A 112,067-nucleotide genomic window follows, 5' to 3' on the forward strand; every position below is an offset into this window, starting at 1 on the left:
TGCCTATTGTACCTAAGCGCTTAGTTAATTACGGAAGCATAGATCAAACAGTCAGTCGAGAGATCTTTATCCGTAGCGCGCTGGTTGAAGGCGAATGGGAGACCAAACACGCGTTCTTCAAGCAAAACCGCAAGTTGTTGCAAGAAGTTGAAGAGCTTGAGCACAAATCTCGTCGTCGTGACATTCTTGTTGATGACGACGAGCTGTTTGATTTCTATGATCAGCGTGTTGGAACCGAAGTGGTTTCTGGCAAGCACTTTGATACATGGTGGAAAAAGGCGGCGAGAGAGAATCCTGAATTGCTGAACTTTGAAAAAGAGATGCTATTCAAGGGTGATGCAAGCCATGTCACTGACTTAGACTATCCGAATTTTTGGCACCAAAGTGGACTAAAGCTCAAGCTCAGCTACCAGTTTGAGCCGGGAGAGGACAACGATGGTGTGACGGTCCATTTGCCGTTGCCAATATTGAACCAAGTGGACCAAGCCGGTTTTGATTGGCAGATTCCAGGTTTACGCCATGAGTTGGTGGTAAGCCTTATTAAATCATTGCCGAAAACAATTCGTAAGAATTTTGTTCCTGCACCTAACTACGCCGATGCATTTTTGGCGCGCGCAACCCCGATGGAAGCGCCGCTGCTTGACTCACTAGAAAAAGAACTGCGTCGCATGACAGGTGTTGAAGTACTGCGTGATGATTGGAACATGGAGCAGCTTCCGGATCACCTAAAGGTGACCTTCCGCGCTGTTGACCATCGTAATCGTAAGTTGAAAGAAAACCGTGATCTGCATGAGCTTAAAGAGAGCTTAAAAAGCAAGGTACAAGAAACCTTATCTAAAGTGGCAGACGACGACATTGAGCAGCAAGGATTACATACCTGGAGCTTTGGTGAACTGCCTAAAGTGTATCAGCAGAAGCGTGGTGGGTATGAAGTTAAAGCTTATCCAGCGATTGTAGACAGTAAAGACAGTGTAGAGATTAAGTTGTACGAAACCGAGTATGAACAGGTTTCAGCCATGCAAGCTGGGCAACGTCGACTGATTTTACTCAATGTCCCTTCACCAATTAAGTATCTACACTCAAACTTGCCGAACAAATCGAAATTAGGTTTGTACTTTAACCCTTACGGCAAGGTGCTAGATTTGATCGATGACTGCATCGCTTGTGGTGTCGATAAACTGATTGAGCAGAAGGGTGGTCTAGTTTGGCAGCCTGAGCAGTTTGAGCTGCTTAAAGAGCATGTTCGCGCCGAATTAGGTGATACTGTGGTAGAAATTGCCCAACAGGTCGAGACCATTCTGACCACAGCATTTAGCATCAACAAGAAGCTAAAGGGCAAAATCGACTTTACCATGGCGTTTGCTCTCTCAGATATCAAGGCGCAGATCGAAGATTTGATTTTCAAAGGGTTTGCTACAGAGTGCGGATGGAAGCGATTACCTGATATCTTGCGTTATATGAAAGCTATTGAGCGCCGAATGGAAAAGCTGCCAATTGATCCAAATAAAGATCGCTTACACATGCTAAAAATCGAGTCAGTAACTAATGATTACAAAGAGTTACTGAACAAAATTCCAAAAGGTGTTGTGATACCAGACAACGTAAAAGAAGTGCGTTGGATGATAGAAGAATTACGAGTGAGTTTCTTTGCTCAACAATTAGGTACGCCTTATCCGGTTTCAGATAAGCGTGTAAAGATGGCAATAGATGCTTGCTAGGTATGCAAATTGCATAACTATTTATACAGTTCAGAATTTTGACAAATACGGCAGGGGCTTGCCAGTATAGTCCCTGCACCTTGATACGAAAGAAGGTTTACTATGAAAAAGACACTACTAGCGCTAGCTCTTATTGGCGCATCAGCCACAGCTTCTGCGGACTCTTGGATTTACGGCGGCGCAAGTGTAGGTCAAGCTGATCTGGCCAATGATTCATCGACTTCTTACAACGTGCACGTTGGTACGGGTATTCTGCCGCTTATTGGTCTTGAAGCGGGTTACCAAGACTTTGGCGAATTTGACAACATTACTTACGGTAACTTTACTGGTAAGCTTGAAGGTTCGGGTGTGTACTTTGCGGCAAAGCCAAGTATCGATTTCGGTCCTCTTCATGTTTATGCGAAAGCCGGCCTGCACTCTTACGAGCTAACAGGTACGAATTTTAAAGAAGACGAAATCGACATAATGTATGGTGTGGGTGCAGAGTACTTCGTAATGGGCCCTGTTTCTTTGGGTGCAAGCTACAGCGTGTTTACCTTGAAAGAAAAAGACGTTAAAAACTTTTCGTTAAACGCCACTTTCCACTTCTTCTAAGCGCGAGAAGAGACATTTAAATTTATAAGCCTGACTTCGGTCAGGCTTTTTTGTATCCGGTGAGATCTTGGGTTGCTATTCAATCTTCAAACCCCAATACCTTATTGTAGGTAGGCGTCTTTGTTACAAGTCACCAATTAGGAAATAAGGTACAACTATGCAATCAACAAGTGCTCCAAATCTTGAACAGCCGAATCCGGCTCAAGAGTTACCAAAGAAAAATTTGGGGATATTGTTAGAACTGGTCAACTTTATCAAACCTTATAAGTTGAAGGTTGCCGCTGCTTTGATTGCGTTAATTGTCACTGCCTCGTTAACACTGTCGGTCGGTCAAGGGGTGAGAATCTTGATTGATCAAGGTTTTGCTCAGCAATCGGTTCAAGAGCTAGGTAGTGCGATTGGATTTATCCTTGTCGTCACCTTGCTGATCTCCATTGGTACCTTTTTCCGTTTCTATCTCGTCTCGTCGGTAGGGGAGCGGGTTAGTGCTGACATTCGACTTGCGGTATTCAACCATATCATCACTCTTCACCCAAGTTATTTCGAAACCAATGGTAGTGGCGATATCATGTCGAGAATTACGACTGATACCACTTTGCTGCAGAGCATTATTGGCTCTTCGTTCTCTATGGCGATGCGCAGTGCATTAATGTGTATTGGTGCGGTAATCATGTTATTTGCCACCAATATTAAACTAACCCTTATTGTTTTGGCTTCGGTGCCATTTATCCTGGTTCCGATCCTGTTTTACGGACGACGGGTACGTGCTCTATCTCGCCAAAGCCAGGATTCGATGGCAGATGTTGGTAGCTATGCAGGTGAGGCGATAGAGCATATTAAAACTGTGCAAAGCTACAGCCGCGAAGCGCAAGAAAAACGTTTTTTCTCCAAAGGAGTAGAGCGAGCGTTCGAGATAGGGCGTAAACGCGTCTTACAACGAGCGATCCTCATCTCGGGGGTTATCGTGATTGTATTTAGTGCTATTTCTGGAATGCTATGGGTTGGTGGCAGTGACGTGATTAATGGCGTTATGTCAGCGGGTGATTTAGCTGCATTTGTTTTCTACGCTATCATGGTTGCCTCTTCACTAGCGACCATTTCCGAAGTGCTCGGAGAGCTGCAACGTGCGGCTGGTGCCACCGAGCGCCTGATCGAAATTCTCCAAGTTAAGAGCCATATTACGGCACCAGAATCCTTAAACCAAAGCACTGATAAACCAAAAGCGGAAGTCTCATTCAATGACGCTTCCTTTCACTATCCTTCACGTCCGGATCAACCTGCAATGGAGGAGCTCAATCTAGTCGCTGAAGAAGGAAAAGTCCTAGCGCTGGTTGGGCCTTCAGGAGCAGGTAAAACAACCTTATTTGAACTCTTACAGCGCTTCTATGACCCGCAGCAAGGCAGTGTATCGTTAGGTGGTGTTGATGTTAGAGATTTCGCCCCTCAAGATCTTAGAAATCAGATGGCGTTAGTACCTCAGCAACCTGCTTTGTTTAGTAATGATGTCTTCCACAACATCCGCTATGGTAATCCTGAAGCGACAGATGAACAAGTGATAGAAGCGGCTAAGAAAGCACATGCTCACGACTTCATTGCTAATCTGCCAGAAGGGTACAACAGCTTCCTTGGTGAGCGCGGAGTTCGTTTATCTGGAGGGCAAAGACAGCGGATAGCGATTGCAAGGGCGATTCTCAAAGACCCCAATATCCTCTTGCTTGACGAAGCGACCAGTGCACTAGATAGCGAAAGCGAACATTATGTTCAGCAGGCTCTGGAAGAGCTAATGCGCGGTAGAACCACGATCATTATTGCCCATCGGCTTTCTACCATTAAACATGCCGACAAAATTGCGGTATTGGATCATGGTCGGCTAGTGGATGTTGGCAACCACCAATCGTTGCTAGAGACCTGTGAGCTTTACAAACGTTTAGTAGAGCTACAGTTCAAATCTATGTGATGAAACATAAACTAAAAAGCCACTCATTCGAGTGGCTTCGTCTTAATTAGCATCAGAAATTATGCTTGCTGTTTTTCTAGTTCAGCTTCTTTCTCTTCTTCAACTAGAGCATCAACAATCACTGCACACGCTGCATCACCGGTGATGTTTAGTGCTGTACGAATCATATCGAAGATACGGTCAAGAGCGAAAAGTAGTGGTAGGCCTTCAATTGGAATGCCCGCTGCAAGTAGAACAGCTACAACTAAGAAAGATGGACCTGGAACACCAGCCTGACCAACGGCACCAAGTGTTGATGTTACGATGATTGCGATGTAAGCACCCATACCTAGGTCAATGTTGAACAGCTGAGCAAAGAAGATTGCCACTAGACCATAGTAAATAGCGTTACCAGACATGTTGATCGTTGCGCCCAATGGTAGAACAAATGACGCAGTCGAGTTCTTAACGCCTAGCTCGTGCTCAACAGTATCCATGGTGACTGGCAGTGTTGCCATCGAAGAGGCAGTTGAAAGTGCAACCGCTTGAGGCTTCTTCATTGCTGTCAGGAACTTCTTCGCTGAAGTCTTAGTGAAGATATGTACCATCAGTGGGTAAGCAACAAAACCAAAGATTAGGATAGCAGCCACGTAAACAACGAATAGTTTGAACACGACCATCAGAGCGGCAAAACCAAAGGTACCAACGGCTTCCGCCATAAGGCCGAATACACCGATTGGTGCAATGATCATCACCTTGTTGATCATCCAAACCATAGCATCAACGATACAGTTTACACCGTTCATGATTGGCTCGCGGCGTTCTTTTGATTGCTGAGAAATCGCAATACCAAAGAACATACAGAAAACTAGGATCTGAAGGATGTTTGCTTCGTTCAGTGACTGGAAAACGTTGGTTGGGATCATACCAGTGATGGTTGCCCAAAAAGTAGGTAGTTCACCTTTAGAAGCGTACTCAGCAGAGAACATGCCTTCAACGCCAGAAACGTCGATGCCAAGCCCAGGCTGAAATACTTCACCCATAAACAGTGCTAGTGCTACTGCAAGCGCCGAAGTTAAACCAAAGTAACCTAATGTTACCAGACCAACTTTACCAGCGGATTGGCTGTTACCTAGGCCAGCAGCACCAGAAATTAGTGCAACGGCAACCAGTGGGATAACTAGCATCTTAATTAGATTGATGAAGATCGCGCCAAGTGGAGCGAACATAGTTGCGCTGTTCCCCATCAAGGCACCAACGGCAGTACCTAGGATCATAGCTATGACAACTTGAACACCAATGTTGTTTAGCAAATTCTTTTCTTTTAACACTTCCATAACCTCTGTGCTAATAAATTTTAAAGTCCAAGAATTACCCACCGTTTAATTTATTAACAATGGATAATAATATCGTCTTGCTTTTTACACTTTAATTTTACATTTAGCAATATGCGCTATAGATAGTTCGAATAATTAATAATCGATTCATTGATTGGTGTTAAGTTTTTGCACAAAAGAGAACGTTTGCTATAAACCAAGGCTATCAATTGTCAGTAACTATTTGTCGAGAGAAAGGGAGTCAAAGGGCTTGAATAAGTGGAGGAATGTTAAAAAAAAGATCAGATTCTTACACTCAATAAGAAGCTGATCTCATAGATGTTTAGATGGCTAACACGTTACTTCTGTGTTGCAGCCTTCATTGAAGAAACAAAGTTTGCGAGCTGATTTAACATCTCTGCTGGGTTTTCAGTATTGTTTTCAATGATTTTAACTACGGCTGAGCCAGAAATTGCTCCCGCAGCACCTGCTTCGAGAGCCTGCTTAACTTGTTCTGGCTCAGAAATACCGAAACCTAGCAGTGCCGGAGGTGCATCAAACTGATTCAGTTTGCTTAGCATATCGCCGACAGGCATATTCGCTTTGGTCTCAGCGCCGGTTACACCTGCACGAGACAGTAGGTAAGTATAACCACCACCAAGCTGAGAGACTTGCTGGAGTGTTTCGTCACTTGCTGTTGGCGGTGCGATGAAGATTGGGTGAATACCATGCTTTTCTGCAGCCGCGACGAACTCAGCACTTTCGTTGGTTGGAACATCAGCAATCAAAACGGAATCAATTCCGGCTTGAGCGCAGCGCTGGTAGAAGTTTTCGATACCGCGAGAGTAAACCAAGTTCGCATACATCAGTAGGCCGATTGGCAGTTCTGGGTATTTAGCACGAATTTTGCCGATTTGCTCGAAACAGATGTCAGGTGTTGCGCCAGAATCTAGAGCGCGAATGTTCGCACCTTGAATAGTTGGGCCATCTGCTAAAGGATCTGAAAATGGAATACCTAATTCAAGAGCATCAGCACCGGATTCAACTAGGGTTTCCATGATCTTGTAAGACTGCTCTGCGTTTGGATCGCAAACCGTTACAAAGGGTACAAATGCGCCTTGATTTTTTTCGTTCAGGCGCTCAAACATCTTCGCATAACGACTCATTAGATCACTCCTTTTTCTTCTAGGATGGCGTGTACGGTGAAGATGTCTTTGTCACCACGACCGGATAGGTTAACTACCAATAATTGTTCTTTCTCTGGATTCTCGCGAGCCATGCGCAGTGCGTGCGCAAGTGCGTGAGAAGACTCAAGTGCAGGGATTATACCTTCACTACGAGCAAGCTCTTGGAAAGCGTCTAGTGCTTCGTCGTCGGTTACATTGTCATATTCTGCACGGCCAATGGCATTGAGGTGCGCGTGCTGAGGACCAACGGAAGGGAAGTCTAATCCAGCAGAAACTGAGTAGGACTCTTCAACCTGACCATTAGGGTCTTGCATCAGTGGTGCCTTCATACCGAAGAAGATACCCGTCTTACCATGTTTAAGAGGGGCGCCATGTTGGTCGGTATCAATCCCTTTACCTGCTGGTTCAACACCAATTAAGCGAACGCTTTCTTCTTCGATGAAATCTGCAAACATGCCAATGGCGTTTGAACCGCCGCCAACACAGGCGATAACCGCATCAGGAAGGCGACCTTCGCGAGCAAGGATCTGGTTCTTAGTCTCTTCACCAATCATACGTTGGAAATCACGTACTATCGTTGGGAATGGGTGAGGGCCTGCTGCTGTACCTAACAGATAATGCGCATCCTCGTAGGTTGCAGACCAATCACGTAGCGCCTCGTTACAAGCGTCTTTCAGTGTTGCCGAACCTGAATGAACAGGGATGACTTTAGCGCCCATTAGCTTCATACGGAATACGTTCGGGCTTTGACGCTCTACATCTTTTGCTCCCATGTATACGCGACATTTAAGACCAAGAAGAGCGCAGGCAAGTGCTGTTGCCACACCGTGTTGACCCGCACCCGTTTCAGCGATGATTTCGTTCTTGCCCATGCGTTTAGCCAGTAGCGCTTGACCCAGTACTTGATTGGTTTTGTGTGCGCCACCGTGAAGCAAGTCTTCACGTTTAAGGTAAAGCTTGGTCTTTGTACCTTTAGTCAGGTTGCGAGTCAGTGTAAGCGCCGTTGGGCGACCAGCATACTCTTGGAGCAGTGACATAAATTCACTGCGAAACTCAGGGTCTTCTTGAGCATCAATAAACGCTTGTTCTAGCTGATCAAGGGCAGGGACTAAAATTTGTGGTACGTACTGACCACCATATTCGCCGAAATAGGCATCGAGTTTTGCCATGTTAAAATTCCTTTAATCTTGAGCGCGTATACAACGCGCTATACAAATTCTTAATAATTTCTGATTGCTGCAAAAGCTTGTTCTAGCTTTTCGCCATCTTTCTTACCCGGCGAATGTTCAACCCCCGAGTTGAGATCTAATCCTAAGCAGCCTTGAGCCGCGGCCTTCTGCGCGTTAAATGGTGTAATACCGCCGGCCAACATCACTTTCGAAGGGTCGGCGATTAATGACCAATCAAATACTAAGCCTGTACCACCGACTTGAGAGCCGACTTTAGTATCGAGCAAATGACGGTCAACGTTATTCTCGACAAGTTCAGGGACACTCTCACTTACGCCATACGCCTTCCAGATTTCAACACCAGAAGGTAAAGATGCCTTTAATGTGTCGACAAACGCTTGATCTTCTTTGCCATGCAGTTGAACGGCAGAAAGGCCTAGATCGTTGACAGTAGCGATGATTTGCTCGTGCTGGTTGTTTTGGAACACACCCACATACTTAAGCGGTGCACCACTCATAGTTAGTCGTGCTGATTCTAACGACACGAAGCGTTTAGATTGTTCGACAAAAATCAAACCACCAAAAATAGCGCCTGACTGATAAGCTTTCGCTGCATCATCTGGATGAGTCAAACCACATACTTTGTTTTCACCTAATGTCACTTTGCGAACGGCAAGTTCAAGGTTCTCTTCTGCCATTAATGAGCTACCAATGAGGAAACCGTCGGCAAACTCGGCAAGATCTCTCACTTGCTGGTGGGTGTAGATTCCAGACTCAGAGATGACAGTTGCATCAGGTGCGAGCTGACGAATAATCGGCGCCAATTCTTTGGTGCGACTTAGATCTGTGGATAGGTCACGTAAGTTACGGTTGTTAATACCAATTACCTGCGCCCCTAGCTCTACAGCGCGGTGAAGCTCTTGTTCATTACTGACTTCAGTAAGTACACCCATATCGAGTGAGTGAGCCACCGCAGCCAGCTCACGATATTCTTCATCATTGAGTACTGAAAGCATTAGCAGAATCGCATCGGCACTATAGTGACGTGCCAAATAAACCTGATAGGCATCAACCATAAAGTCTTTACATAGAATTGGCTGTTTCGCTTGCTTTCTTACCTGAGGTAAGAAGTCGAAGCTGCCTTGAAAGTACTTCTCGTCGGTTAACACCGAAATGGCGTTTGCATGGTTGTTGTAAACTGATGCGATGTAATCAAGATCAAAGTCATCGCGAATTAAACCTTTGGAAGGAGAGGCCTTTTTACATTCGGTGATGAAAACAGTGTTGTTTTGTTTTAGCGCTGTATAGAAGCTGCGGTCTGATGGCGTTAGATCACTTTTGAATGTCTCAAGTGGCTGTGACTCTTTACGCTCAGCAACCCATTGGTACTTGTCGCGAACAATCTTAGCTAAGACTTCTGCCATCTCGGCTTCTTTAACAGAAACGTGTTCGGATAATTTTTCTTTTACCTGAGTCATTTTCATAACCTTATTGTTCGAGGTGTTAAGCGTGAGCAGCTAATTTCTGCACTAGCTCATAAGCCTTGCCAGAGTTCATCGCTTCAAGAGCTTGCGCTGCGTTTGCTTTAAGGTCTTCGTGACCAAATAGACGCATGAGTAGTCCCACATTGACGGCTACCGCACCCGCTTGAGCTTCTGTGCCTTTACCCGTCAAGATATTAGTCGTGATAGCCTTGTTCTCTTCAGGTGTGCCGCCCTTAATTGCTTCGAGTGGGTGTTGGCTTAGGCCAAAGTCCGCTGGCGAAACTGTGTATTCATGAATAGCTCCATCTTTGATTTCTGCTACTGTAGTTTCACCGTGAATCGCGACTTCATCTAAGCCACTACCGTGGACAACCGCTGCTCGCTTCATACCCATCTTAAGCATGGTTTCTGCGATAGGGCGAACCAACTCTTTACTGTATACACCCATAAGCTCGATGTTTGGACGGGCAGGGTTAATTAGTGGACCAAGGATATTGAAGATCGTACGCGTTTTCATCGTTTGACGAACAGGCATCGCGTGACGTACACCACTGTGATATTGCGGCGCAAACAAGAATGCGACGCCGATTTCGTCGACCGCATTGCGCGTGTCTTCAGCACTCATCGCTAGGTTAATACCAAATTTATCGAGCAGGTCTGAAGAACCAGACTTACTTGAAACGCTTCGGTTACCATGTTTCGCAACTTTTAAACCACATGCGGCTGCGACAAATGCAGATGTGGTCGAAATATTGATGGTGTCATGACCGTCTCCGCCTGTTCCTACAATATCAGCAAAGTCATAATCTGGTCGTGGGAATGGGTTCGCATTGGCTAACAACGCTTTTGCTGCGCCAGCAATCTCGTCTGGGGTCTCGCCTTTAATTTTTAGCGCAGTTAGGGCTGACGCCATTAGAATTTGGTCTAACTCACCGCGGATAATAACGTCAAAAAGCTGTTGGCTTTCTTGCTCGCTCAGTGACTCTTGCTCGTAAAGTTTGTTGATAATCTGTTCCATGACCTTGTTCCTTATTTGTCGTTCTTCTTTAGAGCCCACTCAATGGCATTAGCTAGCAGCGTTGCACCGTAGGTAGTCATAATTGATTCTGGGTGGAATTGGAAACCACACACCTTATCTTGCTCTTGTACTACAGACATCACCAAATCATCAACTTCAGCCGTGATGGTTAAAGACGATGGTACTTCGGTTGCGACTAATGAATGGTAACGAGCAATGGCAAGAGGAGAAGGTAGCCCAGCATAGGTGTCGTGGTTTTGGTGTTCCATCATCGATACTTTACCGTGAATGATTTCACCCGCACCAGCAACGGTGCCGCCATAGGCTTCGACGATTGCTTGGTGACCTAAACAAATACCAATCATAGGTACTTTGCCTTTAAGACGCTGGATAATCTCTGGCATTGAGCCCGCTTCTGACGGAGCCCCCGGACCTGGAGATAACAGCACCACTGGGTTATCTAAGTTAGCGACTGTCGATTCAATGACCTCTGCCGCGATGTTGTTACGGTAGATAGTCACGTCGTGACCTAATGAGCGGAATTGATCCACCAGGTTATAGGTAAACGAATCGAAGTTGTCGATAAAAACGATATTTGCCATCTCGATGCTACTCCTTATGTGCTGATTGAATAGCAGAGATTACTGCTTGAGCCTTACCGCGGGTTTCGTCAGCCTCAGCTTGTGGATCTGAATCGAAAACAACCCCAGCGCCGGCTTGAACTTGCGCGATGCCATTTTCTACGTAAGCAGAGCGAATCACGATACAAGTATCTAATGTTCCTTCTCCAGTAAGATAGCCCACTGCGCCGCCATAGCTGCCGCGGCGGGCTCCCTCGACATCTCGAATCAATTGCATTGCGCGGATTTTCGGCGCACCAGTTAGCGTGCCCATGTTCATACAAGCTTGATAAGCGTGTAGGGCATCTAAGTCATCACGTAGTTGACCTACTACTCGTGAAACTAGGTGCATTACATGGCTGTAGCGGTCGACTTTAAGTAAGTCCGCAACGTGGCGAGTGCCTGCTTGAGAGATACGAGCCACATCATTGCGTGCTAAATCGACCAGCATCATGTGCTCAGCATTCTCTTTTTTATCTGTGCGCAGCTCTAGTTCAATACGGCTATCTAGATCAAAGTCAATTTCGCCATTTGGTCGTTTACCACGGCGGCGCGTACCAGCAATTGGGTAGATTTCAACTTGGTTTGATTGAGTTTCGTACTTAAGGGCACTTTCTGGCGAAGCGCCGAACAGAGTGAAAAGCTCATCTTGCATGTAGAACATGTAAGGGCTTGGGTTGCTCTGTTTTAGCTCTTTATAAGCCGCCAGTGGAGAAGGGCAAGGTAAGGTAAAGCGACGTGATGGCACTACTTGGAAAACATCGCCTTTAACCACAAACTCTTTTAAGTCGCGCACAATCTGACAGAAGTCAGTATCAGAAATGCTTGGCTCTGCGTGAGTATCAGCAGCCGGTACTGCTTTTGGTAGCGTTTTTAAATTGGCACAGGCGGCACTAATCTCTTCGATACGAGCAGTTAATTCAGGTTTGCAAGCGTCGGTGGCGAACAGGGCAGCTTGAAGCTCACATGACTGCTTTTGATGATCGACAACCAGTAAGGTCTCCGCAACATAAAAAACGTAGTCAGGACATTGGTTTGATTGAGCTGCATCACCCAAAGGCTCAAAATTAGCCACTAAATCATAGGCAAATAAACCACCGATAAAGATCGCGTGCTTGTGCAGCTCTGCGATATCGAAGCTGTGCTGAATCAAGCGCAGTGCATCAAAAGAAGAGGCTTCACGTAGTCGGGAGTCTTCATCCAAGGTGTTGCACGGTTCACTGTATTCCAGTACCAGTACGCTGCCGTTAAATGTATGTTGAATACTCGGATTAATGTTGTGCGTAAGGTGAGAAAGCAGGTTTTTACCATTGTCGGTTAACGCGGTCATTGTCACCGTATGTCCGTAACAAACGATGCGCACCGCTGAGTCAACAATAAGAAGGCTTTGTAGGTCCTGCTTTGAGTCGATTTCAGCAGATTCCAATAACAGGCTGTCGGTTTTGTTTTCACATAGCGTGTGGAACAGCTGCGTAGGATCTTGGGCATACGGGGCCGTACTTCGAATTAACTCGATGTTACCTAGCTTCTTGATTTCAATGGCCTTGTTCACAAGACCTCCTTTCTCTAAAATTTTTACTTCCTGCCGTACATAGTCGCATAAAGCAAACGGTCACCCAATCAGGTTTTGGTTAAATTTGACGATTGTTTAAGCACTTAAATGTGAGACAGATTACAAAACAAAAAAGCCCGCTTTGGTAGCGGGCTTTTGAAACTTGAATTCTATGATTTAGAAGTACACGTTAGCCCACCAAGAACTTGTCCAAGTGCGCCACCAAGCAAGATCAGCTGAACTATTATTCATAGTGTCAGCAGCAAGTTTTGCTTTATGGTTTTGGTTAATGTCTTGTAACATAGTGAGCCTTAAGTCAGGTACTTCGTATTTGTGTACTAGTTAACTAGTGCAGGGGTAAAAAGTCAACTAAAAAAACAAAATTATGAGAATTGATTTACACAGTCATACGACCGCCTCAGATGGAAGACTGCCTCCACATGAATTAATAGATAGAGCCCTTGGCTTTCAACTTGATGTGTTAGCGATCACCGATCACGATACCGTCGATGCATTGGCGCCCGCGCATCAATATGTCCAAGACAACAATCTGTCATTGCGGATAATCAACGGAATTGAAATTTCTACCGTTTGGCAGAATAAAGATATTCACATTGTAGGTTTGAATATCGACCCAGAGTCTCAAGCACTCAATGAACTGATCGTAAAACAGAAAAATCATAGAGTAGCACGCGCTGAAATGATTGCTCAGCGCCTTGAAAAAGCAACTCAAGAAGGTGTGCTCGAAGATGTAAAAGTAATTGCTGGTGACGCGCCAATCACGCGGGCCCATTTCGCTAAATGGTTGGTCGATAACGGCTATGCGAAAACGATGCAGCAAGTGTTTAAGAAATACCTAACGCGCAATAATCCGGGTTATGTGCCGCCAAACTGGTGCACAATGAAAGAAGCGATTGAAGCAATTCATGCCGCTGGTGGGCAGGCTGTACTGGCTCACCCAGGGCGCTATGATCTAACCGCTAAATGGATAAAACGGCTAATCAGTGCTTTTGTTGAAGCAGGAGGAGATGCGATGGAAGTTGCTCAACCTCAACAAGGGCAACAAGAAAGGCGCAACTTGGCGGATTATGCTATACAATACAATCTATTAGCCTCTCAAGGCAGCGACTTTCATTATCCTTCACCTTGGATGGAGTTAGGACGAAATTTATGGCTTCCATCGGGCGTTGAACCTGTATGGAAAGATTGGGGTATTGAGCCTTCGTCAGTGGATTCGAACAATACCAATTAACTATAGAGTCGTGAGACTCGATAATGAGGAATTACAATGAGCCAGTTTTTTTACGTACACCCAGAAAACCCTCAGGCTCGCTTGATCAATCAGGCTGTAGCAATCATTCGTAATGGTGGGGTAGTGATTTACCCTACGGATTCGGGCTACGCATTGGGTTGTCAGCTTGAAAATAAACAGGCACTGGAGCGTATCTGTCAGATTCGTCGTTTAGATGATAAGCACAACTTTACTTTGTTGTGCCGCGATTTATCTGAGCTATCTCTTTATGCTCGTGTGGATAATACGGCATTTCGTCTGCTGAAGAACAATACGCCTGGGCCGTACACCTTTATTTTTAAAGGGACTAAGGAAGTTCCGCGCCGCTTAATGAATGCCAAGCGTAAGACGATTGGTATCCGCGTGCCAGATAACCAAATTGCCCTCGACTTACTCGAAGCGCTTGGCGAGCCGTTGATGTCAACATCGCTTATCTTACCGGGTAACGATACGACCGAATCTGACCCAGAGGACATTCGCGACAAACTAGAGCATGCGGTTGATTGTATCCTAAACGGTGGATACTTAGGCGAGCAACCAACGACAGTGGTTGATTTCAGTAATGATGAACCAATCATTGCCCGTGTTGGCTCAGGTGATCCTGCTCCATTCGAATAGTCAAAAGTGCGTGATTTTCACCACACTTTTTGCGATAATGTGCGACCGCGATTTTGGGTCGCACTTGTTTATTCGACGTCTGAGAAGACGACACATAGGTAGATAAATGAACGAAAAACTACAGAAAGTATTGGCTCGAGCTGGTCATGGCTCTCGACGCGAACTAGAAGCTTTGATTAAAGCGGGTCGTGTGAGCGTGAACGGTATCGTTGCTAAACTTGGCGAACGACTAGAAGACGAAAATGCAGTTGTGCGTATCGACGGTCACACTGTTTCTGCTAAAGCGCAGGAAGAAGTGATTTGTCGCGTATTGGCATACTACAAGCCGGAAGGTGAACTGTGTACTCGTCATGACCCAGAAGGTCGTCGTACTGTTTTTGATCGTCTGCCAAAAATCCGCGGTTCTCGTTGGATTTCTGTTGGCCGTCTTGATGCGAATACTTCGGGCTTACTGCTATTTACCACTGATGGCGAATTGGCTAACCGCTTAATGCACCCAAGCCGCCAAGTAGAACGTGAGTACTTAGTACGTGTATTTGGTGAAGTGAATGAACAGAAGGTGAAGAATCTAGTTCGTGGTGTTGAACTTGAAGACGGTATGGCTCGCTTCGAAGATGTTGTTTACGCGGGTGGTGATGGTATGAACCACACTTTCTACGTAGCGATTAACGAAGGTCGTAACCGTGAGGTTCGTCGTTTGTGGGAATCTCAAGATACTACGGTTAGCCGCTTAAAACGTGTACGTTACGGTGACATTTACCTAGACAAGAAACTGCCTCGCGGTGGATGGATGGAACTGGATCTTAAAGAGGTTAACTATCTACGTGAGTTGGTTGAGCTTCGCCCAGAGAGAGAGACATTGCTTGATGAAAACAAAGCAAACTCATCTCGAAAACGTGAACGCTCACGCAGTCAGAAGATTCGCCGTGCAGTTAAGCGTCACGAAGAGCGGGTAAACAGCGGCGGTGGCCGTAGTAACAATCCGTCACGCCGTAAACCTAAAAAAGGTGCAGGCAAGCCAAACGCACGCAATACACAGCGCTAGAAGCTATTGGACATTAAAAAGAGCAGCACTCATTGAGTGCTGCTCTTTTTTATTTGCTCCACGAAATTGATAACTTTCTTGATATTTTCAATCATAACTTGAAGGGGCAGTTTTAGGCACACTACTTATAGTTACACAAGAAGCCTAACGATTTTTACACTATTCTTGAGGTAGCGAAGACAAAGTATTAGGTTCAACGGATTTAGACTAAATGGCATTTATTAAGAAGAATATTTGGTTAGCCTTCTACCTGATTCTGTTTTTGTGGACAGCAGCTACCTTTGGGGCTGTTTATCATCTGTACCATAATAACTATCGGGACTATGCTGAGAGACAACAAAATCTAACCAGCCTGACCGCAAGGGCGTTTGACTCTTCATTAACTCAGTTCAAAACCATCCTCGATATCGTTGGTACCTACCTGACCAGCTTTGACGTCTATGCAGAAAATGAAGACACCTACGAATTACTCTCAGAAACCGTTGACCTAGATAATGCCATCATATCGGTTACTTTGTACTCGGTTGATGGTGACGCTATCGTAACTGCGCCTCAAGTCGCGGGGTCACACAAAAACCTGCTTAGTCAACCTGAAACACGCGATACTTTCCAACAGGCTCTCGTCAACAAAAGCACCGTCATTGGGCGGACCTATTATCACGAAAAACTGGACAAGCTCATCGTCCCATTTCGCAAGCTTTTGATTGGAGATACAGGAGAGCCCATGTTCGTATTGGAGATCGCTGTTTCTTTAAAAAATGGCTTTCACTATTTTAGAACCTTCAGTAAAACCACTGAAGGGCAAGAGTACGATATCTTTCTTTATCGTGAGCAGGATAGATTTTTCCAAATCGCACCACGAGAAAAAATTTATGATAGGTCTGTTTACAAGTACCAAATACGGCAACGAGATGTTGACTTAAGTGTTGCTAGACTTCAACGCTTGACGGGGTTAAGCATAAAGGAAATTAAGTCCTCTGGTCACGTTGTTGTCCACGAATTAGACCACCCTGAGCGGCGCTCTATCTCGGCGGCTACATACATTGACAAATATGGGCTTTGGGTGGCAACAGAAGTGAAGAAAAGGGTTGTCATCAGTAGCTTTCTTTCTCAATTACCCGTCATCGTATTACTATATTTGATTGGAATTGTTGTGATGTTTTTCTTGTTTAGGAGCATTGCGACTAACGAGCGAAGAAAACAAGAAGAGCTCAGTTATCAGGCTCACCACGACTATCTTACTGGAATAGAGAATCTATTTAGCTTCGACAAAGCGCTCTCATCTTTCCTACCGCCGGCCAGTTATAGCGTACTTAGTTTAAACATCGACGGTTTCAAAGTGATCAACGACAATTTTGGTAACCAAGCGGGAGACACAGTGCTGAAGTCAGTGGTTTACAGGCTCAAAGAATGCATTGATAGTGAGCACAAACTCTATCGTTTTGGTGGTGATGAATTCGTCTTACTGACAAACTCAACAGATGAAACCTACCTTACTAGGCTAGGGGACCGACTTTGTGACACGTTTAAACAGCCGTTTGCCTTTCGTGAGTTAGAGATTGATCTGACTTGCAGCGTCAGCATTGCTGTTAACTTAGGTGGTGAGTTCAGCGGGGATGAAGTAAAACGAAATGCTGAATTAGCGATGGCAGTGGCAAAAAAAGCTCGTAGTAGCGTAATTTTCTATCAAGAGCGTTTCTTGCATGAGTACATTGAAAGAAGCAGGATTGAACTTGCTTTAAAAGGCGCGATTGACCGTAGCGAATTGTTCGTAGTCTATCAACCACAGGTGAATGCCCTGAAAGAGCTTAGAGGTGTCGAGGCTTTGCTAAGATGGGAACACCCTGAGTTAGGCCCTATACCACCAGACAAATTCATCGCTGTCGCTGAAAACTGCGGTTTTATGCCGCGACTAGGGGATTTTGTATTGGAGCGTGCGTTGTCTGACATGAGTCAACTGGCTAAGGACACCAATTGTCAGTTTGATGTAGCGATCAATGTCTCTGTCAAACAGTTGAATAGTGAGGATTTTGTAAGCAAAGTACTCAAATTGGTTCATAAATACAAGTTTGAACAACGGAGGTTAATCCTCGAAGTAACAGAGAGTGTATTTGTTGAAGACTTACACAAAATAACTGCTCTGCTTGGGGAGTTGAAAAGACATTCGATTCGAGTTTCACTTGACGATTTTGGCACTGGATATTCATCGCTGAGCTTACTCAAGCACTTACCAATCTGCGAAGTTAAGATAGATAAGAGTTTTGTCTCTGATATGCTCTCAAATGACAAATCTTACTCTATGCTTGCGAGTGTTTTACATATGTCACAGCAGCTTGGATTAGGTACTGTTGCAGAAGGGGTCGAGACCTCAAAAGAAGTCGCAGCGCTAAGACAATTAGGTTGCGATGTTTACCAAGGATTCTATTTTGCTAAACCAATGCGGCTGGAGTCTCTAAGAGAGTATACTGGCCAACAAATCCATCACTAAAGCTTCAAAGCTAGTTATCTGGCCTAAGTCCAACGACCTTTTCGCTCGACTTTACGTTGAGTACAGGCTCTCAATATCTCGTGCCTTTGCTCATTGGTTGATTGTGACCATCGTAGTATTTCGTCCAATGAACGATAGCAGCCTAAGCAAATGTCATCTTGATCCAAGCAGCAGTGACGGATGCACGGGTTAGGGATAGGACCATCTCGATCTTCAGACATGGAAACTCTCTTAAAGCATATTTATATAACTATACAAAATGCCCCAGCGCAGGCTGGGGCATTTTAGCTATTTTTTACAGTGTCTGACTAAGTGCGAAGTAGCGACCTTGTCGTTCCATCAATTCTTGATGGCTGCCATGCTCAACAATTTCACCTTGCTCGATTAAACAAATTGAATCCATCTTGTCTAAATCAACCAAACGGTGGGTAACAAACACCACAGTTTTGCTAACAAAATGCTGCTCAAATAGTTGCATTATTTGTTGCTCTGTCCGCTTGTCCAAACCTTCGGTAGGCTCATCAAGTAGCAGAATTGGGGCATTGTGTAGTAGGGCACGCGCAATACCAATGCGGCGCTTTTCACCGCCGGAAAGCTGTCGACCACCGTCGCCGAGCCATGTGTCTAAACCTGCTTCGTCGAGAAGCTTAGCCAGCCCGACTTTAGACAGAACCTGAGCAAGTTCATCGTCATCTGCTAACGGTTTAGCCATGGCTAGGTTGTCACGCAGTGAGCCGTTAAGAATATCGACACGTTGGCTCACAACGCTAATGGTTTGGCGAAGCTGACTCTCACTCCAATGTTGAATTGGCTTACCCGAGATTTCGATGCAGCCTTGTTGAACATCCCAATAGCGGTTGAGCAATTGTAGAAGGGTCGATTTGCCAGAGCCAGTTTGACCGACAATCGCAATTCTGTGCTGCGCTGGAATCGCTAACTCGATGCGTTTAATGGCATCGTTGTTTGCATCAGGGTAGTGGAAAGAGACCCCTTTATATTCGATTGAAAATTGCTGATCATGCTCAGTATCTTTCTCAGGGAAATAAACGTCAGGTTCTGATTGAGTAATATCATTAAGCCTGCGAGCTGAAGTTAGTGTCTGGCCTAGATGTTGGAACGCGCCAGCAATTGGCATCAAAAGTTCAACACTCGCCATTGTGGCAAACGCGACCAGAGCGATCATCGGATCTGGAGTATTGCCGCCCACACCGTCAGCCGCCAACCAAAGCATTAGCACAATCGTCCAGCCGTTAGCCAGCAACAGTAAGGCTTGCGCTAGCCCAGAAAAGTGAGCATTAAAAAACTGATTTTTGAGCAGTTTTTGTTGTGTATCTAGGATCGCATTGCGGTAGCGTTCTTCTGCACCAAACAACGTGAGCTCACTGTATCCCTGTATCCAATCTAGGGTAGCGATACGTAAATCCGCTTTGTTTTGCGTTAATTCACCGCCGTTGCGTTTACCCAGTTTGTAAAACAGAACGGGCCAAGTAAGCAAAATTGTAAACATAATTGCCCCAAGGGATAAGCCTAGTTGTGAGTCAAACCAGCTTACGAGGGCTGTTAGGCCCAAGATCCCCAGAGTGCCGACAATCATTGGGCTAACCAGTCTTAAGTAGACATGGTCCATAGCATCAATATCGGCTACAAGACGGTTTAATAGATCTGCATCGCGAAGATTAGATACGCGGCCTGGGATCAGTGGTGCGAGCTTAGAAAAGAAAAAGACACGTAAGTCGGTTAGGAGCTTAAACGTTGCGTTGTGACTCACAACCCGTTCACCCCAACGACCAGCAGTTCTGCCCATTGCAAAACCACGGACAAATGCCCCCGGTAACATGTAGTTGAATGTTTCTCTTGCTATGGTTAGGCCAGCAACCGCCGCCGCTGATAGGAACCAGCCAGAGAGAGTAAGCAAGCCAATTGATGCCGCTAAGGTTAGAAAGGCTAATAGCATTCCAAGTGAAAGACCAAACCAATGCTTTTTATATAACTTTAAGTAGGGAAGTAAATCACGCATCTAAGTTCCCCTTATTTGCCTGGATAAGCGCTTGGTTTGACGACAGCATATCGCGGAACAAGCCATCAGCTTGTGCAAGTTCGCTGAACTGTCCAGATTGAACAACCTTACCATCTTTCATGACTAGGATCTGTCCGACATTTTTTAGTGGTGTAAGCTGGTGGGTGACCATCAAAGTGGTCTTGCCTTTGATTTGATTGTTCAAGCCTTGCATGACCAGTCGCTCACTACGCGCGTCTAAACTCGCTGTTGGTTCGTCAAGCAACCAAAAATCACCGTTTTGCACCATTGCACGTGCCAATGCTAAGCGTTGAGCCTGCCCAACCGACAAACCACCTGAGCGATCCGAGACGGCATAATCAAGCCCGTGTTGGTTAACAAATTCTGCAGAGTAAGATTCTTCGAGTGCTTGCTTGATTACTTCGTTACTCACGTTCGTTTTACCAAGCGTGATGTTGTCACGTATGGAACCATGCAATAGCAACGGGTTTTGGCCTACCCAACTTATTTTTCTTCGCCAGTTGTTTAGGTCGAGGTCTGTACGTTCAATACTATTAATCGTCAGGGAGCCCTTGTAAGGCAAGAACCCCAATATAGCATTGACCAAAGTCGTTTTACCCGCGCCGCTTGGGCCAACAAGTGCTGTTGTCTGCGCAGATGACAATGTGAAGCTGACAGGGCCAAGAAGCTTATGCCCTTCAGGGGAGTAAACTTCGAGATCTTTTGCGGTGATGGCGACAGAGTCCTTCTCGCAAAGCTGCGCTGACCCAGAGCGAACTGTCTCTACATCTGTTTCTAGGAACTCAACAATGCTTTCTGCTGCGCCAACAGCTTGCTGTTTCGCGTGGTAAAAAGTGCCGAGATCGCGCAAAGGTTGGTAAAATTCGGGTGCAAGAACAAGGATAAATAATCCAGCAAATAATGTAACTCCTACACCATAGTCGCCAAAGTTCAGTTCACCGATGAAGGCAAAGCCGAAGTAAACCGCAGTTAAGGCAATTGAGATAGAAGTAAAGAACTCAAGTACTGCAGACGACAAAAATGCGATTTTTAGTACGTCCATAGTGCGAACTCTAAATACTTCAGATGCACCGCGCATCACTTCGGTTTCAGCCGCAGTTCTGTCGAATAAGCGTATAGTTGTCATGGCTTGAAGTCGGTCATAAAAGTGACCGGATAAACGCTGTAGAGCTTTGAAGTTCTTGCGGTTCGCGTCAGCGGCTTTCATTCCCACCAATGCCATAAACAGTGGAACCAAAGGAGCTGTAACCAAGAAAATTAAACCTGCCGCCCAGTTAACAGGGAAGACAACAATTAAAATGACAAACGGAACTAGCACAGAAAGCGACATTTGAGGTAGGTAGCGAGCAAAAAAATCATGCATATCTTCGACTTGTTCAAGCAAAAGAGTTGCCCAAGCCCCCGCAGGTTTACCCTTAATGTAAGCTGGGCCGAGTTCGCGTAGCTTATCCAAGATCAATTGGCGAATGTAAACACGGATCTGCTCACCACATCGATAACCAGCGATTTCGCGTCCCCAAGAGCACAGGGAGCGTACTCCGACCACGGCAACTAAGCCAAGGAAATAAGGGACCAACTCATATTTGTCAACTTGTTCGATAATTAGTTGGTGCAAGATTGTTGCAAGCAGAGCGGCCTGAGCTAAAAGGAATATGCTTGAAAGAACACCGAGACCAACAGCAGTCATAAGCCACCGCTTGGCGAGCTTACTTTGCTGCTTGAGCCATTGATTCAAGCTGCTTTGTTTCTTTTTATCCATCGTGAAGGCTTAATGAGAATTATTATAAAGTTTTGGAGTTGCGCATTATACAAAAGAAAGCCCCGCGGGAATACCGCAGGGCTTTAAGGTTTTGAGCCAAAAATGAAAAATATTATTTAAACTTAGCTCGGTAGTGGTATTGATACAGGCTATTTGTTATCAGCAAGTGCATCTAGGTAACGCTCAGCATCCAGTGCCGCCATACAACCACTACCGGCAGAAGTAATCGCCTGACGGTAGTTATGGTCCATGACATCACCAGCGGCAAAAACACCAGGGACGCTAGTTTGTGTTGCATTACCTTCTAGGCCGGATTGAACGATGATGTAACCGTCTTTCATCTCTAGCTGACCTTCAAAGATTGAGGTGTTTGGCTGGTGGCCAATCGCAATAAATGCGCCCATCACATCAATTTGTTCGATATTGTCTGACTGAGTATCTTTGATTCGCACGCCCGTCACACCCATGTCGTCACCAACGACTTCTTCCAAAATACGGTCAGTATGAAGAATGATGTTGCCATTCTCTACTTTATCCATTAGGCGTTTAACTAGAATTTTTTCAGCGCGGAAGCTATCACGGCGGTGGACTAAGTGAACTTCAGAAGCAATGTTCGAAAGGTAAAGTGCTTCTTCAACTGCGGTATTACCACCACCAACAACAGCAACTTTTTGGTTACGGTAGAAGAAACCATCACAAGTTGCACAAGCCGAAACACCACGGCCCTTGAATGCTTCTTCAGATTCTAGACCTAAATACTTAGCTGAGGCACCTGTTGAAATAATAAGCGCATCACATGTGTATTCACCGCTATCACCTTTGAGACGGAAAGGGCGCCTGCTGAAATCAACCTCATTGATGTGATCAAAAAGAATTTCAGTTTCAAAGCGTTCAGCATGCTCTTTCATTCGATCCATTAGACCAGGACCAGTTAAGCCTTCAGGATCGCCAGGCCAGTTTTCAACTTCAGTTGTTGTCGTTAACTGACCACCTTGTTGCATACCTGTCACCAGAACGGGATTTAAGTTTGCGCGGGCAGCATAAACTGCGGCAGTGTAGCCAGCAGGACCGGAACCAAGGATTAAAAGATGGCTGTGTTTTACGTCGCTCATTTGTGCTCCATTAGCGGTGACGCTTATTCATTTATTTGATTCGATTGTATGGAATATATGGGGCCATTAAAAGGGTTAGCAAGGGAAGAGAATGTAATAATTGGTTATAGATTAGAACGCAAACGTTATCTGCCAATTTGGTATTCATATTTATAACTCATTGATGTTGATAAGAAAATTAGTTGGCTCTAGTGAACTCATCTAGTTTTTGGACTCATGGCTTTTTAGGTCTGGATTTAATCACTGTTATTTTGCTTCTGGGTGGGTATATATTCTTAAAGATATAAAATGATGGATTGAAATGCTAAAAATTATTGATCTGGCAATACAAGTGCGTAAATAATGAATGTGAATAAGATGTTAATCATATTATAGGTATGTACATTCATTAAGGAGATGATGATGTTACATCAGCGCGAAACTACCCTACAGCTGACCAAGTTAAGTGATGCTGCGATTTCACAACTGGCCCCTTCGTTTACTCAACTGCCTCATACCGAGCATGCTGACGGCCAGTATCGTTTAAGGCGCTACTCCGTAGTGACATTTCAAGATGGCAACGTGGTCGATTTGAATAAGAGTGAATTCGTTCAAAGTGACGATATTAATCGCTTTCAGGGTAACGTGGTTCGCCAGTTTGAACCGATCGAAAAGTCGATCATGAATAGTGACGGTATGCGTGAAATGTGTCAGCTATTTGCGCATTCTAATCATCTCGATGATGGTCATGAGATCGAGATTCACCAAATTCGTATCTCGGCTGTTTACGACGAGACTCAGGTTGCGCCAGAAGGTGTCCACCAAGATGGATTTGAACATCTCGCAGTAGTGGGTATGGGTCGTCACAATATTGAGGGCGGCGATATTATGGTTTACAGCAGTTTCAATGAAGCCCCTTTCTTTCGCAAAGCATTGCATAGTGGTGAAGTCGCCATGCTAGCTGACGACAAACTTTGGCATAATGCTACACCAATTCGCTCGGTTATTGAGGGTGAAGCGGGGCATATGGATGTATTTGTGTTAACCGCAAAGGACAGTGTGAATGAGCTTCACTCCTAATTTAGCAAGAGCGCAGTTTAGTGCTCTTGGTCAAACACATAATGACTTGCCTGTTATCTTTTTAGATGGTCCGGGCGGCTCTCAAGTACCAAAGTCTGTACTTGAAGCGATGCAGGCTTATTTGGGGTTCTTTAACTCTAACTTGGGTGGTCATTACTTTTCGAGTCAGCAAACGACTGATTTAATGAAGCAAGCACGTGAGTATGCCCAAGCCTTGGTTAATGCAGAATCAAGCAACAACATAGTGTTTGGCGCCAATATGACGTCGTTAACCTTTCAGTTAAGCCGTGCAATCAGCCGAGATTGGCAAGCCGGCGATGAAGTGATTGTTACTGCTCTCGATCATTACTCGAATGTCTCAAGCTGGCAACAAGCCGCAGAAGACAAAGGTGCGGTTGTTCATCAAGCGCGTGTTGATGAAAGTGACTGCGGTCTTGATATCGAACACTTACTTTCGCTGATCAATGATAAGACTGTGCTCGTTGCTATGACCTATGCGTCGAACACAACAGGCTCAATTGTTGATGTTCAACGCGTTGTCGAAGCCGCGCATCACGTGGGGGCTAAGGTTTACGTAGACGCTGTTCACTATGCACCGCATCATTTAGTCGACGTGCAAGAGCTTGGCTGTGATTTCTTAGCATGCTCTGCGTATAAATTCTTTGGGCCACATGTGGGTATCGCCTACATCGCGCCGGAATGGCTACAAACTTTGAAGCCATACAAAGTTGAACCTGCGACAAATGAAGGTCCGGGGCGTTTTGAAACGGGTACACAAAGCTTTGAAGGTTTAGCTGGCGTAATTGCCGCAGTGAAATATCTGTCGCAGTGGGGTAAAAGTAACGCGTCACTAAGGGAAAGATTAGTTGACTCATTTAAGCAGTTTAACCAGCATGAATCAGCGATTAGCGAACGCTTTCTTAGCCGATTATCTGAACTCGAAGGAGTGAATCTGTTTGGTAAGTTGGAAGCTAACAGCGAGCTAAGAACGCCGACCTTCGCCTTAACTTTTGATCACCACTCTCCTGAGTTTATTGCTAAGAAGCTCGGAGAAAGAAATATCTGTGTTTGGAATGGACATTTCTACGCGCTTGGGTTGGTTCGCCAGCTTGATTTAGAAGCAAGTGGTGGTGTGGTACGAATTGGCTTTATGCATTACAACACATTAGAAGAAGTGGATATTCTGTTCGATGAGCTAAAGATTATTCTTGAACGATAACCTATTTAGACAAAGACCTCCTAAGTGGAGGTCTTTTTAGTTCACCGTTAAGCGCTGACTTCCACTTCATAAGAAGTGAACTTACGAATATTGATAACTCCGGTATCAAAGATCAGGTACTGACCTTTAATTCCTTGCAGAATACCCGCCACTTCTGGATTTTTGTCGAAGTTATGAGAAGTAATTTTTGTAGGGTGCTGCTCCACTGGGTAGCTGATTGCAGTGATATTCTCACTAAGGATCTCAATTGCATCCTCGCCAAACTGCTGTTTGATTTCAGCGATTTTTTCTTCAACTAAAGGCAAGAGTTCAGCAAATCTTTCTTCTAGAGCCATTGGCTCTCCATCACCTTTTAACAGGGTGCGCCAGTTAGTCTTATCCGCAATGTGTTTTGCCAGCTCAACCTCGATAAGGCCTGAAATATGACGAGTCTTCACTTTGAAAATCGGCAAGCCTTGAGTAGCACCTTGATCGATCCAGCGGGTCGGGATTTGAGTGTGGCGAGTGATGCCCACTTTCAAACTTGAGGTGTTTGATAAATAGACGAAATGATCAACCATGCAGTTTTCCTCTCCCCATTGCGGCTCGCGACAAGTTCCCTGATCGTAGTGACACGTTTCAGGCTTCATGATGCACATATCGCAACTGGCGAGCTTTTTCATACAAACAAAGCAGTGCCCCTGCGAATAGCTTTTCTTGGTTTTTTTGCCACAAGAACTACAGAAGATATTACCAGTATGAGTGAGCGTAATGCTCTTACCAATGAAAGGGGAGAGGTCAACTAATTCATCACCAACCGGAAGTCGATAATGAACCGTATTTTCGAGAGAGGCGCGCATTTTGCTTAGCGTACCTTTAGCTAATAAAGACATGACAGTGCTCTTATTCTAATGAGGGTTAACCCTCTTTGTTTTAGGCCGTCATTGTAGCAGTTTTTACTGCGTCGTCTCGGGCAATTCTGTGCCAGTGAAGAAATCAGGTGGTGACTAGTGTTCAGTTTGACTAACAGCGACGGGTTTTTCGACAAAACTCTGCTCAGTGTCTTGCTGTGGAAGTTGTTCAATTAAAATTGGTTCTTTAGGCCCAAGGAACTTTGGTTTTGCATTAGTGATGTAAATATCAAGCACAGCTTTGGCGCGTGCAAATACTTCTCTCATCCGTACTTGAAAACCAGAGTGTTTGGATGGTCCCGCGACCGCAAAGCACTTGGCATCAATGTTATGAGAATTAGCGATAAATATCGCACGTTCGCAATGGAATTGCTGCGAAATAATCAGAAAATCATTGGTATCAAAAATTTCTTTGGCTCTGACGACCGAATCTAGGGTACGAAACCCTGCATAATCTAAAAAAATGTTCTCTTCAGGCACTTCTGCTTTGAGGAGATCACGTTTCATTGTCCAAGGCTCATTGTAAGAGCGATGTGCGTTATCTCCACTCAGAAGGAAGTTATCTACCTTGCCTTGCTGATAAAGTTCAATTGCCGCGTCGATGCGATTGGTGTAGTACTCATTGAGAATTTTTCCTAGATATTTACTGGTACCCAGAACGACAGCAACATCGAAAGATTCGATTTGTTCGGTGTCGGTAAAGAGCTGGTCTCTGGCTTGGTAAGAAACCCATCGATCGATAGCATATAAAGAAACAGTAAAGAGGACTAACACAAGCGGTAGCCATGCGAATACTCTTAGCACCAATCTTCGCCAAGTTTTTTTTGGGGTTTCGTGATGAAATAATCTACGCACTAAATTTGTCGGTTCCGCTGTGCCCATAAGCCAATTAACATAAAGCAAAACAATACGATGGAAAACATGATGCCAGCCTCAAGCCCGCGTAATGTCCGAGATAGGTAAGGTGTTGCTTTGACAATGATTAAGCCGTAACCAAACGCGTTAATCAAGACAAATGCGACAGTTCTGAGGGCAAAGTTGGTGTTTCTTAATAACTTCCTCAGTAAAGCGTTAATTTCACCGCCAGCCATAACCAAAATGCAGGCTATTAATGCAGTAGAAATCTCAGTTAGATAGGGGCGAAGGTATCCGCCTAAAAGGTTTAGGTAATCCATGAAAGTAAAGCAGTAGGTAACTGATTTGTGGAGAATAGCATGAAGTTATTTAGTTGGACATTTCAGATCGTAAAGGCGAGATATTGGTGGCAGGAATAAAAACCCAGCGCTTGCTGGGTTTTATTTGGTTGTTCAGAGCGTTTTTTTTAGAATGCGGTACGTTTGTATCGACGGTAGACGGGTTGCCAGAAAGAGCCATCGATAGCTTCTTCTAGCGCTTCGTCAGTGATCTCGAGTGCAACACCTTGTTCGATTGCTTTTTTAGCAACGGCGAAAGCAATTTTCTTCGATACTGAATGAATCGCTTCAAGCGGTGGCAGTAGCGCGCCTTGACCATTTATAGCAAGTGGAGAACATGTCGCCAGAGCACGGCTCGATTCCATTAGCATTTCGTTGGTAACACGTTTTGCTTGAACAGCAAGAACGCCAAGCCCGATTCCTGGGAAGATGTAACTGTTATTACATTGTGCGATTGGGTAAGTTTTACCTTCGAGTACCACAGGATCAAATGGACTACCGGTTGCAACGAGCGCTTCACCATTTGTCCAGCGAATAATGTCGTTAGGTGTTGCTTCTACACGACTGGTTGGATTCGACAGCGGGAAGACGATTGGGCGAGCGCAATGTTTGTGCATTTCTTTAATGACATCTTCACTAAACAGACCAGGTGCGCCAGAAACACCGACCAGTACGGTTGGCTTAGCATTTCGCATGACATCAAGTAGCGAGTAACCATTGCTTTCTGCTTCCCAGTCTGCGGTGTTTGAATGTTTTTGCACCAAACGTTGCTGGAAGTCGAGTAGGTTAGGCATACCTTCTTGCAGTAAACCCCAGCGGTCAACCATGAAGACTTGCGAGCGCGCTTGCTCATCGCTAATACCTTCCGATACCATCTGCGCAATGATTGCCTCGGCGATACCGCAGCCAGCCGACCCAGCACCTAAGAAGGTGACACGCTGCTCCGAAAGTTTGTTTCCGGCAGCTTGACAAGCGGCAAGTAGTGAGCCAACAGTAACTGCCGCAGTACCTTGAATATCGTCGTTAAAGCAGCAGAAACGGTCTTTGTAGCGCTCTAGCAACGGCATTGCATTTTTTTGTGCGAAATCTTCGAACTGAATCAGTGCATCTGGCCAACGGCGTTGAACGGCTTGCATAAATTCTTCTAAGAATGCGTCGTATTCTGCGCCAGTAATGCGAGGATGACGCCAGCCCATGTACATTGGGTCGGCAAGACGTTGTGGGTTGTTTGTGCCCACATCAAGTACGATAGGCAGAGTGTAAGCTGGGCTAATACCACCACACGCTGTGTAAAGAGCCAGCTTACCAATTGGAATACCCATACCCCCGATACCTTGGTCGCCAAGACCAAGAATACGTTCACCATCCGTCACTACGATAACCTTTACGTTATGGTTTGATGCGTTGTTTAAAATGTCATCAATTCGGTCACGGTTAGCATAAGAAACAAATAGACCACGGCCACGGCGGTAGATGTTCGAGAAGTTTTCACAGGCTGCGCCAACGGTTGGCGTGTAGATGATCGGCATCATCTCTGATATATGGTTCTGAACTAGGCGGTAGAAAAGGGTTTCGTTTGTGTCTTGGATATTGCGCAGGTAGATGTGCTTGTCCATGTCACTTTCAAAATTACAATATTGTTGGTAAGCACGTTCCACTTGTTCCTGAATTGTTTCAGTGTTTTCTGGTAGCAGACCTTCAAGGTTGAATGAGCTTCTTTCCTCTGCTGAGAAAGCACTGCCTTTGTTAAGAAGAGGAGTACTGAGAAGCGCAGGGCCTGCATATTGGATATATAGAGGGCGTTTATCGTTATTCATCACATGCCTTAGTAGGGTGTTAGGGTCAACAGACCTTTGAGAACAGGAACATAAAAATGATAGGGATTCGTTGTCGTATTGTAAACTGAATATTCCTGCAATCTGGCAAAGTTTGCGTATATAATTTCGTGCTTTAGCACTAGCCACGCGTAAATCATGACAAGCCTACCCATAGATCCTCTGAAAAGTGACTTTTTATCCCAGCTCTCAGCACACCATTTAATCGTTGAAGCCGAAACGGGTTCGGGAAAATCAACGCGTCTACCCATCTGGGCAGCAGAGCAAGGGCGTGTTCTCGTGATTGAGCCTAGGCGTATCGCGTGTACTTCCCTCGCGCAGTTCCTTTCCGATCAAAGTAAGACTCGATTAGGCGAGTCTGTCGGTTATGCGATCAAGCTTGAAAGCCGATTTGATGAAAACACTCAAGTGGTCTTTGTTACCCCTGGCGTTGCGTTGCGATGGTATTCTGAAAACGAATTAGAAGAGTTCGATACCGTCATTGTGGATGAATTTCACGAGCGACGTTGGGATACAGATTTGTTGGTGGCGTTGCTTAAGGGTAGCCTCCATCATAGATTGGTTGTAACGTCAGCAACGATCGAAGGTCAAAAGCTTGCGTCCTACATCGGTGCGAAACGTATGTATGCTGAAGGACGAAATTATCATGTATCGATCGGTTATCGTGCTGGCGACTCAAGGCAACTTCCCGATAGCAGAAATCTTGAAGAGAAAGTGAAGCAAGAGGTGATTGCACTACAGGATATGGAAGGTGATATCCTCGTGTTTTTACCCGGCAGGAAAGAGATCAGTCAATGTCAGAGTATGCTTTCTGGTATTGAGGGTATTGTCGCCGTCCCGCTCCATGCTTCTGTCACGGATGAGCAACGCGAAATCGCCCTCAATGTTCAATCCTACAAGAAGGTGGTATTAGCGACCAATGTTGCAGAAACTTCACTGACTATCCCAAATATTGTTGCCGTTATTGACTCGGGGCTCGAACGACGCACTGAGCAGCGTAATGGCAAAACCACATTGAGTTTGAAACATATCTCTCAAGCGAGCGCGAAACAGCGTAGTGGCAGGGCAGGACGTGTTATGGATGGCATTTGCATTCGCTTGTATGGTGAACATGCCGCATTGTCGGAAGTAACGCCACCTGAGATGCATCGAGAGTCGCTCACCGAACCGATGTTGGCATCAGCGAGCTGCGATAGTGCACTTACACAGCTTGAGTTTTTAGAACCGTTGCCAGAACGTTCATTGAATCACGCTACTGATATTCTGACTGCAATGGGGGCTATTGATGCGTTTGGACTTGCTACTGAACACGGCAAGCGCATCTATCCGCTACCTATTGACGCACTATACGCTGATCTTGTTACAAGAATGCCTTCAAAACCACTTCAAGAAGCCATGGTCGATCTTACGTCAGCACTGTCAACACCGGCTAATTTGTATCGTCTGTCAGGTAACGAAGAAGCGCGAGAAAAGCTAGAAAAAGAAGAACCACTAGGGTGCGACGCTCAGCTTGTGATTGGGTTATTACGAGGAGAGCATTTTTCCGCTGTGAATACTGATTGGGATGCAGTAACAGAAGCTCGGGCGTTATCTTCACAAATGCGAGAAGCGTTTGAATTGCCACAGCTAAGTGTAGCTTCACGCTATTCGCACCAATCGTTGACCGAAGCGATTACCCGTTTGCACCCAGAGCTGGTATTCGTGCGCAGATTAAAACGCCGCGAGGCGATGGGCAACGGTGAAATGGAGGTGGTGCTAGGTAGAGAAAGCCGATTTCCTAACAGAAATGAAGCAGGCTTAGTTCTTGATACTCACAGCTTGCCGGGGAGGGGGGTAAAGCAAACGCTTAACTTGGCGACTTTCACTATGCCTATTGAGCTAAAAAACCTACATGATATGGGGCTAGGTGATTGGCAGCAAGGTGAAGTAACCACCGTTGATGAACAGCCTGTGGTTGAGATGAACTTGATCTATGCAGGAAGAGTGATAGCGACTCGCCATGAAATAGCCAAAGGCGAGCTTGCGATTAAACCCATGCTTGAGGCTGTGAAAAATAACCAGTTATTACCGGGTTTTGCTGACATTCGCCACAAGCAAATAGAACATTGGAAACTGTATCTTGCATTAGGAAAGGCTGAATCGGTTGAAAATGTAGATAGCCTGTGCTTTGAAAGCTGGTTTACGCAGCAGCTTTCATTACTTGAATTGGCCGATATCTCGGAACTGGAGCTGTTTAGCGAAGACGATTTCCATTTTGAAGGTATCCCTTATTGGGAATACGATGACTTTGCCGCCGCGTACCCCTTCACATTAGCCTTGGGGGATCTTAATCTTGATGTCGAATACCAAGTAAAGAAAAAGCTGATCTACGTCGTACATCGTGACGGACTTCGTAAAGGCTATCCAAAGCGTTGGGAGCTGCCAAGCTGGAAAGGATGGAGAATACAATACAAAAAAGCTAGCAAAATCGTTGATATAAAATAGCATTCAAGAAACAAGATATTATTTGGTACCCAAAATATTAAGCAACAGGTTCCTTATATCACTTTCTTGTACACATATTGTTACCGCATTGGTTTTTATATAGCTTTTTAAAACAGAATTAGGGCATAACAGACCATTGTTTTATATCCTATTGCTATAACCAGCATGATCTAGGATATTGAGAACACTGTGTTGCCGACATTACGGGGGATGATGATATGGAACATCTAGGCAAGACAAGTGTTGTGTTCGACTATACTTCTTTTCTCGGTGCTTCTTGCAATAAGAAATGGACGTTCTTGGAAGCCATGAGCACGTTTGCTCCTATCTTTAGCCTTGCATGGAAGGATACGATAAAAGAGACGCTATCGGTTGAAGACCGCTTGTGGGATCAGGCTATGAAGTCGCTTTCGGCAAATCGTAGTGACGAATCCAATATTCTTACTTTACTTCAGTTGGCAAAAATTGAAGGCGTAGAAGAGCTCAAGATTGTGATGCCTTACGAACTGGAGATTGATCTACTGGAGCGGGTTAAAGCCAAATCGAAGGCAGAGATACAAACCTTGTCTCAAGATGAGCTTATTATCAAGTTTTAGCACGAAGCTGATGTGCAATTGCGAAACATCTAGTGACCTAAATACTTTGCTAAGAAAGAGATCTCATTTGAGATCTTTTTCGCTATCTGAGTAATAGAGTTAGTGCAAGATCATAATTCTCACAATTTATTCAGTAACTTGGCGGTTACATGTTCTATATTTTCTAATCAATATAACGAATATATCCAGCATCTGTCGCGGATTCTGGTCTGGGAAAATTGGCAGTTAATCTTGTCCATCCAAGGAAAGTTTGCCGCCGTTAATTTGTGCAGTATATGGACTCAAGAGGTCATAATGGAATTGAAGTACCGTTGGATATTAGCCCCTTTACTCTTTGCTAGCTCGGTGCATGCAGCAGAACCTAATAAAATAAACCACCTAAACTATGATCTCCTTTATGCAGACTTAAGTTCTGGGTCGCTGAATGAAAATTTGGGTACAAACAATAATGCAACCGCTTTAGCTGTCGGTGGCAATTATGTTTGGACTGACAATATTTTATTCACTTTAGATTATACCGCGCGATTTATTCACCCTGACGATGTTACCACTGAGTTATATACCTTGTTGCCGGGCGTTGCTTATCGCTATCCATTGATGGAAAAGTTAGATGTAATCGCTACAGCTAAAGTCGGCTATTTGTGGGCAAAGCAGACTCTCGATAAAACCGAAGAAAAATTGTTTAGTGATAGTAAACCTTCGATTGGTGCGAGTTTAGAACTTAAGTATGCGCTGAGTGAGAAGTGGGAGTTAGCAAGTCGAGGCGAATTTAACTACACTGACTTACTCGAAGAAGCGGTGTTCAATGTAAGAGCCGATTATCAGTTTGCAGAGCGCTTTACGGTTGGTTTTTTCTACACTCATCGCAACGGTGATTTTGAAACGGCTAAAATCAAAGGCAATGCTACTACCAATGAAGGTGGAATTTCTCTTAGGTATTTGTTCTAGAAGAGAAAACAATAAAAGCCAGCGAAAGCTGGCTTTTTAGTTTTAGGTACGCAGCAATTATAGAACTGCCGCAATACCTTTACATAAAGGTAGCATGTTTGAACGAGTCATGCCTGCAACGCTGATGCGGCCAGAACCCACGATGTAGATCGCGAACTCTTCTTTAAGGCGGTTAACTTGCTCTTTAGAAAGACCAGAGAATGAGAACATGCCGTTTTGACGTTCAATGAAACTAAAGTCAGCATCCACACCTTGCTCTTTAAGCGTAGTAACAAACAGCTCACGCATGTCTTGAATACGGTCACGCATCTCTTTCACTTCTGCTTCCCACTCTGCGCGAAGGTCTTTGTTGTTAAGGATGTGTGTGACCACAGCGCTACCGTGTGCTGGTGGGTTTGAATAGATCGAACGAATAATCGCTTTTACTTGTGAGAATGCTGTTGTTGCCACTTCTTGTGACTCTGCAACGAGAGTGAAGGCGCCAACGCGCTCATTGTACAAGCCAAAGTTTTTAGAGAATGAACTAGCGACTAAAATCTCTTTGTTGTACTTAGCAAAGATACGCAGGCCCGCAGCATCTTCTTCAACGCCTTTTGCGAAACCTTGGTAGGCAAAGTCAAACAGCGGAAGAAGTTTTTTGTCTGCGACAAGCTTAGCCAGAGTTTCCCATTCGGCAGAGGTAGGGTCGATGCCTGTTGGGTTGTGGCAGCACCCGTGAAGAAGCACGATATCACCTTCAGTTGCTTTTTCTAAATCAGCAACCATAGATGCGAAGTCTTTGTCCTTAGATTCAGCATCGTAGTAGCTGTATTGAGCTGTTTCTATACCCGCAGCGGCAAATACACCATTGTGGTTTGCCCAAGTAGGGTTGCTGATCCAGATTTTTGCGTCACCAAGTTGGCGTTTAATAAATTCACCAGCTACACGGAGAGCTCCTGTACCGCCAGGTGCTTGAGCGGTTTTAGCTCGCTTGTTAACAACGATTTCCGCATCATTTCCGAAAAGAAGTTTTTGAACCGCTAGTGCATATTCAGCGGTCCCTTCGATAGTTAGGTAAGACTTGGTCTTCTCTGTTTCAATGAGTGCCGCTTCAGCCTTCTTGACTGTGGCTAAAACAGGGGTTTCACCTTGCTCATTTTTGTAGATACCCACGCCAAGGTTAATCTTCTCTGCGCGAGTGTCTTTTTTGAATTCTTCAGTAAGGCCAAGAATAGGGTCTGCGGGTGCAGCAACTACTTTTTCAAACATAATCTTCATCCATGTTTATCGAAGGGATAGGTAACTCACTCTTTTATACCTTTCTACGCAGAGTGAGACAACAGCGAAAGTGAAGAAAATTTAAAAATGAGTCGCGATTAGGAGCGGTTTCTATTCAAACCAAGTTTTCTATATGAAAAGTCCCTTTATTTATACCGTAAAGGGACGTTAAATGAGTGAAAATGGATGAGGGTATAGGGACTTAAGCGTGCATCATTTGCTCTAGCTCATTCTCTTTGGCTTCTAGTTGACGGTACTTGTTGGCGATTGCGACGAACTCATCTTCAATCGCTATGAATGCTTCGACGATTTGTGGGTCAAAGTGGTTCCCATTCCCTTCAAGAATAATCGACTTTGCCTTTTCGTGGCTAAAGGCCTTTTTGTATACGCGCTCTGAAATAAGTGCGTCATAAACATCAGCTAGCGCCATTAATCGTCCTGAAATAGGTATTTCTTCCTCTTTAAGCCCATTGGGGTAGCCACTACCGTTCCACTTTTCGTGGTGGGTAAGAGAGATCTCTTTCGCCAGTTGTAAGAACGAGTTACTACCGAGCTGACCTTCAGCCATTGATAGCGCTTTGGCTCCAATCTCAGGGTGACGCTTCATTATTTCAAATTCTTCATCTGTCAGTTTCCCTGGCTTAAGCAAAATGTTGTCAGGAATGCCGACTTTTCCTACGTCGTGAAGGGGAGCGGACTTATAGAGTAATTCAATATAGTTTTCAGTAAGCAGAGCTTTATGTTGTTCAAATTGAGAGAGGTGTTTCGCCAGTGCGCGCACGTACTCTTGGGTTCGTAGAATATGGGCGCCAGTTTCATTGTCACGTGACTCTGCAAGAGCGGACAAACTGACAATAGCGACGTCTCGCGTTGTTTTCACTTCGTCTTGGCTAGACTCTAGGCTATCAAGCATTTGGTTTGTTAACGAGGCCATTGACCCTAGCTCATTGTGTTCAAAAATAGGAACGCGTTTGGATGTATTGCCGTTAGCGACCTCTATCAACGAACATTCTTGTGCGTTTAAGACGCGGCGCATTAACTTGCTCCACTGAAGCATAATTGCAATGATGTAAGCACCAAGTACACCTGATATGTAAACAAATTCTTTGATTACACTGATTTTTCCTGTGCCATCTAAAAGTCGATCAGGGTTGTGCTCAAGCCAAAAAATGTCTTTTATGGCGACCATGGCAAGCATAGTCGTCAAAGTGATTAGAAGCAGGCTGATGAGGAAAATCATCTGTTTGACCATGGATTGTCGTTCACCGCTAAGCTCAAACTTGAAACGTTCAGCATTAGTTAGGCTGTCAAAGATTTGAATTTTTGAATCTAGTTGAAGTAGTAAGCCGGTAAAGAAGCCAAATAAACTCATACCAAACAAAACTTTAAGGTTACTGTCGAGAGGGAATTCATAATAGACGTTATAGAAGGTGGCAAGAACAAAACTACCAAAAAACATCAAAGTGGTATCGAGTTGAGCCTGTTTTTGCTCTTGAAGCAGAGTGTGCCGTTGAAGGAGAAAATGGCGAAAGAGGAAGACTGTTCCAAACGTCACCGCAACATGTGTAAACAACTCTGTCGATGTTAATGTTTCTAACATCGGACAGACTCGCCCCCCATAGAGACCGAAAACTACTGCGGCCAGTGTGTATAGCTTTAGAGTCAAAGATGCGTTGTAATGAGAGTTAACCATGTCAAAGCCTTTATATCATTATCAATATGGCGAAAACTCGCCTATAGACAAATACCATTATCTAGTAAGTGATTCGTCTACCTAATAAAAGACCGAGCATTCTATCGATTAGTTTCGCTTATTGATACGTTTTTGCAACTTTAGTACTAGGTGTAGGATGAGAGTTGGTATGAAGAGAACACGCACCCTAATATCGGGTGCGTGAGTGAAGATTACTTTTTAAGGTTGATTTGAGATTCGATAGCGTTGGTTTCTATCTCTGGATTTTTACCCAGTTTTTCCGCTGCCCACTGGTTTACGTGAGACAAAATCGCTTTGATGGCGTGCTGTTCCGTTGGCTTCTCGCCTTTTGTCAACTCTATATCTTGTTTGGGGTGTGTACCCGTTGCATCTTCAGCGATGTGCAGCCAATCCGGATGCCAGTAGTAAGGCTGCCCACTTGGTGTTGTCCAACTATGTACACCATTGCTTTCGCCTTTGTACTCGATATGTGACGAATCATATTTTTTCATTATTATCATCCCTTATGTAAGGTTGTTTGGATCACTAATACCTGATAAATGTAACAGAGTTTGTGATATTTAATGTGATTCAACTCGATAAATATGATTCGCAAAAAACAAAGCCATTTTGTGGGATGCTCGTAAGGTCATGTTTTTTTTGACTATGGTATCTTTGCGACATTAATATGAGGGATCTATGAATCGCTACCAACAATTAGCAGAAAAGCTTAAACAGCAGATCAAAGACAATACCTGGCGTGCAGGGGAAAAGATCCCTTCGTTACGTGCGGCGAGTCAGAGCTTTTCGGTAAGTTCAGCAACCGTGCTACAAGCCTATCAGTTATTAGAGTCACAAGGCTGGATTAAAGCCAAACCTCAATCAGGCTATTTTGTTACCTCGACTATAGAGAACAGCGCGATGGGTAGTGTCCGACCTGCCGTGCGAAGTGAGTACAACGATGAGCTGTACGAGTTTCTAAAGAGTAATAACCAAGCGTCTGTGGCTTTTGGCTCTGCGTTTCCCGATCCTAGTTTATTTCCTTTGCAAGCGCTTAATCGCCACCTTGCCAGTGCAGGAAGGAAAACACCAGTTGAGAGTGTTATCCGGAATTTGCCTCCGGGAAATGAAACCCTTAGAAGGATGATTGCTCAGCGCTATATCATGCAGGGTGTGGCGGTGTCTCACGAAGACATTGTGTTAACTTCTGGTGCGATGGAAGCCCTAAACCTGAGTTTACAAGTGGTGTGCGAGCCCGGAGATACCGTTGTTATTGAAACGCCGACGTTTTACGGTGCACTTCAAGCTGTCGAGCGTCTAAAGCTCAATGTTGTGCAGGTACCAGTAAATCCAGCGACAGGGGTTGATTTATCGCGTCTTGAGCAAGCTTTTAGCCAGCATGACGTTAAAGCATGTTGGTTGATGGCAAGTTTCCAAAACCCAACTGGCGCATCCCTAAATGATGCATGCAAGCGTTCAGTTGTTGAGTTAGCAAATCAGTATGATGTCTATGTTATAGAAGATGATGTCTATGCCGAGCTACACCTTGAAGATCGCAAACCCTATCCACTCAAATATTGGGATGAGCGAGACAGAGTATTGCTCTGTAGTTCGTTGTCTAAGTCTTTATGTCCAGGTTATAGAATAGGGTGGGTGGTAAACCGCACGCTAAGCGACAAGTTGCAAAAACAGCAACTGACTTCCACGTTAGCAACAAGCTCACCGATCCAGCAGGGCGTGGCTCATTATCTGCAATATGAAAGTTACGACAACCATCTTCGTAAACTCCGCAAACATCTAAGTAGGCGGCAAATTGACTATCTGGATGCTATAGAGCAGTGTTTTCCTAAAACAATAACTGTACGAAGGCCTAGGGGCGGGTATTTCCTTTGGCTTGAATTAGATAAAGTAATAGATACCTACTTTATCTATCAGAAATTGAAAAAGTCAGATATCTCAATTGCTTATGGAAACTTGTTTGCAGCCGACAACCAGTTCCAAAACTACCTACGTATCAATATTTCTTTCGAACTCACCGATACTGTGAGAGACGCACTCAAAGAAATAGCACAGTTAGTTGCTAAGCCACCAAACTGCTAGGGCATTTTTGTGACAAACTGTACCGCTATACGCTAGGAAAACTGTGTTGAAATAACTCCATTGCTATCGCGAGGGGGAGTTATGGAAAAACGAAGTTATAAACATGAGTACCGTTTGGTGTTTGTTGCTATCATTTGTGCGGCTTTGTTGGTGTTTGGGCATCTAATTCTGGCAAAGTCTTTCGCTACATTGGCATGGACTGAATACACGGCAGCTGCAATACCATTTGTGATGTTTGCCATTTGTCTATTTGGTATCCGTTACGCTGCTAAAACTAATAGCATAGAGTAAATTGTTAAAGGGCTAACCCAATGCTTAGCCCTTTTGCAACTACTAGTCTCTTATACTGTCGGGATGTGTAACCGATGGGTCAGCATCACTAGGATAGACCCCCATTAAGTCCTCGGCATTTTGTAGCCAGTCTGGGTGCCAGTAGTAGGGTTGGCTTCCTGAAGGATGATCCCAATCCATCGCGTGTTCATGCCTTCCGTCATAAGACAGATCATCTAGTCTGAATACTCTCATAACAAACTTCCTCACTGTGATCTTACTGCGTCACATTATCAATTATGATTGAAAATAAGAAAGTTTGCGTATAGTGCAGCGACAAAACATACTTGAACAAAGCGCCTACGTGCAAACCGAGCTCGGCTATTTATGCTTATCGTTAAGGTGATCTATGATGGCTTGCTTGGCATGTTGCTCATTAGCTACCTCGCCTTGAGCGATATCAAGTGATTGTCTGCCATGCATTCCGGTAATATCTTCAGCAATATGCAGCCAATCAGGATGCCAGTAATAAGGCTGATTGCCTTGAGGGTGATCCCAACTATGCACACCTTCATGAACACCGTTGTATGACAGATCCTCAATTTTGAATAGTTTCATAGCGATACTCCTGCGCAATGGAAGATACTTTGACATTAGCTCGAAGTAATGAGTTTTTCTAATCTTAATGAAGCGATGTTGTGATTAGGTAGCATTCACTAATGGAGAGCTTTCTTTACACTAAACATACAAAAAAGCCTCCGAATATCGGAGGCCTTTATTATGTTAGACTTCGAATTAGAAGTTTGCAGAACGTGGTGTACGTGGGAATGGGATAACGTCACGAACGTTGCCCATACCAGTTACGTAAGATACTAGGCGCTCAAAGCCAAGACCGAAGCCTGCATGAGGTACAGTGCCGTATTTACGTAGGTCGCGGTACCAGTTCATGTGCTCAGGGTCGATACCTACTTCGCGCATACGCTCGTCTAGGATGTCTAAACGCTCTTCACGCTGAGAACCTCCGATTATTTCGCCGATACCTGGTGCTAGTACGTCCATCGCCGCTACAGTCTTACCGTCATCGTTCGCACGCATGTAGAATGCTTTGATGTCTTTCGGGTAGTTTTTAACGATTACAGGCGCTTTGAAGTGTTCTTCCGCTAGGAAACGCTCGTGTTCAGAAGACATATCGATACCCCATTCAACTGGGAATTCGAACTCACGACCAGAATCCAGAAGAATTTGGATTGCGTCAGTGTAGTCTACTTGTGCAAAGTCAGAAGAAACAAACTGCTCTAGGCGAGTGATTGCTTCTTTATCGATACGTTGAGCGAAGAACTCAAGGTCGTCACGACACTCTTCTAGTACTGCTTTGAATACAAACTTAAGCATGTCTTCTGAAAGCTTAGCGATATCTTCTAGATCCGCGAAAGCAACTTCAGGCTCAACCATCCAGAACTCAGCTAGGTGGCGGCTTGTGTTTGAGTTTTCAGCACGGAACGTAGGACCGAACGTGTAAACTTTACTTAGTGCACAAGCGTAAGCTTCACCGTTTAGCTGACCAGATACCGTTAGGAACGTCTCTTTACCGAAGAAATCTTCGTTGTAATCAACATCGCCTTTTTCTGTGCGAGGCAGATTTTCCATGTCTAACGTAGAAACGCGGAACATTTCACCAGCACCTTCAGCATCAGAAGCTGTGATCAGCGGCGCAGATACCCAGAAGTAACCTTGCTCATGGTAGAAGCGGTGAATCGCTTGAGATAGGCAGTTGCGAACACGCGCTACTGCACCGATTACATTTGTACGTGGGCGCAGGTGTGCGACTTCACGTAAGTATTCGATCGAGTGGCGAGTTTTAGCCATTGGGTATGTTTCTGCGTCTTCAACCCAACCAACAACTTTAACGTTAGTTGCAGCAAGCTCGAAGTCTTGACCTTTCGCAGGAGACTCAACAATCTTACCCGTTACTTCAACAGAGCAGCCAGTCGTTAGCTTTAATACTTCGTCTTCGTAATTATTAAGATTATTAGGGACCACGGCCTGAATCGGGTCGAAACAAGAGCCGTCGTAAATGGCAAGGAAAGAGATTCCAGCTTTGGAATCACGACGTGAACGGATCCAGCCACGAACAGTTACTTCACTGTCTACTGCTAGCTGACCTTTCAAAACGTCTGATACAGGCGCGTAAGTCATGTTTTAAATATTCTCCATTGAGGTAAAAATTCAACCCAATGTTGAGATACTCACCGAATAAATAATGAGCAAACATTGGGTTGGATAGAATTCTATAGATTCAATGGAACATATTACCTTTCAAATATTATGCTTCAACCTTTATTGTCATTTAGTCGAACAAAAATCCCTAATATCCGGCTATTTCGGTGTAGAAAGGGTAAATTGCGTCAATAGCTGTTCTAGATGTTCGGAAAGTTGTTCAAGATTCATACTAATGTCTCTCGTGTGAGCGGCAGACTCAGTGGTTTGATTTGCATGTTGGTTAATCACTTGAACCTTACCTTGAACTTGATGACTTAAGTGGGCTGTGCTGCTGGACTGCTGTTGAATACGGTTTGCATGAGCGAGTGCTTGTTTCATCTCTTCGACGACACCATTCATCGCCTGCGAAAGCAATTCGATTTCGCTCGAACGCTGGTGGGCAGTGCCGCAAACCGTATCGACACAAGAGAGTGACGCTTCACTATCTTTTTGGAATTGGGCGATAATACTTTCAATGCTGCCTGTGGCTTGTGCAGTTCGACTGGCTAGATTGCGAACTTCATCAGCGACGACAGCAAACCCACGACCTTGTTCACCCGCACGTGCAGCTTCAATTGCCGCATTAAGGGCGAGTAAGTTAGTTTGCTCAGCGACACCCTTTATCACCTCTAAAATGCTAGAAACTTCTGCGGTTTGGTTGTTTAGGTCAACAATACTATCTTTAACTTGCTCTATGTCGGTTACTAGCCCTTTGATCTCGTGACTTGCCCCGTGAGCCTGACGGGCGCTCTGTTCGGCAATATGAGTTGTGTGCTTAATTAGGGTAGAAGCTTCGTCGGTCGCGGTTTCTACTTGTACTTGCTGAGATTGCATTTGTTCAATATTGTCTTGAACTTCGGAGGTTTCCGCTTGTTGGTTACTTGCTGCTGCATCTGTTATCTGTGCTACTTGGGTCAGTTGTGTGGCGCTACCCGCTACTTTGTGAGATGTTGCTTGAACTTGCTCAAGACTTTGGTTAACGGTATCCATAAAGGAATTTATCGCACCTGACAGCTGACCAATCTCATCCTTTTGTGTTGTATAAAGTCGTTGAGAAAGATCTTTTGTCTTGCTGACAGTTTGCATAAAGCCGGAGGTTTTTTGAATCGGACGCACGATGATCTTTCTAATCAACCACATGGTGATTAAAAAACCAACGAAGCCAAACGCTGACATAATCGCTAGTGCAATAAACGCCCTTTGACTGATGAGCTGGTTAACATGAGATAAATTGTACTCAAGGCGAATAGCACCTAGTACTTCGCCTTCGGGTGCCATATGACAAGCAACACAATTGGTGCCGCGGTAGTTTTCGCTCGATTTCATAGGTAAAGCGACAACTATACCGTTGCCCCATTCCGCGTTGATAGGCTCTATGATTAACTCACCAGCAAGGGCTCGCTTATCAATATCATCAACAGGTTTTTGATTCTCTTGTCCAGGACCATAGAGTTTGCTAACAGCCTCTGCCCGCAGAACCTTTACCTGTTCAATCCCATCTTGAGCGAGGGCCTTTTGTCTTAAAGTTTCTTTTTGAGCCATGGTTCCAGTTAGCATCATCATGTTCAGGCTATCAAAATAGTTACTTGCTTTGTCATGAAGCTGTTCACTCAAAACAGAGTTTATTAACTCGCGTTGCTGCAGATACTGGTATGTTGTTGACGCTACGAGGACTAATCCAAATACCGTTAACAACGTGATGAGCAATTTTGTAGTAATAGTAAGGCGCATTATTGGATAAAAATTTATAATATTGGAATAGACATCAACATATTCTCCTATATGCAATTAGGAGGAAAGATGGCTAATTTTTTATTGTGACCGCACTCTCCGTAAGGTTTTTGTAAATGTGATGTAAGGTGTGTGTAATCAATACTTTGACGTAGTGACGTAAAATCGACGTGCTTAGGCGTTTAAGGGAGCATCTTTATATCTAGACAGTTGGAAAGCACCACCACCAATATACGTCTGAGATCTCAAGCATTTAAGTCGTTGACAGATGTAGGTTAATAAGGAGTTGGTATTTTTTGTGGAACGCAATGGAAGAGGAGAAATTAGGAGGTGATGAGTTTGGCTTTTTGCATTGTAAACGGATGTTGATGTCATCATCAAATAGTAGATATGTTAAATCAAACTTTTGAGTATGGAAAAGTGAAATCATTGATTTTGATTTTTAAAATGTATTAACTCGCTACAACAGATTATATTGGCGCTACAGCCAATTCCGGCTGATTATGTTTCTACAGTTGAGAGGAGTTTAACGTCAACGTGTTAATTACGCCGCCTTAAATTATCAATTCTCTCCCGACCTACACTTAAACCGAGCGCCCGCTCATCGAAACAACGAGTGAACTTAACTATGTCTGTATTGGCAGGGTTTACTGTATGCGTAAAAAGAGAATTATATGAATAAATGTATAACGATCGTTCAATTAGAACACCTTAAAAAAGAAGAGGGTCTGCTACAACCAACGTTAGGAATAAAGTAATGAAATTCATATCTGCTTTTATTCTTTTCGTAATGGCTGCAGCCAGCGCATTGGCAAAATATAGCGAAGACGACCGATTTTGGAAGAAACACGCTCTTGTCAAATCAGGCGTAGACAACGATCGTGTTGCTTTGGTTGCTGAGCGCCTTTCCCACATACTCCCCGATGATAGGGAGCAGCTCGAATCTGAACTGGAGTATTTAGAGCAGTTTGGTGAAGAGTTGACCCTGCCGCAAAGTGCACGATGGTGCGACATTTATCTTTACCTTCAAGGCGAATCCAGCCTTAACCCAATATCAAGAACTGAACAGCGATCATTAACAATTGATGAGTTGATTGACGAAGCGAACCAGTTGTCTGAACTGCTTGATCAAGAAGGTTATTCGAAAGCTATGCTCAATCGGTATCAAGATCTTTCGACAAAACTTGATTTTTTCAACAAGCGCTTTAATCAACCGTTTTAGGCGAAGGTATCAAGCTGTCAAACATCATTATATAGAGGAGTTTAACCAACCGTGTTAATTACGCCGCCTTAGACCACGTATTTCTCTGAGTACACGCAACCGAGCTCAGGCTCATCTTAATCTGCTGACTTAACTTATGTCTGTAACACGGCAGGGTTAGCCACATATAAACAAAGAGAATTACATGCTTACAAATCTACAAACACACTGGTTGTCAAACATAAAAGGAGACAGCTTATCGGGAATCGTAGTCGCATTAGCGCTCATACCAGAGGCTATCGCATTTTCAATAATTGCGGGTGTAGACCCTAAAGTCGGGCTCTATGCATCATTTTGTATTTGCGTTGTGACTGCCTTGGTAGGTAGTCGACCAGGAATGATATCGGGTGCAACGGGCGCTATGGCTCTACTAATGGTGACATTGGTTAAAGAGCATGGTCTTGAATACCTTTTCGCTGCATCACTTTTAACTGGTGTCATTCAGATTGTTATTGGCTACCTAAAACTAGGCAATCTGATGAACTATGTATCTAAGGCGGTTGTTACCGGTTTTGTAAACGCGTTAGCGATTCTGATTTTTCTCGCTCAATTACCAGAATTAACCGATGTTTCGAACAGTGTCTACATCTTGGTCGCAATCGGTTTAGCTGTCATCTATCTGTTTCCTTATCTTCCAAAGCTTGGAGGATCTATTCCTTCACCATTGGTTGCTATCGTGGTGGTGACAGCGATTAGCTTGATGTTTGGATTAGATATTCGAACGATTGGCGATATGGGCAAGTTGCCAGATTCTCTGCCGATATTTTTGGCGCCTGATGTTCCACTCAGCTTAGAGACTCTTAAAGTTATTCTGCCCTATTCAATTGCCTTATCTGTCGTGGGTGTCTTAGAGTCCTTAATGACCGCGACGATTGTTGATGACTTAACGGATACAGAAAGCAATAAAAACAACGAATGTAAGGGGCAGGGAGTAGCGAATATTGTGTCGTCGCTGTTTGGTGGAATGGCAGGTTGCGCAATGATAGGCCAATCGGTGATTAACATTAAGTCAGGTGGACTATCTCGAATGTCGACGTTAGTCGCTGGGGTTGGGCTGCTTTTGATGGTGGTGTTCTTATCTGATTGGTTAACTCTGATCCCAATGGCTGCACTGGTTTCGGTGATGATCATGGTTTCGATTGGTACATTCTCTTGGCGATCAATTACAGAACTAAAAGATCATACATTACCTACCAACATCACAATGATTGTGACTGTTGCGACTGTAGTGTGGACTCATAACCTAGCGATCGGAGTTCTTGTTGGAGTGACTTTGTCAGCGCTGTTTTACGCTCATGTGAGTAAAGCAATGGTGTTTATTTCAGACGAAGTTGCTGTTGAAGGCGTGCACTCAGTTCATAAAGTTTGTGGCCATGTATTTTTTGCATCCTCAGATGCGTTTATGGAGATGTTTGATTTTGAAGCTGCAACCCCATATGTCACCATTGATACAAGTGGAGCACATTTTCTCGATAACACTGCGGTTGAAGCATTGGACAAAGTTGTCTTTAAATTCAGAAAGAAGGGTTCAAAAGTTGATGTGGTTGGCATGAGTGAACTAAGTGAAAGGTTGATAAGTAAACATGCTATGTACCATAAGCATGAAGATTTGTCGGCAATCTCCATCACTCACTGAATTTAAGCCAGCGTTACGCTGGCTTTTTTTGTATCTAAAACAAGCTACGCAGGGAGCAGTAAAAGGCGTGATTATGTCGCCAATTGATCTGATTAGAGATGCGGGTAATGAGATAAAGGGAAGAGTTACGCCAGCGGAAGAGTAGTGTTTTTAGTAGGTGTTAATCTAGTAAGTTAGGTTGTTATTTGACCAGTTAAAAACTAACCCATTGCAATCATAGCCTCAGCCTATAAGATGCTGTTATCTCAGTTTGAGATGACATAGCGCAGGATTTGCTATGCCTTTTCCAAAGGAATGTCTTTTACTTAGGACATCTTAATGATTTTCAAAATTACCACCCCGATTCTGGAGCCAACTGAAGGGTCGCCTCATAAGGCTTCTAACAATGTAACCTCTCTTTTTTCTTCTTTGGCACTCTTCCGCTATTGCAATACCCTCTTGCAGTCTTATTCATTTTCTCGATTTTATTTTTCGTATTGATACTCCCTTATCTCAGTACGTCTGCGTGTGAAGCGCATAAATTCAAAATTTAAATAATATTTACGGTTTTAGAGAAAATGAATACAAAACTTCTGGGCAGCGCGCTCATTATTTCTGGTACAGCGCTTGGCGCTGGTATGCTTGCAATTCCAATGGTACTAGCCCAATTTGGCTTATTGTACGGGACACTATTAATGGTGCTGATTTGGTTCGGTACCACATACTCTGCTCTACTTTTGCTCGAAGCGACCATTAAATCTGGTGGTGGGTTAGGACTTAACTCGATAGCTCGCAAAACGTTAGGCAAGGGTGGACAACTTGTCTCTAATGGTCTGCTCTACGCATTGCTGATCTGCTTATTGATGGCATACATTCTGGGTGCAGCAGACTTATTATCTCAGGGCTTTACTGCTCTTGGTGTGTCGATTAGTTTCACCCAAAGTCAGACCTTATTTGCCCTTGTAGCTGGAGCAATTGTAGCTTGTGGTACAGGTGTGATTGATAAGCTCAATAGAGCACTTTTCTTTGTAATGGTTGTCAGCCTAGCGGTAACGCTACTGGTGTTATTACCTGAGTTTTCGACACAAAACCTCGCGCAAGTAAGCAATAATGACCAAGTCGGGCTTATTCAAACAAGTGCGGTATTGTTTACTAGTTTTGGCTTTATGGTAGTGATTCCAAGTTTGGTTTCCTACAACCATGAGGCTACAGACAGTCAATTGAGAAACATGGTCATTCTAGGCTCTTTAATCCCATTGTTCTGCTACTTGTGTTGGTTGTTTGCTGTAGTCGGCAACTTGCCACCAGAGCAGCTAAAAGAGTTTGGTAGTGTATCTGAGCTAATGGCTGGGTTTGAGCATGATGCACCTTGGATTGGTACTGTGCTATCGTTGTTTACAGGTTTAGCGCTGCTAACTTCTTTCTTTGGTGTCGCTATGTCACTGTTCCATCAAAATAGCGATACCTTTAAACAGAATCGCGTGGTGACTTATATTCTGACTTTCGTATTACCGCTTATTGGTGCGATTATCGCAGCAGACCAGTTCTTATCTGTTCTGGCTTACGCGGGAATTATTCTAGTGTTCTTAGCGGTTTTCGTTCCGCTTGCTATGGTCTACAAACTAAGAATAGCGAACACCTTAAGTGAGCGTTATGCTGCTGAAGGTGGCAATGCGATGATGTTCTTTGGGCTGGCTTTTGGTGGGTTCTTGCTTGTGTCGCAAATGATATAGCGGCCTTGCTGACAAATTAAAAATAGGCGCTGACTAGCGCCTATTTTTATATTGGGATTAATTTCCCCAAATTTGCGCGACAAACTCTGGGTGGTCGATAAATGGGTTTCGATTTCCTTGGAATTCAAATACGGCTTGATTGCGATTCACTTCCTTCGTACTGACAGGATCCTCTTTGTGCCAACGCTTTAACATCGAAAGCAGCCAAGGTTCAAATACAGTAGTGCTTGTTCCGTTGAGTACCGCGTCTGCATTAGCGCTATTGTTCTGCCAGTTACCAATCACATTTTCGTAGCGAGTTGCCATATAGAAATATGCACGAGCAAAATCTCCTTTAAATTCATCAATAGGTTCAAACACCGTACCGCTGTAGCCTAATGAACTACTAGCGCTACCAAGTTTTGAGCCATTGCTTGAGACATAAGTCGCACTCGTAACCTCACCAAACGGCCAGTTACTACGTTTCGCATTAACGTAACCGTCGGTGGCGAACAAGTGATGTGCGTCAGAGTTCATTGGTTCTACCTTGCCACCAAACCAGCTTTTAGGGAAAGAGTGCTCACGGTTGTAGCAATCCCCTTCGCGACTGTATTGCCCACACTGATCTGTGACTTTGGTGAAGTTGATAGCGTCTGACGATTCCGGTTTCTCTGAGTAGACATCGAGAATTGAACCGTCTTTCTCGTAGTAGTTATCTATATCGGCGTCTTTAACTAGCGTCCAAATCGCAGAATAGCCTCGGCTATTGTGGTTTTTAATGATGTCATGGAGAGCCGATTTTAGCTCAAATTCTGATTTGCCTAGTGCAGATTTATAGTAGTCGCTAGTGGGCGGTGGGGTAGTACCACCAAGAGTAAAGTCGGTGGTCTGACTGTTTTGGAATTGACCGCCGGACACAATGACTTCTTGACCATTTTTCAAGGAATAAGAGCCGTTACCAGAGTTACAGCAAATACCATCTCCGTAGCTGTCTAGGATCGTGAACTGATAGTTGCCATCGTCGAGACAAATATCCTTGGTATAGGTGATAGAGTTACTGTAACCCTCTCCTGAGGCTATAACTGTCGAGCCACTGTTTTTGATGTTCCAAGAAGTCTCTGAGCCATATTGGTCGGTAGTCAACGAGAGGGTGAGATTAGTCTTATCACATGTCGGTGGCTGAGGGTTTGTGGTGTTTGATGGTTGGAAGTTGTCAACGTAAACCGCTTCTGAACCGTCGAAACCTGATACATCGTAAAACCTGAGTCCAACCTGAATGTCTTTGCTGCTGGTGGCAGTATATGTATAGGTGAGATCCTGCCATTGGTTTGTTTTGGATGGATCTGAATAATTCTGGTATCCGTCAACGATGAGCCTTGCTTTTACCTTGCCTTCTGTATGATAGATGGCAGCCGAGAATGGGTACGTTTTTCCTTGCTCGACAGAAACTGTTTGCAAAAAGTCGGTGTTACTTTGCGTGCCTGTATTAATGGTGATATGAGCGGATAAACCACCGCTTTTTATCTGAACATTCGATGGGGCAACAGATATACCAGAGTCGATAGTTGTCCAGTTAACGGGTGTGTTTCCATTCCACTGCTCAAAGTCGCCATTTTGTATTTGTGCAAAAGCCATAGGTGAACACATTAATGCGACTAGGGTGAGTTTGTTCATTTTTATTGTCATAGGTTTTCTCATTGGATTAAAAAATCACAACCAAGATAGGTATTTACTATGTCAATAAGTTTAAGGTTCGTCGCATTTTTATTTGTTTGAATAAATTAGGTTTGCAAAATTATGCAGAATGTCTCACAAACAACAGATTGGGGTGATATTGACGTCAACAGGTATTTGCTGGGTTTGAATGGGCAAGACTAGTGTTTAGTGATTTATATGGAGAGAACTAAGGTGACTTAAGCTAAGCCACCTTGGTTTATAATTTTAGGTAAGGGCGTAATAGAAGCCTTGATGTATTTTTGCTCCTAGCTTTGTCAGCAGGTGAGCACATTCTGCTGTTTCTACACCTTCAACAATAATCGTACATTGGTAGGCTTTACCCATAGCAATGAGTTGTCGGACCGTTTCAACTTTCTTCTCGTCTTGGCGCATACCGATAACGAAGTCTCTGTCTATTTTTAGATAGTCAGGCTTGATCTTACCAATCAGCTCAACATTATTATTCCCGGTTCCAAAATCATCGATACTTATTTTGCAACCTAGAGACTTGATTTGGCGGATATTGGCGTATATCTCATCGGTGTAATACATTGATGCGTTTTCTGTTATCTCTATGGTGAGGTGGCTACAGTCATAACCAGATAAGCACTGATATAGAGACCTAAAATTAGTACTCTTTAAGAGTGAGGGGCACACGTTGACACTCACTGGTGCAAGTAAATTTTTGCCGTCACCATACAGTGTCTTTATCACCAACAAAGTGTGAGTCAATAACAGATCTCTGGCGATGAGGGTTTCAATAAACTTTTGAGTATTCGTTGTTGTGAAGCGGGATAGTGCTTCATAGTGGAGGTTAACGTGGCCCTCTGTGTCATAGATAGGTTCTAGCTTGATGTTAAACTGTCTGATACCCATTAAATATTGGCTAAGGGCGAACAAGTTCTTGTAGCGCAGAGCAATGATCAGTAGCGTAGCAAACAGTAGAATGTTGCGGATAGGATTAGAGATATAAAAAAACTCTTTGTACCCTACATTGGTTTCCTTACTGATTGAAGGGCGGCCATCAGTTTTGCCGACATCAAGAGATGTTCCTGTATTGGTGCAGATTTTCATACCTTTAAGAAAGAAGCGTGAAAGGTGCCCCTCTATGCTTCGAGACAGGTTAATATTCTTTACTCTCACCGTCATGGTTGCGCCCTTTTTTCCAAACTCATGCATGATGTAGTTGTTGTTTTCCAACCACTGATTGTATTGGGTTCGGCTAACCGGCATAACATGTTCTGGCGTTATTAGGCAGCGAGTATTAAAGCGGTCGATCATCATACCTGATTCAACTAACTCGACCTGATCAAACATTGAACTTAGTGTTTCTTGATCGGTAAAACATGTTTGGTCTGCAAGCGTGTCGGTGAAGGCGTTAATGTCATTAAAGTATGTTTGCTTTATAAGGGCGTTAATAGTGATGTAGCAAATAAAGATAAAGCCAACACTGGTTAAGATCAAAACTAATCCTAGGTCCAAATAGACCTTGCGGTTCGTCAAGCAATACTTAACCGCAGTGACCAGCGCGTGTTTGGCATGTTTATCAACTCTTCTTTGTTGCTCGGCGCCATTTTTCTGGCTGTCATGACTCTCGAAAGGCACAAAATAACCAACACGGTGGATATTTTCGATGATGTTTTTTCTCGTTGATAAGTGTGGATCGATCAGTTTCTTGAATTTCTTACGCAATGAAGCAATGACATTCTTGAAGCCATTCTCAGGTAATGTTACCTGGTGATTTTGCGCTATTTTTCGCTCAATTGAGCGTTGGCATATCGGTGAGTTAAGCGTCCCAAATGCGGATATAGTGTTTAATATAAGATATTCATTGTGAGTAATGTAAAGGGATGCATGTCGTTGGTGATTGATCTCGATAGAGAGTTCGTTTTCCGACAGGCACACACAGATTTGACTTCCAAGTTCAAACCTAATCATTCGAATAATAACCCTGAGTTGAAAAGGGGATGAAGTTATCAATAAATGAGGCGTTTGGATGTGATTAAATACGAGCAAATCCAAAGTATTTGGATATAGCGACATATTTATATTTTTTTATAAAACTAATTAAATGATGAAGTTGTGTGGTGAATGGTTCTTGATCTAGTGATAATAAAAAAGCCTGAGCAGTGGCTCAGGCTTTGTTTAATAAGGTTTCAGTAAGATTAGCAAATAACCTTAACTGCCAGGCCACCCTGAGAAGTCTCACGGTATTTCGCGTTCATGTCTTTACCTGTCTCTAGCATAGTTTCAATTACTTTATCCAGAGATACCGTTGGTGCAGAAGAACGGCGTAGAGCCATGCGAGTAGAGTTAATTGCTTTCACAGCAGCAATACCGTTACGTTCAATACAAGGAACCTGTACCTGACCTGCAACTGGGTCACACGTCAAACCTAGATTGTGCTCCATAGCAATTTCTGCAGCCATACACACTTGCTCAGGGCTACCACCCATAAGCTCAGCAAGACCCGCGGCCGCCATAGAACATGCTACGCCCACTTCACCCTGACAGCCAACCTCTGCACCAGAGATAGATGCGTTGCGCTTGTATAGACCACCGATTGCGCCAGAAGCGGCAAAGTAACGGATGTAATCTTTTTCAGTCACAGTCTGAATGAACTTATCGTAGTAAGCGAGTACTGCTGGGATGATGCCACAAGCACCATTGGTAGGTGCAGTAACCACACGACCACCCGCTGCGTTTTCTTCGTTAACGGCGAAAGCAAACATGTTCACCCAGTCGACAACCGACATAGGATCGTTAGTTGTTTTTTCAGACGTTAGAAGTTGCTGACGCAGCGCAGCAGCACGGCGAGGTACGCGTAGCGGGCCAGGCAGGATACCTTCGGTATTCATGCCGCGATCCATACACTCACGCATGGTTTTCCAGATGTTAGCAAAGTAAGTACGAGACTCTTCGTCAGAATGAAGCGCGGCTTGGTTCTGCATTACAAGCGTGCTGATAGAAAGACCGTTATCTTTGCACTGGTTCACTAGCTCTTCAGCGGTAGTAAATTCGTAAGGTGATTTAACCGGGTTTTCTTCTTCCTTGCCGAAGTTCTCTTCATCAACGATGAAACCACCGCCGATTGAGTAATAAGTCTTAGAGTAAGCCAGCTCTTCACCAATCCAAGCATGGATTTGCATGCCGTTCTCGTGAAGTTCAAGGTTAGTAGTATGAAAGTTCATACCACCCTCTTTTGGGAACGATACTGTGTGACAGTGCATGCCAACAGGAAGGCGCTCAGTTTCTTCTACACGAGCCATAAAGCCCGGAATAGAGTCGATATCAACTTTCTCAGGGGTGTTGCCTGCAAGACCCATGATGATAGCAATATCTGTGTGGTGACCTTTCCCTGTCAGTGATAGTGATCCATAAACGTCGACGGTAATTTTAGTGATGTCGCGCAATTTTCCCATTGAGCGTAAATCATCAATAAATTCTTTACCTGCCTTCATTGGACCTACAGTGTGAGAACTAGAAGGACCAACGCCGATCTTATAGATATCAAAAACACTAATCATATCGATTACCTCAGAACAAAGCCTCCCAAGGGGAGAGGGAGGCTTATTATTATCGTTATATTCTTGGTTTAATCAGACTTATAAAGCCTTAGATTAAAGAGCGCCGTAGATTACAGAAGTAATTGCCGCAATACCACAGATTGCTGTGAAAATCTGTACAGGTGCCGAAGTTTTGTACTTCGCCATTGCAGGTACTTTTTGCATTGCGAATACAGGCATTAGGAATAGGATTGCCGCAATCATTGGCGCGCCCATTGTTTCAATCATACCTAGGATGCTTGGGTTAACGATAGCCACAATCCATGTAGTGATAACGATGAACAGTAGTGATGTTTTCTCAATTTTGCTAACTGAAGTTTCAGAGCGAGACTTGATCAGACCAACTAGACCTTCGTGAGCACCTAGGAAGTGACCAAAGTAGCTTGAAGTGATTGCTGCAAATGCCACTAGAGGACCCATGTAAGAAATCAGTGGAGATTCGTGAACGTTTGCTAGGTAAGAAAGAACAGAGATGTTTTGCTCTTTTGCCATTGCTAGTTGCTCTGGAGATAGAGAAAGTACTACAGAGAACACGAAGAACATTACGAAGCCCATTAGCATCATTGCTGCGCCACCAGTGATAGCGTCTGTTTTCTTAACAGCATCGTCACCGTATACACGACGTTGCTCTTTAGAGAACTGAGAAATAACCGGGCTGTGGTTGAAAGAGAATACGATGATTGGGATTGCTAGCCAAACAACAGATGGCATAGAAGACCAGTCTGGTGCTACTTCTACCATTGAGCTGTTCCAATCAGGAATTAGGTAGAAAGAAAGTGCTAGCAGGATCGCAACGAGTGGGTAAACCAGTGCAGATGTTGCTTTTAGCATTAGCTCTTTACCAAACACAACGCCAGCAGTCATAGCAGCGATTAACGCGCCAGAAAGTAGCCAGCGAGGGATGGATTCCATACCCATTTGGTTGACTAGGAAAGAATCAACAGTATTTGTGATACCAACGCCGTAGATTAGTACGATTGGGTAAATGGCGAAGAAGTATGCAAAAGTGATGATGTTTGCGCCAGTTTTACCAAAGTGTTCTTCAACAGTGTCAGTGATATCAGCTTCAGGATTTTTCGCAGATAGTACAAAACGAGCCAGAGACTTGTGTGCAAACCAAGTCATTGGAGCTGCGATTAGAGCAAGGATTACTAATGGCCAGAAGCCACCAGCGCCTGCTTTAATTGGAAGGAAAAGTACGCCAGCACCTACAGCTGTACCGAATAGCGATAGGCACCAAGTGAAGTCTTTGTAAGTAAACTTACTAGACGATTGTGCGGTTTTACCCGCAGTAGTAGTAGTATTCATTTTGTGATACTCATTTTTGGGAACAGGAAATAAGTCGGGGGCAATTTTGCATAAAAATCTTGCATGAAAAATAGATCTAAATCATGAATTGATTCAAGTTATAACATGATATGTCAAAAACAGGTTTTTGGTCACGAAAATGATGTGCTACTGGTGATTTATGCTAATCCATGGCATTAGTAAAACTAATGTTGTTGCAAATTTGTTTTATGCGTGTCGCAGGAAAACGTTTGCTTTATTGATAAAAAATTTAACTAATGTGAACAAAAATAAACCATTCAATGATTTTATTAATATTGATGCATAATATGATTCTGCATAGCTTGGATGATTTGCGCGGTCATTCCCCAAATAAAATGAGAATTGTAAGAAAGTCCGAAGACACGATGTGAAAAATTATTAACTCGAAATTGCTGACTGTGTAATTTTTCTTTGTCGAGGACAACAGAGGCAGGAACTTCAAAGACTTCATCGACTTCATTCGTGTCGATCTGAGTTTGGTAGTCGGAAGAGATGAATGCCAAATAAGGCGTTACGGTAAAGCGACTGATAGTGACTAACTCTGGCATCTGGCCAAAGATCTCGATTTTATCTTGTTCAATCCCTACTTCTTCAAAAGTTTCACGTAAAGCTGTGTGAGATAAGTCGAGATCAGTAGGTTCAAACTTTCCACCAGGAAAGCTTACTTGCCCTGGATGGTGCTTAAGGTGTTTCGCTCGGCGAGTGAATAGGACGTTGATGCCGTGTTTTCTTTCTACAAAACCGATTAAGACAGATGCTTTACGTAAATTACTCTGATTGAGGTGTGAAACACGTTTGATAGCTTCCTGATGATAGTCGACAGTCTGGTGCATTTGAAATTGCTGAATTAAGTGACTTTTATTTAGCTCAGACAACACGTTAGCTCCTTTGATATTTGAAAAAACCATCAATATGACTCATGCTTTCTATTACATCTATCGGCTCAAGGATAGCGTAAAACATGAAAGGCATTATCTTTACCGAGTTTATGGACCTAGTCGAACAGAAGTTTGGCTTAGATGAACTTGATAGCCTGCTTTCTGCGGTGGGTGATAGTGGCGTATACACTGCAGTTGGAAGCTACGACCATCGCAATCTGGTCAAACTCATCATACAACTTAGTAAACGCACGGGTATTTCCCCTGAAGATCTACAACGTGTGTTCGGCCAGTCAGTTTTTAATAACCTTTATAACACCTTACCTGATAATAATAGCCTACAAGGTTGCAAAACGACGTTTCAATTTATCAAGTTGGTCGAAGACTACATACATATAGAAGTTAAAAAGCTCTACCCGGAAGCGAACCCTCCTTCATTTGTATTTATCTCGGAAACGGAAAGTGACATGGTGTTCGACTACCAGAGCGCACGCTGTTTGCCTCATGTTTGTTTAGGATTAATCGAGGGATGCGCTGAGTTTTTTAATGAGCGTCTGACTATGACCATGGAAAACTTATCTGGCGACGGCAGTCAGGTTCGGTTTAAGGTTAGCTTGGTAGGATAGCTGTCAATGGATAAAAAGTCTCCATTAGAAAGAAAGCTCGCCAGAGAAATAGCGGCTCGCAAACAAGCAGAACAGCTGTTAGAGCAAAAAAGCCTCGAGCTGTATGAGACTAACCAACATTTAGAGTTGGTATTAACGCAACTCAAAAAGCAAACCCATAGTGACTTACATAAACTCGAATTTGAGCAGCACATCAATGAGGCATTGATCCATTTTGGTCGCGCTTTTTTAGGTCGTACTCTAGATGATGGCTTGATTACTAATTTGCTTGAGCGGTTGATGGCTTCGACAGCATTGAAGCAGATAGGTTTGTTTATTACTCCTGGTCTCATCACCACTGTCATTGGCAATACATTTGGTTCTGCGGTGGCGAGAGACATAGAGTTGATTAAGCCATACGCAATTTGGGAGCAAAATACATTAAAGCTACCAATAGAAGTGGAGCATGAAGTTGTCGGAGAGCTTGCCGTAGAAGTGTTAAACATTGATATCGAACGCGAGTTTGTTGTCAACCAGTTGTTGCTTGTCGCTGAGTTGCTGTGTAGTGCCATCTGCCGACAGCTCATTATTACTAGCAACCAAGAGGCACGGGCTAGGGCGGAAGAATCTGAACGCTCAACGAAAGAGTTTGTCGCAATGATCAACCATGAGTTGAGAACCCCACTGAATGGATTATTAGGTAGTGCTGAGTTACTGGCAAGCACTCACTTGGATGAAGACCAGCAGACGTTATTAAGCAACCTATCCCATTCCGGAGACCTACTGCGTCATATCATCAATGATATCCTTGATTTCAGCAAAATGAGTGCAGGTATGATGCAGTTGATACCTTCTCAGTTCCAATGGGAAGAGCTGAAAAACATGGTCTACGGCATATTCGAAACCCAAGCTCAAGAAAAGGGGATTCGCTTTGAATTTCATGAACAGGGCGGAATTCCTGAGACCTTCATTGGTGACTTCGAACGAATAAACCAGATACTAATTAACCTTATCGGCAATGCAATTAAGTTTACCTCTAAAGGAGAGGTGGTGGTCAGCGTTAAATGGGACGGGGACAGTTTATTTATCTCTATTGTTGACACCGGCGTAGGGATCAGCAAAGAAGCGCAAAAACAACTGTTCACTCCTTTTGTTCAAGCCGATAGAACTGCAAAGCGGAATTTTGAAGGGACTGGTTTAGGGCTGGCAATATGTAAGAATCTAATAGAACTGATGTCTGGCGATATTTCCCTGTTCAGTGAAGTTGGAAAAGGGAGTCGATTTGATGTTCGATTGCCAATAAAAGAGGCCTCTGAGCGAGTGGCATATAAAGCGAAACCACAATCGAAAGGGCAGACAAGATCGCTTGAACAACTCTCCATTCTTGTAGTTGATGATATTCGTATGAATCAAGTCATCATAAATCAAATGTTAAAGAAGCTCTCGATTACTCCCGATCTCGCAAACAATGGCCTTGAAGCGATTAAAGCGTTTAATACCAGCTACTATGACTTGATTTTTATGGATTGCCGTATGCCAGAAATGGATGGTTTTGAAGCGACAGCCTACTTGCGAGAGCAAGAATACACGCAGCCAATTATTGCGCTGACCGCTGGAACCACATTAGAAGAGCGTGATAGGTGTATTCAATGTGGTATGGACGATATCTTGACCAAACCATACACGGCAAAAGATCTTAAGCTCATGCTAGAAAAATGGGCTTAGCCTTAGCTCTGCAAACCCTAGGTACTAAGCCCACGATTTTGATGTATAAGGTCTATTTCGTAAGAACAGGTAGAATTCGACTCAGTTTGTCCAAGGTCTCTTGATATTCTGATTCACATTGACTGTCGGCTACAAGCCCACCACCTGCCCAAACATGAATTGTTCCATTTTCGGCCACTAAGGTACGAATAGTAATACTCGTGTCCATACGGCCATGACGACTGATATAGCCGATACTGCCGCAGTAAGCACTGCGGCGGTGAGGCTCAAGCTCTTCAATGATTTCCATTGCTCGAATCTTAGGAGCGCCTGTTATCGAACCTCCAGGAAAAGAAGCTTTAAGAAGGTCAGATGCACTATATTGAGTATCAAGTTCAGCACATATTGTACTGACTAGGTGATGAACCGCCGGGAAACTTTCAATATCGAAGAGCTTCGGAACATGGACAGAGCCTGGTTTGGCAACTCGTCCCACGTCATTCCTTAAGAGGTCAACGATCATCAGGTTTTCTGCCTGATCTTTTTCAGCATGGGCGAGTTCGACAGCGGCATTTCTGTCAGTGAGCGGATCCGCCGAACGAGGGCGTGTTCCTTTGATTGGTTTCGTTTCAATCTGGCGCTCTTTCAATTGTAAAAAACGTTCCGGAGAAACACTTAAAATTGCGCCTTGTTCAGTACGAATAAAGGCTGAGAACGGCCCTTGGTTTACCTGTTCCAGTTTTTGGTAGGCTTGCCACTCCCCCCCCTGATAAGGTGCACTAAATCTCTGTGCCAAGTTGATCTGGTAGCAGTCGCCTGAGCGCAGATACTCCTGAACTTGGTTAAACTTGTCAATGTAACTGGTTTTGGTCATGTTCGACGTCCATTCGTCGGAGAGAGTAAACGTTCCGTTTGACTTTGTTTCTTGTGCACATAACCATTGCCAGCGTGACTCTGTCTCTACACCAACGACAAACGCCGATTTCTCTTGGTGATCAACAATCATTGCCCAATCGTAAAGGCCAATTGCCATGTCGGGCGAGACTAGGTCTTGCTCAGCGATTGATGGTAATCGCTCAACACGACGACCTAAGTCATAGGCAAAATAACCCAGTACGCCACCAACGAAAGGCAGCTCGCCTGAGTATTCAATATCGGGTAGTCGCTGCGCTTGGACTCGTTTGAGCAGTTCAAACGGGTTATCACTTGAGCTTTCAGTATCATCGCCAGCCACAATATAACTCTCGTTGCCGTGCGTGGTAACGGTTGCTACAGGTTGTGCGACCAATACATCAAATCGACTATCAACATGAGTACGCGAAGGGGAACGCAAAAGCATCGACCAAGGAAGCATCTCAATATGGCTAAAATACTGCGTTGCAATGTCTGGCTGATAAGGAATCGGTTTGATTTCTAAGCGATTTGGCTTGATGTTATTCATTTGTTTAATTTGTGACAAAGAGATCGTTGATTACGTAGCGTGTTGAGGAAAGCAAGAGTATCATAATGACCACAAAGGTCGCTACACCAGTGTTTTGCAAATATAAAATCAACAAGCAAACGTTTGTGTTCGACCATAAAAAGGAAGCAAAAATATAACGAGGCATGCAATGACCGTAATTCGCCAGCAGGATGTGATCAGCAGTGTTGCTGATGCGCTCCAGTACATTTCTTATTACCACCCATTAGACTTTGTCCAAGCCCTAGAAAAAGCCTATAACCGTGAAGAGAGTCAAGCGGCGAAAGATGCCATTGCTCAAATCCTAATTAACTCTCGTATGTCTGCAGAAGGCCATCGTCCAATTTGTCAGGACACTGGTATTGTGACCTGTTTTGTGAATGTGGGCATGGGTGTCCAATGGGACTCAACCGATCTGACTGTTCAGCAGATGGTGGATGAAGGTGTACGCCAAGCCTACACCAACCCAGACAACCCGCTACGTGCCTCGGTTCTTATGGACCCAGCAGGTAAGCGAATCAACACCAAAGACAACACGCCTGCCGTTGTTCATATCAATATGGTGCCGGGTAACAAGGTTGAAATTCAAATTGCAGCGAAAGGCGGCGGATCAGAAAACAAGACCAAGATGGTGATGCTTAACCCATCGGATGATATCGCCGAGTGGGTAGAGAAAACGCTACCAACAATGGGCGCAGGTTGGTGTCCACCGGGCATGCTTGGTATCGGTATTGGTGGTACAGCAGAAAAAGCTGCGGTATTGGCGAAAGAGTCTCTGATGGAGCACATCGACATTCAGAAGCTGATTGACCGTGGTCCACAAAATGCGGAAGAAGAGCTTCGCCTTGATATTTTCAACCGCGTCAATAAGTTGGGTATTGGTGCTCAAGGTCTAGGCGGTTTGACTACCGTTGTTGATGTTAAAATTAAAACAGCGCCAACTCACGCTGCTTCTAAGCCAGTGTGCTTGATTCCTAACTGTGCCGCGACGCGTCACGTCCATTTCACGCTTGATGGAACTGGCCCTGCTGATCTTCAACCACCTAAGCTCGAAGAGTGGCCGGATATCACATGGGAAGCGGGAGCAAATACTCGCCGTGTTAATCTAGATGAAGTGACTCAAGAAGAAGTAGAAAAGTGGAAAACAGGCGAAACCGTTCTACTTTCAGGCAAAATACTAACTGGTCGCGATGCGGCGCATAAACGCATTCAAGGCATGCTGCAAAGTGGTGAAGGCTTGCCTGAAGGTGTCGACTTCAAAGGCAAATTTATCTACTACGTAGGTCCAGTTGATGCAGTGGGTGATGAAGCGGTTGGTCCTGCTGGTCCTACGACCTCTACGCGTATGGATAAGTTTACCGATATGATGCTAGAAGAGACTGGCATCATGGGAATGATTGGCAAAGCTGAGCGCGGACCAGCGACAGTAGAGTCGATTAAAAAGCATAAAGCGGTGTACCTAATGGCGGTCGGTGGTGCGGCTTACTTGGTTGCTAAAGCAATTAAGAAAGCACGCGTGGTTGCTTTTGAAGACCTAGGTATGGAAGCAATCTACGAATTTGAAGTAGAAGATATGCCTGTAACTGTCGCGGTTGACTCAAACGGTGCTAACGCTCACCAGATTGGTCCTGACACTTGGAAAGTAAAAATCCAAGAAATGGAAGACCAAGCGTAAATTAGATTGTTCAGCTTGTGAGAACTCATTGAATTAACTGATAAAGGTGGAGCAAACGCTGCACCTTTTATTTGTATACTGTAACCATTGTTTATTCGTCAGGAGCTAAAATGCCACGTTTTATTCAAATCTTGCAGATAATCATTGCGGTGGTTGTTGGCGTGTTCATAGGTTATGACCTTGTGCTTCATGGCATCAGCATTTTCGATGAAAAGTACGTAACAATTAGCTGTGTATTGTTTGTTTTACTTGAGATTGCTCTATTTGTTATCTACAAATTGATCGAAGACGACTAACTGTCGTTGCTTGATTGCTACACTAAGCCTCTGATTTATATCAGGGGCTTTTTTGTTCATCTAGGATTAAGATTAGAAACGTTACGATAAGCTCGATAGTTAGATAAGAGAGTGTAAATGAAGCAAATTACCCAAGAAGTGAATGATTTACTTAGCCGCACGATGGACTCCCACGTTCGTATCGCGGTAACAGGTCTGTCTAGAGCAGGTAAAACCGCATTTATTAGTTCGCTAGTTAATCAACTTCTACATACTTCAACTCATGAGAATCTACCATTGTTTAATGCTGCCCGTGACAAGCGACTTGTTGGAGCGAAGCGTGAACCTCAGACTAATATGCTTGTTCCTCGTTTCGCTTACGATCACGCTATGCAGCACGTTCACGCCACTCCTCCGATTTGGCCAGAGCCGACTCGAGACGTGAGCGAAATTCGACTTGCTATAAAGTATCGTCCGCAGAAAAAGACCAAAAGAGTGTTTGGTAGTACATCGACTTTGCATATCGATATCATTGATTATCCAGGGGAGTGGTTACTTGATTTACCACTACTTGATATGGATTTTCAGCAATGGTCTCAAAGTCAGTTTGATGCATTAAAGGGCGAGCGTAAGCAGCTCGCGCAGAAGTGGCTTGAAAAACTCGATGGCTTTGATTTGATGGATGAGTTGGATGAAAACGCATTGGTAGAAATATCTAACCTATATACTCAGTTTCTACACGGTTGCAAAGATCTTGGCTTGCATTGGGTACAGCCGGGTAGATTCGTGCTTCCGGGCGATCTAGAAGGCGCGCCTGTACTTCAGTTCTTCCCTTGCCAGTTTGATGAGCAGACTAAGGTAGTGAAAGGTTCCAACCTAGCCATGCTTAAAGCGCGTTATCAGGAGTACCAACAAAAAGTGGTGAAAGCATTTTATAAGCATCATTTTTCGACTTTTGATCGTCAAATTGTTCTGGTGGATTGCTTGCAGCCGCTCAATGCGGGTTACGAGTCTTTTCACGATATGCGTAATGCTCTTGAACAGATCATGCATAGCTTCCGTTATGGCCGTAGTAACATATTGAAGAGACTGTTTGCACCAAGAATCGATAAGATCTTGTTTGCTGCAACAAAGGCTGATCATGTCACTCCGGAGCAACACCCCAATTTGGTGTCTTTATTGCAACAGATGGTTCACCCTGCTTGGCAAACCGCATCTTATGAAAACATCGAAATGAATTGCATGACTATAGCATCAATACAGGCGACACAGGCGGGCTTCATTAGCAAAGGTGATCAGTCTTACCCCGCGATTCAAGGCGTAACCATAGATGAACAAGCAATGACCGTTTTTCCGGGTGAAGTACCTAAAAAGTTGCCCACGCAAAATTACTGGGCTAACCAAGGATTTGAGTTTACAGGTTTTAGGCCACAGCAAGGGGCACCGGATGAGCCATTACCTCATATTAGAATGGATAAAGCGCTTGAATATCTGATTGGAGATAAGCTTAAATGACAAACAGTGACAAATCGCAGCTTAAGCAAAAGCACGTTTTTAGCGACGCTTTCCAAAGTGAACAAGATGAATCTCAATCTCATCCAGAACTGACCGCTCAAATGCAGTTTGAGCAACAGGAGCAGTTCGTTCCTGTTGAAGTCGACCACAAGAGTGAAGACATCAGTGTTGAAGCCGAGTTAGAACAGGTGATTCGACCTAAATCCAGCTCCAAATGGCTGGCGACTGGTCTTGTAGGTACATTTGCTGGTCTGGTCGGTTGGCAAGCAATCGATAGTGTGGTGACCGCGGTACAAACAGCAGACTGGCTCGCATTGGGTTGGTCAGGGTTTATTGCCACGCTTTCACTTTTAGGTGTTGGAGCGATAGGCAAGGAGCTGTTTAAGCTGCGTAGACTTCGTAACCACTTTAGTGTTCAAGAGCAAAGTGAAGCCCTTATTCAGTCAGAAAGTGTTGGACAAGGCAAAGCATTTTGCGAATCGGTCGCCAAACAGTCGGGTATTCAACGAGAGTCACCAAGTTATGATCGTTGGGCGAATAGCGTAAACGCGTCACATAGCGATGCTGAAGTGCTGGATATGTACGATGCTATGGTCGTGGCAGAGCAAGATAAAGTGGCAACTAGGGTGGTCTCCAAACATGCAACAGAGTCCGCCGCTCTGGTGGCTATAAGCCCATTAGCCATTGCTGACATGATGTTGGTCGCGTGGCGCAATTTTAAGATGATCGACAACCTAGCCGATGTTTATGGTGTTGAGTTAGGTTACTGGTCGAGACTTAAGTTGTTTAAAGCCACATTGATTAATATGGCAGCAGCAGGCACAAGTGAAGTTGCAGTGGACGCGAGTATGGATCTCATGTCTATGGACTTAGCAGGTAAAGTTTCGGCTCGTGCTGGGCAAGGGTTAGGTGTTGGTATTTTAACAGCAAGGCTAGGCCTAAAGGCGATGGCATTGTTACGACCAATCCCTTGGCACAAGGATAGGCAAGTTAAATTAAGTGCTATTCGCAAACAAATTGTTGAAAAAGTCGCCGCTTTAACAATCAAATAGTGCGAATGTGAAGCAGGTAATATCTGTTTGCTTGACGAGGATCTAGGCTTAAGGGAAACTACTGTCAACTTTTCGTGACACCTTATGTAGGGACTTATCCGTGCGTCTTGAAGTTTTCTGTGAAGACAGACTTGGTCTGACTCGTGAATTACTCGATATTCTTGCTTCCAAAAACCTCGATCTCCGAGGTATTGAAATCGATGTTTCCGGGATTATCTACTTAAACTGCCCTGATATCGACTTCGATACTTTTAGTGAACTGATGGCGGAGATTCGTCGTATCTCAGGTGTGAAAGACGTTCGCAAGATTCAGTTCATGCCAATTGAACGTCATAACAACGAACTTATTTCTCTTCTCAACAATCTACCTGAACCCGTATTGGCGATTGATTTAAAAGGTCATGTAGACATGGCTAACCATGCAGCGTTGTCGCTATTTGGTTGTGAAGAGAGCGAAATGTTCGGACACCAAATCTCTACGCTACTCCCAAGTTTCAGTTTTGCTAAGTGGGTTGAAGGTAAGATTGCTCGTCAACGAGAAGAGATCGTGATTAGCGGCCTCGACTACATGATGGAAATAATGCCTGTCTATATCTCGGATGAGTCAAATGAATCGGTGCTAGCAAGTGCCGTAATGATCATTCGCTCTGCACAGGAAAAGCCACTGTTTGATGACTCGTTGCCTTTGCACAACAACCTTGGCTTTGAACATTTTGTTGGTGTTTCTAATCGTCATAAAGCGCTCATCAGCCAAGCGAAGAAACTCTCTATGCTCGATCAGCCGCTTCTGATTCAAGGCGAAACGGGAACAGGTAAAGAAATGTTAGCGCGAGCTTGTCATAATCGCTCCCATCGCGCAGCAAACCCTTTTCTAGTATTGAGCTGTGCGTCAATGCCAGATGGTGTTGCTGAAACCGAGTTGTTTGGCCATGCACCGGGTTCGTTTAACCATGAACAAGGCCATAAAGGGATATTTGAACAGGCAAATGGTGGCACAGTTTTCCTTGATGAAATTGGTGAAATGAGTCCGCATTTGCAAATTAAACTGCTGCGCTTACTCCAAGATGGTACTTTCCGCCGCGTTGGGGAAGAAGACGAAATTCATGTGGATGTAAGAGTGATTGCCTCTACGCGTCACCAGTTGGCAGATCTCGCTGAGTCGGGGTCATTCCGCGAAGACCTATTCTATCGTTTGAATGTACTGACTCTACTTATTCCACCGTTACGAGAGCGCTCGAATGATATTGCGCCGTTACTTGAGTTATTTGTGGCGAAGTACGTTAAACAGCTTGGTATTTCTAAGCCGTCTATTGACGAGTCTTTGGTTGATCAGCTTGTTAGTTATCAATGGCCCGGCAATATGCGTCAACTAGAGAACATGGTATTGCGAGCTTTAACTGAGCTGGAATCTGACATGCTGACCGCTGAACTATTTCACTTGCCGCAGTTAGAAACAACAACGTCAAATACACCTTCATTGAACATAGATGGCTCGTTGGATGAGATAATGAAAGAGTATGAATCTCAGATACTTGAGCGACTTTATCAATCATTTCCCTCGAGTCGTAAATTAGCTAAGCGCCTGAACGTCTCTCATACGTCAGTGGCCAACAAATTGCGTGAATACGGTATTAGAAAAAATTAAATGGAAAGAATCAGCACCCCTACCTCTGTTTATGAGGTAGACGAAGACATTATAGTTCGCACTGCCGAGCCGACAGATGGTTATCTAATCTCTGAATATTTCATTGCTAATCGCACCCATTTAAAAGAATGGGAACCAAAGCGAGAAGATGGCTTTTTCACACTATCAGGCTGGACACAAAAGCTGATTAAGTTAAATGAGCTGCATAGAATAGGACTTGGCTATTACTTGTTGATTATCGACAGAAAAACCAACGAGATGCTCGGCACAGTATCATTTAGTAATATTTCTCGCTTTCCATTTCATGCTTGTAGCGTTGGGTATTCGCTAGCCGTTAGTGCGCAAGGTCGTGGAATAATGACGCGAGCACTGAAGCTCGCTGTAAACTACATGTTTAAAGTGCAGAATATTCATCGCGTGATGGCGAGTTACATGCCACGTAATTATCGTAGTGAAGCGGTTTTGGAACGCGCTGGGTTTATTAAAGAAGGCTTCGCTAAAGACTATCTGTTGATCAATGGTCAATGGGAAGATCATAACCTAACTTCACTTATCAACCCTAACTGGAAAGGTTAATAGTAGTGGAACGACTAGAGAAACAACTCGGTTTACTTATGGAACTTGATCAACTCAAGTCCGTTTTAAGGCGCACTCGGGTAAAAAGTGCCGATGGTCGTTTAGAAAATAGTGCCGAACATAGCTGGCATGTCGCATTGATGGCTATTTTAATGGAAGAGCATGCCAACGAACAGGTTGATATTTCGCGCGTGGTTAAGATGCTATTGCTTCATGATATCGTCGAAATTGATGCGGGCGATACCTTTGTTTATGATATCGCCGCTTCTGCTAAGCAAGAGCAAAAAGAGCTAGAAGCCGCTCAACGCCTGTTTGACATGTTACCACAGGATCAAGGACAACCGCTGCTAGAGCTTTGGTTAGAGTTTGAATCTGCTCAATCCGCAGATGCTAAATTTGCTAAAGCACTGGATAGAATCATTCCTATGCTACTGAACTACCACAATCAAGGCCAAAGTTGGCAGGAGCATGGTGTTACACGCCATCAAGCCTTAACTGTTAACCAAAAGATTGAATTTGGTTCGAAAGCTCTTTGGACAAAAGCACAACAGATTATTGACGATGCCACGAAAAATGGTTGGCTAAAAGCGTAAGGCTTTAAGAGGAAAACTGATGTCATACCTTACTTTGGATGAATACCAAAGAAAATGGATTTTCACCCACCAATCTATGCCAGTACCTGAAGAGGATTTGGTCGCGATCAAACCTATGAGTCAGGCGCGCGCGTCTCAATTGTGGAAAGAGAATATTAGTGCTCAAAGCCCTGATGCAGAGCGTCTAAGCCCTAGTGATTGGCCAATGAAAGAGTCAAATTGGCAACAAACTATTGATTGGATGGCTGCTTGGGAAGCCGATGAAGAATCCATGCCACAAGAGCTTGAAGAGTTTATTGATTGGCAAGACGATGTGACGGTTTATTTTTGTTATGAGAAATACAATGTGATTGAAACCAAGTGGTCGGTATTTAAAAAGCATTGGAAGAATTTCTTATTCTATGACGATGGGCCTATTCTAATTGGTAGACGTCGCAAAGAAGCGCTTTGGTTTGATACTCAAGGAACGGTTAAACTAGGGTTTAGAAAATAAAATAGAGCAGCATTAGCTGCTCCATTTTTATGCGGCTAATGTCATAATTATTGCACCTGTCTATACTTACTTAACAAATGTGAAGGCATGGAATGAGTCATGGAAGACAAGATAATCCGCTCCGTAATAGAAATTACCGAACAGAGAAACTCAGTTTCACTTGGTCATTGTCTTGTCGCCACACTTGCAGAAATGACGCCTGCCCTTTCGATTGAGTTGACTTACTTTATCAATAGCACCGCAAAAACAGTTGCAAAGGTAACGCGAGCCCCGGGGCAGAAAGAGTTTGATTGGGTTTACGATTCTATTTCTGTCTATAGCGGTAATCGTGCTCACCTTAACGACAAGGCCACGACTTCTATCGATGAAAAGGGCCAATATGTTTCGACACATCCCATTCCGGTCTCTGAAGATAGTTCAGCCGAACTTATCGTGATTTTTCAAGAGTGTCCAAGTAGCTACGAGTTATTGATTGATGGTTTTGCGAAAATCTATCGTAATTATTTAGCAGTTTTACACGATAGTGAGCGAGACAAACTGACGGGATTGTTGAATCGCAAGACACTAGAAGAGCGCCTAGCACGCGGCTTTAACGTTATGCCTGATACAACAGTCGAAATTACTGCTTGGGTTGCCATCATTGATTTAGACCATTTTAAGCAAGTGAATGACCGTTTTGGTCACATGATTGGCGATGAAATACTATTGATGTTTGCCCAGCAGATGAGCAACTATTTCACCGGACAGGAACAGTTGTTCCGCTATGGTGGAGAAGAGTTTGTTATTCTGTTACCTCAACAAAGTGTTGAGGAATGTAGATCTGCGCTTGATGGATTTCGTCTCCATATTGAATCTTTTAGATTTCCTCAAATTAACAGCTTAACCTTTAGCTGTGGTGTTTGCGGTATCACACCTCACGAGTACTTGCCTACTATACTGGATCACGCAGACAGCGCGCTCTACTACGTTAAAGAACATGGAAGAAATCGAGTACACTTCTTCGATGCAGAATGCTTAGATCGTTATGACAATGGAGGGAATGACGTAGAACTCTTCTAAATGATCATTTTGAACATGCTAACTTTAGGAAAAGTAAAGATTAAATCCATAGTAATAATGTGACTTTTAGCCCAATAACTTGTCTATTTTTTGCGACCATTATGTAATTTGTTATTATTATTTATACGAATGCTTCCAACGCGTTATTTTTACAAATCACTAGAGTCTTAGGGAAAAGCAGTGGCTTTAAATGTATCTCAACTTCGTGAAGACTTTTATGCACGCATCAGTGCAATGCAGTCGTATGCACTTCCGCAAACGCAACCAACGCTGTCGTTACTTACAGAAGAAGAATTAAGAGAGCTGGAGGCGTGCTGGATTGCACTTTCTGTTTGGAAAAACCAACAAGATTAAAGCGATAAGGCAAATTGGCAAACAGTGAAACCTCACAACCTATGTTGTTGAGGTTTTTTATTGCCTCTTAATTGAAATGTTATATTATAACATTTTATGATCTAATCATTGAAAACCTAAGTATTAGTCCCCATAGTTAAGTTCATAGCGGAGCATTTTGATGAATGCAGCGACAGATATAATAAAGACAGAGATTCAAGTGAGTAAAAATATGGCGGAAGTAAGAGCCAGAGTCGACTTCAAAGTAGGTGCAAAGAGCAATATTGATGCTGAATTACTTTCCTTTCACGGTTTGAAAACTGAGAAAGAGCATGTTGCCGTTGTCTTCAAAAAAGCAGATAAAACCCAAGCGATCCCACTTGTTCGCATGCATTCAGAATGTCTCACTGGAGATGTGTTCCATTCATCTCGCTGTGATTGTGGCGAACAACTTGATGAAACGATTAATCGCATGGCTGAGTCGGGGGGAATTATTTTATACCTAAGACAAGAAGGGCGAGGGATTGGTCTGTACAACAAGATTGATGCTTATAAGCTGCAGAGCGAAGGTATGAATACTTACCAAGCCAATAATCATTTAGGGTTTGGAGATGACCTACGTGATTTCACAGAAGCCGCTCAAATGCTAAAAGCCTTAGGGGCTGAAAAGATTCGATTAGTAACCAACAACCCGAAAAAGATACGTGATCTTGAAGAGCACGGGATAGAAATTGACGAGGTTGTTAATACTTTAGCTCATGTTAAAGATGGCAACGAGAGTTACCTGAAAGCTAAAATGTCTCATGGTAAGCACAACCTCGATGTGTAACCCTTAAAGTAAGCCATGTTGATAAAAGCCTCACTTTTGTGAGGCTTTTTTGTTTCCTACTTGCAAAAAAAATGTAAGTTTGTATTATTCGCAATTAATGGTGCAAATGATAATAATTAGCACTACGAATATAAAATAATTATTAAGCTCAACAAGGATGCTTTTTCAATGAATGTAAAATCTCTATTAGCTCAATCTGTAGCAGCTTCACTACTTATCGCTAGTGGTTCTGCTTTTGCCGCAAACGTAACTAAACAACAAGTTGTAGAGCATTATGCAGATGTTGCTCACGCGGTGTTTGCAGACTCTCTTACTACGGCAAAAGCTTTGGATCAGTCAGTAGAAGCATTTTTAGCAAATCCAACAGCAGCGACGTTTGCACAAGTTAAACAAGTATGGCTTGCTTCTCGCGTGCCTTACCAACAATCTGAAGTATTCCGTTTTGGTAACGCGATTGTAGACGATTGGGAAGGTCAACTTAACGCATGGCCTCTTGATGAAGGTTTAATTGATTACGTATCTTCAGACTACCAATACGAACTAGGCAATGAAGGCGCAAACGCTAATATCGTTGCAAACAACGAGTTAGCAATTGGCGCTTCTAAACTTGATGTTTCGAAAATTACACCAGAATTAATCGCTGACCTAAATGAAGTCGGTGGCTCTGAAGCAAACGTTGCTTCTGGTTATCACGCGATCGAATTCCTACTTTGGGGTCAGGATCTAAACGGCACTAACGCAGGCGCAGGTCAACGTGCTTACACTGACTTCGTTGTTGGCGCAGAGTGTACGAATAACAACTGTGATCGTCGCGGTGAGTTTCTAAAAGCTGCTGCAGAACTTCTAGTTCAAGATCTAGAGTGGATGGAAAAGCAGTGGTCTGCTGATGTTAAAGGCAACTACCGCGAAGAGCTTCTAAACGAGTCTGCGGATAACGGGTTGCGTAAAATGTTATTCGGTATGGGCTCTCTTTCTTTGGGTGAGTTGGCTGGTGAGCGCATGAAGGTCGCTCTAGAAGCTAACTCAACGGAAGATGAGCACGACTGTTTCTCTGATAATACGCACAACTCCCACTACTACAACGAGCAAGGAATCTACAACGTTTATACGGGGCTATACAAGCGTGAAGACGGTACGCTTCTGTCTGGTCCAAGCATCAATGACCTTGTGGCACAAGAAGATAAGCAAGCTGCAAAAGAGATCCAAAAGCAGTTTGACGTAACACGTGCTCAAGTAGGCCAACTGGTCACATCCGCTGAGAAAAACGGTCAGTACTTTGACCAGTTGATAGCTGCAGGTAATACTCAAGGCAATGCGCTTGTTAACGACACCATCATGTCGCTGGTTGCTCAAACTACTCAAATTGAGCGTGCGGCGAAAATCGTTGGTATCAGCAGCTTGAATCCAGACACTGCTGACCACGAGTTCTAATCCACAACAAATAGTAAATAAAAGGGCTCAATTGAGCCCTTTTGCCGTTTCTTATTTACTGTGTTTTTGAGAATTATTCCCATTTAAGAAGTCAGGTTATTTCTGTTTAAAGAGTCCTAGTATGAAGTTGTACATGAACACTGTCCTTGCAAGCCTTCTCGCAATTAGTGCGTCTTCAGCATTTGCTTATGATGTTAAGTCTGGTGGTGACACCTCGGTTAAAAAAGATGGCGCTAACGCATTCTCACTTCCTGCTGGAAACCTCCCCATGTCCAAACGCTTAGATTTTAGTGTGGGTAATAGTTTCTTTCGAAACCCTTGGGTGCAGGCACCAGCGTCTACCGATGCCCGTGATGGTTTAGGGCCATTATTTAATACTAATGGTTGTCAGAATTGTCACATTAAGGACGGGCGTGGTCACCCACCAGAAGAGGGTGATATACATGCCGTTTCGATGCTAGTGCGCTTAAGTATTCCTGCTATGACGCCTGAGCAAAAGAAAGCCTTCATCAAAGACGGTGTGATCCCCGAACCGACCTATGGTGGTCAGCTACAAGATTTTGCACTTCAAGATCAAACACCAGAAGGCTCAATCGACATAACTTACACAGATGCACCAGTGACATTCGCCGATGGTACAGTGGTCACGCTGCGCAAGCCAAACCTTTCGATTACGAATTTAGGCTACGGGAAGATGCATCCAGATACTCAAATGTCAGCTCGGGTAGCGCCCCCGATGATTGGACTGGGCTTGCTCGAAAGCATCCCAGACGAAACACTTAAAGCTTGGGCTGATGAGCAAGACAAAAATGGTGATGGTATCTCAGGCAAAGTAAACGTCGTTTGGGATGTGCGCGCCAAAGATTTTGCGATTGGTCGTTTTGGATGGAAAGCTGGTCAACCAAACCTAATGCAACAAAATGCGGCGGCTTTTAATGGCGATGTTGGCTTAACGAGCAACTTGTTCCCTAATGAAAACTGTACGTCTAAGCAGTCAATTTGTGATGATTTACCAAATGGTGGCTCGCCGGAAGTGAGTGACAATATTTTAGAATTCGTAGAGTTTTACTCTCAGCACCTAGCAGTCCCGATTCGTCGTAATGTAGATAAACCAGAGGTGAAGCTAGGCCAAGAACTGTTTGCGAAAGTGGGCTGTGATAGCTGCCATAAAACTAATATACAAACGGGGCCTCGCGAGAATCTACCCGCATTGTCCAATCAAACCATTCATCCATACACGGATATGCTGTTGCATGATATGGGGCCAGGTCTTGCAGACAACCGCCCAGAGTATTTGGCTAATGGGCAAGAGTGGCGAACTCAACCTCTATGGGGGATCGGTTACACTCAAGAGGTGAATGATCACACATACTTCCTGCACGATGGACGAGCGCGCAATGTAATGGAAGCGGTATTATGGCACGGTGGAGAAGCTGAAGCGTCCAAACAGGACGTGTTGAAGTTTAACCAGAAAGAAAGAGACGCACTGATTGCTTTCTTGAACTCTTTATAGGATTCAATGATGAAACAGAAACATTATGTGTTAAATGCTGCGATTATTACTGCGCTAAGTGGCTGTCAAGGAACACAGACAGACCAAACATTGCCGCAGAGCACTAACCATCTTAGCCAAGGTGTTTATGAAGTGGAGTTTGCGTCCGCACAAGCTTTCAGACATGAATCCTCGAAGTTATCTGCGTCGACATCGGCTTACTGTGCGTCTTCTACTGATCTGGATAGCGTAGAAGAACAGTGGCACCAAACCATGCTGACTTGGATGGCATTGCAGGGTCAAGAACGTGGGCCAGAATTGGCTTTGGCCCAAAGCTGGAACATACAGTTTTGGCCAGATAAAAAGAACACCACTGGGCGCAAGATGAGCCGTTTGATCAATAGGCCGTTGGCTTGGTCTCAGCAAGATATCGCTCAACAAAGTGTCACGGTTCAAGGTTTGGGCTCTATCGAATGGTTACTTTATGACAAAGCATCCAATTTATCCGGCAGCGCAGTAACTTGTGATACCGCACAAGCGATCAGCAAAAATATTGAAATCAATGCAGATAAAATTGCCCAGGCGTGGGGAACAAACCCGTGGGCTGATCTTGATGAAAAGCAGTGGGAGTCTGAATACATCGCATTGCTTTCCAATCAGCTCGAGTACAGCATGAAAAAAATGAGCCGTCCACTGGCGAATTTTGGTAAACCACGTCCATATTTTTCGGAGTCTTGGCGCTCTGAAACATCAATGCAAAACTTGAAAGCCAATGTTGAAGCAATGAACTTGCTCTATTTAGCTAATGGAGAAGGGTTGGATGCATTATTGCGTGAAAAAGGTAAAGCCAACCTCGCTGACCGTATTTCCAATCAGTTTGCCATGACGATTGAAACATGGCCGACTGACGAAAGTTTGTTTGATATGCTACAAACGAAAAAGGGTTATCAGAAGGCTTACTCACAGTACAACAAGCTAGAGCAGCTTAAATACTTGATCCATGAAGAGGTCGCGATTGAATTGGGTGTGATTATAGGATTTAACGCAACAGATGGTGACTGATAACACGCGACGTTCATTACTTAAAGCCGCATTGTTGGGAGCGGCTTACCCGTTGGCAGGGTGTGTGTCGACGTCGACACAAGACGCTAAGCCAGTATTGATAGGGTGTTCGGTTTCTGGGCGAAATCGGTTTAATGCAGTGGTTGCGAACCAAAACGGCATACCTATAAGGCAAGTCGCACTACCTGAGCGAGGTCATGGTGTTGCCTCTAATTTAGAACTTGAACACGCGGTTGCTTTTGCTCGTCGCCCCGGCAGCTACTTTCAAGTATTCAATTACCAGACGGGTGAAACGATAAAGCTCCGTGTTGCAGACACCAAGCGACATTATTATGGCCATGGGGCGTTTTCTAATGATGGTAAATGGTTGTACGCGACGGAAGGAGAACGTGGTACTAGCCGAGGAATTATTGGTGTCTATGACGTTATCGCAGGCTACGAGAAGGTCGCCGAATTTACAGACTTTGGCCTAGGGCCCCATGAAGTGATTGTGATGCCCGATGATTCTTTAGCCGTTGGTGTCGGTGGTGTTCATACCAACGGCAGAGAACCGCTTAATCTCAATACTATGGTACCAAGCTTGAGCTACCTTGATCCAAATGGCCACCTTATCGAACAGGTCGGGTTGCAGGATCACAAGCTGAGTATTCGTCATTTGGCTCATGATGGGTCTAAAACCGTGCTGTGCGGACAGCAATATCGGGGAGAGCCTGATGAATATCCGTCGCTGCTTGCTATGCATACTTTAGGTGGGGAGTTTGTACCCCTTAAAGCGGAACCAGAACAGTGGGCACGTTTTAATCATTATATTGCGAGCATTGCCGCGACAGAAAACTGGATACTTGCTACCTCTCCAAGGGGTAATTGTTATGGTATTTGGTCTAAACATTCGCAAAAACTCGTTGAGCTGTCACCACTTCCCGACGCTTCTGGTGTCGTGGTGCAAGGAAAGGAGTTTAAGGTCAGTTCAGGTGCAGGAGGCGTGGTGAGTCAACTTGAGCCAGGATATAAGCAAGTTATTCGTTCAGGCATTCAATGGGATAACCATTGGTCTGTAATTAGTTAGTAAATATAGCAAAAATGGAGAGGCTGACAAAAGTTTCAAAAACAAGTCACACTCTTGGTCTGGAACTCTGCCATACTTTATATTCGAAGCATGGTAGGGGGCAGAGCAATGGGAAAGTGGACTTGTTGGTTGTTGGTGCTGTGCCTTACTCCTTCGACGAGCTTTGCAACACAGTATTTTAATCAAATTGGTTGGCTTGAACCAGATAGCCAGCTTCACCGATTGCTTCAATATCCTGCTGTAGTTGAAGGAATCTACCGCAACAATAGCTCCCAGATGATTTGGTTTGACCTTCAGCAAAGCAGTAAACTCGAATTTCAACTCGAGGTTATTCACCACGCAAGTCTTAGCACTTTATTCTCGCGTCAACTGAGCTATTTACAGTTTTATCGCAAAAGCAATCGCTGGTTTGAATACGATGTGTTGGCGACAGATACACTGCTTCTTTATCTTAGTTACGCCGAGAGTGCTAAAACTAAGGGGAGTGAATGGTTTTTTGGTAGAAAGGTAGCGTATCCCTTACCTTTGCCCCCAAACAGTTCACTTATCGCCACCCACAGAGCCATTGCCCAACAGTCATTAGGTGATTTAATTGATCGCTATACTCCTGACTCGGCAGGCTATCAATATCTGATTGATACGTACCTACACCTAATCAAGTTTCAAAAGCTCAATATGCCGCTTTACGAGCAGGTTGGTATTAAAACCATTGGCGACAAGCTAAATAACAGAGATGTTTTGTTACAACGACTTGAAGTTGTCGACGTCAATATTCTCGACGTAAGAAAAGATGTGACTTGGTTTGATAGCACGCTAGAAACCGCCATAAAACAGTTCCAGCGGCTACATGGATTGGCAGAAGATGGCGTTATTGGCCCGGCGACGATAGCGTGGTTAAATTTGTCGATTGAGAAGCGTCTCTCTATATTGGCGATTAACGCCGAACGTATCCGTTATTGGCCAGTGCAACGTGAAACAATTATTGTTGTGAACGTGCCAAGCTTTGAAATGAAGTATTGGTCGGCCGGAGAGCAAGTTTTTGCATCCAAGGTGGTCGTTGGTCGTAAGGGAAGACCCACTCCGGTTATGAACACCAACTTAGATTCGCTTATTCTAAACCCAACTTGGAATGTCCCGTGGAAAATTATGGTTGAGGACATTATCCCCAAGGTGAAAGAAGATATTGACTACTTAACTAGGCAAAACATTAAGATTGTTCCTAAGTGGGGCTCTGAAGACATTGTGAACCCAGAAGAAATCGACTGGGAAAACCTAAGGCCAAGTTCATTTCCTTATCGGATGACTCAGTTATCAGGTAATGCTAATGCGTTAGGTTTATATAAATTCAATACACCTAATCGCAGAGCCATATACCTTCACGATACCCCAAGTAAGGGGTTGTTCGATGAAACGCAACGAGCATTTAGTTCAGGATGTATTCGAGTTGAGAACGCTGATCTTTTTGCTGTAACACTGCTAGAAACTCAAGGTTTGGAGCTTGAAGAAGATGCAAACAGTGAGGAGAGCGAACCAGTTCCCCCGGTTCCTAACCAAGCGATTCCTTTAAAAAGTCACATACCAGTCCATATTATTTATCAAACGGCATGGTATGAGGAAGGGAATGTCCACTACAGGGAAGATATTTACCGTTTAGACAGATTTCGTTACACAAAGGGCTAAAGTTGACGGTATCTTTACCTTTGCAACTTAAAATTATTTTTACCAATAGGTTCAATAGTTAAGCAAAAAAATGCTCACTTAGTGTGACTTTGAGCATGTTTTATGCATTTGCACTTCACAAGAGAGTTCGGTAGTGTCGCCGTTTGACACGTTTGGGCAACGATTTGTGAAGGAATTTTAAAGTGGCATTATCCCGACGAGATTTTATTAAACTAGCCGGAAGTGGTTTGGTCGTAGCGAGCTGTGCTCCAGGCGTGGCATGGGCATCCTACCCAGATAAGACTCGCTCGCTAGCACTAACCAATTTACACACCCGTGAAGCGCTTGAAACGTGTTATTTCGATGGCAGCAATTATGTTGATAGAGAGTTGGGTCGGTTAAACCACCTATGCCGTGACTTTAGGCGCAATGAAATTCATGCCATGGATAAACGCCTATTTGATCATATCAGCCAAATACAGCAAGAACTGGGCGTCGAAGCAGAAGTACAAATCATTTCGGGTTATCGATCACCCGTTACAAATGAAGCGCTGCGTGGTAAGTCGAGTGGTGTCGCTAAGAAGAGCTACCATATGTTAGGCCAAGCGATTGACTTTCGTCTTGATGGAGTGAACCTAAAGCAAGTTCGAGATGTGGCGCGAGATTTGCGGTTTGGTGGCGTAGGCTATTACCCCAAGAGCAATTTTGTTCACATCGATACAGGCCCCGTTCGCTACTGGGCGTAATCTTGCCTAGCTTAGAGTTGTCAAAGGGGCATTCAAGTGTCATAGTTCTGCCAGTTTAGATATATATCAAGGTTAAGCTATGTCTCTTAAGTACCAAGTCGTTCCCGTCACTTCTTTTTCACAGAATTGTTCCATCGTTTGGTGTGATGAAACAATGGAAGGTATTGTCGTCGATCCTGGCGGTGATGTTAAACAGCTAGCAATGTTGATAAAAGAGCTTGGTGTAGAGGTGGTAAATCTTGTGTTGACTCATGGTCACCTTGATCACGTTGGGGGGACGGAACCTTTGTCTCGCGAACTCGGTGGTGTTGACATCGTTGGCCCTCATAAAGACGATAATTTTTGGTTGCAAGGCCTTGAAGGTCAAAGCAAGATGTTTGGTTTCCCGCTAACCGAAGCGTTTGAACCAAGCCAGTGGCTGAGTGAGGGGGATAAAATTACTTTTGGTAATCAAGTTATGGACGTTATCCATACGCCGGGGCACACTCCAGGTCACGTTGTCTTATTCAGTGAAGAATCCAAACTTGCCTTTGTGGGGGACGTACTGTTTAACGGCTCGGTAGGCCGCACCGATTTTCCCAAAGGAGACTTTGATACCCTGATTGCTTCAATCAAGGGTAAGTTGTGGCCACTGGGGAATGATGTTCGCTTTGTACCTGGCCACGGCCCTGAATCTACATTTGGACGCGAGCGAGCATCAAATCCTTTTGTCGCTGATGAAATGCCTTTGTATTAACAAAGATGAGCAAATTTTTACTAAGGTCGCAGATGCGGCCTTTTTTATGTGTTTGGCTCAGCGGCGGCTAAGTATCGACGTAACAGTCCAATAAACTCCTCTGGTGATCGGTCTAAATCATTGGTGGAAATAAAAATGTCGTAATCATAATACTCTCGCTGATACCTCATTCTGTTCGCCAACATGGCCAATAAACCTTTAAACTCTCTGCCATCTGAATTCAGGTAAGCATGTGAGTCGAGTACGATGTCTTCAAAATCTTGCCCTTGTTGATGTTGTTTTGCACCTAGGTATAGAAGAGCTCGCTGGCTGAGTAATATCTCCGTAGCGACACGTGGGCAGATACTGGTCAAATAAGGCGAGTAGTGCTTTAGTTTAATCCCGATCCAAGGTAAAGACTGATGCCACCCCTCTTGCTCATAGGTACAAATGCCAATCTTTTGCACGTTTGTCCACTTTATAACCCATCCGCCTTTGAATAGGTGTTGCTGGAAATGAGTCGCTGTCAGAGTGAATCTGACGGTACTTTTTAAAACTAGCACATATCCAAAACCTATCAGTGCAGCAACCGTTACAGCGGTAAGCAGCGCCTGTTGCCACCCCGGTGCGTAGAGCAGTAGAAAAAGACATCCTAGGGTGAAGATGCCAGTTAGCCACTTCACTGTGATAGAAGAAAAAACAAAGGGTTGATTGGTTAGGTGTACGGTTTGCATACAGGCATTTCTCTCAACAACAAATACATCTGTTTATATAATCAGTAGTTGAAGATTCGATCACTAGAGTTATTGATTAAATTGTAGTCGCATGTCGCTGTATCGCGTATTTTTGTGGCATAAAGCCGCTCATACTCTGTAAAAGCGCACAATTTTTTGGTATAAATCGCGCTTCAAATTTTCACCACTGCTCCGTATGCAGTGAAATGGAGAAATACTCGATGAGACTTGCTCATAAGCGTAAAGTGCAGCTTAAACTGCAAAAACGCATTAAAGCGACAGTTGCAAACGTTGAAGCAACACAGAAAGCTAAGCCTGCAGTTGAGAAGAAAGTCGCTGTAAAACCAGCAGCGGAGAAAGTTGTAGCAGCAGCTAAAACTACTGATGTTGCGCTTACTCCAAAGCAGCAACAAGTTCTAGATATCGTTGTAAGCAACGCTGAAGGTATCAACCCTAAAGGGATCGGCCTAGCGGCTGGTCAAGAAGATGCTAAAGCCGCATCTTGGGCGACAGGCGCTCTTAAAAAACTTCTAGAAGAGAATCTAGTGGTTAAAGAGCAGCTAGCTGGCAACAAAGTTATCTACAAAGCCGTATAATTGCCATGCGCCTAATCTAACTCGGGTTAGATAAACAATGCTTTAGAGCCTCGACTAAGTCGGGGCTTTTTCATTTTTTTAAATTATGTTTAATACTCTTATCACATTTTCAATCAATTCTTTATTGGATAAGTTACTAGGTATATTTTACTTGGGATGTTTTTCTTTCTAGTTTTAACTTGTTGATTTATATGTGGTGTGAAAATATTGTTTCTCATTTCCTACGTATATCTACGTAGTTCTTTAGTCTAGGCCTCTCTGTTTTTGTTAAAACCAGTCCGTGTTCACGCCTATTTCTTCTTGGTTATTGATGAACCAATCTGTATGAGAAATAGAACATGCCCTAACAGGTATGACCCGTAAACAAAGGACGTGAACATGAGTCTTATCAAACAATCTCTAAAAAGAGTGCTAAAAGGAACCGCGATTGCGGCAGCATTGGCTGTGGCAGCAACTTCCGCTAATGCGGCAGAAAAAGTGTATCGCTTAAAGCTAGCTGAAACCTGGGGGCCAAATTTCCCGGTCTTTGGTGATGCAACTAAGAATATGGCCGAAATGGCCGAGAAGATGTCTAATGGCCGTCTGCAAATCCGAATCGACTCTGCGAACAAGCATAAAGCGCCGCTAGGCATTTTCGATATGGTCAAGTCGGGTCAGTACGACTTAGGTCACTCAGGCTCTTACTACTGGAAAGGTAAAGTACCAAACACGCTGTACTTTACTTCAATGCCGTTTGGTATGACACCAGCCGAGCAATATGCATGGTTCTATCACGGTGGCGGTATGGAACTGATGGAGCAGGTTTACTCTCCGCATAATCTGTTGTCATTCCCAGGGGGCAACACAGATATCCAGATGGGTGGTTGGTTCCAAAAAGAGATTAACTCAGTAGAAGATCTGCAAGGTTTGAAAATGCGCATTCCTGGCTTTGCGGGTGAAATTCTTGCAGAACTTGGGGCAAAGCCGACCAACATTGCTCCGGGTGAACTATATACCTCTCTAGAACGCCGCACTATCGATGCGCTTGAATGGGTAGGCCCTTCACTCGACTTACGGATGGGTTTCCACAAAATTGCCCCATACTACTATACAGGTTGGCATGAACCGGGCTCGGAGTTGCAGTTCTTGGTAAATAAGCGTACTTACGAGCGTCTACCAGAAGATCTTCGTGAAATTCTACGTGTAGCGATGCGCACTGCTGCTTATGACATGTACACTCAAGCGACCCACGAAAGTGGTAAGAACTGGGTTTCAATCAAGTCTGAATATCCTGACGTTCAAGTTAAAGACTTCCCGCCAGCCGTGATGAGTGCACTTCGTGAAGCGAATGGTCGCCTATTGGCTAAACATGCGGAGAAAGACGAGCTAGCGAAGCAAATTCAACAATCTCAAGCTGATTACCTTAAGCAAGTGCGTTCGTGGACCGACATTTCTCACCGCGCGTACTTAAACAGCCAAGCACAATAACAATAAATAGTCAGGTGACGTTGTCACCTAACTAAAGCCCAAGAAAACTTATCAATAATAGCGCCACAAAATGATAGTGGCGCATATTCTAAATTCCATGGAGTAGGGAATGAGAAGCCTAATCTATATCGAGCGAATATTTAATCGTTTTGGTGACTTCCTAGGGTGGTTATCAAGCATTTTATTTATTTTGCTACTTGCGAATGTCGTTTACGACGTTGTAATGCGTTACGTATTTAACGACGTTTCCATAGCGCTTCAAGAAATGGAGTGGCATCTGTTCTCAGCAGTCTTCCTACTTGGTGTTCCTTATGCAATTAAAGCTGGTGGTCATGTCCGGGTTGATCTCTTCTATGAGTGTTTATCGAACAAGGCTCAAGCCATTATCGATTTGCTTGGAACTCTTATCTTCCTTTTCCCGTTTTGCTTATTGGTGGCTTACTACGGTATTGATTTTGCCAAAGAGAGCTATGCCTTAGGTGAGACGTCAGGTGACCCAGGTGGTTTACCTTATCGCTGGATAATTAAAGCGATGATCCCGTTGTCGTTTTTCTTTATGGCGATCAGTGGTGTTGGTTTATTGCTGCATTCACTAAACAAGATCGTCAATCCACACCTTATCTATTCACAAGATCGCAAATAAAAGGGGGCTACAGTGGTCGGTATCGTAATGTTTTTTGTCGCTTTGTTTGCACTGCTACTTGGCTTTCCGGTTGCGTTTACCTTTGGTGGTATTGCATTAATCTTTGGGGTTTGGGCTGAAGGTATGGATATGTTTGCTTTCATGCCTTACCGAATCCAGTCCATTATGGAAAACACTGTACTTATGGCGGTACCGCTGTTTGTATTTATGGGCTTGGTTCTGCAAAAGACTCGTTTGGCTGAGCAACTGCTAGAGTCTATGGGTAAGTTGTTTGGTGGCGTAAGAGGTGGATTAGCCATTTCAACTGTTTTAGTGGGCGCACTGCTTGCGGCTTCCACTGGTGTTGTTGGTGCTTCTGTTGTGGCAATGGGATTAATCTCTTTGCCTGTTATGCTTAAGTACAACTACGACAAAGGGTTAGCCTGTGGCACTATCTGTGCTTCTGGCACGCTTGGACAGATTATCCCGCCTTCAATCGTACTGATCTTACTTGGCGATGTCCTTGGTGTCCCTGTTGGTGACTTGTTTCAAGCGGCGGTTTGGCCGGGCCTCGTGTTAGTTGGCGCCTATGTTGTTTATATTCTAGTTTACGCCAAGCTGAATCCTGACGCTGCGCAACCAATGCCAAGCGATGATAACTTGAGCCGTAAGCAAGAAATTATCGCAGCTCTCAAAGCTGTTGTGCCACCGCTAGCCTTAATTATTGTTGTACTCGGCTCAATATTCGCAGGAGTAGCAACGCCGACTGAGTCAGCGGCTCTAGGGGGAGCAGGAGCAATTGTATTGGCGATATTGTACCGTCAGTTTAGTTGGTCGATGGTGTATGACGCGTCAAAAGAGACAGTTAAAGTGACTGCAATGGTGTTTGCTATCTTACTTGGTGCAACGGCGTTCTCTATGGCCTTCACCTATACAGGTGGTGATTACTTAGTAGAAGAGTGGATGTTACAAATCCCGGGTGAGAAATGGGGTTTCCTTATTATTACTATGCTAGTGATACTAATTCTTGGCTTCTTTATCGATTTCGTAGAGATTTGTTTCATTATTGTACCGATCATTGCACCTGTCGCTGAAATTATGGGTATCAATATGACCTGGTTTGCCATTTTGATTGCGATGAATCTACAAACGTCTTTTTTAACTCCACCGTTTGGTTTTAGTCTCTTCTACCTGAAAGGTGTGGCACCGAAAGGGGTGACGACAAGGGATATCTATCGAGGTGTGATGCCGTTTATTGCGATTCAGATTCTCGTACTCGCATCATTGCTCGTGTTCCCTGAATTCTACGGAATGTGATCCTTTAGTTACGTAATATTAACAACTCCTGTTAAAGTGGGGCTGCTTGCCAAATTGGTAAGCAGCCTCTGTTGTCATTGGGGGAAGGATGCCTCTACAAGCAAAATTGATTTTACTTAGCCTGTTACCTTTGTTGCTCGTCACCGCACTTACGAGTTGGATTTCGATCCATCAAGCAAAAACTCTAGGTGAAAAAGAGATTCAGATCTTTGAAGATGGTTTGATCCGATCAAAGGAGACCGCGCTCAAAGATCACGTTGCTCTGGCATTTGATGCGATCTCACACATTTATAATGATGAAAGTCTGTCGGAAGACATAGCAAAGCAACAGGTTAAATCCGTGTTGTCGAAACTTCGTTATGGCAAAGACAAAGACGGCTATTTTTTTGCTTACGACGAGCAAGGAACCAACCTTGTTCACCCAATCATGCCCAATCTCATAGGCCAAAATCTTATTGACCTTCAAGATGAGAATGGTGATTTGCTGATAGAGACCCTGATAGAACAAGCACAAAATGGTGGTGGGTTTCATCGTTATCTGTGGCAGAAACCTTCTACCGGAGAAAACGTTACCAAACTGAGTTACGCGGCGTGGTTAGACAAATGGAATTGGATGGTTGGTACTGGGCTTTATATAGAAGATATCACTAATGAAGTCGCTAATCTAAAATCAGAGGTGAGTAAAAACATCGAAACTACTTTCTTCTCTGTTATCGTCATAGTAATAGTGACGGTAGGGGTGATTGTGGTTATTACCCTTGCTGTGAACTTGCATGAGCACCGGTTAGCCGACAAAAGCTTAAAAGAACTGGCTCATAAAACGGTGATGTTTCAGGAAGATGAAAAAAAACACCTCGCTCGTGAGCTTCATGACGGAATTAACCAATTACTGGTGTCGAGTAAATGCCATTTGGAACTACTATCGAGTAAGATAACCGAAGCTCCGTTGCAACAGCACCTGGTCAAGTCTCAACAATCACTAATGACGGCGATCAACGAGGTAAGGCATATTTCTCATAACCTACGCCCGAGTGCACTAGATGATATCGGTTTAGAGGCGGCAATGAATACACTACTGCAAGACTTTAAATCGCACTCTGGTGTCGACGTTGAAGCTTCTTTGACCACTCAGCCTGGAAAACTAAAATCAGAAGTCGCGACGACTTTGTATCGTGTTGCTCAAGAGTCACTGACTAACATCGAAAAACACGCCCACGCTAATACGGTTAGCGTGATATTACATCAGATGGGTAATATGCTTCAGCTTATTATTCGCGATGATGGTGTGGGCTTTGATGTCAACGCCTCGCTAAGAAAAAGCGGCATTGGCTTACGTAATATGCGCGAGCGGGTTGAGTTTATTGGTGGCGATTTTGAAATAGAAAGTGAGCCGGGTTTTGGCACCGAGATAACCGTACTACTGGAATTGGATGGATTGGTATATGGATGAACCGATTAAAGTGGTGATTGTTGATGATCACCAAGTGGTCTTGGATGGATTTATCGCACGACTTCAAACTGAGCCTGAGATAGAAGTGATAGGTTCAGCCAGCAATGGTTTAGAGGCCATTGATGTCGTGAAGTCACTAAATCCGGATGTGGTTCTGATGGATGTCAGTATGCCGATGATGAATGGCATTGATGCGACGCGAGTGATTAAAGAGTCGATGCCTGATGTCAAAGTCTTAATGCTCACCATGCATGACAATCGCGAGTACATCATGAAGGTGATGCAGGTAGGGGCGGTAGGCTACATGCTTAAAGAGATATGTGCGCGGCGTATGGTCCAAGCGATCAAAACCGTCTACCAAGGGTCAACTTACTTTTGTGAATCAGTCACGCAAACGCTTTTTTCGCAAGAAGTTGTTCCTATTGCACAAAAGCCTAATCCGCTTAGTCGCCGTGAAGAGGCAATACTTAAGCTCGTTGCAGAGGGGAACAGTAGCAAGAAGATTGCTTCACTACTAAATATAAGCTACCGAACGGTTGAGACACACCGCCAAAACATTAAGCATAAACTCGATCTTCACAGCACGGCTGAGCTGGCTAAATACGCTGTCGAAAAGGGGATAGTTGCGTAATACCAACCAGAATAAATACCTGCGCAGTTATCTGATCACCTATTTACCCCGTTGGTACAAGTTTTGTAATTATTGTAAGTAAGCGCGAGTGTTGGCTACGGCAGTGTTAAGCTAGTATTATGATTCACTCAAAAAGTTTATTGCTTGTGTCCTATCCAAAAAATATTCATCAAAAATACCATGCTCACATCTATTTTGACCAACAGAGTTGCGAGTTGGCTAGACAAATTCGCGAGCAAGCCATGAACAGGTTTGAATTACCAGTTGGTAGGTTTAATGAGAAGTTAGTTGGCCCTCATACAATGTGGAGCTTTTCCATTACCTTTACGTCAAGTGAATTTGAGTCCGTGGTTTCATGGCTAGATAATGTGCGAAATGGATTGTCTATATTAGTTCATGCACTTACTGGTGATGATATAAAAGATCACTCTGAATATGCGTACTGGCTCGGTAAGCCTGTTGAACTCGACTTGTCTGGTCTATAACGTCAATATTGGCCGAGCGCCGAATCGCAAGCCGTCATGACGAACGGTATGGCGCTCTTACTAACAGCAGAGTCAGACCATATACGCCCTCTCGGTTTGCAAGATGTTTCTCACCTTCGATAATCCCTATTTGAAAGCCATTTTCTATAAACGAATCCAAACACACCCGCAGCAAAAGTGCCGTGCATTGCTCTACCTTCTACGACGAATGCTCTCAAAAATCTTGCCAGTTACATTGATGTGATTACAATTCTATCGAGTGGTGCATGTGGTGAGAATTGGAGGTAAGCAATCGCTGTGATAGCGCCTATCCATCAATAGTTTTTATCGATTAAAAATATAGGATTTAACGTTTGTATCTATCCTTAAGCTAAGGATAAACTTTTCTACATCAAGAGATTAAAGCTACTTCATGTTTTTATATCCAGTATTTATTGATCTTAAAAATGAACCGACTATACTGGTTATAGATACAGGTAAATGGGAGGTCTATTATGTTGTTGGAAACCATCAAACGCGTTAATCGCCTACGTCAACAATCGATGTCAGATCCTGAGTTTATTCAATCAGCAAAGGCTCATGAAAAGGCGTTAGAAGATCAAAGCTACCACTACTGTGCTAAAACCAAGCGTGCAAAGCAGAGAAAAGACCGCAGTTTAGCCGACATTTATCAACAAGCTGAGTTTAGCCACGAGCCTGACAAAGCTAAGCATTAAAACATGGATTTGTAGAAGCAGCTTTCGGGCTGCTTTTTTTGTAGCCTGTGAACAGTTATGGCTATCATAAAAAAATGGTCGCCTTTCAGCGACCTTACAAACAGGAAGTAATGGATATCATTGAGAGGCAATGTGCGTTGTTGTCACTTTACCTGTTATTAGCTTAGTCTGAATTCTATTGGTTGCTTGGGTTTGTGCATAATTGGCGTAAATGAATGGATAATTAGTCGTTATTGTTGTTAATCGTTAGTTCTATTATATGTTTTATAATGGTTTTCGGTTGGTGTTATATGCTGCTTTTTTGCTTTGAATGTGGTTTATAATGCTAATTTATTTTCTTGTTTTATTGTAAAGACATTATAATGAGCGCTCTGATTTGATCGGTGACAATGAAATCTATGATTTGCTAATCATATGTGCGACTTAGCTCACAGCAGCTCTGCCTATCACATGCATTTCAGCGTAGTATTGCACCTCCTGAACGGTTACACCGGAAACAATAATGGATAATAAACTCGGCTTGAGTTCGCTAACAGCGATCGTCATAGGTTCGATGATCGGCGCGGGTGTTTTTAGCCTGCCTCAAAATATGGCTTCTGTTGCTAGCCCCGCAGCAGTATTAATCGGCTGGACGATCACCGGCATTGGTATGATCTTCCTTGCTCTCTCATTTCAAAAGCTCGCCTCACATCGACCAAATGTTGATGGCGGTGTCTTTGGTTACGCCAAAGCAGGTTTTGGTGATTTTGTTGGTTTTTGCTCTGCTTGGGGGTATTGGTTAAGTGCCATGCTTGCGAACGTATCCTATTTGGTGATCGTTTTTAGCACACTTGGAATGCTGTTTGATACACCAGACAACATCATCTTTGGCCAGGGCAATACGTTAATATCAATCATCGGCGCATCTTGTTTGTTGTGGATGGTGCATGCATTGGTGTTACGTGGTGTTCAAACAGCGGCGCTGATTAACATGGTTACTACCTACGCCAAGTTAGTTCCGCTGTTAATTTTTATTGTTTGCGCTGCATTTGCGTTTCAGTGGAACACATTTACCATAGACTTTACCGGGCTCCACTTTGGAGAAGGGCATGATCTCATGTCTCAGGTAAAGAGTACTATGCTGGTTACAGTATGGGTATTCATAGGGATTGAAGGGGCGGTCGTTGTCTCTGGTCGAGCTAGAAATCGTAAAGATATTGGCCGAGCTACTATATTAGGCCTCCTAACGGCATTATCGATTTATGTCTTTGTAACTTTACTTTCTATGGGGGTCGTGAAACCCGTTGAACTGGCCGGCTACCACAACCCTTCTATGGCTAAAGTGCTCACAGAAATATTAGGCCCGTGGGGACAATACATCATTAGTATTGGCTTACTGATTTCAGTATGTGGAGCGTTCCTGAGTTGGACGGTATTGGCATCAGAAGCGCCATACCTATGCGCAAAAGAGAAAATGTTTCCTAAGCGTTATGCAGAACTAAACAAAGCGGGTAGTCCAGTTAAGCCTCTGACATTAACCAATGTCTGGATTCAGATCTCGCTTGTATTTGTGATGTTTGCAGGCAGTACATACGATACTTTGCTCATCATTGCATCAGAAATGATCTTAGTGCCGTATTTCCTTGTCGGTGCTTTCGTACTCAAAATTGCGATTGAAGAAAAGAACAAGGGGAGCCTGTTGCTGATCGGCGTGGGCGCGACACTCTACGGAATTTGGTTGCTTTATGCGTCGGGCTTAAACTACTTACTGCTATCGGCTATTTTGTATGTGCCAGGGCTGTATTTTTATATTCAGGCTAAGAAAGAGCAGGGTATCAATCCATTTGAAGGTCGAGAGAAGCTCGGTGCTGGCATGCTAGGCGCAGTTGCAATGCTAGCTGTTGGTATGATTTGGCAAGGTAGCTTAAGCTTGGCTTTCTAATCCGGTTATTTGAGAAAATCCCCTACCAAGTTTGGCAGGGGATTTTTCTATCTGTACTTCGCCGTGTATCGAAAACGTAAGCTGTCGAAAATGGTAAAGATTAGACCTGCCCAGATAAAACTAAAGCTAATTAGTTTCACTTCATCAAAGGCTTCACCGAATAAGTAAATTGCGAGAAAAAACTGAATAGTTGGCTCGATGTATTGCATTAATCCGATAGTCGACATGGTAGTTAACCGAATCGCAATCGAGTAAAACACCAAAGGGAGCAACGTGGCGGGAGCTGCACCTAGATATAGAGCTAGAGTGGATGCTCCATGATGAAGAGACTCAGTACCTATCGTGACTTCTTTATAACCCATATAGAATAGGGCGATAGGTAACAGCACCAAGGCTTCGACATACAGTCCAGTGCTCCAGCTATAATTGATTTTCTTCTTACACCAACCGTAAAAGGTAAAGAAAATCGCCATCGTTAGGGCTATGTACGGGATCTCACCATAATGGATGATTTGATAGGTGAGGCCAATACAGGCAAGCACAAGGGCTACTTTCTTGCCTATGGACAGTGACTCTTTCAAGAAGAACACGCCTAATGCCATCATGGTAATAGGGCTAATAAAAAAGCCCAAACTGGCGTCTATCACTCTGTCGTTAGTGAGGGCCCAAGTAAATGCACACCATGAAATAGACATCATCACTGTTGCTGCAGTTGTGTAGGCAAGGGAGCGCTTATCCGTCCAGATTGCACGTAGATCTGGCAAACGCTTAGTGACTACTAAAACGATGAGCGCACCAAGTGGTACCGAAGCAATCAAGCGCATTGCGAGTAGCTCATCGGTCGCGGCATTGGGTAAAAACTGATAGTAAAGTGGCAATAGACCCCAAAGTAAGAACGAAAAAGCGGCCATTCCATTGCCTAGACGCTGCTCTGGCATAATATTCTCGAGAAGGATAATAATTGTGCGAAATCTAAGCTTAAAAAGCCTAAAAGTAAAGTAAAGATTTTTTGCTCAGTGATTTGTTTTAAATACTTATATAACAATGGCTTGCATTGATTTTTTGTATATATAAAACCTAAGCTGAGAAGCAATAATACACCCACAGTAAATGTCAAAGTAGACAGGGCAGTCGTTAGGGCCATGATGTTGGCTGCCACATAGATCGAACCCAACGCCACACCTTGTTCACCATATGCATTAGCGACATACGCAATAAAGCTACTGGCGGCTCGAAAATCGTGGATTGTTGTTAATTGCGCGTCCTATTACCCGTCTCTGTTCATTTCTTAAGGACCAACATACATCACACATTTACCAACTGCGTTTCGCGCAAACCTTCAAAAAACCAATTCATTGCCGATATAGTAGAGTGGATGTTGAATAGCTAATGCTTGTCTACAGCTTTTTTACTTCGAAAAGGTTATACTTTAAGGTTAGAGTAAGCTATGAATAGCGCGGAGCAGGATCAGGACCATGAGTAGCTTTATACAGAAAAGACAGTTTTACCGCTTAAGATACCCGAAACGGGCGCGGCCTTTTGTTAGGCTCGGAGAAGACTTATTTCAAGTGACCGAAGTCTCTGAGGGCGGTATTCGAATGGTAGTGAGCAACGCTAACAATATGTATAGAGGTCTTGAGATCAAAGGTATGCTGAATCTAAATGATCAAAGCCGTGTCGAGATTGAAGGGGCAGTGCTTCGTTTTGATCGTGACGAAGTAGTCGTTCAACTTCGCAAAGGCCCAACTTTTAAAATCATGGTTGATGAACAAAGAAAGATCCGTAATAAGTACCCCGTGTTCTTTGCTCGGTTAAGAGAAGTGGCGGCCTGACATTTTTGTGAAAATATCTAACATATAAATGGAGCTTTTAGGCTCCATTTTCTATTTCGGTGGCTAGAAATGTTCTGCGCGTTTTCCCTGGTGGCTTAGTTCTAGCGTAAGCCGCTGAGCTTGGTGGTGATTCACAAGCATACGATTTACAAGTTGTTGTAGGTGCTCAACGTTGGGCAGTTGTTTGTGCTCGCTACTCTTTCTTGCTTCTGTTGCTAAAGCGAGTATCCCCTCTAGTTTTTGCTCAGAGGCTGTGTTTTCTACTTGCTGTAATATCTGTGTCATTAATTCAAAGTCTGAGGCAGAGTAGGCTTCGATGAGCTGGTCTGTTAAATAGTTTAACTTTGCTTTCAGCCCAATTAATAATTCAAGTTTAGATACACGGCATAATGTTGGGTCGTTGAACACTGCACTTACTGAAAGATCTTCCTCTGTCATTGCAAGTTGGCTTGCTGGGTGGCGGATTAAAGGGATAATTTTCGGGATTTCGCCGTCATTATGTAAGCGAGCGATGATCTCGCCAGAGAACTGTTTAAGAGCTAGGTCCAAGCTAGGTTTTTGCAGTGGTTTAGTAAGAACAAAATTTGCTCCTGCACCAATTAGCGAGTCGTGTGCTTCTTTAAAAACATCTGCAGTATAAGCAAATACTACCGTATCGAGTTTTAACACATTTCGAATACGTTTGATGGTTTCAACCCCACTTAGCTTAGGCATATGATTGTCTGTAACAATCAGATCGAATTGATCTCTCTTAAGTATTTCGAGCGCTTGCAAACCATCTTTAGCCCATATGATATCGCTAGCATATTCTCTAAGAAAGCGTTTTGCGACGACGGCATTTACGCGATTATCCTCAATCAGCAAAATTCTTAGTTGGTTGATCGATGTGATGGTGTCTGATGATACAAGTTGTATGTTGTTTGTATCAACTTGAGTACGTCGTACTTCTAAAGGAAGATATATGTCAAATTTAGCACCTTTACCAAGCTGGCTTTCTACCGAAATTGCTCCATCCATCAAGTCGACGAGTTTTTTTACGATCGAGAGGCCAAGTCCAGTCCCGCCAAACTTGCGTGTCGTAGAAAGTTCTGCTTGTTCAAAAGGAGTGAAGATATGTTCGAGTTTTGTCTCATCAATGCCGATTCCACTGTCTTTTACCGAGAAGTGAACGCCATGTGAGTCACCTCCGTCCAACTCGATCGTTACGTCAACCTTGCCTTGATTGGTAAACTTAATTGCGTTGCCAACAATATTAAACAGCAGTTGCCTAGTACGAGCCAAATCACCGACGAGCTTAATGTTATCAGCCTGGTAACTTGGAATGATTAGTTCAATACCTTTATTTAGAGCTAAAGGGGCTAGAGTATTCTCTAATGGTTGTATTAGCTCCTGTAAAGAGTACGGATGTTTTTCTAACACCAGCCTTCCTTGTTCAACTTTCGAAAAGTCGAGAATGTCGTTAAGTAGTGTTAGAAGGTGACTACCTGATTCGACGATCATATCGGCTTGTTCTCGGGTTTTACTGTCTTGAGTATCTTCGCGAATCATCTGCGCGACACCCAAAACGCCTCCCAGAGGAGTTCTAAGTTCATGACTCATAGTTGCTAAGAACATCGACTTTGCTTGATTGGCCTTTTCGGTCTTGTTGATGGCCTCTTGATATGCCAAGTTGTTTCTTTTGAGCTCTTTTAGACGATTAAGGTAGGTATAAACAACAAAAGCAGATACGACCAATCCGAGTGCAATAACTAGCTGAAGCATTCGAGTTTGTATGTCAGTAGCCTGTCGTCTGAGTAACTTCTTTGTGTGTTCGACAAACTCTGAATTGCTCGGTGAGAGCAGTGCAGTAAACCAGTCAAGCAGTTGCAAATCCACTTCTTTAAACGTAACGATTGTGGATCGAAGCTCGGGAGACGTTGCAGAGGATAAGTGAATAATTCTAGATAAAGCTTCTCGTTCTAACGATGCACTGCCAGTGGAAACGCCGATTTGCTCCAATAAAGAAGTGAGCAAAGCATCTTTAACGATGATTAAGCCAACGGCTTTATCCATAGTTGCAGTTAGACTGAGCAAGGATTGATGGAAATGATTCAACGCATTGCTTGTTTGATGTGTGTAAAGGCCGAGTCTTGATACTTGTTGATAACTTGATAAAACAGCCTTGCTTTCAATTTCAAGATCTACCATCACAGAGTTTAAATAGTAAGGATCTAATCGAGATGACAGAGCGTGGGTAGTCATCACATCTCGAACTTCAATCACCTCATGCCCCAAAGCACTAATCCTTGCTTGATATGAGTTTAATTGCTTTTGCTCTAGGTAGAGAAGATATACAAAGACACTAATGAACAACGACAAAACTGAGGCAATTGAAAATAGCACTTTAGTAAGATTCATTTTCAAACTCCTTCAAAATAGCAGGTCTTTCTGCACTTAGAGAATTTAAAAAGGCACTGATCGCGTTTAACTCTTCTGCATCTAGAGTAAGCCCGAGCTGGCTTTTGGCCATTATTTGTATCGCATCTTCTAGGTTGTTCGTTTGCCCATCATGAAAATAAGGGGCTGTGTTAGCGACATTTCTTAAACTCGCCACCCTAAAAATGTACATATCCTCTGGTTTATTGCTGCGCATGTGACGGCCTGTATCGGTCGAGCGTTCTTCTCCTTGGAATCTAAGCCCATATAAACCAAACTTCATCACCATCCCACCACCAATGTTGGTACCTCGATGACAACGTACACAGCCGTGTTTTTGAAAGAGCTCCCAACCATCAATTTGTTGTGCACTTAGGGCGATATCTTCACCTTGTAAGTATCTGTCGAACGGTGCGTTAGGGGTGACAAGTGCACTCATAAACTCGACCAACATTGATTTAATGGTTTGTTCATTGGCTTCCAATTTCTGTTCTGTGAATAGCTGCACGTATTTAGGGGAGTTAGCGACATACTCGGTAATAGATGGCCAGTCGGAATTCATTTCGAGATTGCTATGGACAGGTTCGTCAATTTGGTCATTAAAAGAGTTTGCTCGGCCATCCCAGAAAAATCGGTAGTTAAGTGAGGTGTTAAAAACGGTGATTGAGTTTCTCGTCCCTTTACCTTCGACACCAGTTGAAACTGCAGTCGGTTCAGCTCCGTTACTTGCCAAGTGATGGCAGGACTCACAGCTTACTCGTCCGTTTGAAGAAAGTTGGGGGTCTTTAAATAATAACCAGCCGATTTTGGCGTACTTTTTATTAACGTTTACGGCCTCGGGAATAGGAGTAATTAGGTCGGTGTTTGTAGGTTGAGCATGTGCCTTACTCTGATGATGGCCGTGCGTATGCTGATGACCGACCACGTCGTCATGGCTGAGTACAAATATCAATAGTAAGCTAACTGCCACTGCGAGCATAATTGCAAAAGACCTATAGGCTATTGTCATATATGTCGATCCGTATCCTTTTTCTCAAAGGTATGAATTAGTATCCTTATATAAATATAGTTTCATAGTTAAAAAAGTGTAGACAGATTGAGAAGTACCTACATTGTTAAGCCAAAGTTGAAAATGGGAAACGACTCTCCCCATCTTTTACTCTGTTTTAATTGTATGAAACCTATATCCTGAGCGTGGTTACGTTTACTAGGTATTCTCTATGTCTGAATTAGAAAAAATGATGTCGGGTCAGATATTTGACGGCGCCGACCAAGAAATAGACACGTTACGAAATCAAGCTCTACATACTTTAAAAAGGTTCAACCAATCAATAGAGCCAATAGAAAGGCAGAAACTTCAGCAATCTTTATTGGGAGCGATCGGTAAGAGTGTTGTGCAGTCTCCCTTTCATTGCGAATTTGGCAAAACGATTGAGATCGGTGACAACACTTTTGTCAACATGAACGTTGTGATGCTAGATGGAGCGAAAATTACCATTGGTGATAATGTGCTAATAGGCCCAAGCACACAGTTTTATACCGCTTCACACTCTTTGGATTACATAAAGCGCAGAAAATGGGAAACATATTGCCTTCCAATTACCGTTGAAGAAGATGCTTGGATTGGTGGTAATTGTGTTATCAATCAAGGTGTGACGATAGGGGCTCGTTCGGTGATTGCCGCCAATTCAGTCGTTAATCATGATGTACCACCAGATTGCTTATATGGTGGAACGCCAGCTAGATTAATACGACGTTTAGATCAGGTAGATTAAGGCATTCTGTTCGACTCTTAGTTTAGCAATCTCACTCGAATTGTTGTGTTGCTTCGCATGTTGAAACTTAGCCCACTTAAAGTGGGCTAAGTTGTTTCTAATATTCCAAAGTTTCAAGTTCTCTAACGAAAGGACCGCCCCTTAAGTGGTAGCTGTATTTGTCTTACAGCGTTTTTCACTCGTGGTTTATGAACAGTAGTGTGTTTGATCTTCTTGAACAGGCGAGCATCAAATGCCCCATCTTGTTTCAAGTCTTCACATAGACTATCGATGAGTTGTTTATCCACATCCCACATAGTAAATAAGTGGACGTAGTGACGAACTTGATCAACCTCTTTTCCATCATCGCAGACTGTTACGGTGGTACTTTCTTTGGCCAATGAGTAGCGGAAAATGATTTCTTCATTTGGTTGGCAAAAGATTAGCGAGAGTGAAAGAGGTGTTCGCTGTAACCATAGGCCTTCAGGTAAAGGTGAGCCTTTCTTAGCCCAGTAATCGGCAACATCTTTGAGTTCTTTGTGAGCATACTGAGCCATTTCTTGGGCCTTCATGGTTAACCGTATCTGCTCTTTGTAGCTGTTCCGTGCGAAATACTCCCATAAAACTATGGGCGATAGGCCATTTCGCGATCCTGCAAATGTGGTGTCCGGCGAACCAATGTATTCAGGGTTATCTGGAGGAGAGACCATATACTGCTGTTTGGTCATATAGATACCTGTTGGCCAAGGCGCACCAGGGAATTTGTGTCCGCTGGTCACTATTGAGTGCACCATTGGGTTTTTGAAGTCGAAGTCTGGTCCACTATAGCCGTTGTGTTCACTAAAAAATGACTGATACTCATCGCAATCTTTCGCCATTTTTATAAATGGCACGTAGCTTCCTCCAAGGGCGCCATCAATATGAAGCCAGTAGCCATTACGTGTTTCACATCCACAACTCGGGTCATCTGGATCAATGGGAACCTGTCTTTCCCATAGCCCATTTTCCTCTAATATCGGTTTTAATCTCTGGGTGATCAGTGAAACGTTGTCGTACGCGCCTTTAAATGTCGTTCCACAGTTGAGCACGAGTAGAATAGGGTAGCCTTTTTCGGCGAAAAATGTGACATACTTGATAAGCTTGTCTACGTCAATGGCTCCTGAGCCCGCAGGTAGCTCTGGTGTTGGCCCTTCGGATTCAACCTCCGCAGGCCATTCTTGACCAGGATTCACAGGGTTGCAACCTGGGAACAGCCGATTACCTAGCTCACCAAAAGTTTCGATTTTCTCTACAGCCATAGCTTTTACGATGGAGTAATGAGTGTCTTCGGAAAAAAACGCCACGGGAGTATAGGCATTCGGGGTTTGCTTAGGGGGAGTGGGGTGGTGCGCATACACTTGGCAGTTTGAAATAGTATCACCATCATCGGTTTCTGCGCGAATTTCCTCTTCGAGCAGCATGACACCACTGAGGTAATCGCGCGCATTCAACATACCGTACAAGTTACCTTCTGTGCTTCCCATTGTTAGCACATACCCCCAATAGCTTTCACCAACACCTTTCTGGAAGTCTCCATTTTCGTCAATGTAAGGCCCTTGAGAAGGCCATTGCGCATTCCATAGCGAAGCATAGTAATCCAGTACAGAGCGCTCTACACATTTCGAGTTGATCGTATAGTTACCGTTGACAAAGGGATCTCCAACGTTGTTCAAACTGACATTGAGAAAAGGCGCCAACCGATTTTTATAACTTATGTTCTCTTCGGTCTGATAGCCAAGAAAGCGCTCTTTTTGGGAGTCTACGTATGCTTGAATTTGTTCGTAAACACTGTTTTGTTCACCGCAGTTTTGACCTGTGGGAGGCAGTTCAACGTCGAACCCATTAATAGCCTGCTCAGTGTAATGGAAATCATAGTTTCGCTCTGCGTATACCTCGATTGGGTCAGCAGATGGAGGCGTTATTTTGCCTATTGCGAACTCAGGAACTTGTTCGATCCAAGGCGTTCGCTTTGGACCGTAGTTGATTTTATTGCTGTTACTCATAATTTTTGCTCCAAGATTTAAATACTTAGTATCAGGAACAAGTAGCGAGAGTGTTTTTCGCTACCTAGCCAACACGAAAACTCGTGTATAGCTGACTATAGTCACTGAGCAGAGCCTCAATATGAACAGTTCGAAAAGTCGCTATGAGTTCTCATATATTCATGCGGGGAATGAGTTAAATGTAAATAAGAATGATTATTTATAAAAGTGTGAGGTGAAATATTGATTGTTGGTGGAATTGCAACTAGATGTACTATTGATAACCTAGTTGCATATTGTGTGGCGCTGGTTTTCGTTGGCTGGGTGATAGGTTGGTTTCACGTGCTGAGAACAATGCGCGAATCACAATATAATTACAGTAACCGATTGTCATTCATCATTCCGAGTAAGATCGTTGATGCGTGAGGTTTATGATGAACTTAGGCTTTAAATCAAGAATATATCTAGGTGTTGGTACTTTGGTGGCTGTTTCGCTAATTGTACTAGGGACATTAAATATCCTATCAATGAGAGATAAAATGGTTGATGGGCTTGTATCAAAAACTTCAGACAAACTCAGTTTTCATGTCACGGAACTCGAGCAGATGATGAAGTTTAGGATTAATGCCATTGAGCAAGGGGCACAGATCTTCAATACAACACTCAGTGACGAAGATAATCAAAAAATGGTGGTTTTACTTGCCAAGAGCGCTGCAATTTCAAATGTCATCATGACCTACGAAGACGGCCGAACTTATATGTCCATTGATGGGGCAAAGTTCGACTTTAGAACAAGGGATTGGTATAAGTCTGCGAAAAGCTCTGGTGGTGTTAAACTTACTGACATTTATCAAGACCAAGTAACTAAAGAAAAAGTAGTGAGCGTGACAATGCCAGTCACACAAGACGGGCAGTTTGTTGGCGTACTGCTTGGTGATGTTCAACTTGGCGAGGTCATCACAACGGTCAGCAATATGCGCTTTGCAGGTGGTGCTGCGACACTAACGGATAGGAATGCGGTTTTCTTTGCCAGTGACGACCCAAATGATATTGGTCGAACGCCTTCTCAAATTAGCCCCAACTTTCAGGAAATGGAACAGAGGTTTTTTTCCGAGCAGTCTGGGCACCTAACATTCCCTTATTTAGGTATTCAGTTTGATGGTTATTTTGAGCGCGTAAATCTATCTCAGGACATGTACTGGACGTTAATGGTGTTTGTGGATCAGGATTCTGCACTTGCTGGTGTCTACAGTGCGATGTACGAGTCTTTTGCGACAGGAGCAATGCTTCTCGTGGTGAGCTGTGGGGCGATATTCTTCATCCTACATTTTGCTTACAAACCGCTTTTAAAACTCAAGTCTGCAGTTTTCGACCTATCTCAAGGCAATGGTGATTTGACCCAGAGGCTAGAGGTCAGTGGTGAAGATGATTTGGCTCAGATAAGTGCAGGATTCAACAAATTTGTAGAGAATTTACAACAGATGATGCTGCAGATCTCTCATGCCAGTGAGCACATCTCAGTTAGTGTTGATCAACTCGGTTGTACGGCAAGAGATAATGAATCGAAGCTTTTATCACATTCACAGGAAACAGAACAGGTCGTCACAGCAATAACCGAGATGAGTGAGAGTGCGCGTAACGTGGCAGAGAACGTTACCCAATCTAACGGCATTACTGAAGAAGCGAGTAAAGAAGCGCTATCGTCACTAAGAATAGTTAACAATGCTGTTGATACCGTGAGTGCATTGGTGTCAGAAGTCGACGAGATGTCAAACAGCATCATGCGTATGAACCAAGACGCCAATAAAATTAGCAATGTGCTTAATGTCATTGGTGAAATTTCAGAGCAAACTAACTTACTCGCATTAAATGCGGCAATAGAAGCGGCGAGGGCCGGAGAGCAAGGTCGAGGGTTTGCGGTCGTAGCAGATGAGGTACGAGCGTTAGCAGCCCGAACTCAGAATAGTACGATGGAAATCTCGGATATGCTCAGCCAACTTCTTAGCGGCACAGAAAGTGTCGTAACTGCAATGAGTGCGACTAAGAACCAATGTCAAGAGACTGCAGACAAAACATCAGAGGTATCTCAAAGTCTATCTATGATGAGCGACTCGGTTAAAGAGATCGATGATGTCAGTACCCAAATCGCGGCAGCTACTGAAGAACAAAGTACGGTGGCCGAAGAGTTGAGCCGCAATATGCTATCGATACGTGATATTGTGGAGTCGTTAGTCAATAGCGGGCAAGAAACCGTTCAGGCAGCAGAAAGGCTGAATGATACCAATGATGATCTGAAACGTCAGGTTGCGAACTTTAAACTCAGCTAACGGATCTAATTTAAACCTTTTCACCGCACACCTATCGCCCTAGGTTTAATACACCTAGGGCTTTTTACGCAAGCCATCCAGCTCGTTATTGACTAGACCCAAATGGTGGCAATTTTGTTTCCGTGGACTATGTTTAAGCGAAATTGAACAGAGTTTGCTCTTTTCTTCTCTAGGAGGCGCAAAAAAGGTGGACTTTACCAAGTCGTTGATACATCCTGCCTCTCCATTTTATTCACCCTAAATAGTGAGACGAAGTGCCTGCTGAAATGACAATCAGCCTCCCGTATCTCATTAATGTAGTAAGGAGTTCAACTTGAACCTATTTGTAAGAGATCTTACCGTTATCGATTCTTCATACATCTGTGAACACAGAGGGGTCGTGGGAGATAGTTGGATTTTAGATGTTACCATGTCTGGTGAACTCAATGAAATGAGTATGGTATTGGATTTCGGTAGGGTGAAGAAGCAAATCAAACAGCTTGTTGATCAGTATGTTGACCACCGACTACTTGTACCAAAACAAAGCTCAGCCGTTGTTTACAAACCAAGTAAAACGGGTTACTCCACACTTGATGTTCTGCGTGGTGAGAAGAGTATCCACCTTCACTGCCCGAATGAAGCTTATTGCTTGATTGATGCGGAAGAGATTACTCTCGAGAGCATTACCAGTCACGTATACCATATTCTACGCAATAATCTGCCTAGCAATGTGACGGGTATAGACATTACACTACGCCACGAAAACATTTCAGGTGCGTTTTATCACTATACTCATGGTTTGAAAAAACACGATGGCAATTGTCAGCGCATAGCGCATGGGCATCGTTCTCCGATTGAAATACTGGTGGATGGTCAGCGAGACAGCGTAAAAGAAGCGGCTTTTGCACAACGCTGGCAAGATATTTACTTAGGGTCCAAAGAAGATCAAGTTTTTGTTGCTGAACTTAATCTTAGCGAAACAGCCAATGGCGTCACAGACGAGACCCATTTTGGTTTTCGTTACACCGCTCCGCAAGGAGAGTTTGAGCTAGCGATTGGCAAAAGTGAAACAGAAATTCTACCGACGGATACTACGGTTGAGCTGTTAGCCTGCTATATTGCCGATGAAGTGAAACCGAGCTTGAAGGATGGTCAATCTTTGCAGATCATCGCTTATGAAGGTGTCGGTAAAGGCGCGATGGCCTTTAAGTAACCACTTTCTACCTGAAATCTAGGCATGTTTGCCACAATAGTTATTACTTGCGTAGCTGTAACTTAGCTACGCGCTTACTCAGTGTGTAAATTCTTTTCAAAGCTTCTACCCATTCCATTTGAATCCGAAAAATAGCTAATCTTTGTTCGGTTGCTTGAGAGAGCCTTTGCGCTTGGAGTTCAAGAATTGACTCTAGAAGGATATTGATTTCATTTTTAGCATTGAGCACATTCTCGGCTAATTGGCCATCTTCTCGGCGTATCGCATTGACGCTGTCGAGCAGCGCCTGATTAACTCTAGAATGGGTGCGATCAAGTGTTTCACGCATCTCTGGACTAGCTTGAATGTTAGCATCTAGTGTCTTATAACAGAGCGGCAGCATGTTGTTGGCGACGAGATCAGCAACACTTTCTAGTTGATCAGTAATGCTGACTAATTTAATTTGATGCCTGCTTTCTTGCTGTGTTAGCGGTGACTGACGTAACTTTCCAAGGTAGGAAAGAATTTTTGCGTGCAGCACATCTACTTCGTCTTCGACTTTTTCAATCTCTCTTAGGGTTTGTCTAATGGTGTGCTTCTCGTCTTCATTTTTGGGTTGGCTTGCTAAGGGAGGAAGTCGGTTGACCATGTTGGTTACTCGACGACCAAGGCGACCAATTTCCAAGTGAGTTTGTTCAAGAGCGATATCTGGAGTCGATAAGTATTCTTTTTTGATGTATTTGAGTTGGACTTTTTGTTGTTCTTTTGCAGAAGCCTGATGGGGAATAAGCTTTTTAACTATCGTGACAAAAAAGGCGCTAAATGGCAGCATAATGAGCGTATTAGCGACATTAAACATGGTGTTAGCATTAGCTATTTGGCGCGGTGTTTCTGCTGCAAGGCGTTCGATACCATCTAAATCTGAGTAGCCAGGTGATATTGAGGTGGCAGCGAGCGCAATAAAACTGATCATTGGTAGCCAAATCAGAACACCAGCGAGGTTAAACAATAGATGAATGGCTGATGTCTGTTTTGCTTCAATGCTTTTGCCAATGGCAGCTAATAACGCAGTGACACAAGTCCCTATATTCGCTCCCATCGACATTGCTATTCCAGACTCAAGCGTAATAAATCCCTGACTAGCTAGAACAATCACGATCCCCGTCGTCGCCGATGAAGATTGGACTAAAGCGGTAAATGTTGCGGCTAATAAAATGGCAAAAACTGGGTTGTCCATTCTTGCCATAAAATCAATAAAAGGCTGGAAAACTCGCAATGGTGACATGGACTCACTCATTAGGTTCATGCCCAAAAACAACAAACCAAGGCCTAAAATGATATTGCCGTAGTTTTTGTTTTGTTGCTGTTTAGACGCCATTTCTATTGCAAAGCCTACAGCGATCATCGCCATCGCCGCTTTTGTTACTTTAAAGGCTATAATTTGCGCGGTAATGGTTGTACCGATATTGGCACCCATAATTACGCCAACAGCTTGGTTTAATGACATCAGTCCTGCACTGACAAAACCAACCACTAACACCGTCGTGACAGAAGATGATTGAATGACAGCAGTCAAACCTGCTCCCGTTGCAACTGAACTTATCCGAGTTTTGGTTAATGTCCCAAGAACTTGCTTCATGCGACTACCCGCAGTTCTTTTTAAAGCATCGGACATCTTTTCCATGCCATAAAGAAACATGGCTAAGCCACCAAAAAGCCCCATAAACATAGACAAATAGTCGAGCTGATGAGGCTCAGAAGTCGCGGCGATAGCTGAGAAGGGGAGAATCCACAAGGCAATAAAAACACAAGCTTTCATAGTTCCACTTATTATTGTTTTTCTATAAGCATAGATGAAAGGCTGTTTTTCGTAGGCTAATCACCTCGCTGTTTCTCTCTAATAGTTGCAATAAAGAACCTCATTTTTCTATAAAAGCTATTTTGGTTGGGTAGCTAAAAGTTGCTGAGTCAGAATCACATATGTTTGTTTTGAGTTAGTAATGCGATAGGTTCAGTGGTACATAAAACAGAACACATAGAATAATAAGTTTAACTGTATTAATATCGTTTCATATTTTTGGGTGTGTTTTGTACTACAAATAAGAGATTTTACGGGCCCTTCACACCGCTTAACTCAGTTGCAACCAGGAGACAAAGAGCGTATGCGTATAGTCTACAGAGCTGATACTCGTCCCCCTTCAACCATCTTTTCTGTCGGATTCAAGCCTCGTTTTAAAGGGGGGATCCAAATCCAAGACGGCGGACAAATGATAGGGGGGATTTCGACTTCAAAAGAAATCACTATAGCGATGAAGTATGCATCTTTATACGGTGGTTATGTTTATGCTCTATACAGCGATGATAAATCGGTCGATGTGGTAGATGAGCTCTATAAAAAAGGTAAGCATGCTGCTTTGCCCAATGCTTATACGCAAATGGAAATCGCGTGTAACTCTATCCCGCCCAATCAAATAGTTATGGCGCGTAAAGTAACGTGTGATGATGATAAAAATATGACATGGGAAGGGGTGTTCGAAACCAACCCCAAACGTGAACAAAAGCAAGATAGCGATCCAATGTATATTACGGCAAACTATCTGTTTAATTTGGATATGCCTTTTAAAGCTCCTGAATAGAGTACTAACCCAAAGCTGTTGGTGATATTGTTTAGCCAACAGCTTTGAACCTCTTACTCTGTGGGATTCACCGAGCTGTATTTGTCATTTTAGCTATTAATCCACCAACTCGTTCGCGCATATCACGTCTGTCTATAATCATGTCTATAGCGCCATGAGCTAAGAGGAACTCACTCCGCTGAAAGTCTTCGGGTAATTTTTCACGAACGGTTTGCTCTATAACACGGCGCCCCGCAAACCCTATTCTTGCTTTAGGCTCGCCGATATTGATATCACCCAACATCGCAAGACTTGCAGAAACGCCTCCGAATGTTTGGTCAGTAGGCAAAATTACCAATTTTGAGACAAAACTAATCAACTACTTCATTGAATAATATCATTGGTAGCAGAGAAAGCCTACGGCGAGACTTTCCCTGATTGAGTGGTTTGGCGTTTAGAAAAAGTAACTCACGCCCACGCCGACCATGTAGTCGTTTTCGTCGTAAAAAGTGATGTTTGAATCGGAGCGACTGTAGCTGGCGAGTGCGTTAAACCCTAAGTTGTCCCATCCCATAAATCCTTGATATTCATAGGCAAGCGTAGCCTCATATCCTTTGTCTTCACGCTTTTTCTTAAACACAGGGTTAACGGCTTTATAATCGGCTTTGAACAGCCCGCCATGTAAAGAGAAGAGGTGATTACCATCAATGTACATTGCTGTCAGAGCGGCACTGTAGCGGCCATATGCCATGGCTTTACCGTCTGCCTCAAATTGTCGATATCCAAGAGATGGTTGTAGTAAAATATCGTGGCTAAGTGGGATCCCATTAGAAACCTCTATGTTGTACCCCTTACCGCCTCGACGTAGCAGTGTTTGGTCAACAGCGTAGCTACTTCCAGAGAACTCACGCTCTAACTTCTGATCGTAATAGGCTAGGTCAACTTTTAATCCAGCGTCTTGCACGTTCTCGATGGTAATACGATAGGCATTGCCAGAAATGTCGGTTTCTTTACGCGCTTTGTTTACTAGGTAAGGGTCTTGCCAAACCTTTCCGTTAGCTATAGTAGGCAAGTAAGAAAATGAAATAGCATGATCATCCGTCAGCAAACGAGAGTATCCAAGCTCCATAGCAAAAACGCCTTGGACGATGTCATCCCTAGACATCCCAACAAAAACCTGCTGTTCGCCAAAGTTGTAACGCAACTGACCAAAAGGCCCTTGTTGCGTGCCAGAGTGTGAAGTGCCTGCGCTATTGAGCTCACCTGTTTTAGTACTGTTTTCAGTACTTAAGTTACTGGTACTTTTGCCATAGCCCACCATATACGACAGTTCACCTTCGAATCCATCAGCAAAAGTGGCGCCACTAACAAGAAGGGAAACGAGTAAAGCAGAGTATTTATTCATGTTGTAAATCCTATCGGAAGTTTTCTATTAAGCCCTAGGGATATTCCTGAGTGGGCTTTTGTCTGAGAGTCTATGGGGTGATAACGCGGTATTGAGCTAGTTCACTTTGTGTCATCCAGTGAATGTTACTTGCAGGAGCCGCCTCAAGGGTAAACCAGTAGAAGTCTGGTTCGACATTGATGTGGTTGTAGTAAGTCAAATATTTTTGATGGACTGGGTCGGACTTAGGCATTTGCCCTCCATCGGTTCCATCGGAGCTTTCCCAGCTATGTACACCTATTTGTGGATGAGCATCTTCGGCAGTTCTATGGATGCCTGCGAGAAATAAGTCAACGCCACCACTGGCGATTAGGCCGTCTTTGTTTAAGTGTGTGTTGATGCCCATGTCATGGATGAGCTTTGAAAGTTTTAGATTGGTTTCATCGTCGCTGCTGCCTTCAATAATATTGATGTTGAGCGTATGAAGATTTGGATAAGATCCTGTAAGTCTGACAAATGTGTCGAGTGACCCAGAGCAAATGACACCATCTAGGCTCACCACATTCTCATTTTCAATGGAATATGTGAGAGGTTTACTGCCCGAAAGCTCAAAAAAGCCACACTCTGATTTGAAGACATGACCGTTGCTACTAGTGGTACACGCGATTGTTATAAAGGGCAGGATAAAAATGAAAGAAGTTCTAGCAATGTTCATTGTTAAGATCTATTGGTTGTTGTCGGACTTATATGCCTAACAATATCAATCTGCACTTAACAAGTATGTCTAAGGTAAGTAAGGAAGTGTACGTAGGAGTCACGATGATTAAACGTGAGTAGACAAAGAGACTTATGATTGAAAAACGACTGATTGTCTTAATGTTGCATTATAAGTATCTGATTATTATTTATTTTTTGTGTTGAGGAAGTGATTGGTATACATAAATATAATTGTATATTAATGCAATCTATTGGTTAGTTGTCGAATTAGACTGTAATGGTGAGCGTGATATTACAATTTACATACAAAATCATGACACAGGGTTGAAGATTTGGGGGATTAGCTATCCCCAAGCTCTAAAGTCAGTGAGGATGCTGACCACATAATGCTCGACATTGATCTGTAGACTATCCCTTGATTTTACTTACTCAAATACTGGATGGTACCCAAGCGCGTAGTTGTATAACTAATGATGCTGAATGTACAAGTGGAGTCGTTGATATGAGCGTAAATGTTGGGATTGACGTTAGTAAAGAAAGTTTAGATATCTGTTTGCTACACGATCAAACCAAGAGAGGTCGAAAACATCGTCAATTTAAGAATAAAAAAGGAACTCATTCGGAAGTAAGTTGTTGGCTGCTAAAGGTTTCAAAGTGCAAGCCTTGTAGTGGTCAACTAAAATTGGCCACAGTTTTGTAAGTTTTCCAGTAAAGCCTTTCCGACTCATTCGGGGTCAGACCACCGTTGTACTGGTGTGGCCTGATTTGGCTGTAGTATCTAATGATATAGCCAACGATGCTCTGCCAAGCTTCATCTAAACTGCGATAGCCACTGGCTGGCACCCATTCTGTTTTCGAGCTTCTAAAGAAGCGCTCCATCGGACTATTATCCCAACAGTTACCTCTCCGAGATAAACTCTGTTAAATTTGGTATCGCTATAGGGTCTGACGGTATTTTCGACTTGTGTAATGCGTTCCTTGAGCGCTATGGAACATAACGCCTGTAGGCATTCCTAGTGACTCATAAGCCATCTTTAATGCTTTGACGGTCAACTGACTATCGGGCGAAAAGGACATAGCCCAACCAACAGGTTTTCGATCAAATAAGTCGATGACAACCGCTAAATTAGCCCAACGACTCCCAGCCCAGACATAAGTGACGTCTCCTACCCATACTTGATTTGGAGCAGTAACAGCGAACTGCCTCTCCAAGTGATTGGGGATCTCTACATGTTCTAGGGGCTGCTTCCTATACTTATGCTTTGGCAGTTGCTTGCTCACCAGGCCGAGCATTTTCATTATTTTACTAGCGCGATATCGACTCAGGCTCATGCTTGAATTCGTAACGATGCCTGCAATTGTTCGAGCGCCTGCTGAACCATTGCTCGCGTTGTGAGCCTCTTGGACGAGCGCTCTTATCTGAACTTCATGCGCTGGAATGGCTTTTGCCCGCGTTTTCCAATATTTGTAACTGCTACGATGGACACCGAATATGCTACATAGTTTGAAAATACTGTAGCTCTGTTTGAGTCTTTCGATTATCGAGAATTTTTCAGTGAGTCCGACATCAACAGAGCTGTCGCCTTTTATATGATTTCGTTGTGCTCTTCCAGCTCGGAGATCTGCTTTTTAAACTCTCGGATCTCGATTTGTTCTGGCGTCAGCGGTGCTGCTTTTGGGGTAATACCCTGTCTTTCTTGTTTAAGCTGCCTTACCCACTTGTCCATAACAGATTTGCTCACATTCATAGCTTTAGCTGCTTCGACCACGGAGTAACCTTGGTCAACAACTAGCTGGGCTGCTTCAAGTTTGAATTCTGGACTGAAAGTTCTTCTCGTACGCTTTGTCATAGTTCCACCTGTTGTGTACGAGGTGCATCTTAACACCTCTAATCAGGTGGCCAGATTCACCGTACCACTACGTTCAGACTTATTCGTGAAGTGAATTTTGAAAAAAAAAGCATCTAGTAGCCTAAGGGACTGCCTGCTTTACTTATTGTGGTAAGTAAAGCAATCAAGGTCTTGCTTTAGCTTATATAAAAAGAAAGACCTTGATGTGTTAATTTGGCGAATTAGCAAAAAAACTATTATCAGACAGCTTCTATTTTATTTAGATGAGATGCGCGTTTTTGCTGAAGATACAATAACCAGAACGATAGTGCAGCCAACGTTGAGGCTCCAATAATAAAAATCCATGCACTTTGGTAGCCAAAATCTTCAATAAATGAACCCATAAACATATATGTTGGCATAAGTCCTATATTTCTTATGGTGAGCAAAGTACCGCTGATTCTTCCCCGGTGACTAGCAGGAGATTGATTGGCAATGTAAATACCTTCTTTGGTTAAGAGCAGAACTTCGGCGGCGGCAAGAAAAAACCACGCAATAAACTGCATTGGGATGTTTGCATAAGAGACGACTAAGCCATACCCGACTACAAAGAGAACTCCTGACATCCCTAAGCTATTAAGTTCGCAGTGCTTAGAAGTTAGCCTCATTAGAACGGGAGTGATAAGCACGACGGAAATACTAGCAAAAGTCATTACCTGACCAAACAGAATTGGACCCTCTTTGTCAAAGGTGTGGCTGTAATACAGAGGGCTGGTTAAGGTCATTTGGTTAAGAGTAAACCAAAGCAAGGTACATAAAAGCCCAAAAACAAGAAGGCGAGGGCGTTCTTTCAAGACTGACCAAACTCCTCCATCGGTACTCTTTTCTAGTTCGGATACCTCTTGTTCATCTTCAATGTGATTGGGTTTAGCTTTGACGTAGAAAGCCACAACCAGTATCCCAATGAAAATAGCTAAACCATTTCCCCAATAAACCCACTCTGTGTGATTCCAGAAAAGATATCCTGCTATCACCGGACCAACCCCTGAACCGAGATTATAGGCAAGATAGCTTAGCGACATAACTGCATCACGGTTTCCAGGATTAGAGTGATCGGCAACTAATGCATTACTAGCTGGTACTGCGATACCTATGAAAAAGTATCCTAGGAACAATAGCCCTGGTGCAACCAAATGGTGCTCTGCAAAAAAACCACAAGCGATAAGGACTAAAGCCCCAAGCAGCTCACCAATCACCATTATATTTTTATGACCATATGCATCAGAAAGTTTGCCTCCAAGGAGGCTACCAACCATGTAGGTACCAGTAACAACCATGACCAACGTACCAGCCACCGAGGTCGAGTAACCCTGTTTTTGAGTTAGCAGGAGCACCATGAAAGGTATAATAAAATTGCCTAATCCTAGAATAAATCTAGCAATGGCAAGATAATAGATATCTTTCGGTAATCCTTTATATAATGAAAATATATTACTGATCCGTTGTAGCATGCTTAAGCCTTAGTTTTCTGTTGTTTTCATGAGTTTTCATTAGTCATCAACCCTAATAAAAATAATTTTCAAATAATCTGTCATCGAGAGTTGGGACATGTATACCTATGCTTTCTAGACACTCTTGAGTTAACTTAGAGCATATTTTTGATGCTCCTCCCTTAAAGGTAATTTGGGATAATTCATCATTCGACATTGTAAAGTAATGCCTTATGAAATAAGGGACAGGGATAGATTCTCCTTGTTCAAGCTGTACTTTTAACTGTTTGATAAAACCTTGAAAGCTGATCAGCTCAATACTTTTGATTGCGTGATTGTTGTACTTACAAATAATGTCTTTTAAGTTCCATTCGTGTGGACTTGCTAGGTGAAACACTCGCTGTTTCACATCACCTTGCTTCATCAATGACACGGAAGACCTTGCGATATAGTCAACAGGCAGAGTACTAACGTCGATGTATTGATCATCGAAGGCAACACCCGATAGTCGACACGTTCTGAGCAATTGGGAGAACCACTGTGTAGGCTCACTTTTTCCATGTTTCTGATCACCACCAATTAAACCAAGCCTAAAGATTTTGCAGTCTAGGCCTCGAGCGATAGCTTCCTGAATTAGTCCCTCTGATATCCATTTTGTCGAGCAGTAACCTTCGTCATTTTGGTGATGCTGTATATCTAGTGGTGTGTTTTCATTAGCAACACTTTGTGTCGTGCGGCTAAATATACCGACAGTAGAAAAAGCCGCCAGTCTTTTGTTTCTGCTTGTACAGCAAAAGCGGAGTATCTCGGCAGTACCAGTGACATTTGTTGCTTTCATGGTGTCAAATGTAGCAAGGTGGTGCATGAATACGGCCGCATGATAGACCGAACCAATTGTAGCCGCCAAGGAATCGTACTGTTTGGGCTGAATACCTAGGAGTGTCTGCGACAAATCACCAAGTACAATATGAATCCGAGGCTTGAAGCTTGCGTCCCAAAGGTTGTACTCCTCAAGCTCAAGAATCAGTCTTCTGAGTGCGCTTACTTCATCACTACCTCGGAGTAAACAGAAAACGTCTGCGTCTGTACTTTTCAGCAGCTCCACTAATAAGTACTTGCCAACGAACCCAGTAGCACCAGTTAACAGGATATGTTTCTGGGAGGTGAGAGTCTTGTCTTCAGGCAAAAGAGCGACTTTTGGATCGAGCTTAGTCTCCTGCTCCCAAGAGAGTTTTTGTGTTTTATAGGCATTTTCATATAGCGCACGTATGGTTTTTTTTGTATAGAAATCCCTTACTGTGTATGTAAGTCCCAGTCTGCTTTGCATCGTTTTGATGGTTTGAAACACCAATAATGAGTTGCCTCCGACAGCAAAAAAATCATCATCTATTCCGACATTTTCCTGGTTTAAGATCTCTTGCCAGATAGTACAAATCGATTGTTCTTGTTCGTTTCTTGGTGCGGCATACGTAGAGTGTTGATCGAATAAAGCTTTAGGCAGCGCTGAAACATTCAATTTTCCATTGATGGTGAGAGGGAGGGTGTCTAGCTGAGTGTAGCTATTTGGGTGCATAAACTCAGGTAGTCTATCTGCTAATGCAGCTTTTATCGAAGTAAGATCAATTTCTTCACCAGTCTGACTAACCATATAAGCTGCCAGGTGCTTTGGTTCACTCTCTTGATAAATCACTACGGCATCGCGAATAAGTGGGGCGTCGAGTAAGACTTGTTTTATTTCGGAAAGCTCTACTCTCTGTCCTCGGATCTTTAACTGAGAATCTGCCCTACCTGCATACTCTAAATTTCCATTAGAGAAACGCTTGACAAGGTCCCCAGTTTTATATAAACGGTCGTGTAGTGAATTAGGATTGGTGATCAGTGAAAGGAATGGATTGGGAGCAAATTTTTCGTGTGTTAAGTCAGATAGGTTGATGTATCCCAACGCAACACCTGGGCCACTGATCCAAAGTTCTCCTACCGAATTGACCGGCGCCAACATTCCATTTTTCGCAACCACATAAGCAATATGACCAGGAAACGGTTTTCCAATTATATTACCATCAGTTCCATTACGCGGATGGTATAGAGTTACTTCACCAGTTTCGGTTGGTCCATAGTAGTTAATCGTATTAATGGCTTGAAGATCGATCTTAGATAAGTGCTCATTGCTTAAGTTCTCCCCACTAAAGTACAGTTTTTTTAGGCCCGTTAGCGTTATGTTTGCCGCATATAGAGCGGAGAACTGTGACGGTACTAGATGACAAGCAGTAACCCCATATGCCTCAATGATGTTGGGCAGATCGAAAATATTAAAATCAGTCGGTGAAACGACTAGTGTTGCTCCGACGAGAAGGTGAGCAAAAATATCAGATACCGAGACATCAAAAATATAATTGGTTTTGAATAGGTACGTATCACCCTGAGTTTTACCCTCTTCAGCCATATATAGGTTGCGTGACATACTGGAATGATGGCTAATGGCAACCCCCTTAGGGCGCCCAGTCGTGCCAGATGTGTATATGATGTATGCCAAATCACTGGTTGCACAGTTTTGAGCAGGATTGACTTCAATACCAGATTCTCGGCATTGCTCTGATAATACCACTTCTGGGCATAGACTTGTCTCTCCACAGATGGCATCGATGATTGAGCAATGAGTTTGGTCAGTAACAATCATCGAGGCACCTGAATCGTCAATCAGGTATTTCACTCGATCTCTTGGATGTTCGGGTGATATGGGAACGTATGCCGCACTAGTTTTCAGTACTGCAAGTATTGAGATCAACATTTCACTTCCCCGATCTAAGTAAATTGCTATTCTCGACCCCGCTGATATCGGCTTGCCATAACGGCTCTGATAAGTTTGAATGAGTTCATGAGCGAGTTTGTTTGAAAGAATATTCAGCTCACTATATGTAAGCGACTCTTGCTGAAAAACAACCGCCGTTTTGTTAGGTGAGAGCAATACTTGCTGTTCAAAAGCCTGAGCCAATGTCATTTCTGAGCGTTGGAGGTCAACATTACTTGGGGTAATAGTCAGTAGCTGTTTCTTATCTAATGCATCTAGAAACTCGATCTGTTTTAACCGTTTTTTAGGTGATTTCACGAATTGCTCTAATACCCGCACATACACTTCCGAAATCTGATTTATGCAGTGAGAAGCAAAAAGGCTTGTAGCATAGTTGAAGGTTAGACTCAGCTCATTTGAGTTATCGCTTACATAGAGACTCAGGTCGAACTTGGCTGGGGAATAGACACCTGACTTACTATCTAATTGCACAGGAACCCAGGGTAAGCATTGTGTGTCTTCACCAAAATGCTGCAAGGTAAACATAACTTGAAAAATAGGGTGGAGCGCTGGATTCCTTGCGATTTCAAGAGAGTCAACCAACAAATCAAACGGTAAGCTCTGATGTTTTTTAGCCTCAGCCACTGTTTGGTGTATTTTTTCTATCAATTCCGATACGGTGTGCTGATGATCTAGTCTCGCTCTCATCACGATAGAGTTTGCAAAAAAACCAATCAGTGACTGTGTTTCAGGAAGTGCTCTATTTTCTGAAGGAGACCCAACGACTACGTCATCTTGGTGGCAAAACGCACCTAAAGTGACAAAAAAGGCACTCAACATGACAGTATATAATGTTGTTCCTTGGTTTCTGGACAACTCTCTGAGGTCATTGGAAAGGTTGTGACTTAGTTTTAGTGTTAAATCATTTCCACGATAATCGAAATGAGCCGGGCGCTGGTAGTCTAAAGGCATGTCAAGTTGAGGTAACTCCGCAAGTTTCAGCGTCCAGTAGTCTAAATGGGCCTGCTCTTTTTTCGAACAATGGAAATTCTCATTCTGCCATCGTGCATAATCTGAATACTGGATAGGCAGTTTTGGGAGCTGTGGAGTTGAGCCATCCAATTTAGATTCATAAACGGTGGATAGTTCATTAACAAATAGATTTGTAGACCAACCATCAGTGGCAATGTGATGCCAGACAAACAATAAATACGCTTCTCCACCGACGAAGTAACGTGTCACCTTTAGAGGTATTTCTTCAGCTAAGTCGAATGGTTGCTGAATGCTATACCGCATGGCGTCGTACCAGTCTGTTGAGGATTTACATGTAATCGAGTTAATTGCTATCGTTTGATCGATTGGGATCTGATAGTCAAGCCCCTCCTCTGTTGTTTTATAGATGGATTTCAGTACGAGATGTCGGTTCGCGACCTCATTGATAGCGGCTTCAATTTTCGCTATATCTGCGTGCTCTTCTAATTTAACTAGATAAGGGAGGTGATATGCACTTGTCCCTTGCTCAAGTCGCTCGATAAAAAGCAACCCTTTTTGAGCGTATGAAAGGGGCCAATTCAACTCTGGGTGTAACTGGGAGAAATCATCTTGGCTCGTTATCTCTAAATCGGTGAGATAAGTAATTAATGACTCTTTATGCGCCTTGAGCTGGGCGACTAACTCAAGATCGGCACTATCAGATGAAAATGCAGCCTTTAGTGCATTTTCTTCGACCCAAACGGCAGCATTGTTTTGTTTAATACGGTTTATGAGTTCTTGCATGGGATTAGATCTCGACGATGCATTGATTGTTATTTGCGTTCAATGAAGGCGCTATGTGAAGGCTCTCTATATCTGGAGTGACCAAGCTCTGAGCGAGTGTTTTTATCGTGCTCTCAGTGAAGATCAAAGACAGAGGAACTTCAGTCCCCAAGCGTTGTTGAAGTAACGAGCTGACTCTAACTGTCGAGATAGAAGTACCTCCAAGTCGGAAAAAGTTATCTTCGACACTGACTTGCTCCAACCCCAGGACCTCTTGCCAAATCTCACATAAAGTGCGCTCTAGTGGCGAGGAGGGCGCGACATATTCACGTGTCGAGTGAATGTTAGGGGCTGGTAGGGCGTTGCGATCAAGTTTGCCATTGATCGTGACGGGAAGCTTATCCAAATAGGTGTAGCTTACCGGCAACATGTAGCTCGGTAGATGCTGTGACAAAGTTGAAGCCACGGCTTTCTCATCAAGTTCCTTCTTACTGTGAGTCACAATATAAGCAGATAGCGCGGGTTGTTCCTGAACCTCAGTAACAGTGACGACGGCATGTTTGACATCTTCGAGCCCTGCAAGCCTTTGTTCTATTTCCCCAAGCTCAATTCGCAACCCACGAATTTTCACTTGGAAATCATTGCGGCCTAAGTACTCAAGGTGCCCATCAGGGAGCCAACGAACGAGATCACCAGTCTTGTATAAACGCGGAGCTTGCCCATCAGTGTCAAAAGGGTTCGGAACAAAACGTTCTTGCGTTAGCTTCTCACGATGAAGGTAACCTCTCGCAACGCCAACCCCGCCAAGGTATAGCTCACCCGGCGCACCCACTGGAACGGGTTTCCCTTGTTCAGATAAGACATAGAGCTGAATATTATCAATAGGCTGACCAATCGGAACACTGGTGCCTTTCAGCTTCTGACAGTCATAGTAAGTCACATCGATGGACGCTTCTGTTGGACCGTATAGGTTGTGAAGCTGCGCCTGAGGATGACGTACTTGTTTGAATAAGTCACAATGAGTGGCAGAGAGCGCCTCGCCACTGGCAAAAACCCAGCGGACTGACGCCGGCAGCGAGCGGTCTTGCTCTGCTAAATACTGCCCAAAAACCTGCAGCATCGAAGGTACGAAGTGCAGCGTTGTAACCTGATGCTGAACCATCGCCTGACAGAGTTGCTGTGGGTCCTTGTGGCTATCTGGCTCAGCCATCACGATGGCTGCACCAACCCAGTTGGCCCAGAGCAGTTCCCATACCGAGACATCGAAGACGTAAGGCGTTTTTTGAAGCACGCGGTCGGCTTGGGTTAGCGGATATTGCTTCTGCATCCAGTGGATGCGGTTGACGACCCCATCGTGCTGTAGCATCACGCCTTTAGGTTGCCCAGTGGTGCCGGACGTGTACAGTATGTAGGCAAGGTCACTCGGTGACGAGTGCTCCGGGAGGTTGCTGGTTGGATGCTGCGCAAAAGCCGCGGCATCATCGATCGCA

At 43.8% G+C, this 112,067-nt stretch carries 91 protein-coding genes, 2 pseudogenes and 1 other annotated feature (1 of these 94 only partly in view); of the genes and pseudogenes, 51 read left to right on the forward strand and 42 right to left on the reverse strand.

Features of this window, described 5'->3' with window-relative positions:
• The 3 genes from hrpA to ZX61_RS12870 form a co-directional block, all read left to right on the forward strand.
• Positions 1-1,718, forward strand: partial view of an ATP-dependent RNA helicase HrpA gene (gene hrpA, locus ZX61_RS12860; protein WP_082173479.1) — the 3' end only. The gene continues 2,212 nt to the left of window position 1, outside the view; the window shows 1,718 of its 3,930 coding nt (coding positions 2,213-3,930); its start codon lies beyond the left edge, outside the window; the stop codon is at positions 1,716-1,718.
• Between the two features lie 102 nt (positions 1,719-1,820).
• Positions 1,821-2,312 carry an outer membrane beta-barrel protein gene (locus tag ZX61_RS12865; RefSeq protein WP_049845032.1) on the forward strand — a complete coding sequence of 164 codons (492 nt, stop codon included), beginning with the start codon at positions 1,821-1,823 and terminating at the stop codon, positions 2,310-2,312.
• A gap of 157 nt (positions 2,313-2,469) precedes the next feature.
• Positions 2,470-4,269, forward strand: coding sequence for an ABC transporter ATP-binding protein/permease (locus ZX61_RS12870; RefSeq protein ID WP_049845033.1), 1,800 nt, complete (start codon positions 2,470-2,472; stop codon positions 4,267-4,269).
• Between the two features lie 59 nt (positions 4,270-4,328).
• Here ZX61_RS12870 and ZX61_RS12875 read toward each other — a convergent pair whose 3' ends face one another.
• The 8 genes from ZX61_RS12875 to ZX61_RS12910 form a co-directional block, all read right to left on the reverse strand.
• Positions 4,329-5,585, reverse strand: coding sequence for a dicarboxylate/amino acid:cation symporter (locus tag ZX61_RS12875; RefSeq protein WP_049845034.1), 1,257 nt, complete (start codon positions 5,583-5,585; stop codon positions 4,329-4,331).
• A 338-nt stretch (positions 5,586-5,923) separates the two neighbouring features.
• Positions 5,924-6,730, reverse strand: a complete 807-nt coding sequence (gene trpA, locus ZX61_RS12880) for a tryptophan synthase subunit alpha (protein ID WP_004743949.1) — start codon at positions 6,728-6,730, stop codon at positions 5,924-5,926.
• Positions 6,730-7,920 (reverse strand): tryptophan synthase subunit beta, encoded by a 1,191-nt coding sequence (trpB, locus tag ZX61_RS12885; protein ID WP_049845035.1) that lies wholly within the window; start codon positions 7,918-7,920, stop codon positions 6,730-6,732. Before trpB ends, trpA begins: the two co-directional genes overlap by 1 nt.
• 50 nt (positions 7,921-7,970) lie before the next feature.
• Positions 7,971-9,398, reverse strand: a complete 1,428-nt coding sequence (gene trpCF, locus ZX61_RS12890) for a bifunctional indole-3-glycerol-phosphate synthase TrpC/phosphoribosylanthranilate isomerase TrpF (RefSeq protein WP_049845036.1) — start codon at positions 9,396-9,398, stop codon at positions 7,971-7,973.
• Positions 9,399-9,423: 25 nt separating this feature from the next.
• Positions 9,424-10,422, reverse strand: coding sequence for an anthranilate phosphoribosyltransferase (trpD, locus tag ZX61_RS12895; protein WP_049845037.1), 999 nt, complete (start codon positions 10,420-10,422; stop codon positions 9,424-9,426).
• An 11-nt stretch (positions 10,423-10,433) separates the two neighbouring features.
• Positions 10,434-11,024, reverse strand: a complete 591-nt coding sequence (locus ZX61_RS12900; RefSeq protein WP_049845038.1) for an aminodeoxychorismate/anthranilate synthase component II — start codon at positions 11,022-11,024, stop codon at positions 10,434-10,436.
• A 7-nt stretch (positions 11,025-11,031) separates the two neighbouring features.
• A complete protein-coding gene (locus tag ZX61_RS12905) occupies positions 11,032-12,594 on the reverse strand; it encodes an anthranilate synthase component 1 (protein ID WP_049845039.1) in 1,563 nt (520 codons plus the stop codon).
• Positions 12,595-12,721: 127 nt separating this feature from the next.
• Positions 12,722-12,825, reverse strand: a sequence feature (Trp leader region).
• Entirely contained in the window at positions 12,772-12,897 is a 126-nt protein-coding gene (locus ZX61_RS12910; RefSeq protein ID WP_049845040.1) for a Trp operon leader peptide, read from the reverse strand. Its footprint overlaps the feature before it by 54 nt.
• 82 nt (positions 12,898-12,979) lie before the next feature.
• Between ZX61_RS12910 and rnm the strand changes: the two genes are divergently transcribed.
• The 4 genes from rnm (at position 12,980) to ZX61_RS12930 (ending at position 18,036) form a co-directional block, all read left to right on the forward strand.
• Positions 12,980-13,846: an RNase RNM gene (gene rnm / locus ZX61_RS12915; RefSeq protein WP_049845041.1), complete on the forward strand. Its 867-nt coding sequence runs from the start codon at positions 12,980-12,982 to the stop codon at positions 13,844-13,846.
• Positions 13,847-13,882: 36 nt separating this feature from the next.
• On the forward strand, positions 13,883-14,503 hold the full coding sequence (locus tag ZX61_RS12920) for an L-threonylcarbamoyladenylate synthase (RefSeq protein WP_049845042.1): 621 nt from the start codon (positions 13,883-13,885) through the stop codon (positions 14,501-14,503).
• A gap of 106 nt (positions 14,504-14,609) precedes the next feature.
• On the forward strand, positions 14,610-15,548 hold the full coding sequence (rluB, locus tag ZX61_RS12925; protein ID WP_049845043.1) for a 23S rRNA pseudouridine(2605) synthase RluB: 939 nt from the start codon (positions 14,610-14,612) through the stop codon (positions 15,546-15,548).
• Positions 15,549-15,759: 211 nt separating this feature from the next.
• Positions 15,760-18,036: a putative bifunctional diguanylate cyclase/phosphodiesterase gene (locus ZX61_RS12930; RefSeq protein WP_049845044.1), complete on the forward strand. Its 2,277-nt coding sequence runs from the start codon at positions 15,760-15,762 to the stop codon at positions 18,034-18,036.
• A gap of 23 nt (positions 18,037-18,059) precedes the next feature.
• On the opposite strand, the gene ZX61_RS23740 is transcribed toward ZX61_RS12930, so the two are convergent.
• From ZX61_RS23740 to trxB, 4 genes are all read right to left on the reverse strand, one after another.
• Positions 18,060-18,257, reverse strand: a complete 198-nt coding sequence (locus ZX61_RS23740) for a DUF1289 domain-containing protein (RefSeq protein WP_082173481.1) — start codon at positions 18,255-18,257, stop codon at positions 18,060-18,062.
• A 74-nt stretch (positions 18,258-18,331) separates the two neighbouring features.
• Entirely contained in the window at positions 18,332-20,053 is a 1,722-nt protein-coding gene (gene cydC / locus ZX61_RS12935) for a heme ABC transporter ATP-binding protein/permease CydC (RefSeq protein ID WP_049845045.1), read from the reverse strand.
• Positions 20,046-21,833: a heme ABC transporter permease/ATP-binding protein CydD gene (gene cydD, locus ZX61_RS12940; RefSeq protein ID WP_049845046.1), complete on the reverse strand. Its 1,788-nt coding sequence runs from the start codon at positions 21,831-21,833 to the stop codon at positions 20,046-20,048. Before cydD ends, cydC begins: the two co-directional genes overlap by 8 nt.
• Positions 21,834-21,982: 149 nt before the next feature.
• Positions 21,983-22,945, reverse strand: a complete 963-nt coding sequence (gene trxB / locus ZX61_RS12945) for a thioredoxin-disulfide reductase (RefSeq protein WP_049845047.1) — start codon at positions 22,943-22,945, stop codon at positions 21,983-21,985.
• A 402-nt stretch (positions 22,946-23,347) separates the two neighbouring features.
• Between trxB and ZX61_RS12950 the strand changes: the two genes are divergently transcribed.
• Positions 23,348-24,004 carry a 2OG-Fe dioxygenase family protein gene (locus tag ZX61_RS12950; protein WP_150115003.1) on the forward strand — a complete coding sequence of 219 codons (657 nt, stop codon included), beginning with the start codon at positions 23,348-23,350 and terminating at the stop codon, positions 24,002-24,004.
• Positions 23,988-25,223, forward strand: a complete 1,236-nt coding sequence (locus tag ZX61_RS12955; RefSeq protein WP_049845049.1) for a cysteine desulfurase-like protein — start codon at positions 23,988-23,990, stop codon at positions 25,221-25,223. The genes ZX61_RS12950 and ZX61_RS12955 overlap by 17 nt, the downstream gene beginning before the upstream one ends.
• Positions 25,224-25,270: 47 nt before the next feature.
• Here ZX61_RS12955 and ZX61_RS12960 read toward each other — a convergent pair whose 3' ends face one another.
• The 4 genes from ZX61_RS12960 to ZX61_RS12975 all read right to left on the reverse strand — a co-directional run bounded on the left by ZX61_RS12960 (position 25,271) and on the right by ZX61_RS12975 (position 29,123).
• On the reverse strand, positions 25,271-26,095 hold the full coding sequence (locus ZX61_RS12960; protein WP_049845050.1) for a DUF2797 domain-containing protein: 825 nt from the start codon (positions 26,093-26,095) through the stop codon (positions 25,271-25,273).
• A gap of 114 nt (positions 26,096-26,209) precedes the next feature.
• The gene (locus ZX61_RS12965) at positions 26,210-26,968 is read right to left on the reverse strand and encodes a SanA/YdcF family protein (protein WP_049845051.1); all 759 of its coding nucleotides are present in this window, start codon (positions 26,966-26,968) and stop codon (positions 26,210-26,212) included.
• The gene (locus ZX61_RS12970; protein WP_049845052.1) at positions 26,968-27,288 is read right to left on the reverse strand and encodes a DUF3392 domain-containing protein; all 321 of its coding nucleotides are present in this window, start codon (positions 27,286-27,288) and stop codon (positions 26,968-26,970) included. The genes ZX61_RS12965 and ZX61_RS12970 overlap by 1 nt, the downstream gene beginning before the upstream one ends.
• A 146-nt stretch (positions 27,289-27,434) precedes the next feature.
• Positions 27,435-29,123, reverse strand: a complete 1,689-nt coding sequence (locus ZX61_RS12975) for an NAD-dependent malic enzyme (protein WP_049845053.1) — start codon at positions 29,121-29,123, stop codon at positions 27,435-27,437.
• Positions 29,124-29,279: 156 nt separating this feature from the next.
• On the opposite strand from ZX61_RS12975, the gene ZX61_RS12980 reads away from it, so the two are divergent.
• The 3 genes from ZX61_RS12980 to ZX61_RS12990 all read left to right on the forward strand — a co-directional run bounded on the left by ZX61_RS12980 (position 29,280) and on the right by ZX61_RS12990 (position 33,169).
• Positions 29,280-31,625, forward strand: a complete 2,346-nt coding sequence (locus ZX61_RS12980) for a helicase-related protein (RefSeq protein WP_049845054.1) — start codon at positions 29,280-29,282, stop codon at positions 31,623-31,625.
• A 218-nt stretch (positions 31,626-31,843) separates the two neighbouring features.
• Entirely contained in the window at positions 31,844-32,221 is a 378-nt protein-coding gene (locus tag ZX61_RS12985) for a hypothetical protein (RefSeq protein WP_049845055.1), read from the forward strand.
• A gap of 294 nt (positions 32,222-32,515) precedes the next feature.
• Entirely contained in the window at positions 32,516-33,169 is a 654-nt protein-coding gene (locus ZX61_RS12990; protein WP_049845056.1) for an outer membrane beta-barrel protein, read from the forward strand.
• Positions 33,170-33,226: 57 nt separating this feature from the next.
• Here the strand turns inward: ZX61_RS12990 and ZX61_RS12995 are convergent, their stop codons facing one another.
• From ZX61_RS12995 to ZX61_RS13005, 3 genes are all read right to left on the reverse strand, one after another.
• Entirely contained in the window at positions 33,227-34,417 is a 1,191-nt protein-coding gene (locus ZX61_RS12995; protein ID WP_049845057.1) for an amino acid aminotransferase, read from the reverse strand.
• Between the two features lie 211 nt (positions 34,418-34,628).
• On the reverse strand, positions 34,629-36,119 hold the full coding sequence (locus tag ZX61_RS13000) for an HD-GYP domain-containing protein (RefSeq protein ID WP_049845058.1): 1,491 nt from the start codon (positions 36,117-36,119) through the stop codon (positions 34,629-34,631).
• Between the two features lie 212 nt (positions 36,120-36,331).
• Positions 36,332-36,631, reverse strand: a complete 300-nt coding sequence (locus ZX61_RS13005; protein ID WP_049845059.1) for a hypothetical protein — start codon at positions 36,629-36,631, stop codon at positions 36,332-36,334.
• 187 nt (positions 36,632-36,818) lie between these two features.
• Between ZX61_RS13005 and ZX61_RS13010 the strand changes: the two genes are divergently transcribed.
• Positions 36,819-38,219 carry an aminotransferase-like domain-containing protein gene (locus ZX61_RS13010; RefSeq protein WP_049845060.1) on the forward strand — a complete coding sequence of 467 codons (1,401 nt, stop codon included), beginning with the start codon at positions 36,819-36,821 and terminating at the stop codon, positions 38,217-38,219.
• A gap of 81 nt (positions 38,220-38,300) precedes the next feature.
• Positions 38,301-38,510: a hypothetical protein gene (locus ZX61_RS13015; RefSeq protein WP_049845061.1), complete on the forward strand. Its 210-nt coding sequence runs from the start codon at positions 38,301-38,303 to the stop codon at positions 38,508-38,510.
• Between the two features lie 42 nt (positions 38,511-38,552).
• Here the strand turns inward: ZX61_RS13015 and ZX61_RS13020 are convergent, their stop codons facing one another.
• The 4 genes from ZX61_RS13020 to ZX61_RS13035 form a co-directional block, all read right to left on the reverse strand.
• A complete protein-coding gene (locus ZX61_RS13020) occupies positions 38,553-38,744 on the reverse strand; it encodes a hypothetical protein (RefSeq protein ID WP_049845062.1) in 192 nt (63 codons plus the stop codon).
• A 126-nt stretch (positions 38,745-38,870) separates the two neighbouring features.
• Positions 38,871-39,107 (reverse strand): hypothetical protein, encoded by a 237-nt coding sequence (locus ZX61_RS13025; protein WP_049845063.1) that lies wholly within the window; start codon positions 39,105-39,107, stop codon positions 38,871-38,873.
• 177 nt (positions 39,108-39,284) lie between these two features.
• On the reverse strand, positions 39,285-40,685 hold the full coding sequence (asnS, locus tag ZX61_RS13030; protein ID WP_049845064.1) for an asparagine--tRNA ligase: 1,401 nt from the start codon (positions 40,683-40,685) through the stop codon (positions 39,285-39,287).
• 180 nt (positions 40,686-40,865) lie between these two features.
• Positions 40,866-42,479 carry a methyl-accepting chemotaxis protein gene (locus ZX61_RS13035; RefSeq protein WP_049845065.1) on the reverse strand — a complete coding sequence of 538 codons (1,614 nt, stop codon included), beginning with the start codon at positions 42,477-42,479 and terminating at the stop codon, positions 40,866-40,868.
• Positions 42,480-43,236: 757 nt separating this feature from the next.
• Here ZX61_RS13035 and ZX61_RS13040 point away from each other — a divergent pair.
• From ZX61_RS13040 to ZX61_RS13050, 3 genes are all read left to right on the forward strand, one after another.
• Positions 43,237-43,701 (forward strand): hypothetical protein, encoded by a 465-nt coding sequence (locus ZX61_RS13040; RefSeq protein WP_049845066.1) that lies wholly within the window; start codon positions 43,237-43,239, stop codon positions 43,699-43,701.
• A gap of 184 nt (positions 43,702-43,885) precedes the next feature.
• The gene (locus tag ZX61_RS13045) at positions 43,886-45,376 is read left to right on the forward strand and encodes a SulP family inorganic anion transporter (RefSeq protein WP_049845067.1); all 1,491 of its coding nucleotides are present in this window, start codon (positions 43,886-43,888) and stop codon (positions 45,374-45,376) included.
• 557 nt (positions 45,377-45,933) lie between these two features.
• Positions 45,934-47,088, forward strand: a complete 1,155-nt coding sequence (locus ZX61_RS13050) for an amino acid permease (RefSeq protein ID WP_049845068.1) — start codon at positions 45,934-45,936, stop codon at positions 47,086-47,088.
• A 57-nt stretch (positions 47,089-47,145) separates the two neighbouring features.
• Here the strand turns inward: ZX61_RS13050 and ZX61_RS13055 are convergent, their stop codons facing one another.
• From ZX61_RS13055 to ZX61_RS13075, 5 genes are all read right to left on the reverse strand, one after another.
• Entirely contained in the window at positions 47,146-48,753 is a 1,608-nt protein-coding gene (locus tag ZX61_RS13055; RefSeq protein WP_049845069.1) for an endonuclease, read from the reverse strand.
• A 255-nt stretch (positions 48,754-49,008) separates the two neighbouring features.
• Positions 49,009-50,721, reverse strand: coding sequence for a cyclic di-GMP phosphodiesterase TpdA (gene tpdA / locus ZX61_RS13060; RefSeq protein WP_049845070.1), 1,713 nt, complete (start codon positions 50,719-50,721; stop codon positions 49,009-49,011).
• 227 nt (positions 50,722-50,948) lie between these two features.
• On the reverse strand, positions 50,949-52,310 hold the full coding sequence (locus ZX61_RS13065) for an L-serine ammonia-lyase (protein WP_049845071.1): 1,362 nt from the start codon (positions 52,308-52,310) through the stop codon (positions 50,949-50,951).
• A 93-nt stretch (positions 52,311-52,403) separates the two neighbouring features.
• Entirely contained in the window at positions 52,404-53,657 is a 1,254-nt protein-coding gene (locus ZX61_RS13070) for an aromatic amino acid transport family protein (protein WP_049845072.1), read from the reverse strand.
• Positions 53,658-53,947: 290 nt separating this feature from the next.
• Positions 53,948-54,556, reverse strand: coding sequence for a CoA pyrophosphatase (locus ZX61_RS13075; protein WP_049845125.1), 609 nt, complete (start codon positions 54,554-54,556; stop codon positions 53,948-53,950).
• Between the two features lie 83 nt (positions 54,557-54,639).
• Between ZX61_RS13075 and ZX61_RS13080 the strand changes: the two genes are divergently transcribed.
• Entirely contained in the window at positions 54,640-55,182 is a 543-nt protein-coding gene (locus ZX61_RS13080) for a heme NO-binding domain-containing protein (protein WP_049845073.1), read from the forward strand.
• A gap of 6 nt (positions 55,183-55,188) precedes the next feature.
• Positions 55,189-56,886: an ATP-binding protein gene (locus tag ZX61_RS13085; RefSeq protein WP_049845074.1), complete on the forward strand. Its 1,698-nt coding sequence runs from the start codon at positions 55,189-55,191 to the stop codon at positions 56,884-56,886.
• A 52-nt stretch (positions 56,887-56,938) separates the two neighbouring features.
• On the opposite strand, the gene pabB is transcribed toward ZX61_RS13085, so the two are convergent.
• Positions 56,939-58,306 (reverse strand): aminodeoxychorismate synthase component 1, encoded by a 1,368-nt coding sequence (pabB, locus tag ZX61_RS13090; RefSeq protein ID WP_049845075.1) that lies wholly within the window; start codon positions 58,304-58,306, stop codon positions 56,939-56,941.
• 169 nt (positions 58,307-58,475) lie between these two features.
• Here pabB and ZX61_RS13095 point away from each other — a divergent pair, with 169 nt between their 5' ends.
• From ZX61_RS13095 to ZX61_RS13180, 18 genes are all read left to right on the forward strand, one after another.
• On the forward strand, positions 58,476-59,999 hold the full coding sequence (locus ZX61_RS13095) for a fumarate hydratase (protein ID WP_049845076.1): 1,524 nt from the start codon (positions 58,476-58,478) through the stop codon (positions 59,997-59,999).
• A gap of 110 nt (positions 60,000-60,109) precedes the next feature.
• Positions 60,110-60,295 carry a hypothetical protein gene (locus ZX61_RS13100; protein WP_049845077.1) on the forward strand — a complete coding sequence of 62 codons (186 nt, stop codon included), beginning with the start codon at positions 60,110-60,112 and terminating at the stop codon, positions 60,293-60,295.
• 117 nt (positions 60,296-60,412) lie between these two features.
• Entirely contained in the window at positions 60,413-61,789 is a 1,377-nt protein-coding gene (locus tag ZX61_RS13105; protein ID WP_049845078.1) for a YcjX family protein, read from the forward strand.
• On the forward strand, positions 61,786-62,841 hold the full coding sequence (locus ZX61_RS13110; RefSeq protein ID WP_049845079.1) for a YcjF family protein: 1,056 nt from the start codon (positions 61,786-61,788) through the stop codon (positions 62,839-62,841). Before ZX61_RS13105 ends, ZX61_RS13110 begins: the two co-directional genes overlap by 4 nt.
• Before the next feature lie 100 nt (positions 62,842-62,941).
• Positions 62,942-64,486: a transcriptional regulator TyrR gene (tyrR, locus tag ZX61_RS13115; protein WP_049845080.1), complete on the forward strand. Its 1,545-nt coding sequence runs from the start codon at positions 62,942-62,944 to the stop codon at positions 64,484-64,486.
• Entirely contained in the window at positions 64,487-65,062 is a 576-nt protein-coding gene (gene rimJ / locus ZX61_RS13120) for a ribosomal protein S5-alanine N-acetyltransferase (protein ID WP_049845081.1), read from the forward strand.
• Positions 65,063-65,067: 5 nt separating this feature from the next.
• Entirely contained in the window at positions 65,068-65,655 is a 588-nt protein-coding gene (locus tag ZX61_RS13125) for an HD domain-containing protein (protein ID WP_049845082.1), read from the forward strand.
• Between the two features lie 19 nt (positions 65,656-65,674).
• Entirely contained in the window at positions 65,675-66,148 is a 474-nt protein-coding gene (locus ZX61_RS13130) for a DUF2947 domain-containing protein (protein WP_049845083.1), read from the forward strand.
• Between the two features lie 99 nt (positions 66,149-66,247).
• On the forward strand, positions 66,248-67,207 hold the full coding sequence (locus ZX61_RS13135; RefSeq protein WP_049845084.1) for a GGDEF domain-containing protein: 960 nt from the start codon (positions 66,248-66,250) through the stop codon (positions 67,205-67,207).
• Positions 67,208-67,387: 180 nt separating this feature from the next.
• Entirely contained in the window at positions 67,388-67,561 is a 174-nt protein-coding gene (locus tag ZX61_RS24355) for a hypothetical protein (RefSeq protein ID WP_049845085.1), read from the forward strand.
• Between the two features lie 160 nt (positions 67,562-67,721).
• Positions 67,722-68,369 carry a GTP cyclohydrolase II gene (locus ZX61_RS13145; RefSeq protein ID WP_150115000.1) on the forward strand — a complete coding sequence of 216 codons (648 nt, stop codon included), beginning with the start codon at positions 67,722-67,724 and terminating at the stop codon, positions 68,367-68,369.
• Between the two features lie 168 nt (positions 68,370-68,537).
• Positions 68,538-69,800 (forward strand): imelysin family protein, encoded by a 1,263-nt coding sequence (locus ZX61_RS13150; RefSeq protein ID WP_049845086.1) that lies wholly within the window; start codon positions 68,538-68,540, stop codon positions 69,798-69,800.
• Positions 69,801-69,921: 121 nt separating this feature from the next.
• Positions 69,922-71,313, forward strand: a complete 1,392-nt coding sequence (locus tag ZX61_RS13155) for a di-heme oxidoreductase family protein (protein ID WP_049845087.1) — start codon at positions 69,922-69,924, stop codon at positions 71,311-71,313.
• A 9-nt stretch (positions 71,314-71,322) separates the two neighbouring features.
• Entirely contained in the window at positions 71,323-72,354 is a 1,032-nt protein-coding gene (locus ZX61_RS13160; protein ID WP_049845088.1) for an imelysin family protein, read from the forward strand.
• Positions 72,344-73,420 (forward strand): DUF1513 domain-containing protein, encoded by a 1,077-nt coding sequence (locus ZX61_RS13165; protein ID WP_049845089.1) that lies wholly within the window; start codon positions 72,344-72,346, stop codon positions 73,418-73,420. The genes ZX61_RS13160 and ZX61_RS13165 overlap by 11 nt, the downstream gene beginning before the upstream one ends.
• Before the next feature lie 108 nt (positions 73,421-73,528).
• On the forward strand, positions 73,529-75,100 hold the full coding sequence (locus ZX61_RS13170) for a L,D-transpeptidase family protein (RefSeq protein ID WP_049845090.1): 1,572 nt from the start codon (positions 73,529-73,531) through the stop codon (positions 75,098-75,100).
• A 182-nt stretch (positions 75,101-75,282) separates the two neighbouring features.
• Entirely contained in the window at positions 75,283-75,825 is a 543-nt protein-coding gene (locus ZX61_RS13175; RefSeq protein ID WP_049845091.1) for a DUF882 domain-containing protein, read from the forward strand.
• A 79-nt stretch (positions 75,826-75,904) separates the two neighbouring features.
• A complete protein-coding gene (locus tag ZX61_RS13180; protein ID WP_049845092.1) occupies positions 75,905-76,561 on the forward strand; it encodes an MBL fold metallo-hydrolase in 657 nt (218 codons plus the stop codon).
• A gap of 44 nt (positions 76,562-76,605) precedes the next feature.
• Here the strand turns inward: ZX61_RS13180 and ZX61_RS13185 are convergent, their stop codons facing one another.
• Positions 76,606-77,274, reverse strand: a complete 669-nt coding sequence (locus ZX61_RS13185) for a DUF2982 domain-containing protein (RefSeq protein ID WP_049845093.1) — start codon at positions 77,272-77,274, stop codon at positions 76,606-76,608.
• A gap of 221 nt (positions 77,275-77,495) precedes the next feature.
• Here ZX61_RS13185 and ZX61_RS13190 point away from each other — a divergent pair, with 221 nt between their 5' ends.
• The 9 genes from ZX61_RS13190 (at position 77,496) to ZX61_RS13230 (ending at position 86,479) form a co-directional block, all read left to right on the forward strand.
• Positions 77,496-77,870, forward strand: coding sequence for a hypothetical protein (locus ZX61_RS13190; RefSeq protein ID WP_049845094.1), 375 nt, complete (start codon positions 77,496-77,498; stop codon positions 77,868-77,870).
• A gap of 378 nt (positions 77,871-78,248) precedes the next feature.
• A complete protein-coding gene (locus tag ZX61_RS13195) occupies positions 78,249-79,337 on the forward strand; it encodes a TRAP transporter substrate-binding protein (protein WP_049845095.1) in 1,089 nt (362 codons plus the stop codon).
• Positions 79,338-79,446: 109 nt separating this feature from the next.
• Positions 79,447-79,980, forward strand: coding sequence for a TRAP transporter small permease subunit (locus ZX61_RS13200; RefSeq protein ID WP_049845096.1), 534 nt, complete (start codon positions 79,447-79,449; stop codon positions 79,978-79,980).
• Positions 79,981-79,992: 12 nt separating this feature from the next.
• Positions 79,993-81,276, forward strand: coding sequence for a TRAP transporter large permease (locus ZX61_RS13205; RefSeq protein WP_049845097.1), 1,284 nt, complete (start codon positions 79,993-79,995; stop codon positions 81,274-81,276).
• An 88-nt stretch (positions 81,277-81,364) separates the two neighbouring features.
• Positions 81,365-82,726 carry a cache domain-containing protein gene (locus tag ZX61_RS13210; RefSeq protein ID WP_049845098.1) on the forward strand — a complete coding sequence of 454 codons (1,362 nt, stop codon included), beginning with the start codon at positions 81,365-81,367 and terminating at the stop codon, positions 82,724-82,726.
• Positions 82,719-83,357 carry a response regulator gene (locus tag ZX61_RS13215; protein ID WP_049845099.1) on the forward strand — a complete coding sequence of 213 codons (639 nt, stop codon included), beginning with the start codon at positions 82,719-82,721 and terminating at the stop codon, positions 83,355-83,357. Before ZX61_RS13210 ends, ZX61_RS13215 begins: the two co-directional genes overlap by 8 nt.
• Before the next feature lie 146 nt (positions 83,358-83,503).
• On the forward strand, positions 83,504-83,842 hold the full coding sequence (locus ZX61_RS13220) for a DOPA 4,5-dioxygenase family protein (protein WP_049845127.1): 339 nt from the start codon (positions 83,504-83,506) through the stop codon (positions 83,840-83,842).
• Positions 83,843-84,336: 494 nt separating this feature from the next.
• A complete protein-coding gene (locus tag ZX61_RS13225) occupies positions 84,337-84,558 on the forward strand; it encodes a hypothetical protein (RefSeq protein WP_049845100.1) in 222 nt (73 codons plus the stop codon).
• A 502-nt stretch (positions 84,559-85,060) separates the two neighbouring features.
• Positions 85,061-86,479 carry a basic amino acid/polyamine antiporter gene (locus ZX61_RS13230; protein ID WP_049845101.1) on the forward strand — a complete coding sequence of 473 codons (1,419 nt, stop codon included), beginning with the start codon at positions 85,061-85,063 and terminating at the stop codon, positions 86,477-86,479.
• A gap of 47 nt (positions 86,480-86,526) precedes the next feature.
• Here ZX61_RS13230 and rarD read toward each other — a convergent pair whose 3' ends face one another.
• Positions 86,527-87,417: an EamA family transporter RarD gene (rarD, locus tag ZX61_RS13235; protein ID WP_049845102.1), complete on the reverse strand. Its 891-nt coding sequence runs from the start codon at positions 87,415-87,417 to the stop codon at positions 86,527-86,529.
• Between the two features lie 537 nt (positions 87,418-87,954).
• Here rarD and ZX61_RS13240 point away from each other — a divergent pair.
• On the forward strand, positions 87,955-88,311 hold the full coding sequence (locus tag ZX61_RS13240) for a PilZ domain-containing protein (RefSeq protein WP_049845103.1): 357 nt from the start codon (positions 87,955-87,957) through the stop codon (positions 88,309-88,311).
• 63 nt (positions 88,312-88,374) lie between these two features.
• Here the strand turns inward: ZX61_RS13240 and ZX61_RS13245 are convergent, their stop codons facing one another.
• Together ZX61_RS13245 and ZX61_RS13250 are read right to left on the reverse strand one after the other, a co-directional pair.
• Positions 88,375-90,708, reverse strand: a complete 2,334-nt coding sequence (locus ZX61_RS13245) for an ATP-binding protein (protein WP_049845104.1) — start codon at positions 90,706-90,708, stop codon at positions 88,375-88,377.
• The gene (locus tag ZX61_RS13250; protein WP_049845105.1) at positions 90,695-91,735 is read right to left on the reverse strand and encodes a cytochrome-c peroxidase; all 1,041 of its coding nucleotides are present in this window, start codon (positions 91,733-91,735) and stop codon (positions 90,695-90,697) included. The genes ZX61_RS13245 and ZX61_RS13250 overlap by 14 nt, the downstream gene beginning before the upstream one ends.
• Before the next feature lie 211 nt (positions 91,736-91,946).
• On the opposite strand from ZX61_RS13250, the gene ZX61_RS13255 reads away from it, so the two are divergent.
• A complete protein-coding gene (locus ZX61_RS13255; RefSeq protein WP_049845106.1) occupies positions 91,947-92,501 on the forward strand; it encodes a sugar O-acetyltransferase in 555 nt (184 codons plus the stop codon).
• A gap of 122 nt (positions 92,502-92,623) precedes the next feature.
• On the opposite strand, the gene ZX61_RS13260 is transcribed toward ZX61_RS13255, so the two are convergent.
• On the reverse strand, positions 92,624-94,522 hold the full coding sequence (locus ZX61_RS13260; RefSeq protein WP_049845107.1) for a pyridoxal-dependent decarboxylase: 1,899 nt from the start codon (positions 94,520-94,522) through the stop codon (positions 92,624-92,626).
• A gap of 413 nt (positions 94,523-94,935) precedes the next feature.
• Between ZX61_RS13260 and ZX61_RS13265 the strand changes: the two genes are divergently transcribed.
• A complete protein-coding gene (locus ZX61_RS13265; RefSeq protein WP_049845108.1) occupies positions 94,936-96,828 on the forward strand; it encodes a methyl-accepting chemotaxis protein in 1,893 nt (630 codons plus the stop codon).
• A 313-nt stretch (positions 96,829-97,141) separates the two neighbouring features.
• On the forward strand, positions 97,142-98,020 hold the full coding sequence (locus ZX61_RS13270) for a 6-pyruvoyl trahydropterin synthase family protein (RefSeq protein ID WP_049845109.1): 879 nt from the start codon (positions 97,142-97,144) through the stop codon (positions 98,018-98,020).
• 43 nt (positions 98,021-98,063) lie between these two features.
• Here ZX61_RS13270 and ZX61_RS13275 read toward each other — a convergent pair whose 3' ends face one another.
• Positions 98,064-99,818: a Na/Pi cotransporter family protein gene (locus tag ZX61_RS13275; RefSeq protein WP_049845110.1), complete on the reverse strand. Its 1,755-nt coding sequence runs from the start codon at positions 99,816-99,818 to the stop codon at positions 98,064-98,066.
• 343 nt (positions 99,819-100,161) lie between these two features.
• Here ZX61_RS13275 and ZX61_RS13280 point away from each other — a divergent pair, with 343 nt between their 5' ends.
• The gene (locus ZX61_RS13280) at positions 100,162-100,635 is read left to right on the forward strand and encodes a hypothetical protein (RefSeq protein ID WP_049845111.1); all 474 of its coding nucleotides are present in this window, start codon (positions 100,162-100,164) and stop codon (positions 100,633-100,635) included.
• Positions 100,636-100,702: 67 nt separating this feature from the next.
• On the opposite strand, the pseudogene ZX61_RS13285 reads toward ZX61_RS13280, so the two are convergent.
• The 7 genes and pseudogenes from ZX61_RS13285 to ZX61_RS13325 form a co-directional block, all read right to left on the reverse strand.
• Positions 100,703-100,957: pseudogene (locus ZX61_RS13285) on the reverse strand (acetyl-CoA carboxylase, carboxyltransferase subunit beta); the annotation flags it as partial.
• A 111-nt stretch (positions 100,958-101,068) separates the two neighbouring features.
• Positions 101,069-102,019 carry a DUF2860 domain-containing protein gene (locus tag ZX61_RS13290; protein ID WP_049845113.1) on the reverse strand — a complete coding sequence of 317 codons (951 nt, stop codon included), beginning with the start codon at positions 102,017-102,019 and terminating at the stop codon, positions 101,069-101,071.
• A gap of 70 nt (positions 102,020-102,089) precedes the next feature.
• A complete protein-coding gene (locus ZX61_RS13295; protein WP_049845114.1) occupies positions 102,090-102,713 on the reverse strand; it encodes a hypothetical protein in 624 nt (207 codons plus the stop codon).
• Positions 102,714-103,387: 674 nt separating this feature from the next.
• Positions 103,388-104,565: pseudogene (locus tag ZX61_RS23750) on the reverse strand (IS3 family transposase).
• A 239-nt stretch (positions 104,566-104,804) separates the two neighbouring features.
• The gene (locus ZX61_RS13315; protein WP_082173484.1) at positions 104,805-106,055 is read right to left on the reverse strand and encodes an MFS transporter; all 1,251 of its coding nucleotides are present in this window, start codon (positions 106,053-106,055) and stop codon (positions 104,805-104,807) included.
• Positions 106,056-106,107: 52 nt separating this feature from the next.
• Complete coding sequence (locus ZX61_RS13320; protein WP_049845119.1) at positions 106,108-110,598, reverse strand: non-ribosomal peptide synthetase; 4,491 nt, start codon at positions 110,596-110,598, stop codon at positions 106,108-106,110.
• Positions 110,599-110,602: 4 nt separating this feature from the next.
• Positions 110,603-112,067 (reverse strand): amino acid adenylation domain-containing protein (locus tag ZX61_RS13325; protein ID WP_150115001.1); only part of this gene is annotated, 1,465 nt, incomplete at its 5' end.

Origin of the sequence: Vibrio sp. VPAP30 (assembly GCF_001188205.1) — a bacterium.
In the GTDB taxonomy this organism is placed as follows: Bacteria; Pseudomonadota; Gammaproteobacteria; order Enterobacterales; family Vibrionaceae; genus Vibrio; species Vibrio bivalvicida.

Coding starts and splice junctions, on each gene's coding strand:
- ZX61_RS12950 (WP_150115003.1), top strand. CDS start 23,348: ATGTTACATCAGCGCGAAACTACCCTACAGCTGACCAAGTTAAGTGAT.
- ZX61_RS12865 (WP_049845032.1), top strand. CDS start 1,821: ATGAAAAAGACACTACTAGCGCTAGCTCTTATTGGCGCATCAGCCACA.
- ZX61_RS13165 (WP_049845089.1), top strand. CDS start 72,344: ATGGTGACTGATAACACGCGACGTTCATTACTTAAAGCCGCATTGTTG.
- ZX61_RS12875 (WP_049845034.1), bottom strand. CDS start 5,585: ATGGAAGTGTTAAAAGAAAAGAATTTGCTAAACAACATTGGTGTTCAA.
- trpD (WP_049845037.1), bottom strand. CDS start 10,422: ATGGAACAGATTATCAACAAACTTTACGAGCAAGAGTCACTGAGCGAG.
- ZX61_RS13020 (WP_049845062.1), bottom strand. CDS start 38,744: ATGAGAGTATTCAGACTAGATGATCTGTCTTATGACGGAAGGCATGAA.
- ZX61_RS12955 (WP_049845049.1), top strand. CDS start 23,988: ATGAGCTTCACTCCTAATTTAGCAAGAGCGCAGTTTAGTGCTCTTGGT.
- ZX61_RS13130 (WP_049845083.1), top strand. CDS start 65,675: ATGTCATACCTTACTTTGGATGAATACCAAAGAAAATGGATTTTCACC.
- trxB (WP_049845047.1), bottom strand. CDS start 22,945: ATGAGCGACGTAAAACACAGCCATCTTTTAATCCTTGGTTCCGGTCCT.
- ZX61_RS13195 (WP_049845095.1), top strand. CDS start 78,249: ATGAGTCTTATCAAACAATCTCTAAAAAGAGTGCTAAAAGGAACCGCG.
- ZX61_RS13150 (WP_049845086.1), top strand. CDS start 68,538: ATGAATGTAAAATCTCTATTAGCTCAATCTGTAGCAGCTTCACTACTT.
- ZX61_RS13185 (WP_049845093.1), bottom strand. CDS start 77,274: ATGCAAACCGTACACCTAACCAATCAACCCTTTGTTTTTTCTTCTATC.
- ZX61_RS12910 (WP_049845040.1), bottom strand. CDS start 12,897: ATGTTACAAGACATTAACCAAAACCATAAAGCAAAACTTGCTGCTGAC.
- ZX61_RS12960 (WP_049845050.1), bottom strand. CDS start 26,095: ATGTCTTTATTAGCTAAAGGTACGCTAAGCAAAATGCGCGCCTCTCTC.
- ZX61_RS13000 (WP_049845058.1), bottom strand. CDS start 36,119: ATGGTTAACTCTCATTACAACGCATCTTTGACTCTAAAGCTATACACA.
- ZX61_RS13250 (WP_049845105.1), bottom strand. CDS start 91,735: ATGACAATAGCCTATAGGTCTTTTGCAATTATGCTCGCAGTGGCAGTT.
- ZX61_RS12920 (WP_049845042.1), top strand. CDS start 13,883: ATGAGCCAGTTTTTTTACGTACACCCAGAAAACCCTCAGGCTCGCTTG.
- ZX61_RS13085 (WP_049845074.1), top strand. CDS start 55,189: ATGGATAAAAAGTCTCCATTAGAAAGAAAGCTCGCCAGAGAAATAGCG.
- ZX61_RS13055 (WP_049845069.1), bottom strand. CDS start 48,753: ATGACAATAAAAATGAACAAACTCACCCTAGTCGCATTAATGTGTTCA.
- ZX61_RS13105 (WP_049845078.1), top strand. CDS start 60,413: ATGAAGCAAATTACCCAAGAAGTGAATGATTTACTTAGCCGCACGATG.
- ZX61_RS12870 (WP_049845033.1), top strand. CDS start 2,470: ATGCAATCAACAAGTGCTCCAAATCTTGAACAGCCGAATCCGGCTCAA.
- cydC (WP_049845045.1), bottom strand. CDS start 20,053: ATGCGTGATTTACTTCCCTACTTAAAGTTATATAAAAAGCATTGGTTT.
- ZX61_RS12930 (WP_049845044.1), top strand. CDS start 15,760: ATGGCATTTATTAAGAAGAATATTTGGTTAGCCTTCTACCTGATTCTG.
- rluB (WP_049845043.1), top strand. CDS start 14,610: ATGAACGAAAAACTACAGAAAGTATTGGCTCGAGCTGGTCATGGCTCT.
- ZX61_RS13100 (WP_049845077.1), top strand. CDS start 60,110: ATGCCACGTTTTATTCAAATCTTGCAGATAATCATTGCGGTGGTTGTT.
- rimJ (WP_049845081.1), top strand. CDS start 64,487: ATGGAAAGAATCAGCACCCCTACCTCTGTTTATGAGGTAGACGAAGAC.
- ZX61_RS13050 (WP_049845068.1), top strand. CDS start 45,934: ATGAATACAAAACTTCTGGGCAGCGCGCTCATTATTTCTGGTACAGCG.
- ZX61_RS13025 (WP_049845063.1), bottom strand. CDS start 39,107: ATGAAACTATTCAAAATTGAGGATCTGTCATACAACGGTGTTCATGAA.
- ZX61_RS13145 (WP_150115000.1), top strand. CDS start 67,722: ATGAATGCAGCGACAGATATAATAAAGACAGAGATTCAAGTGAGTAAA.
- trpB (WP_049845035.1), bottom strand. CDS start 7,920: ATGGCAAAACTCGATGCCTATTTCGGCGAATATGGTGGTCAGTACGTA.
- ZX61_RS13265 (WP_049845108.1), top strand. CDS start 94,936: ATGAACTTAGGCTTTAAATCAAGAATATATCTAGGTGTTGGTACTTTG.
- ZX61_RS13320 (WP_049845119.1), bottom strand. CDS start 110,598: ATGCAAGAACTCATAAACCGTATTAAACAAAACAATGCTGCCGTTTGG.
- ZX61_RS13230 (WP_049845101.1), top strand. CDS start 85,061: ATGGATAATAAACTCGGCTTGAGTTCGCTAACAGCGATCGTCATAGGT.
- ZX61_RS13200 (WP_049845096.1), top strand. CDS start 79,447: ATGAGAAGCCTAATCTATATCGAGCGAATATTTAATCGTTTTGGTGAC.
- ZX61_RS13190 (WP_049845094.1), top strand. CDS start 77,496: ATGAGACTTGCTCATAAGCGTAAAGTGCAGCTTAAACTGCAAAAACGC.
- ZX61_RS13295 (WP_049845114.1), bottom strand. CDS start 102,713: ATGAACATTGCTAGAACTTCTTTCATTTTTATCCTGCCCTTTATAACA.
- ZX61_RS13035 (WP_049845065.1), bottom strand. CDS start 42,479: ATGCGCCTTACTATTACTACAAAATTGCTCATCACGTTGTTAACGGTA.
- ZX61_RS13015 (WP_049845061.1), top strand. CDS start 38,301: ATGGAAAAACGAAGTTATAAACATGAGTACCGTTTGGTGTTTGTTGCT.
- ZX61_RS13180 (WP_049845092.1), top strand. CDS start 75,905: ATGTCTCTTAAGTACCAAGTCGTTCCCGTCACTTCTTTTTCACAGAAT.
- ZX61_RS13040 (WP_049845066.1), top strand. CDS start 43,237: ATGAAATTCATATCTGCTTTTATTCTTTTCGTAATGGCTGCAGCCAGC.
- ZX61_RS13155 (WP_049845087.1), top strand. CDS start 69,922: ATGAAGTTGTACATGAACACTGTCCTTGCAAGCCTTCTCGCAATTAGT.
- ZX61_RS13065 (WP_049845071.1), bottom strand. CDS start 52,310: ATGATTAGTGTTTTTGATATCTATAAGATCGGCGTTGGTCCTTCTAGT.
- ZX61_RS13290 (WP_049845113.1), bottom strand. CDS start 102,019: ATGAATAAATACTCTGCTTTACTCGTTTCCCTTCTTGTTAGTGGCGCC.
- ZX61_RS13275 (WP_049845110.1), bottom strand. CDS start 99,818: ATGAAAGCTTGTGTTTTTATTGCCTTGTGGATTCTCCCCTTCTCAGCT.
- ZX61_RS12985 (WP_049845055.1), top strand. CDS start 31,844: ATGGAACATCTAGGCAAGACAAGTGTTGTGTTCGACTATACTTCTTTT.
- ZX61_RS13005 (WP_049845059.1), bottom strand. CDS start 36,631: ATGAAAAAATATGATTCGTCACATATCGAGTACAAAGGCGAAAGCAAT.
- ZX61_RS13170 (WP_049845090.1), top strand. CDS start 73,529: ATGGGAAAGTGGACTTGTTGGTTGTTGGTGCTGTGCCTTACTCCTTCG.
- trpA (WP_004743949.1), bottom strand. CDS start 6,730: ATGAGTCGTTATGCGAAGATGTTTGAGCGCCTGAACGAAAAAAATCAA.
- trpCF (WP_049845036.1), bottom strand. CDS start 9,398: ATGACTCAGGTAAAAGAAAAATTATCCGAACACGTTTCTGTTAAAGAA.
- ZX61_RS13070 (WP_049845072.1), bottom strand. CDS start 53,657: ATGAATACTACTACTACTGCGGGTAAAACCGCACAATCGTCTAGTAAG.
- ZX61_RS13045 (WP_049845067.1), top strand. CDS start 43,886: ATGCTTACAAATCTACAAACACACTGGTTGTCAAACATAAAAGGAGAC.
- ZX61_RS13280 (WP_049845111.1), top strand. CDS start 100,162: ATGCGTATAGTCTACAGAGCTGATACTCGTCCCCCTTCAACCATCTTT.
- ZX61_RS13255 (WP_049845106.1), top strand. CDS start 91,947: ATGTCTGAATTAGAAAAAATGATGTCGGGTCAGATATTTGACGGCGCC.
- rarD (WP_049845102.1), bottom strand. CDS start 87,417: ATGCCAGAGCAGCGTCTAGGCAATGGAATGGCCGCTTTTTCGTTCTTA.
- ZX61_RS13135 (WP_049845084.1), top strand. CDS start 66,248: ATGGAAGACAAGATAATCCGCTCCGTAATAGAAATTACCGAACAGAGA.
- ZX61_RS12995 (WP_049845057.1), bottom strand. CDS start 34,417: ATGTTTGAAAAAGTAGTTGCTGCACCCGCAGACCCTATTCTTGGCCTT.
- ZX61_RS12900 (WP_049845038.1), bottom strand. CDS start 11,024: ATGGCAAATATCGTTTTTATCGACAACTTCGATTCGTTTACCTATAAC.
- ZX61_RS13160 (WP_049845088.1), top strand. CDS start 71,323: ATGAAACAGAAACATTATGTGTTAAATGCTGCGATTATTACTGCGCTA.
- ZX61_RS13225 (WP_049845100.1), top strand. CDS start 84,337: ATGTTGTTGGAAACCATCAAACGCGTTAATCGCCTACGTCAACAATCG.
- ZX61_RS23740 (WP_082173481.1), bottom strand. CDS start 18,257: ATGTCTGAAGATCGAGATGGTCCTATCCCTAACCCGTGCATCCGTCAC.
- ZX61_RS13245 (WP_049845104.1), bottom strand. CDS start 90,708: ATGAATCTTACTAAAGTGCTATTTTCAATTGCCTCAGTTTTGTCGTTG.
- cydD (WP_049845046.1), bottom strand. CDS start 21,833: ATGGATAAAAAGAAACAAAGCAGCTTGAATCAATGGCTCAAGCAGCAA.
- ZX61_RS13080 (WP_049845073.1), top strand. CDS start 54,640: ATGAAAGGCATTATCTTTACCGAGTTTATGGACCTAGTCGAACAGAAG.
- ZX61_RS13095 (WP_049845076.1), top strand. CDS start 58,476: ATGACCGTAATTCGCCAGCAGGATGTGATCAGCAGTGTTGCTGATGCG.
- ZX61_RS13240 (WP_049845103.1), top strand. CDS start 87,955: ATGAGTAGCTTTATACAGAAAAGACAGTTTTACCGCTTAAGATACCCG.
- asnS (WP_049845064.1), bottom strand. CDS start 40,685: ATGACTTACGCGCCTGTATCAGACGTTTTGAAAGGTCAGCTAGCAGTA.
- ZX61_RS12970 (WP_049845052.1), bottom strand. CDS start 27,288: ATGGATTACCTAAACCTTTTAGGCGGATACCTTCGCCCCTATCTAACT.
- ZX61_RS13215 (WP_049845099.1), top strand. CDS start 82,719: ATGGATGAACCGATTAAAGTGGTGATTGTTGATGATCACCAAGTGGTC.
- pabB (WP_049845075.1), bottom strand. CDS start 58,306: ATGAATAACATCAAGCCAAATCGCTTAGAAATCAAACCGATTCCTTAT.
- ZX61_RS13110 (WP_049845079.1), top strand. CDS start 61,786: ATGACAAACAGTGACAAATCGCAGCTTAAGCAAAAGCACGTTTTTAGC.
- ZX61_RS13315 (WP_082173484.1), bottom strand. CDS start 106,055: ATGCTACAACGGATCAGTAATATATTTTCATTATATAAAGGATTACCG.
- ZX61_RS13010 (WP_049845060.1), top strand. CDS start 36,819: ATGAATCGCTACCAACAATTAGCAGAAAAGCTTAAACAGCAGATCAAA.
- tpdA (WP_049845070.1), bottom strand. CDS start 50,721: ATGATTAGGTTTGAACTTGGAAGTCAAATCTGTGTGTGCCTGTCGGAA.
- ZX61_RS12975 (WP_049845053.1), bottom strand. CDS start 29,123: ATGAATAACGATAAACGCCCTCTATATATCCAATATGCAGGCCCTGCG.
- ZX61_RS12980 (WP_049845054.1), top strand. CDS start 29,280: ATGACAAGCCTACCCATAGATCCTCTGAAAAGTGACTTTTTATCCCAG.
- ZX61_RS13210 (WP_049845098.1), top strand. CDS start 81,365: ATGCCTCTACAAGCAAAATTGATTTTACTTAGCCTGTTACCTTTGTTG.
- ZX61_RS13260 (WP_049845107.1), bottom strand. CDS start 94,522: ATGAGTAACAGCAATAAAATCAACTACGGTCCAAAGCGAACGCCTTGG.
- ZX61_RS12990 (WP_049845056.1), top strand. CDS start 32,516: ATGGAATTGAAGTACCGTTGGATATTAGCCCCTTTACTCTTTGCTAGC.
- rnm (WP_049845041.1), top strand. CDS start 12,980: ATGAGAATTGATTTACACAGTCATACGACCGCCTCAGATGGAAGACTG.